Raw genomic sequence first — 114331 nt, 5'->3', positions numbered from 1 at the left:
TTCTTCCGCAGACGCCTGAAGCGCCGAGCGGGCTGACGGTGTACGAACTTGTTTCTTACGGCAGGTTTCCGCATCAGTCCGGAATGGGCCGTTTGAGTGATAAAGACCGTGACATGATCAAATGGGCGCTGGAAGAGACGGGGATGGCCGAATTTTACGACCGGCCGATCGAAGCGCTTTCCGGGGGGCAGCGGCAGCGTGTGTGGATCGCCATGGCGCTCGCTCAAGAAACGGAGCTGCTGCTTCTTGATGAACCGACCACTTATTTAGATCTCGCCCATCAGCTTGAAATTTTGCAGTTGCTCGACAAATTAAACAAGGAGCAGGGCCGTACCATTTTAATGGTCATTCATGATCTGAACCATGCCGCCCGTTTTTCCCATTACATGATCGCCCTGAAAAAAGGGCGCGTCATCAAGGAAGGAACGGCGGAGGAAGTCATGACTCCCGGCATATTGAAAGACGTTTTCCAAATTGACGCACAGATTGTAAAAGATCCGCGCACGAACAAACCGGTCTGCTTAACCTACGATTTAATCCGGCATGAAAACGCAACGGTATGATGAAAAAAAACGCAGAGCCATTCCGGCCTGCGTTTTTTTATTGCGCCCGGGGCTGCTTTTCTCCGGAGACGCATTTATCCAAAACGAAAAAAACCCCCGCCACAATCAGCTCCTCCGTCGTTGACAGCCAAATCTTTTCAATCAGTTTATCGGTCGTATACGCGGTCATCCAGAGGAACAGCAGCTGAACGGTGCTGGCTAAAAGGAGAAAAGGCAGCCTGCCCGTCCCAAAAAAGGTAAAGCTATGTATCATCAGCCGCTCAAGCGGTTCAAAACATAAACCGAGAAAAATAAAAAGCACGGAAAAAAGCAGGACGTACGCCATCGATCCGTAGCTCGTCCCGGCTAATGAAAATACGGCCATCATCACGATAAAATACCCGAATAATACGGCAGCGGCTGCCAGGGCATACCGGAGCACCTGAAGAATAAACATTTTCGTCCCGTTTTGATTGATCATCTGTTCAGCTCCTTTTCACACAGAGGAGACTTGCAGAGACGGAACTCTGCAAGCCGGTGTGTATCTTCTTCAGCATTTCTTTTTGACGACAGGGTGTTTCTCTTTCGAAAGAATATCCGTAAAGTCTTTGCCCAGATCCAGATGCTGCTGGACGAATTTCTCAGGAAGCATGGCAAGCCATTGGTTCAGGGACACATCGGCATAGTGGTCATCCTTGAAGATTTCCAGGAAGACGAGCGGCTCATCTCCCAAATTCTCCACATAGTGGCCCATTGCGAACGGAACGTAACCGACATCCCCGGCCTGATAGTTAAATGTTCTTGCATGGCCGTCTGATGCAAAAACCGTCATCCGCCCTTTACCGGAAATATAATACTGCCATTCATGCGTGTTCGGATGCCAGTGCAGCTCTCTCATTGCGCCCGGTTCGACCACGACAAGCGCTGAAGCGATCGTTTTGGACACTTTGAAGTTTGTGGAATCCGCGATATATACTTTGCCGCCATCCGTCTCAGCAGTCGGGCCTTCATCCAGCAGGCGGTAAGTGAACGGATAAGGCACTTCACCGTTCGGGCCTTCCACAATGTCATCTTTCAGCTTCCCGGGAACCGGCTCTTCAAAGATATATTTTTCTTTCCCGGGCAGGCCGGCGAGGTCTTTTTCTGAAACCCCGAAGTTGCTGGCGATGACATCAAGCGGTGTGTGGGCAAGCCAGTCAGTCACTTGGAATGTGCTGTTTTCTGAGAAAGAACCGTCATCAAAAACCAAGAGGAATTCACAGCCTTCTTTCAGCGCCTGAATGGAGTGCGGCAGGCCTGACGGGAAGTACCACAGATCTCCTTCCTTCACGTCATCGATAAAACTGCGTCCCTGTTCATCAACAATCGTGACCCGCGCTTTGCCCGTCAGCATATATGCCCATTCCGCTTCTTTATGCCAGTGCAGCTCACGGATGGCGCCCGGTTTTAAACGCATGTTGACAGATGCCAGATTTTCAGAAATCGGCAGCTCGCGAACGGTCACCTCACGCGCGTATCCGCCCTTTTCCAGCCGGTTGTGCACATCTGAGAAAGAGAATTTCATATTATCCACTGTGCCGTGATCCGTTTCCGGCGGCGTCAGCATATCCGGATTTTGGCGGTCTCTTTCAAGGTTGCGCGGAATCGTGACGGTCGCCCCTTTGTCTCCTCTGATCGGCTGCGGGATATTGCAGTTGTTTTCTTTTGACATGTAAATCGTCTCCTCTCAAGCTTTGTTTTTTCAGAAAGAGAATGTGAAAGGCCTTTCGTTTTCCCTTCTGCTTTGTTAAGTGATGCGTTCCGGTGAAAAGTCAACTTCGTGTGAAAATTAATTTTTCATTTTTTGATCTTTCAGTTCCGTCATCAGTTCGATCAGGGCGTCAAACTTCTTCTCAAACCGTGTGAGAAGATACATGGCAATCAGAGCCGGAAAGCCGAGATTGCCGATCTGTCTGACCGCTTCTTCTATAAAAACCTGATCCATTATCAGCCACCTCCTGACTTGACCTGCAGTCATGTATATAAGTGAAAGAAAGAGCGGCTCCTGTAAACCTGATATCGCAGTTGAGGGTCTTTTTTTTGTTCCGGCAAAACCGGGACATAAGGAGTGCGGAATCTTAGTCGGAAAGGAGTAGTTTACTTTTTTTTGCTTTCTTTCATTTAATTTAAATAGGGGGCGGTTTTATGGACTATCAAGTTCTTTTACGGTCAAAATGCAAGGAAATTATGAAACATCCGATCGTTAAACATTTTTTAAGTGACCCAAAGCATTACGAGAAATTTAAAAATGTGCTGGAACATTCAGACGAGAAGGATGCAAAATCACTGGACGACCATTTTAAACAGTTTTATAAGGAAATCCGGATCATCAAATATATGAACTCTATGATCCGGATTTTCTCCATCGATTTTGACAAGCGCATCCGTAAAAATCAGAAGCGCTATCCGCTGACGGTGGATCAGCCGGAGGGAGGTGAAGCGCTTCCCTATGAAATGGGAAAAGACGCGTATGAAGAGTTTCTGCGGAAGCAGGGGGATTTGAGCCAGCATGTCCAAAACCGTGATTTATACGAAGCGCTTCAGACGTTAACCGATAAACAAAAAAGCGTGCTGACGAATATTTATCTTCACGGAGCGACGATGAAGGAGATTGCCGAGTCGCTGGGTGAATCACGGCAGAACATTTCCAATATTCATAAAAAAGGGCTCGACAATCTCAGAAAGCAGCTGGACAAGCAAAAAAAGGGGGAAAATAAGCAGTGAACGGGCCATTTGACTTCAACAAAGAGAACACAGATACCGACGAAATGGAACTTTTGATTTCGCGTTTTTCGCCAATGATAAAAAAAAAACTGAGCAATACATCATACCAGGAAAGAGAAGATCTTGAACAAGAATTGAAGATTAAAATAGTTGAAAAAGCGGACATGCTGTTATGCCAGGAAGTGCCGGGTTTTTGGGAATTTATTCTTCATCTTATAAATGAAAGCTCCTGACAAAAGCGGCGGAATGATGGATATTCCGCTCTGACAACATGAGAAAAACGAGAAGAGATGTCCGGTCTCGTTTTTCTTTTCTGTTTCCCCGCAAGACCTCCGCACTAAAAAAGTACCAAATCTTATCCATATAATGATATGATGAAAAAAACAAAGAGAAAGGAACGTCCAAGGTGGAAAATGCGTCAATTTTAATTGTAGACGATGAGAAGGCGATCGTTGATATGGTCAAACGCGTTCTCGTCAAAGAAGGCTATCACAACATTAAGACAGCCGGAAGCGCTGAGGAAGCGATCGAGTTTGTTAAACATGAAACCGCGGATCTGCTCGTGCTGGATGTGATGATGGAAGGCATGTCCGGTTTTGAAGCATGCACCGAAATCCGGAACTATACCGACGCTCCGATCTTTTTTCTGACCGCCCGTTCTTCTGATGCGGATAAGCTGTCAGGATTTGCATTGGGAGCTGACGATTATATAACAAAGCCGTTTAATCCGCTCGAATTGGCGGCGCGGATCAGAGCGACGTTAAAGAGAACCTATAAGCGCGAAGAGAAAACGGCGGTAAAGACGTATTCATACAGCCATTTTTCCTATTCACCGCAAAACGCCGAGCTGATCGTCGGGGGCGAGCCCGTCAGCTGCTCCGCACAGCTTCTGCAATTGCTTCAATATTTCTGTGAACACCCTGATGTGGTGCTCTCAAAAGATCAGATCTATGAAAAAGTATGGGGATATCCGTCTTACGGCGACAACAACACCGTCATGGTGCATATCCGCAAGCTCAGAGAAAAAATTGAAAAAGACCCCAGCAATCCGTCTTATATTGTAACGGTGCGCGGCCTCGGTTATCGGTTTATTCCCGATCAAGGAGAAAAAGGAACCCGCTCATGAGAATGCGCGGAAAATTTCTGCTCCACTTTTTCGGACAGCTGCTGCTTGTCATCCTGCTGATGTCCGTTTTGGCCGTCGCTTCTTTCTTCTATTTGGATTGGCGTTTCAGCGAAGCGGAAGCCAATGCGGGACTGACCAAAGCGACGGCAGACTCGTTTGAAGCGTGGCTTGATAAAAATGAAGACGGCACATGGGACGTCGATGAGTTTTTAAAGATGTCGGTCCGAAAGCAGAAGGGCTGGCTGCAGATCATTAATGATAATGAAAAAACGGACTACGCGTACAGAGTGCCGAAAGACGTCCCGAGCCATTACAGCAGAAAAGATCTCTTATCCATTTACCAGTACCGGAATTTTGACAACTACAAGCTGAATTACTGGACGGTCACGATAAATGATGAGACCTATTTGATTCTGTTCGGCTGGAAATCCGCCAGTGAGCAGCTTCTCACTTACATCGAATCACAGGAGCCATCCCTCGCTTCCCTTTCTCAATATAAAAAGAGCACGGTTGATTATATTAAACGGGAAAAAGGGGCGGTCTACCTTCTCGAAGACAGCGGCAGACTGCTCGGGGATATCAACAGCACGAAAAAAGAACGGAACACCGTCAATGAGCTTGAATTGCTGAAATACAGTTCCAAGCCGTGGAATTACAAACGGGAAATTTCTTTTAAAAGACTCGATAAAACGAAATGGATGGTCGCGTCGGTGCCGAACCCCGTGTACATCCCCGATCACGAGTTTAACAAATCATTTTTGAGAAATGTGATGAAAACCCTCTTCCTCTTGATCGGAATCTTAGTATTTATGATCTGCATCCTGACCATCTGGTACTCTTTCCGTTTCGGCTGGCCGCTGTTTCATACCATCAAATGGCTCGTCAATTTATCAAAGGGCCGGCTTGAAGAGCCGAAGAACCGCAAAGGACAGCCGGTCAGCAAAAACAAAAAAGGCAAAACAAAGCAGCCGTTCCGCTTTTTCGCCGAGATTTTCGAATCGATGGATCAGCTGACCGACACGCTGAAGCGGGATAAGAAAAACAGAGAAAAAATCCAGGCGACAAGGGAAGAATGGATCGCCGGGCTGAGCCATGACTTAAAAACCCCGCTGAGCACGATTTACGGCTACAGCATGATGCTTGAATCGAAGCAATACGACTGGACCCCGGAAGAAGTCAAAGAAATGGGGCAGATCGTCCGGGAAAAATCAGAATATATGTCCAAGCTGATTGAGGACTTAAACTTAACATACCGTCTCAAAAACGCGGCCCTCCCGATCGAACGGCGGCTGATCAACGTCGTGCCGTTTATCAGAAACGTCACGAACGATTTCACGAAAAACACGTTCTCGGAAGGCTATGACATCGCCTTTGAAACCAAAAAGGAAGACATTCTTTTCGCCATTGATGAAGCGTGGTTCCGCCGTATTCTGGAGAATCTGCTGGCAAACGCGGTTAAGCATAATAAGAAAGGGACCGCCATTCGGGTCGTGCTTGAGGAATCAGCCGAACAGCTCATTCTGAAGGTGAAAGATAACGGAAGAGGAATGGACGATGAAACGATTCACCAGCTGTTTAACCGTTATTATCGGGGAACGAATACGAAGGGACCGTCAGAAGGAACGGGACTCGGGCTCGCCATTGCCAAGGAGCTGGTACACCTTCATAACGGAACCATCCATGTCAACAGCAGAATCAGCGCCGGAACGGTGATTACGATTCTTTTTAAAAAAGATTGAGTTTGGACGCCGCTTTGTCGGGAATAACAATAGAAGACTGACAAGCAAAAGAGGTGTTCACACATGGAAGCAGCATTACGAGCAGATACGAGAGCAGTTATCGGAGAAGGCCCTTTATGGGACAAGGACAAGCAATGCCTGTACTGGGTGGATATACTGGGCAGCCAGCTGCATATCTTCACTCCGGCTGACGGAATCAACCGTTCCGTTAAATTCAAATCATTTGTCACGGCTCTGGCCTTGTATTCAAAGGAAGAGCTGGTGATGACGATGAAAGACGGTTTTTACCTGTACAATCTTCGGGAAGATACATTGACGAAGATGAAGCAGCCGAGAGACATGCGGGAAGATATCCGTTTCAATGACGCAAAATGCGACCCGTCCGGCAGATTATGGGCGGGAACGACGAGCATGGAAGGCAAAGAAGAGGAGGCTTCGCTGTACCGTCTGAATACGGACGGCAGCCTTGCCAAAATAAAAGACCAGGTCTCCACCTCGAACGGTTTGGATTGGGATCGGGACCGAAACTTGATGTACTATATCGACACTCCGACGCAGGAAATCGTCTGTTATGCATACGATCCTGAAACCGGAGCCGTATCAGATCCGAAAACGGTCTACCGCTTTCCAAAGTCGCAAGGATCTCCCGACGGAATGACCATTGACCGTGACGGAATGCTGTGGGTGGCTCTGTTCGGAGGCGGCCGTGCCGTCCGGATTGACCCGTTTTTGCATAAGGAAATTGCATCTATCGAAGTTCCGGCGAAATACGTCACCTGCTGCGCGTTCGGAGGCAGAGACTTGAACACGTTATACATTACGACCGCGACGGAAAAATTGACGGAAACCGAAAGACTTGAGCAGCCGCATGCGGGCGGCCTGTTTTCAGCAGAGCTTGAGACGGGCGGCTGGGAGCCGGTTCCGTTTGCAGGCATGATGTAAAAAAAGCCCTGGCATATGGGGAAGTCCCCATTGTGCCGGGCTTTTTTGTGTTAAATGGAGCGGATGATGCCGCCTTCAACCCGCTGTGCGGTGCCATTAATGGCAGAAGCCGCTGATGAAGCGAGAAATACAATCGTATTGGCGACTTCTTCCGGGGTTGCATAGCGCTGAATCAATGATGTCGGTTCATTCACTTTAAAATAATCCCGGACGAAGCTGTTTGTGTCTTCTCCGGCAGCCTTTGCGGCTCCTTCCATGTAAGAAGCGACGCCTTCGGTCCATGTCGGTCCCGGCAGCACGGAGTTGACCGTGACATTTGTGCCTTTCGTCATTTCCGCCATTCCCCGGGACAAGCTGATTAACGCCGTTTTCGTCATTGAATACGGAATCATTTGCGCAAGCGGTTTGACACCGGCTTCACTGGAGATGTTCAGAATCCGTCCGCTGTTTCTCTCGAGCATTTGCGGCAGAAAACGCCGGCACAGGCGCACGGCGCTCATAACATTCACTTCAAAATACCGAGTCCATTCGTCATCAGACACCTCAGCGAAGTCTTTTACTTCAAAAAAACCGAGATTATTGACGAGAATATCGACTTCCCCGATTCCGCCGGCGCGCTTTATCAAGTCATCCGCCTCATCCTGACGCGATAAATCCGCAGTGATGCCGTGAACCGTTCCATAAGCGGAAAGCTCCTCAACCGTCTGTTCCACAGTTTCTTTTTTTCTTCCGTTTATAATCACCTCGGCGCCTTCGGCTAAAAAGCTTTTTGCCGCAGCTTTTCCGATGCCTGAGGTTGATCCTGTAATCAACACGAGCTTTCGTTCAAGCTGTAATTCCATAATAATCCTCCTTTTCACACCATTGTGTAACAGTATACATGATGAATTTTAGTGTGTACGAACAATTTGCTTTCATGCAAAAAGGCCGGATATACAAGCCTTAAAGACTTATAGTATAATTACTGCGAAAAAAGGATACGAATGTCAAAGAGACAATCGTTTACCATAATCAGGGGGAGTTAAAAGAATGAAGAAGATCACTGCCGTCTGGGCGGCGCTCTTGGTCACCGCCCTTGTGATCGCCGGCTGTTCCGGCGCACAGGAAGAAGGAAGCGCGGCCAAACAAAAAGCCGTCTCAACCGAAGCATTCCCGGTAACCATTAAGGATGCCGCGAACGAAAAAGTAACCATAAAGCAGGCACCGGAAAAAATCGTTTCCCTCATGCCGAGCAATACGGAAATTACATACGCGCTCGGACTGGGAGATAAGGTCGCAGGCGTCACGACAAATGATACATATCCGAAAGAAGCGGTAAAAAAACCGAAAGTCGGAGATATGAATGTGAACGCTGAAAAAGTCATCGCGCTGAAGCCGGATCTCGTGCTTGCCCACGCGTCCTCTATGTCCGCTTCCGCCGATGCGATGAAGCAACTGAAAGATGCGGGCATCACCGTCTTAACGGTCAATGATGCGCAATCGTTCCAAGACGTGTACAAATCTATCAGCATGATCGGGAAAGCGGCCGGCAAAGAAAAGCAGGCGGATAAGCTGATCAAATCGATGAAATCCGACCTTTCCGGCATAGAAAAGAAAGCGGCGGCCATTTCTGAAAAAGACGAAAAGAAAGTATTCGTCGAAGTGTCTCCTGACGGCTACACGACGGGGAAAGGCACGTTTATGAACGAAATGCTTGAAGATATACACGCGAAAAACGCCGCCGGCAGCCAGACCGGCTGGGTTCAGCTGACGGATGAAGCGATTGTCAAAATGAATCCGGACGTCATCATTACGACAGACGGCGTAAAGGCCGCTGAAGTGGAAAAACGCGCCGGCTGGGGTGCCGTCAATGCAGTCAAACACCACAATGTCTATTCTGTTGATCCCGACCTTGTCACACGCTCAGGCCCGCGCCTTGTCAAAGGGGTCGAGAAGCTTGCAGAAAGCGTTTATCCTGAAACGTTTAAAAAGTAACCGCCCGCTGGCCTACACGGTCAGCCTGCTGTTTTTAGCCGTTTGTACGGCACTCGGCATTTCAATCGGCAGTCTGCATATTCCTTTATCCGACGTTTTTTGGATCGGGATCGGCCGGACATCCTCGGCTGATCCTATGAATGTAAATATTATGATGAATATCCGCCTGCCGAGAGTCGTTCTGGCTGCCCTTGTCGGAGCCGCGTTATCCATTGCGGGAGCGGCGTTTCAGGGACTTCTGAAAAATCCGCTCGCCGACCCTTATACACTCGGGGTATCTTCGGGAGCCTCGGCGGGAGCCGTTATCACCTTGTTTTTCGGCATTCAGATTCCCGTCATCGGCCGGTTCACACTACCGGTTGTCAGCATTGCCGCAGCGATTGCGGTCATGGCGGCGGTTCTGTTTTTCAGCCGCCTCGTTCATGCGTCGATGTCGGTTTCGACGCTCATTTTGACAGGCATCATCATGAATTCTTTTCTCGGGGCTCTCATATCGCTTGTGATCGCTTTAACGGGCAATGATCTGCTCCCGATTGTCCGCTGGCTGTTAGGAAGCGTGTCAATGAGGGGCTGGGGCTATGTCGCGCTGTTTCTGCCTTTTTTTCTGGCCGGGACGGCGCTTCTGCTTATCAATGGCAGAGAATTAAACATTATGACTTATGGAGAAGAAAAGGCAAGGCTGTTAGGCGTCAGTACGGGAAAAAGAAAATGGCTGATGATCGCCGCCGGATCTCTGCTGACGGGAGGAGCGGTTGCCGTCTCGGGGACGATCGGATTTGTCGGCCTTGTCATTCCCCACGTGACACGGCTTTTATGGGGAACGGATCATCGCCATTTACTGCCGCTGTCAGCATTGACGGGCGCCGGGTTTCTCATTTTGGCGGATTTGTTTTCCCGCACCGTCATTGAGCCTGTCGAATTGCCGATCGGCATTATGACGGCTTTGGCGGGAGCGCCTGTGTTTGCCTTGATTCTGCTTCGCCAGCATCATGGAGGGAAACGCTTATGATCAGGGTGAGCAGCCTGTCCGGCGGGTACGGAGGCCGGATGATTGTGGAAGATGTCAGCTTTACCGCCGGAAAAGGTGAATTTGTCGGCATACTCGGTCCGAACGGCTCGGGAAAAACAACGCTGTTGAAATTGTTGACGGGAATGCTCTCTCCGTCAAAAGGCGAGGCGCTCGTCGCAGGCAGGCCCGTCGGCGGGTACAAGCCGCGGGAACTTGCGAAAATCATGGCCGTTTTGCCGCAGCATACGGAGCAAGCTTTTACATTTACCGTTAAGGAAACAGTGTCTTTCGGCAGATACCCGTATCAAAAAGGACTCTTCAGACAGATGGATCAACATGACGAAGACATTGTCCGGGAAGCGATGGAAATGACGGGCATCGACCGATATGCGCAGCAATCCGTCCGCAATCTGAGCGGCGGGGAGCGGCAGCGCGTCTTTCTGGCGCAGGCGCTGGCTCAGCAGCCTGAGGTGCTGTGTCTGGATGAGCCGACGACCTTTCTTGATCTCAAATATCAAAAAGACCTGCTTGATACGGTGAAGCGGCTGACGAGAGAAAGAGGCCTGACGGTCATCAGTATTTTTCACGACCTAAATGCCGCAGGCCAATATTGTGATCAGCTCCTGATGATGAAAGACGGACGCGCTTTTCCGAAGCAGACGCCGGATCAGGCTTTGAAAAAAGAGACGATTGAAGACATTTACGGCATCACCGTCAGCGCTGTTGCTCAGCTATCGTCGCCGAAACCGCTGATCGCTTTCATGCCGGAAGCGCGGGAGGAAAGAGAGCCTGTCAACGTTCCGTTCACCTCTCTGATAAACAAAAGCGGAAATACCGTAACGCTTCATACAGAACGGCCGTTCAGAATGTTGTCAACCGCATCTGACGGCCCGGGCTTTTCGTGGAGCTGCCGGCTTTCCAGCTCAGCGGCCGCTGGTTTGATCTGCCGTACGTTTGATTCGGTCACAATTGCCGTGACTGCGCAGCTTACCGTTTGGGTGCTGATCAGCGGACGTTTATCGGAACAGGGATTTGTACGGCTGTTAACGGCAGCGGCTGAAGCGAGAATGCAGGCTCTTTCCGGCAGACAGGCAAAAGGCGACATTGTCATTTGTGCCTTGCAGACAGGAGAGGCAATAGACGTCCCTCACGCGGAAAGAGCCGTCAGAAGAGGAACCGCGGCATGTGTAAAAGCGGCGGAAGAAGGAGGAATACAACGATGAAGCTGTATACGAAAACCGGCGATAAAGGACAGACAAGCCTGATCGGCGGCAGAACGGATAAAGACAGTCTGCGGGTTGAAAGCTACGGGACGATTGATGAGCTGAACAGCTTTATCGGGCTTGCGCTTGCGGAGCTTGATGATTGTGAGAATTGCGGTGATGTGAAAGCCGAACTCCGAAACATTCAGCATGAGCTGTTTGACTGCGGCGGCGACTTGGCGACGGTCACTGAACATAGAAGCTATACATTAAGAGAGACATCTATTTCCGCATTGGAAGACTGCATAGACCGTTACACGGCTGAAGCGCCCCCGCTTGAGAAATTTATTCTTCCGGGCGGGCATAAGGCGGCTGCTCAGCTTCACATCGCGCGGACCGTCACGAGACGGGCTGAGCGTCTCGTCGTCAAACTCGGCAAAACAGAAGAGATAAATGATACGGTGATGCGTTACTTGAACCGCCTGTCTGATTATTTTTTCGCGGCGGCAAGAGCGGTCAACGCAAGACAAGGCGTTCAGGATATAGAATATGAAAGAAGCGCCGCGGTATTCCGTGATGATGAATAACGTTTTGTTCAGCCGGCAGCTGCAAGCCGGCTGTTTTTTTATAAGATATCCATCAATTGAACCTTTATTGACAAGAGGAAAATGTATCTTATGCATTATTGACTGAAAAATTAAAAAATGAGATATTATAAGAAACATTGTAAAATAATGGGGGATTTGATAGATGGATACATATAATAAGAGCGAGAGCATCTGGAATAAAAATTTCACCCTTCTGTTTATCTCAAGGCTGGTTAAATTGTCAGGCGACGGTTTTGCCTTTAATTCCATTCTATGGTTTTTGATTTTTGACGGGGAAGGCGCGATCGGCACGTCCCTGCTCATTGCGGTCACGTTCCTTCCGGAGGCGATGCTGGCGCCGATTACCGGGCCTTTTATGAAGCAGCATACGCTGAAATTCTGGATGTATTTCTCCGACCTGACGCGCGCGGCGGTCGTGTTGATCATTCCGGTCTGTTACTTTAACGGTTTTTCTCCTTTATGGTTTGTCATGCTTCTCATGATTGTGCATTCAGCCACGGGAGCCGCTTATAATCCTGCATCTATCTCATTAATCCCCAATATTGTCGGAGAAAGCAGCCTGCAGAAAGCGAATGCGGTCATCCAGTCATCAGGCCAGATCGTCAGGCTTGCCGCCATTACGCTGAGCGGGGTGTTCTTAACATTTATCAGTCCCGCTTATTCTTTGTTTATCGCTCTTATATTCTATCTTCTATCAGGTTTTCTCGTACTTTTTATGTCATACCAAGTCCAGCATGCCAAACAGGATCCAGTCGCCGTCAGACAGCGCGGGACGTATTTCGGAAGGCTCAAACGGGGTTTCGTTCTTGTCAGGAAACACCAGATTTTATACCCGCTCGCCATCTATTGTATCTTCATGAATTTTGCGGCCGCTCCGTGGGAGGCGCTCTCTGCCGTTTATGTCGCCGAAGATTTAAACATGCCGCCGATCATCTACTCGCTTTTGAAAGCGACAGGCACGGGCGGAGCCTTTTTAATGGGTTTTATTTTGGCTAAGGTGAAGGTGAACAAATACGGTCTCCTGTTTGTGTCAGCGGGAATCATAGAAGGAGCTGCATTTTTCATCACCGGCCTCAACACTTTTCTGCCGCTCGTCTTCCTCGCCGCGTTTGCGTTCGGATCTGCCGTCAGCGCTATTAATGTGCCGGAATATACGATTATTCAGACGTCTGTGGACCATGATGACCAGCCGCAAGTCTATGCCGTCATCCATATGATCTCAAACATATCCATTCCGCTCGGCGCGGTTCTTTGCGGATACGCGGCTAACGCCTTCGGTCCCGGAAAAGTCATTGCCGCCGGCGGTCTCGTTGAAGTCCTGTCCGGTCTCGGAATATTGTTCTTTACGAAGCTGGCCAAAGCCGAACGTTCAGATCTCATCAGGGAAAAAGAAGCGAGCATCAGAATATAGATTTTTCGTGAAACGCCCTGCGCCGTCCGGTGCAGCGGCGTTTTTTTATGCGAAGGTCCGGGGGCTTATACGACTCCGGTCTGATATGAAAATCAATCTCTGACTCGTTTTGCCGGCCGCGGGATTTGTTTATAGTAAAGACAAGGAAAACGAAAGGAGGATCTGCATGAATATAAATGGCAAAACGGCAGGCGGCTTTCTGCTGATTGTGTTCGGACTTTCTGTCTTTTTCGGAGGAGGCCATTTCGCATTTATCATCCCGCTGGCGATCGGAGGCCTGATGCTTTACTGGGGAATCAAACGTTTTTCAAAAGGCCGGGCGGTATCGGGTATCATCGCGGGCGTCATCGGAGCTATGATTCTCGTCGGTTCTCTTCCATTTATCGTTGCGATCGGACTGGCCGGCGCCATGGTGTATTTCGGGTGGAAGATGATGAAGCAGGGCGGCTCAGACACCGCTTCCCGCCAGTATGAACCGGAAGCGGCATCACCGGGCTATCAATCCGGATTTGACTCTGAATGGGAAGAATTTCTGAAGAAAAAATAAGGAGGAAGACAAAATGGTCTTAAAAAGAATAAGAAATATGTTCGTCGCATCTGTTAACGAAGGGCTTGATAAATTAGAAAATCCGAAAGTCATGCTGAATCAATATGTGCGTGATATGGAAAGTGACATCGCTAAGGCGAAACAAACAATTGTCAAACAGCACACGATTGTCCATCAGTTTAAGAAAAAACAGGAAGACGCCTCCGAAACGGCGGCAAAACGGAAAAACCAGGCTCAGCTTGCTTTTGACGCCGGGGAAGAGGAGCTGGCGAAAAAGGCGCTGACTGAAATGAAATACCTTGAGGGAAAAGCGGCCGAACATGAAAAAGCGTATGAGCAGGCGAAAACACAGCTGGCAGAGCTGAAAGAGCAGCTGGAAACTTTAGAAACGCGCCTTCGCGACGTAAAGGATAAAAAACAGGCGCTCATCGCCCGCGCGAACGCGGCAAATGCGAAGGAACATATGAACGCTTCTTTCGACAAAATTGACAGCGAAAGCGCCTACAGAGAGTTCCTTCGAATGGAAAGCCGCATTGAAGAAATGGAAGTCCGCGTCAAATACGGCACTTCAGCTGAGGCGAACACAGAATACAGCCGCTCCCAATATTCAGACGAGGTGGAAGCTGAGATTGAAAAAATGCGCTCGCTTTCTCTGGAAAAAACAGAGCGTCAAAAAGCGGCTCATGAATAATGTGCACAAGGGAAGATCGGCGCGTTTACGCCTCTTCCCTATACGCACGTATCAATTCTCCGGCTTTTCCTTTATAATAAAATGAATGAAAAAGGATGGAACGTAATGAAGCGTAAGATTGCCAAAGGACTGATGGCGGCGTCCGTTCTGATCTGCTGTCTGTTTTTGGTGAAAGAAGTGTTTGCCGGGCGTTTTTTTCCGCTGTACGAAACAGAAGCGGAATCGGCAAGCATACCGCCGCGTGCCGTCAACAGCCTGTCGGTTTCATCGGAACAGACGGATGTAAAAATCATCGCGGAAGCGCGGAATGATATCGCGGCAAACATGACGGGACCGGCGGGGAAAATGTTTGTCCAAAGCAGGGGAAAGACCCTCAATCTTAAAGCGAAGGAGAAAGGGTTCCAATTTCTGAATCTCTTTCAGCGTCCTCTGCTGATTGTCCGCATTCCGTATGATTATCATCGGGACATCACCGTCCATACATCAAGCGGCAGCATTGCCGTTGACGGAAACAAGGGGCTGTCTCTTGCGCACCTCGTCGTCCGTTCTGTAAGCGGGAACATGTCGCTGAAGCACGTGAAGACGGATGTGTTTGAAGCGAAGGGGCTGTCGGGCAATCTCACAGCAGCAGGCCTTGCGGCAAAAACGGGGGCTGTCCGCTTATCCTCGGGACATGTCGGGCTTCAACATGTGGCGGGCGCCCTTGACGTGCGGGTCGCTTCCGGCAGTGTCGACGCCTCGCTTGAGACGGCGGATGCTCCCGTATCCGTCAGGCTTGCGAGCGGCAGCGCAGCGATCAGCCTGCCGAAAGACGGAAGTTTTACGGTGAACGCCGAGACGGCAAGCGGAAGGATCCGGCCGTCTTATTCCTTTGAGAAAACGAGTAAGGAAGGCGGGGCATTTACCGGCATGAAAGGCAGCGGCGCCAGGCCGATTGATATAAAAGTGACGAGCGGCAATATTGCACTGCAATAGTCAAGGAAAGGAGGGGCAAGCAGCTGATGGCAAAAAAACAGATTCTCGGACTTATCATCGCCTTATTAGGCGTCAGCATGTTTTTGCGTATTATCGGCATCGGCGACTTCTTGTTTTGGCCGCTCTTTTTTCTGATTACAGGTTATATTTTTAATAAATATTCCCGCGGCTGGCTCGGCTCCGTCCTGTATATCTTTGCCGCTTTTTTATTTTTGAGGAACCTGTTCAGCGCCACCTTTAACCTGTTCGGCTATGCCTTCGCCGCCTTTCTCATATACGCGGGCTACAGGCTCCTGAAAGGAAAGCGCGTGTATGAACATAAAGAGAAGAAAATCAATCTTGAAAAAGAAGAGCAGCCAAAGCCTTCCGCCCAGACGGAAAGCAGACAGCCGGACCTCCGCAGCTTTTTTATCGGCGAGCTCCGGATGATGAAGGACCCGTTTGAGCTGAATGATTTAAATGTTTCCGGATTCATCGGCGATGTGAAAATTGATTTGTCAAAAGCGATGATTCCCGAAGGAGAAAGCACGATGACCATCAGCGGTGTCATCGGCAATGTCGATGTGTACGTCCCGCCGGATGTCGAAGTGTCCGTCAGTTCATCGGCTTTTATCGGCGATATGAACCTGCTCGGCTCTAAGAAAAGCGGCATGAGCCCGAATCTGTATAAAGTATCGTCTGAGTACGGCGACTCGCCGCGGCGGATTAAAATTTCAATTTCGTTATTCATCGGCGATGTGGATGTGAAGTATTTATGAGGAAAAAATTACTCGCCAATATTCAGTGGCGCGCCATGCGGATGACCGCGGGACTCAGTCTGCTCCTTTGCGCGGTGTTTATTACGCTGATGCTGCTGTATTACGGGCTTGACCCGATGCTGCTGTTTTCTTCCGGCTGGTTCGGTATTCCGTTTGTGGTCATCCTGCTTCTGGCGTCTCTTTCGGCGGGGTTGATTTCCGGTTATGTATATGGCGGCCGCCTGAAAACAAGAATGGATACACTGATTGAAGCGGTTTTGAAATTTGAAAACGGCAATTTTGCTTATCGGGTGCCGCCGCTCGGCGATGATGAAATCGGTCTGGCGGCAGACCAGCTCAACGAAATGGCCAAGCGGGTCGAGCTCCAGGTCACATCGCTGCAAAAGCTCTCCAACGAGCGGGCGGAATGGCAAGATCAAATGAAAAAATCAGTCATCACTGAAGAACGCCAGCGGCTGGCGCGCGATCTGCACGATGCCGTCAGCCAGCAGCTCTTTGCCATTTCTATGATGACATCCGCCGTCTTAGAGCAGGTGAAAGATGCGGATGACAAAATCGTCAAACGGATTCGCATGGTTGAACATATGGCGGGGGAAGCGCAAAACGAGATGAGAGCGCTGCTATTGCATTTGCGGCCCGTCACTTTAGAAGGAAAAGGCTTAAAAGAAGGGCTGATTGAGCTGTTAAAAGAGTTCAAAGCGAAGCAGCCGCTGGATATTGAGTGGGACATCAGCGATACGGGTGTGTCAAAAGGCGTTGAAGACCATCTGTTCCGCATCGTGCAGGAGGCGCTTTCCAACGTTTTCAGACATTCAAAGGCGACCAAGGTCACCGTCAGGCTCGGCGCGAAACATCAAAAACTTCAGCTTAAAGTCATTGATAACGGGGCGGGTTTTACGATGGATCAAGTGAAAGCATCCTCATACGGCCTGCATTCCATCAAGGAAAGAGCGAGTGAAATCGGCGGCATAGCGGAAATTATCTCCGTAAAGGGAAAAGGCACGCAGATCGACGTGAAAGTCCCGATTTATCAGAAAACAAAAGGAGAGAACGACAGTGATTCGAGTGTTACTGATTGATGATCATGAAATGGTCAGGATGGGTCTGGCCGCATTTTTAGAAGCACAGCCGGACATTGAAGTCGCCGGTGAAGCATCAGACGGGCAGCAGGGCGTCGATCTGGCCGCAGCGCTTTTGCCGGATGTGATTTTAATGGACCTTGTCATGGACGGCATGGACGGCATCGAAGCGACAAAACAGATCTGCGCGACACTCAATGATCCGAAAATCATCGTGCTGACGAGCTTCATTGATGACGACAAAGTGTATCCGGTGATCGAAGCGGGAGCGCTCAGCTATTTGCTGAAAACGTCCAAGGCGGCAGAAATAGCCGAAGCCATCAGAGCGGCTGCCAAGGGCGAACCGAAGCTTGAATCGAAGGTGGCGGGAAAAGTGCTGTCAAGGCTGCGCCATTCAGAGAATCAGCTTCCGCATGAAACGCTGACAAAAAGAGAACTGGAAATCCTCTGTCTCGTCGCGGAAGGCAAGACGAATAAAGAGATTGGTGAAGAGCTGTTCATTACGATTAAAACGGTGAAAACCCACATTACGAATATATTGTCAAAGCTTGATGTCAGTGACCGCACGCAGGCAGCCGTATATGCCCACCGCAATCATCTCGTGACATAAGAAAAGGAGAGCGGCGCCAGCACACTCTCCCGAGGGACGGGGTCATTGGGACATTCCCTTTGTTCCGAAATCCCTGATGGCGACTTTGACTTTGTATTCAATATCCGATTCACTGAAGTGATGATCCCAGTCAGAGGATATCTTTTTCCATTTATCGGGATAATGAATCCGGACTTGATCGCCTAACCCGGTAATATCCACTTTCAACTCATGCTGCATGTAATCAATGAATGCCATGACATCTGAATGAATGCTGCGTTTTACCGCGTTTTTGATTTCATTTATATAGGACTCCTTGAAAGAATCTTCTTTCGGGTTCCAATCCTCAGACAGACGGCCTTCAACAAACCGGGTTACGATAAACTTGAATTTTCCATTTTTATATTTTGTTTTTACATTATATTTGCTGGAAAATACTTCGAAGGATAAATAATGATTGTCATGCTTTGCAAACGTGACGCCTCCCTTTACCGTGCCTGTGAACAGGTTCATATTCTGGACTTGTAAAGGCGTTAAATTCGCATACCAGAATTTATTTTTAATAATGGTAGCGCCCCAGATTTCCAGTCTGCTGCCCACTTGGCGCACTTGAGGAAGGGCAAAGGTCTCGCCTTTGGCGATTTTCTCTGATATTTCCCCCAATGTCACGGGCGCCATCATCCGGATGGTGACCGAATTATTCTCCGTTAAGTCATAGATCGTATTTGACGCAGGTTCTCCCTGGTCACTGATTTTGAAAATATCTTTCGTTTTATCCGGCACCGTCATCACATTGCAGCTTCTTCTCGTACCGTTGTCCCTGATAAATTGGTTCATCAATGCGTCAAGCGGGATGTGATCCTTTAACAGCGCTTCGGAAAACAGCATGATGCGCAAGTGCTGGGAGAATGCGGGGTGATTTTTTAACGATGCCGTCCTTAAAGCTTGATGGACGGTTTCCCCGGGAGTGGAAGTCACCTTTGTCGTATTGCCTGACGACGACTGCTGGGAACTTGCTTTTTGCGGAACCAGAATCTGCTGTGTCACTTCCACATTTTCTTCCTCGGGTTTATCGAGCCCGACTCCGATAACGAGGCTCAAGTCTTCTAAATTGCGGCTGTCCCAGCAGCCGGCCAAAAGCAATGTGCAAAGGATGATTACGATGTATGTCTTCATTGCGCTTTTTTCACCTTCCTTTTCACAGCGACGACTCCAAACATCAGTAAAGGCAGCAAAAAGAAAACCAAGAAGATATAGCCGAGAATATCACTGAACAGCATCAGCTTGTTAGCGTCTTTTGGCATCAATGATCCGAGGAATGTCGCGATGCCTACGAAGATGACGCCCTTTTTCTGCTTCAGCCCGAAAATTTTATTAAGAGCTGAAGTCGCGAAATATCCGTATGATACATAGGTGGCGAAAAACTGGATGATCCAGACAACAAGCAAAAAGGACTCGAACCTTTCGATAAAAAGCCCTTTGATTTCAAATGATTGAAAGAGCGCGATCGTAGGCCAGATCATTGTTTTGACATCTTGGGTGGTTAAGGCGCCGACGACGAGAACGTAGGTAATGATGTATAAAATAATCGGGATGCCAAAGCCCATGGCCGACACGCGGAATGTGTGCTTTTTATTTTTGAGGTACTCGGGGAGAAACAGCATAATCTCAATTCCCAAGAAGGAAACAGAAACGACGGTCAAGGAAGCCATAACGGGAGAAAACCCCTGCCCGAGCACCGGCCGCAGGTTATCGAGATCAAATATTTTAAAGCTGAAAGAAAACACCACCAGCAAAATAATGATCGTAATCGTTAAATAGAAAGGAAAGAGCCTGCCGATATCGCTCATGCCGCCGATAATTAAATAAACGGAACAGGCGATAAAGATAAACAGCGTGACCGGCACGGGCGTTCTTTCCAATAAAAAGAACTTGACCATTTCCGCCATCGCCCGGGCTTCGAAGCTGGCGACTCCTATAAAATAGAGACAGATCATAAGATTGACGATATTTCCCGCCCATTTGCCGAGTCCTTCATTCATATAATCAAATAATGATCCGTACTGATGCTTTTTCATAATGAGCGTATTGAGATAAATCAAAAAGATAAAGATGACGCCTTCCAGACATAACGCGATCCAGCCGTCCGGCGAATTTGCCCTTGATGACAGCGCCCGCGGCATGGTGAGGAGTCCCGCGCCGAGCATCGTGTTTGAAATCAATGCTGTCCCTTGATAGCTTGTAAGCTTATTGTGAGTTGTTTTCTGGCTCATTTACGTTTTTCGCCTCTTTTGGTTGATTTTTAATAGGGAGACGGAGAATAGAGTCGTTTGCGTTTTTTAAGCTGAAAAATCCATTCGGCGAGAAATACGGAGAACCGAAGCTTCGCTGTCTCGATAAATGAGTGTAGATCGCCAGCATAAATAAAATCATGCCGTACAGCCCGAAAGCTGCCGCGGTAAACATCGAAATGAAACGGAGCACACGGAACGACAGACCCATCCCGTACTGCGGCACCGTAAATGAAGCGAGCGCGACAATGCTGACCACGATGACCATGATGGAGCTGACAATATTCGCTTCAACGGCCGCCTGGCCGATGACGACCCCGCCCACCAATCCGATCGTCTGGCCGAGCGGGCTGGGAAGCCTCAAGCCCGCTTCTCTCAGCAGCTCTATCGTAATTTCCATTACCATCGCTTCAATGATAGGCGGGAAGGGAACGTTTTCTCTGTTCGCCGCGATGGTGACTGCAAGCGATGTCGGCAGCAGCCCTTGGTGAAACGAAACGAGGGCGATATAAATGGACGAAAAAAACAGCGTAATAAAAATAGACGTAAACCGCAGCACCCGGATGAGCGAGGCGGAAATCCACCGTTCATAATAATCATCGGGAGACTGCATTAAAATTCCTAAAGAAGCCGGAACCACCAGCGCAAACGGCGAGTTGTCGACAAGGATGGCGACGCGGCCGTTGAACAAGGCGGAAGAGACTTTATCAGGCCGTTCCGTATTTTGTATTTGCGGAAAGGGCGAATACTTATTATCCTCAATAAGCTCCTCAAGCGTTCCGGAATCCTGGATGTCGTCCATCTTCACTTCGCTGAGGCGCTTTACAACATCGCTGACGACAGACGGGTCCGCCTTATCATCTATGTACATGACCGTGGCGTATTTTAACTTATTTTCTCCGATCGGAACCTTTTTCGTTTTCAGCTTCGGATGGTTCGTGCGCTGCCTGATCATGGCGACGTTTGTATCAGAATCTTCTATGAAGGCGATTTTCGGACCTCTTACGACCTTTTCGGATGTGGGTTCATTCACGCTTCTTTTTTCTCTTTTTCCCGTGGACAAAATGTATACGCTGTCAAGTCCGTTAATAAACACGGCGCATTTTCCCCGCAGAATGGAGATGACGGCTTCCTTCGACGTAAAGACGGGACGGGCGTCGATCTTATCAAGACGTTTCGTCACCGTATCCAGCGTCAGAGTGTCTTCCTCCTGAAGAAGCGTTTCAATCGCCTCTTTTATTTTGTCTTCGTCGTTCATTTCACTCAGATACATATAATAAAAAACAAGCCCGTTCGGAAGCATCTTTTTATTTTGAACCAGGTCATCATTCTGCTCTACGTGGGGAAGCACCAGTGCCAGATTAACGTGTATGTATTCCTTGAATTCCGATTGCGCCATCGACAGTCACCCGCCTTCCAATCCTTAATTGAGGTTATCTTTTCCTGTTAAAAAAATGATATACTATGATAAAGTATTTAATGGTACAAGTTTTTTTATGAAAGCGGAGGAGAGATGTGGCACAAGTCAGACTGGCAGGAAATGCCGAAGAAATTGAACAGCTCATCAAATCATTTGAAGCGCATTACGAAGTGGCTTACACGTCGAAAGAATACCGTAAAACAAATCCGAAGTATAAATACTCTAAGGATTCGCGCGTCTATCTTGAGCTGAAATTAAAAACGGCCAAGGCCGAAAAATAAAAAGGGTTTCATCTGTTACTGGCGAATAATACTCAGGGTGAAGCAACTGTTATGGAGGGATACATAAATGGACTACAGAATTGAAAAAGACACCATGGGAGAAGTTAAAGTTCCGGCAGATAAATTTTGGGGCGCTCAGACACAGCGCAGCAAAGAGAACTTCAAAATCGGTTCAGAAAAAATGCCTCAGCGTGTTGTGAAGGCGTTTGCAATATTGAAAAGAAGCACAGCGATCGCCAACGAACGCCTCGGCAACTTAGAGTCTGAAAAAGCACAGGCGATTGCCGCTGTATGTGACGATGTTTTAAACGGCAAATACGACGATAACTTTCCGCTCGTTGTCTGGCAGACGGGAAGCGGCACGCAAAGCAACATGAACATGAATGAAGTGGTGGCCAACCGCGCGACTGCTTTATTGAAAGAAAAAAATTCCGAGCTGAAGATTCATCCGAATGATGACGTCAACCGCAGCCAAAGCTCAAACGATACATTCCCGACGGCGATGCACGTTGCGGCGGTTCTTGCCGTATATGAGCAGCTCGTTCCGGCGCTTGATCAGCTGCGCGCGACGCTTGATGAAAAAGCGAAAGCTTATCAGGATATTGTGAAAATCGGACGCACGCATTTGCAGGACGCCACTCCGCTGACGCTCGGACAGGAAATCAGCGGCTGGGTATACATGCTTGACCGTTCTAAAGAAATGATTCTTGAGTCAACGGAAAAAATCCGCGCGCTTGCCATCGGAGGCACGGCAGTCGGCACGGGAATCAACGCCCATCCGCAGTTCGGTGAATTCGTCGCGGAAGAAATCACAAAAGTAACGGGGCAGACATTCAAGAGTTCTCCTAACAAATTCCATGCGCTCACAAGCCATGATGAAATCACTCACGTTCACGGCGCGTTAAAAGCATTGGCTGCCGACCTGATGAAGATTGCCAACGATGTCAGATGGCTGGCAAGCGGCCCGCGCTGCGGAATCGGCGAAATCGTCATTCCTGAAAATGAGCCGGGAAGTTCTATCATGCCGGGCAAAGTCAACCCGACGCAAAGTGAGGCGCTGACAATGATCGCCGCGCAAGTGATGGGAAATGACGCGACAATCGGATTTGCGGCCAGCCAAGGAAACTTTGAGCTGAATGTCTTCAAACCGGTTATTATCTATAACTTCCTGCAGACCGTGCAGCTGCTCAGTGACGGAATGAATTCCTTCCATGACAAATGCGCTGTCGGTATTGAGCCGAACCAAGAGACGATTCAGGAAAATCTCTCTAACTCATTAATGCTTGTTACGGCGCTTAACCCGCACATCGGTTATGAAAACGCCGCGAAAATCGCCAAGCTTGCCCACAAAGAAGGCTTGACGCTGAAAGAAGCGGCATTACAGCTGAACCTTCTGACAGAAGAACAATTTAATGAAATGGTGCGTCCGGAAGATATGGTGCACCCGAAAGCATAAAAAGAAAGAACGGCTGCAGTCATTGCGGCCGTTCTTCTAAATAAACTGCTGTTTCAGTAAAAATCTGAGCTGTTCTGCATCTTCAGCCAGCAGGTCGGATTCCTTCAAATTCAAAATCATTCCTTTGATGATTGCCGGTTTCGGCGACTTTTTCTTCATTTCCGCTTCCAGAATATCCAAGCTCTCGGTGAATTCAGATGCTTGCGTCTTGTCCATCGTGCCGATGCGCGTGCGGAGGGTCTGCAAGATCGATTGGCTTAAAGGATCGGGCTGCCCGTTATGAAGGGGGCCAAACAGTGAGCTTGCCTCATCAAGAGAAATAAACGCTTCATCATGTCTGTCCGCCATTCCGTTTACGATGTCATCAATTCTGTGAATCACGGTATTTGCCAAAAGCGAAGGCTGTACGGACCGGCCGGTCAGAATGAGATATTCAAGATACATCTGACTGATTCCTTCTATTAAAAAACAAAGCTCGGCTGTGTATGGTTCAACTTTTTCTCCGTAAATCGCAAGAAGACTGTCGATATGAAACTGCAGGATCGACCGGCGGATTCTCTTTCCGCACTGCGCCGCTTCTTCGGTATAAGGAAGTGAACCGTCTTTCATCTGCACGGTTATAAAATCCTGATGGGCGAGAATCGATTCGTAAAACACCGCAAGCTGTTTTTGGTAAGCGGCTCTCGGACTGTCACCCTCCGTTTGGATCGTCGTGATTCGGGTAAACGTTTTATCATAGTAGTAATTCAGCATGGATAGAAGCAGTGCTTCTTTGGAAGGAAAGTTTAGATAAAAAGCGCCTTTTGAGATTTTGCATTCATCGGCGATTTCCTGAACCGATGTAGATTTGTACCCTTTTCGGGCAAACAGTTTAATTGCTGCTTCAATGATCAGCTTTTCTTTTTCCTTCAATGGTTCCACCCTTTCGGAGCCAGGAGGCTGGCTTGTGCTTCTCATGTATGACTATATGGTCATATTGATATTCCGTAAATTTAACCTGATTGTAACTTGTTTTTTTGTTTTGTTTTATTTATATTATAAAGTGAGCTGACCGAATGGTCAAAGTTCTGGCGAAAGGGTGAATCTGAAAATGAAAGAATTAGATGAAATGATCAGCCGCTTGCGAAACAGAGGAATTAAAGTCGAAAAGGTGAAATATCCGAAAAAGACAATTTGTGAAAAGAAATGGGTTCATCAATGCCAAAAACCGCTGAAAGCAAACTACAGAGATTTTAACGGCTATTCCTTCACATAAAAAAGACTGCAATGAAACACTACAGTCTACTTTGGTATGATAATTCGGTAGATTACACCCGATTGGTCATTTTCAATTGAAATTGATGCTTTATGCAGGGTTAAAATCCGTTTTACGATGCTGAGTCCTATGCCGAACTCGCCTTTCTTCCCTTTATTAAAAGGCTCGTACAAGCTGGATAGCATCTCATCCTCAATCGGAGGCCCGTCATTTTCAACCGTCATGACAATCTGCTGCTGATTTTGGCTGATCCGAATGTGAATCGCCGTTTCTGCATAGCGGATTTGATTTTCGAGAATGTTTTCAAGAAGTTTGCTCCATTGTTCCGGATCACCGGGCATCATTAATGCATCTTCTGTTTCAACGGTCCACGATAATTCCTTCCGGGCCCATTTGAGCCGTTCAATGACTTCTTCCGTGACCTTCACAATGTCAAATGTCTCATGGTGCACCCGCTGCTTCATTAAATAATCAAGCTTCGTTAAATATAATAAATCCTTAATTTTCTTCTCAAGTTTTTCTGCTTCGCCTTCAATGACATCAATTGTGGTTTCCAGATCCCCCTTAGGAAAAATCCCGTCCTTTATTGATTGAGTATAGCCCCTTATCACCATGACAGGCGTTTTTAAATCATGAGAGATATTTTGCAGGAGCGTTCTTTCCGTTTCATCCTTTTGCACCAGCTTGCTCCGCATGTCTTCAATGGTGTGGCCTAATTTTCCGATTTCGTCTTTTCTGTCGACGATGACCGGATCATCCCAATCCTGTTTTGAAATCCGTTTGACATGCTTTTCTAAGGAAACGAGCGGGCGCGAGAGATATTTGGCAAGCCAAATCGCCGGAATCCAGCTTAACAAAATCACGCCGGCAATGATAAAGAGCAGCTGCTTGAACAGGGTGAATGCCAGATCATCACGATAAGAATCAAGGGCGTAAGACAGCATCATCGCATCCTGGCCGTTAATGGTGAGGCCTTTTTTAATGACGAAAAATACTTTTTCACCGCTGATGTCCGCGCTGTATCGTTTCGTGACGCTGTGCTGGCGGCCCGCGAGCTTGTACACCTTATGGATAAAGGAAGAAGAAAAGTAGTTCAAGTCTTTGTCACTGGCCGATTCCTCCCGTTCCGGCAGAAGAACGTGCTGAACGGATCGGAAAGTCGTCGGCGCGGTCGCATCCTCGCTGTAATATCCCCGCTCGATCGATCCGGGCAGCCGGTACTCCGTCAGTACATGCTGTTCATTTTCAATGGTCGTATACGTTTCATCCGTGAAAAAATTACGCAGCGTATTTGAGAACAGCACGAGAAGCAGAATCGAAATGGCTAAGAGGATGCCTGAAATGACCACCCATATTTGAAAAGCAAGCGGCTTATTTTTCATGACGTCATCATCCTGTAGCCGAATCCGTAAATGGTTTCAACCTTTAACCCGGGCATTTTTTTTCTCAGCCTCCGCACAAGATCATCGACCACCCGGTCAGTGCCGAAATAATCATGGCCCCATATTTTCAGCAGGATATCTTCTCTGGAAAAGGGGTGTCCTTTATGGTGAAGAAATAAAAGCAGCAGATCAAATTCCTTAGACGTCAAATTGACCAGGCAGCCGGTTTCATCATAAACCTCTCGGGCATCTTCGATCACATTGTAGGAAGAAACGGTGATGCCGGTTTTCTTTGCGGCGGGCTGTTCTTTATACACGAGCTCGAGCAGCTTCTGGACCCGTATAATAAGTTCTCTCGGCAAAAAAGGCTTGGCGATATAATCATTGCTTCCAAGCTCCAACCCGAGGACTCTGTCAATATCGGCATCCCGCGCGGAAATAAAAATGACCGGCACATCGGGATCTTTTTCTTTTATTTCTTTTATCAATGTATAGCCGTCCGTATCCGGAAGCATGATGTCAAGAATCCACAAGTGGGGAGACGGCTGCATCTGCTTTCTGGCATCTTCGCCTTTTGTGAAAGATGTAATGTTCCAGCCTTCATTCTCTAAATATTTTGTGAGCAGTTCATTCAGGTTATCCTCATCTTCAACTAGATAAATGGTGTATGACAAGGCATTTCACATCCTTTCAACGTCATTATACTAGTTTTAACACACTCAAGCCGCATTTTCATAATTTCACATATTCTTTTCATTTTTATCCCACAATGTTTGTTTATGATGTGTATAAGGGAAGAAAGGAAGAAAAAAAGCGGGGAAGATAACATGTTCAAACACATTTTGTTTTGGAGCTTTGCTTTTCTCCTTATTATTGGGACAATAGAACTTGTACATGCGATGAATATGTAATCGATAGAATGAAAACATGCTGAAGGAGTGTGCGTGAATATGAATGATCATCGAGATGACGGCAGAAGCCGCGATCAGTCAGATCTTTCACATACGGAACAAAACAGAAATGAACAGCAGCAGATCAGCCATCAGGAGCCCGAGCTGCTCGAAGGGCCCGTCTCGAAAGAAGCGGAAAACGAGACGGCGGCCGGTACGGAATTTGAAAAAACGGCTGCCGTGAAAAAAGAAAAAAAACGGAGAGCCGCTTGGCTGAGCCCGATTTTAGGCGGCATTATCGGCGGCGGCCTCGTGCTTGGCATTGTGCCAAACCTGCCGGGTGAGCAGCATAAGACAGAAGCCGTTTCTGATACGAAACAAGTTCAGTCTTCGAATTTTACGTCAACGCCTTTGAAAAATACCTCAAGTGTAGCGGATATGGTAGAAGATTTGGAGCCTGCGATTGTCGGAGTGTCCAACTACCAAGCTTCGCAAAGCAGCCAGTTCGGACTTGACGGCGGTTCAAGCTCTGAAACGGAAAGCGGCACGGGGTCAGGCGTCATCTTCAAAAAAGACGGCGAAAAAGCGTACATCATTACAAACAATCATGTCGTAGAAGGGGCGAACAAACTGTCGGTCACTCTTTACAATGGGAAAACCGAAACGGCAAAGCTTGTCGGAAAGGATGCCATCAGTGACTTGGCTGTATTGGAAATCAGCTCGTCCAATGTCAAAAAAGCGGCCAGCTTCGGGGATTCCTCCAAGCTCCGCATTGCCGATAAAGTGATTGCCATCGGCAACCCGCTCGGCCAGCAGTTTTCCGGCACCGTCACACAAGGTGTCATCAGCGGGCTGAACAGAACGGTAGACGCCGATACATCCCAAGGCACAGTGGAAATGAACGTGATTCAGACGGATGCGGCGATTAACCCCGGAAACAGCGGCGGCCCGTTAATCAACTCAAGCGGCCAAGTTATCGGGATCAACAGCATGAAAGTCAGTGAAAACGGCGTGGAGTCACTCGGCTTTGCCATTCCGAGCAATGATGTAGAACCGATAGTCGACCAGCTGCTTGCAAAAGGAAAAGTCGAGCGCCCATTTTTAGGTGTGCAGATGATTGACATGGCGCAAGTGCCGGAAACCTATCAGGAAAACACGCTCGGACTGTTCGGCGACCAGCTGTCTAAGGGTGTTTACGTAAAAGAAGTGCAGTCCGGCTCACCGGCTGCGAAAGCGGGCATCAAATCAAATGACGTCATTGTACAATTGAACGGCAAAGATGTCGGCAGCAGCGCAGATATCAGACAAATCTTATATAACCAGCTGAAAATCGGCGATAAAACGACTGTTCAAGTTCTCAGAAGCGGAAGCAAAAAGACGCTGAACGTCACATTAACGAAACAAACCGAAAGCGCAAGCTGAACACATAAAAAAAGCTGAACCTGCAACTGAGGTTCAGCTTTTTTCGTCATTCTCCCAAGTAGGCTGACAGCATCCACACATGCTTGTCCGCTTGTTCAACTAATCCGACAAACAGGTCGGCAGTTGACGGGTCATTTTGTTCCTCGGCGATGCCGATAACAAATTTTGATTCGCGGCTGATTTGTTTATAGTCTTGAACCAGTGATTCCACCATTTCAGAAGCCGTTTTTTCTTGGCCTTCATCCGTAATGGAAGCTTGTTCAAGGTAAGTGTGTAAAGTCGCCGCAGGCTGTCCGCCGATGGCCAGAAGTCGCTCTGCGATGGCATCCGCCGTTTCCGCCGCTTCGTTATACAGCTCTTCAAATTTTTCATGAAGCGTAAAGAAATGAGGGCCTTTTACATACCAATGGAAGCGGTGCAGTTTAGAGTAAAGGATAAACCAGTTTGATAATTGTGTGTTCATTGATTTCTCAACAAGAGTTTCAGTTTTTTTCGCGTTTTGTGTATTCATATTCATCGTCCTCCCTGTGATCTGATAATTTAATTATATCACGTATTAAATAAAAATCAATACTAAATTATAATAATTATAATTTAGGTTTAAGTGAACAGCTTTTTCTTTATAATCGATTCCCAGGCAGACCACGGAAAGAGTGAGCGGAAAGCCAATGTCAGCTTAACGCCCCTGCCGATCGGATACCGCAGTTTCTTCAGCCGTTTCCTTTGTGCCAATTGATAAATCAGCTCCGCTACGTCATCAGGATCCCCGCTTTTGGATGCGTTGGCTTTGAAGTAAGCTTCGATTTGCTGATAATAGCGGTAATAGGGCGAATCTTTGCCGGGTGCCGTAAGATGATTGGACAGAGACGTCTCCCATATAGACGTTTTATAGGAGCCCGGTTCTATTAAAGCGGCATCAATTCCTAAAGGCAGCAGTTCGAGGCGCAGGCTCTCTGTAAACCCTTCAACCGCGAATTTGGAAGAGACATACGGAGATAGAGCCGGGAAACCGGTCAGTCCGCTGATACTGCTGATATTGAAGATTTTCGCCCCGCTATGTTTTCGCATATAAGGCAGCACGGTTTTTGTGACGTGAATCAGACCGAATACATTTGATTCATACTGCTGTCTGTAATGTTCCATCAGTACATCGTCAATAAACCCCCCGTACGCAGTGCCGGCGTTATTGACGAGCAGGTCAATCGGTCCGAAACCGCTGATGGTGTTCCCGAAGTCAGACACCGACTGCTCATTTGTCACATCTAAAGAAACGACCGTAACATGTTCGGATGCACCCGCTTGAGCGGCGGCCTCTTTCAGTATTTCAGCTTTCTCCGGCTGTCTGGCTGTTGCGATGACGTGATAAGACCGGGCGAGCTTCAGCGCTGTCAGCAGCCCGAATCCGCTCGTCGCGCCGGTTACAATGGCAATTTTTCTGTTCATAATAATCCTCCCCGTTTGTTCTTATCTCATAGTGTATAACATCTCGCAGAAAGAAGGAGAAATCGTTCGGAAATATGTCAGAATTGTTTTATAATGGAGTCAGCTTCGGATAGAAAGGGGTAAAGAAAAGATGGCATTAGAGGGATTGAAGGAAACATGGGATTTAAACTCCATTTTTGAGGGCGGGAGCCGGTCGGAAGAGTTTCAGCAATACATACAAGAGCTCAAAAAGCATCTAAGCGCTTTTCAACATGCGGTTGAAGCATTTACAGTTCCGACGCATGCGGATGAAAGCCGGGAGCTGATCAATCTGATTGATAGGTTTGAACGGTCAGCGATCATGATCAGGCAGGCGGGAGCGTTCGTCGGCTGTCTTCAGGCTCAGAACACTCATGATCAGAAAGCGAATGAATGGAGGGCGCGGATCAATCAGCTGAGCAGTGATTTTAAATCCGCTCTGGTCACCCTTGACGATACACTTGCCCGGATTGACGAGCGGGTCTGGGAGGAGCTGCTGCAAAAACCGGAACTTCAGGATCTCACATATGTTTTAAATGAGAGAAGAGACCGTGTCAAAGAGAAGCTCAGCGCTTCAGAAGAAAGGCTGATTGAAGGCCTGGCCGTTGACGGCTATCACGCATGGGGCGACCTGTATAATGCGGCTGTCGGCAGAATGAAGATTCCGTTTGAGGATAAAGAGCTGTCGGTCGGCCAAGCGGAAAATATGATGGCGCACCCGGACCGGCGGATCAGACGTCAAGTGTTCAAAGAGCTTAATGAAGCGTGGAAAGGAGAAGAGGAGCTTTTCGGCAGCACGCTGAACCATCTGGCCGGCTTCCGCACGGAAATCTATAAAGCGCGGGGCTGGAAAAGCGCTTTGGAAGAGCCGCTTGCGATCAACCGGATGAAAAAAGAAACGCTGGATGTCATGTGGCAGGTCATTACCGATCATAAAAAGCCTTTTGCCGAATACCTGAATCGAAAGGCGTCTCTTTTAGGGCTTGAGCGGCTGAACTGGTATGATGTGGACGCGCCGATCGGCGAGGCTCCGAAAGAATACACATATGATGAAGCGGCCAATCTGATCGTCAGCCAATTTTCGACGTTTGGCAAAAAGCTGTCCGCATTTACGGAAAAAGCGTTCCGTGATCGGTGGATAGAAGCGGAAGACCGCAGCGGCAAACGGGTCGGCGGTTTCTGCACCAGCTTTCCCGACAGCGGAGAATCCCGGATTTTTATGACGTTTTCCGGAAGCGCTTCGAATGTATCGACGCTGGCGCATGAGCTCGGTCACGCGTTCCATCAGGAGGCCATGCTTCAAGTGCGGCAGCTGAACAGAGCCTACGCTATGAATGTGGCTGAAACAGCCTCGACCTTTGCGGAAATGATCGTCGCCGACGCCGCTTTGAAACAAGCGGAGACAAAGGATGAAAAGCTGTTCTTGCTTGAAGATAAAATTCAAAAAAGCGTAGCCATGTTTATGAATATTCATGCGAGATTTTTATTTGAAACGCGTTTTTATGAAGAGCGCAAGCAGGGCGTCGTTCCGGCTGAGAAACTGAATGAACTGATGGAAGCGGCGCAGAAAGAAGCGTTTTGCGATTCATTAGGGGAGTACCACCCTCATTTCTGGGCGTCGAAACTGCATTTTCATATTACGGGAGTGCCGTTTTACAACTTTCCGTATACGTTCGGTTACTTATTTTCGCTTGGAATATATGCAAGAGCTCTTCGGGAAAACGCGGATTTTGAAGAAAAATATATCGCGCTTTTGTGTGACACGGCTTCGATGACTGTTGAGGATTTGGCGATGAAGCACCTTGGAGCGGATCTGACGGAACGGTCGTTTTGGGAAGACGCGGTCCGCCTTGCCGTACAGGATGTGCAGGAATTTTTAGAGCTGACTGAATGATAATCTTGAGATGAACCGGCCGGAGTGTTATCGCTCCGGTTCTTTTTTGTTTAATGAATGACAGCCGCCTCCCTTGGAAATACCTAAAAACGATCGGAATGGAATGGGAGTGAACCGCATGAAATGGATCAGAACGGCGGGCGTTTTATGTCTTACGCTGATGCTGATTGCCGGCTGCCGATTGAATGAAGAAAAACGGGAAGCGGAACAAGACAGCACACCCGTATCATCCGCGAAGCCGGTTCCTTACAGCAGCTTTTCCCTTCGCGTCAGCTACGGAGCCGGAGAGCATAACCGCTATGAAGGTTTGTATGAAAGAAAAGACGGTCATGAAAAGGCTGACATCCGGGACAAGCTCTCAGGGGTTCACAGAGAGGGCGAGGAAGCGCTTGATGAAATGAAGATGATCCTCGGAGAACTTGCCGTAAACAGCCGGATGCAGGAAAGCGAGGTCGTCCGGCAGGTGCTCTCGGCTTTTAATTTGGACAGCCGCTATGACCATTTTTATCTGAAACTGAAAAAGAATGATGGAGAAATGACGGAAATAAAAAAATAACCGCCGCCCGCTGCTTTTTTGCCCAAAACTAATTGATAATGATATTCAGAGTCATTAATTTCTGTTACAATATAATCATGATCTCACGTTGAATGTTTAGGCAATTTGTTTATATACATAGTGTTGGGAAACTCAAAAAAGGAGCGGTTAGCGGTATGAGTGCAATTTCTACAGAGACGCTGAGCTTAGGGTACGGAGAAACTGTTATCATTGACGAATTGGATGTCGCGATTCCAAAAGGCGAAATCACTGTATTGATCGGAAGCAACGGCTGCGGAAAATCGACGCTTTTACGTTCATTGGCCCGGCTGATGAAACCGAGGGGCGGTTCTGTGCTTTTAGAAGGAAAAGCCATCGCTAAGCTTCCGACGAAGGAAGTGGCAAGAGAGCTCGCTATTTTGCCGCAGAGTCCGTCAGCTCCCGAAGGCCTGACGGTGCATCAGCTTGTGAAGCAGGGAAGATACCCTTATCAAAGCTGGCTGAAGCAATGGTCCAAAGAGGACGAAGACGCAGTGGCAAAAGCGCTTAAAGCGACGAAGCTTGAGGAAATGGCCGACCGTCCGGTGGATTCCTTGTCAGGCGGACAGCGCCAGCGCGCATGGATTGCGATGACACTCGCTCAGGATACGGATATCATTCTGCTTGACGAGCCGACAACCTATCTCGACATGACGCATCAAATTGAAATTCTTGATTTGCTGTTTGAATTAAATGAAAAAGAAAAACGCACAATCGTCATGGTGCTGCACGACCTCAATCTGGCATGCCGTTATGCCCATTATCTGGTCGCCATTAAGGATAAACAGATTTACGCAGAGGGCCGTCCCGAAGAAGTCATCACTTGCGAGCTTGTACAGCAGGTCTTTGCGATGAACTGCCAGGTAACGCAAGATCCGCTGTTCGGCACGCCGCTTTGCATTCCGCACGGACGCGGCAGATGTATCGTGCAGGAAGCGGCCCTCACCGCCCGATTGTCATAATCATGGAAAAGGGAAGGGAACGGTATGGAAGAGAAACTGCAGCAGCAGCTGGACGGCCTGCTTGAAAAATACACGGAACTATTGCTTGGCGAAACAAACCCGGATGTAAAGGAAGAAGTCAGGCAGTGGATTTTGTATACACATATCGCAAAAAGCATGCCTCCGCTCGTCAAACATTGGAATCAATCCTACCCGGACGCCAAAGAGGGCATCAAAGCTGCGATACAGCATATTAAACAGCTCAATGAAGCACACAGAAAAAAACAATAAAAAAGCTTTCGGCATCAAAGAGAGGTGCCGAAAGCTTTTTTTGCTGAAAAGGAATCAATAAAGGCGCCGTTCAATTCATAGCGAAGAACATTAATGTAACTAATGCACCCGTTTGTTTACGTATATTTCTTCCGCTCGCTGAACCAAGAAAAAAGGACCGCCGCAGCAATCCCTTTCTCTCTTTCCTATATATCACATTTCCTTTCGGATACGTAATAACTCTTCAAATGCTTTTATATTTGTATCAAAATTGGGCACTGTTTGAGATTCCTCGGCACATTTGACTTGTGCTACAACCAAATCATGAAAAGGTGTTGAAATGCCAGTACCTTCTGCCATTTTGGGAATAACTCCATTAATATAATCAATTTCAGTTTTGCGTTTTTTCTCAAGATCCTGGAGCATACTTGCTCTTAGCAGCCTAGATGGTTCCATGGCTGACCTAAATGTTTGGATACGTTCAGGAATATCATTTTCACTTCTTAATTCCAAAGATTCTAAATCAAGGCCGCCCATTTTCGCAAATTTGACACCATTGGCGTGTCCAACCTTAATCGTCTCATCTGCGATATGGACTGCACTAACAATGCCGATTTCATGGTCAAGAATGTCTCCGTATTCTCCGTTTAATGCAGCCGATAAACCACTGAATGCATTATTGATAAGTAATTTTGACCACTTCGTTCCAACTAAATTATCGGAAATATGTGTTCCGCCGATAAGGTCTAAAACCGATTTAATACGCTGGATTCTTTCTGTTGTTTCACCATGTAATTCTCCAATTTGAAAAGCGTACTCTTTAAATTGAGTATACTCAGTTGTAAGTCTGGATACGCCTGGTTCAATAAACGTGGCACCAAATTCAACAGAACCTGCAATAACACGTTCATCACCAACGATCGAAGCAACTTTCTGTTCAGGTATACCGTTTTGCAAGGAACATACTACACTGTCATCCTTTAAAAAAGGCAGTAACTCTTTAAGGATGGAATCATTATATAATTGTTTCGTCAGGAGTAATATTAAATCATACTTGCCTGATTTGTTTTCAGGGGTAATGGCTTTCACCTTTGCTTGAAATTCCGTTGTACCAACTACTTTAGCACCAATTTGATTTAGAGTATCTACATGTTCTTTGTACGAATCAATCAATTCGACATCCATTCCGCCAGCAGACAGATATGCTCCAACAATGGTTCCTAAAGAACCTGCTCCTAAAACTGCAATTCTCATTGTAAACGTCTCCTTATTTTTCCTCTAAGTAGTTATAAACCGGCTGTGCTGCATTTAAGGTTAAATCTGTAAGGATATGAGATGCTGAAACAACTTCTAATACAGGCAAATCTGCAAGAGGTGCCAGAGCATGTTCAAATAATTGAAGCCGCGCCGGTCCAGTCCAGGCACCTTTAACTTCTATATTCGTTATTTGCGTCCGCACCAAATCACAAACCCTTAAATCACCATTGTAATCAGTAGCAATCTTAACCATAAAATTAGGTCGGCAAATTTCCCTTTTCGCTTTTTCCTTGTCCATTTCGAAATGTTTATATCCCATAGTGGCAGTTGCCACACGAAGACTGCCATAATCCAATGTGCCAACAAGAGTATCAGAGTCTATATACAGCTTAGGGGCACCCAATTTCTTTGGATATGCAGTAAGTTCCCGTCCGCTTGCAATAGCCGGGAAATTGTCAACATACATAGAATGTACATAATCTCCTTCTTCACCATTAAAGCTGACAGGGATGACTTGTCCTGCCTCTGTATAGGCACCAAGTCCGGAAACATCGGGCATCCACATCACTTCGAATTTCACTAAAGGTTCAGTAATTTCAAGAGGTTCCGGCACTGCTGCACGTAAAGCTTTTTCATCCGTTCGGTAAATAATATTTAAATATTCACGGTTAACAAATTTATAATTTGGGATAGGATAAGCAGGGGCTGTTAGTGGCGTATTTAAATTTTTTGCTATATCTTTCACATCAATTTTCATTGAATGACTCCCTTTCCTTTTCTTTAACTATGCTATTATCTTACATTCGCATTTACATTTAATCCAATACATAATAAGGTATATATATATTTATTGAAATAAATGAGAGGGGTGCAGACAGATGGAATTGCTGCAGCTAAAATACTTTCAGACAGTTGCCTATACTGAACATATCTCTAAAGCAGCAGAACAATTAAAGATTGCCCAGCCTTCTTTAAGTCTCACTATAAAAAGACTTGAGAATGAACTGGGAACAACCTTGTTTGAGAGAAAAGGCAGAAATATTAAGCTGAGTTCAGCAGGGAAAATTCTTTTAAAACGTGTAAACAGGATTTTTACTGAGATTGAAAATGCACAAACGGAAATTCAATTGGAGGAACATCGAATTTCTGACACCATCAGAATATCTATTTCCAATCCAAGATTCCTTGCAGGACTGATGAGTGAATATATCAACCGCTCTCCTCAATCAAAAATTCTCCAAGCAATCGGAGTTAAAAGCGAGATCATAACAAGTTTAAAAAAAGGGGACATTGATTTAGGAATAACAGGTCATCCGATTCAAGATGAAGAGATAGAGAGTTGGGTGCTGGTAAATGAAGATATTGTTCTGGCTTTGCCCTCAAACCACCGATTTACGGGTAAAACAGAAATTTCTTTACGTCTTGTCGCCGATGAACCATTTATTACCCTTGCTAATAACGAAGAGTATAGCGGTTTTACAGCCTCGCTTTGTGAGAAAGCTGGTTTCATCCCAAATATTGCATTTGAGGCAGATTCTCATTTACTGGTCGAGATTATAAAGCTGGATCAAGGTGTGGCGTTGCTTCCTATTTCAGTTTGCAGAACATTGGGGCTGAATTTTATAAAAGTGACTGATCACTCTGCTTCATATCCAGTCGGCTTATCTTGGATGAGACATAAGCTGTTATCTTCTTCGGTAAGAAATTTTCGTGACTTTATTATGTCGTACTATAAAGATAACTATGAAATGTTTAAGGTTTATTAAAGAATTCCATCACTATTTTTTTGAATTTTTACCCCTTACTCAACTGCACCGTTAGCGGCATAAGAAAAAGGACACCCCTTCTCCGGCTTTTGATGTTTTCTTTTTAGGGATGTAATGAGGGGGTCCTTGTTACTTACACTCATTCCCCGTTTCACTTGTTGCGGGGTGGGTACTTGCGATTGTTGGTTTCTTAATTTTAAAATTTTCGAACGGAACCCCTTGTTGTTATACAACGTTGCTTTTGCAATGCCGGCTTCCTTTGACACGCTGTTAAAATTTAATGTTTTTAGTTGGTTTTAAAAGCCTGCTATTAGAGCCGTTTTGCTATACGGATCTCGTGGATTTTTTCAATTGTTCTTTTCGATCATAATTAGATATTTGCTGAACGTAAAACATTGGAACGAATCCTGCCCGGACGCCAAGAGGGCATCAAAGCCGCGGCACAGCACATTAAACAGCTCAATGAAGAGCACATAAAAAACAATAAAAAGCTTTCGGCATCAAAGAGAGGTGCCGGAAGCTTTTTTTGCTGAAAAGGAATCAATAAAGGCCCGTAATGCACAGCTCATATATGAATCCTTCCGCGTGACGAATTCCGTTTTCATCATGCTGAAAGATTCGGGAATGGTCCATATCCGAACCGCGCCTAGTGCGGCGTGCTGAGTAATTACGCTTCGCGGGAGCAGCGTAATGCCGAGCCCCGCTGTCACTCCCCCGATAATCGCTTCAAGGGTGCCGAATTCCATAATGGCCGGATGCGCCGTTCCAATGGAATGAAGCCACCGCTCTAATGTGTCACGATACGTGCAGCCCGTGCTGTACACAAGAAGCGGCTTTTTTACCGCTTCTTCTATAGCGGTGACGGCAGCGGGAGTCACGACAACGGCTTCTTCTTCAAAGGCCGGGATGGAGTGCAAATCCGGATGATGAAAGTGACAGCCGATAAATGCGCCGTCCAATTCATAGCGAAGAACTTTATCGGTTACATATTGTGTATGTCCTGTCGTAAGGGACAGCTCCACATCAGGATACCGCTCATAGTAAGAGGCTAAAAGTTTCGGCAGCCTGACGGCGGCTGTTGTCTGGGTGGAGCCGATCATAAGCGGTCCGCTTGGCTTGTCTGTTGAAGCGAGCGCCATTTTGGCTTCTTCTATCAGACCGACGACCTGATCCGCATAATGGAGGAGCACCGTGCCGCTTGAAGACAGCGTCATCCCGCGGTTATGGCGGAAAAACAGCTCGGTTTTCAAATCTTCTTCCAGCTGGCGGATTCTGGCCGTCACGTTTGACTGCACATAGCCGAGACGCGCAGCCGCCTTTGTAATGGAACCTTCACGGGCCACCATCTGAAAAATTCGCAAATCTCCGCTTTCCATTGTCATCTCTCCCTCTTTGCTATCATTTTTTGTGATATGAAACATCTTTAACAATCATTATACGAAAATGCACATCTCCATTACAATAAACATATCAGCTGATGAACATCGAACGTAAGAGGAGAAGAAGCCATGAATTTACAACATAAAACGGCACTGGTCACAGGCGGCGGTACAGGAATCGGAAGAGCGGCGTGCCTTGCCTTAGCAAAACGGGGAGCGGCTGTTGTCATTAACTATTCACATTCAAAATCGGAAGCGGAACAAACGGCAGAATTCATAATAAAAGCAGGCGGACACGCGATGACCATTCAAGCGGACGTTTCTATAGACAAACAGGCGAGAGACATGGTGAACGAAGCAGCCAGCCGATTCGGAAGCCTTGATTTACTCGTAAATAATGCGAGCATCACCAGACATATTCCGCTTCATGATTTGGAATCTGCAACGAAAGAAGTATGGGATGAATTATTTGCTGTCAATGTAAACGGGATGTTTCATTGCGCAAGAGCGGCAGCGTCTCATATGAAAAAGCAAAAGTCAGGCGCTATTGTGAATGTCGGGAGCATCGCCGGCCTGACGGGAGCGGGTTCTTCCCTTCCGTATGCCGTTTCCAAAGCGGCGGTGCATGGCCTGACAAAATCATTGGCCCATGCGCTGGCGCCGGACATCCGTGTATGCTGTGTCGCGCCCGGAGCCGTTGCAACAAGATGGTGGACGGGTCGGGAAGAGACGATGTACCGGCTTGCCGGAAGCCTTCCGCTGGAACGGATCGCTGCTCCGGAGGATATCGGTGAACTGATTTGCTCTGTGCTGGAGCAGGAATCACTGACGGGACAAATCATAACAGCCGATTGCGGCCAGACGATGTGACGAAAGGAGAGAGAAATGATGCCGTTTGTACAGATTCATTTACAGAAAGGGAAAAGCGGATTTTGGCTTAAAAAAATGAGCGCCGTTATTCATACCGCGATGACGGAGATGATTGATGTTCCGCATGGTGACTATTTTCAAGTGGTGCACCAGCACGAAAAAGGGGAGTTTTTCTATGATCCGTCATATCTTCAAGTTGAGCGGAGCGATGAACTGATGTTTATCCGCTTTACTTTGAAAAACTCCAGAACAACTCATCAGAAACAAGCATTCTATCAGCATTTGGCTGACCGGCTGCACGAAAAGCTGGGCGTCAGAAAAGAAGATGTGTTTATCGTCCTCTCAGGCAATGCGGCGGAAGACTGGTCATTCGGAAACGGAGAGGCCCAGATGATATAAAAAAATCCCGCGGCATCCGCGGGATTTTTCTTTGTTAAACGGCTTTCGCCTTTTCTTCTTGTTTGCCTGTCTTTTTGTTTGTCAGTTTAATTGATTTAACAAACAGCGTGAGGATTAATCCGGCAGCGATAAAGGCCAGGCCTGTGAAAAACACGCTGTGAAGCGAATCCATCAGTGACGTTTTCAAAACCGGCACGATATGGGAAGAAAATGCGGCCGGAATCTGCTTAATCGATTCCTGGCTGAACAAGGATTGAAGCAGCCCTTCAGGATTCTTGTCAATCATACCTTTAAACTGGGCGGCAAAGGCACTTGCCTGTTTCGGGAGTGAGTCTAAGTAAGGCACCAGTCTGTCGGTTAAAAGGCTTCCTGATCTGGCATTCATGACAGCGCCGAGCACCGTAATGCCGAACGTTCCCCCGATCATCCGGAAAAATTGGCTTGAAGAGGTCACAACACCCAGCTCTTCTTTTGAAAACGTTTCTTGCAGAGCGAGTGTGAGAAGCGGCATGACGAGCCCCATTCCCAGACCGATCACGGCCATATAGCATGTAGCCGCGAGCTTGCTTGTATCCAGCTGCAAAGTCGTTAATAAGAAGAAGCCGACGGCCATGATCAGCATGCCGATCATGATTTGCGGTTTAATACCGATCTTATAAACCAGCTGGCCTCCGATAATACTTGTGATAATCATAGATACCATCATCGGCGTCATAATCGTGCCGGAAGCGGTGGCGCTGACTCCGATAATTCCCTGCATAAAGAAAGGAACGAACGTAACGGCGCCGAACATGCCGATACTCATGAAAAAGCCGATCAGATTCAGTACGGTAAACGTTCTGTTTTTAAACAGGTACATCGGCAGAATCGGCTCTTTTGCTTTGATTTCAGCGAAAATGAATCCGACAATCCCGGCAAGTGCAAGCGCAAAGAGACCGAGAATCTGCCAAGAGCCCCATGCGTAATCCTTTCCTCCGAAGCTGAGCGCGAGGAGGAGGCTGACGATTCCGACGATCATTGTGAAAATGCCGGCGATGTCAAAGTTAATCGGCCCGGTCTGTTTTCTGCCTTGAAGTCCTCTTGCGATAAAGATCACGGCTAAAATTCCGACAGGCAGGTTGATATAGAAAACCCATTTCCAATTTAATGAGTCAACAATCCAGCCCCCGATTTGCGGGCCGATCACGGAAGCAAGCCCGTAAATCGCCCCGAAAAGCCCTTGGAACTTGGCACGCTGTTTCCCTGTGAACAAATCCCCGATGACGATCATAGCCATCGGCATCATGACACCGCCGCCGATTCCCTGAAGTCCGCGGAAAATAATCAGTTCCGTCATGTTGCTGGCCATTCCGCACAGTGCGGAAGCTCCCATAAAAATCAATAAACCTGATACATAGACGACGCGGCGCCCCAATAAATCTGCAAGTTTCCCCGCAATCGGAACGATCGTCGTCGAAGTTAAAAGATATGCCGTGGTCAGCCACGTCATCATGCTTAATCCCCCGAGGTCACCCACGATTTTAGGAATCGCCGTTCCTACGATGGTGCCGTCAAGGGCTGAGAAAAACATGGCGATGATTAAGCCGGTTATTAATAATGTGCGTTTTGGATCTTTCTTTTCAATGCTCATGTTTCGGCAGCTCCTCTTTTCTATTCGTTTTCTTTTTGCTCAGCCGCGTATTTCTCGGCGGCTTCCGCTACTTTGCGGATGATGTTCACGGACTGAATCAGTTCATCTTCAGTCAGAACGGATAGGTTTCGCGCCAGTATCGCTTTCCGTCCTTCCACAACATCTTCGAATTTTGTTTCGCCTTTTTTGGTGAGGCTGATGTCGATGACGCGTCTGTCCTGCTGGTTATGTTTGCGGACGATAAGTCCTTTTTGTTCGAGGCGGTCGGCCATCAGCGTCACTGCACTCGGCTTTACCTCCATGCGTTCTGCAATTTCGGAAACTTTGCAGCTCCCGTGTTTTTTCAGGCTGGCTAAAACAAATAATTGGGCAGGCGTCACCTCGTGTTTTGCCATGCTTTCCACCATTTCAGGCTGTATGTTTTGCAGCAGCGTCTGAAGAGATTTCTGGATGTCAGACACATATTGATCCGCGTTTTTCATAACTCCTCCTCATCTTGTTCCTTGAGAAAATAATTAACATTAGTTAAATATAAATAAGGATTAATGACAAGTCAATCTTTTTGTGCAAAAATAAAAAAAGGATTGATGCTTGTCGAAAACATCAAATCCTTCTTCGTTTTACTGCTGGTAGGGAGACTGCTGCTGAATGGTCTGCCGGAACTTCTGATACGATTGCTGAAGCTTTTGGGTATCGGCTGCTTCAATGGAATACCAGCCATTTTGAAACATCACATCGTATAATCTTCTTTGCGCTTTTTGTGACTCATCGAAAATCGCCTGAATATCTTGATAAAGAGACTCGTGGCTGAACTCGTGCAGGGCTGTGCAATATGAAGCCGTGATGTATTTTTCCGTCGTCAGCAGCTCATTCACCAAGTCTCTGTCATTCATTTGCGCCGTATTGGGCACGGGCGTTTGCGGATTCGTGATTTTTTGGTTTTGCTGTTCCATGTATTGTCCTCCTATTGCATATAGCCTGTTGTTGTCTGTCCGCCTTGATCGGGGTTCAAGCGGCCCAATATGTGCTGATAATGCTTCTGATGCATCCGGCCGATTTGATCAAGCTCTTGTTTTAACGTCTGATTCTGGCAGTGATCCGCCATAAAATGCGCTTTTTTCATGGCAAGCAGATTCCAGTTCAGCATGTCCTCAAGATACAAATGGTCTTTCGTTGAGATGACGGCAGGCGGCAAGTTTCCGTGCTGCTCTTGGTTGTTCATATAAACGCCTCCTTCAATTCTGTTCTTTTTAGCTTTCTCTGCGATCGGGATTTCATACACGAATAAAAGAAAAAGGAGGGAGTTCATCCTTGCTGCGGAGCATATGTTTATTTTTGTCGAAAAATAAAATGCTTACAAAATTCGCCCAGGCTTACGGAATCCGCTTCGGCGCGGGAAGGTTCGTTGCGGGGGAAACACTCACGGAAGCTGTGAAAACGGTAAAGCGGCTGAACCAAAAAGGGCTGTCGGCTTCGATTGATTATCTAGGTGAATATGCGGGTTCAGAGAAGGATGCGAAAAGGACGGCGGAAGAATGTAAAAAAGCAATCAGGGCCATTGCCGAGAATCAACTGGATTGTGAGCTGTCGCTGAAATTAACATCCATCGGTCTGGATATTTCCGAGAAGCTCGCGGAACAGCATGTCAGAGACATATTGACGGAGGCAAAAGAACGCGGCGTGCCTGTAACGATTGATATGGAGGACTATTCAAGATGCGGCCGTACGCTTGAGCTGTATAAGCGGTGCAAGCCGGATTTCCCGATGCTCGGCACCGTCATTCAGGCTTATTTGTACCGCGCAGCTGAAGATATCAGCGGTCTGATGCCATACAAGCCGCGGCTCAGGCTTGTAAAAGGCGCTTATAAAGAATCGGCGGCTGTTGCATTCCCTGATAAAAAAGCAACCGATCTTCATTTTCAGCAGCTGATTAAGCTGCAGCTTTTGAGCGGCCATGAAACGGCGGTGGCGACACATGATGATGACATCATTTCTTTTACGAAAACACTCATCAGCGAACATCAGATTCCCCGGGAGCAGTTTGAATTCCAAATGCTGTACGGCATCAGAACGGAGCGCCAGAAGGAGCTTGCCGAAGAAGGATACAGGATGAAGGTGTATGTCCCGTACGGAACCGATTGGTACGGGTACCTGATGAGAAGAATTGCCGAGCGCCCGGCAAATGCGGCATTTGTGCTGAAAGGGATCTTCAAAAAATAACGGCTGCTCCAAAAAGCAGCCGCAGCATGTTATTCCATGTTGTCTTTTTTATATTGCTGATTTTGGCTCGTCCGTTTGCCGCCGCCGTATTTTTGCTTCGGTCCCGCATTTCCTTTCATGCTGGCCGCGCTCACTGCGGCAGAAGACGGATCTTTTCTCCCTCGCACCATTCCCTTCACCTCCGGGTTTAAGTTTCCCGCCCGCGCCATGGAACATGCGGAAGCAGAAAAATTTAAAAAAATTCCATATTTGCTATTGAAGTCATCCTGAAAATCTTTTAAGATGTAAGAAGAAAAGGGTTTCATTTTTTTTGCCGAAAAAATGAATGACTATTCATTCAAAGTTCAAGGGGGATGACTCATGCACAAGTTTATAAAGAAAGCAGCCGTTCTCGGATCAGGCGTCATGGGGTCCGGAATTGCCGCGCACTTGGCTAACATCGGAATTCCCGTCCTGCTGCTTGATATTGTGCCAAACGAGCTGACAAAGGATGAGATGAAAAAAGGGCTGACATTAGAAAGCCCGGAGGTCCGCAGCAGACTGAGCCGATCGGCCATGCAAAAGCTGCTGAAGCAAAAACCGGCGCCGCTGACTTCGGCTGCCAATCTCGACTATATAACGGCGGGGAATTTGGAAGATGACGCAGCTCAATTGAAGGATGCTGATTGGATTATTGAAGTCGTCGTCGAAAATCTTGACGTAAAAAAACAGATTTTCTCACTCGTTGATGAATACCGGAAACCGGGAAGCATCGTGTCGAGCAATACGTCCGGTATCTCCGTCACAAAAATGGCGGAAGGCCGATCTGCCGATTTTAAAGCTCATTTCTTAGGAACCCATTTCTTTAATCCGGCCCGCTACTTAAAGCTTCTGGAAATCATTCCGATTCAGGAAACAGATCCTGACGTGCTGGAGTTTATGACTTCATTTGCAGAAAACACGCTCGGGAAAGGGGTCGTCATCGCAAAAGACACGCCTAACTTTATCGCCAACCGCATCGGTACGTACGGCCTGCTGGTCACGGTAAGAGAAATGCTTTCTTCCGGCTGCCGCATCGGCGAGGTGGACACGGTGACCGGGCCTTTGATCGGCAGACCGAAAAGCGCGACCTTCAGAACCCTTGACGTTGTGGGGCTTGATACTTTCGCCCATGTGGCAAAAAATGTGTATGATAAAGCCGACGGCGCTGAAAAAGACATGTTTAAGCTTCCTGAATTTATGAATGACATGCTGAAAAACAATTGGCTGGGCAGCAAATCAGGCCAAGGTTTTTACAAAAAAGAAGGTAAAACAATATATGAACTCGATCCGCTGACCATGACATACGGTGAGCGCTCGAAAATGAAGACACCCGCTTTAGAAGCCGCCAAACAGGCAAAGGGTGCCAAAGGCAAAATGAAAGCGCTTATATACTCTGATGACCGCGCCGGGCGCCTGCTTTGGAATATTACATCGCAAACACTCTTATACTCAGCCCGGCTTTTAGGTGAGATCGCTGATGATATCAAAGCAATTGATGACGCCATGAAATGGGGCTTCGGATGGGAGCTCGGACCGTTTGAGATGTGGGATGCCATCGGCGTCAGAAAATCAGCGGAGCGGCTCGAAGAAGAAGGCGCAGCACTCCCCGGCTGGGTGAAAGAAATGCTTAATCAGGGCCATGACACATTTTATATGAAGGAAAACGGAACACCATTTTACTATTCAGACGGCCAATACAGGGCTGTGAAAGAAAATCCGAAACGGATCAGCCTGCAAACGTTAAAAGAAACAAAAGGCGTTATCACTAAAAACAGCGGAGCCAGTCTGATTGATCTCGGCGATGATGTCGCGCTGCTGGAATTTCATACGAAAAGCAACGCGATCGGCTTAGACATTATTCAGATGATTGACAATGCGCTTGAGGAAACGGAGCGGAATTATAAAGGTCTTGTCATCGGTAACCAAGGCAGACATTTCTGCGCGGGGGCAAACCTTGCGATGATTTTGATGGAAGCTCAGGATGATAACTTCATGGAAGTCGATTTTGTCATCCGCCGTTTTCAGCAGACGATGCTGAACATCAAATACAGCGCTAAACCCGTTGTCGCGGCGCCATTTGGGATGACACTCGGCGGCGGCACGGAAGTCTGTCTCCCGGCGGCACGCGTTCAGGCGGCGAGCGAATCGTATATGGGTCTTGTTGAAACCGGCGTCGGCCTTATTCCGGGCGGCGGAGGAAACAAAGAGCTGTACATGAATTATTTGGACGGCGGAAGTGAACTGATGGACGCAGCGATTAAAACCTTCGAAACAATCGCGCTTGCCAAAGTGTCCGGTTCGGCACACGAAGCCCGTGATATGAAGATTTTGTCCGCGGCAGACCGTATCAGCATGAATCAGGATCACCTGCTGCACGATGCGAAACAGCTGGCTGCTTCCTTATATGACAGCGGATACCGCCCGCCTGCCCGCAAAAAAGTGAAAGTCACCGGGGAAACCGGGTGTGCGGCATTACTGCTCGGAGCAGACCAAATGAGACGGTCGGGTTATTTATCCGATCACGATATGAAGATTGCGAAGAAGCTGGCCCATGTCATTGCCGGCGGAAGAGTCCCGTTCGGCACGGAGGTTTCAGAAGAATATTTACTTGAGATTGAAAGAGAAGCCTTTTTAAGCCTCGCTGGCGAGGCGAAATCTCAAGCGAGAATGCAGCATATGCTCGTCAAAGGCAAACCTTTACGGAACTAGGAGGGTGTTTATGAGAGAAGCAGTCATTGTGGCCGGTGCGAGAACCCCGGTCGGTAAAGCGAAAAAAGGATCGCTTGCAGCCGTTCGTCCTGATGATTTAGGTGCGCTTTGTGTAAAAGAAACGCTGAAACGGGCAGGCGGCTATGAAGGAAATATCGATGACTTAATTATCGGCTGTGCAACACCTGAAGCCGAACAAGGATTAAATATGGCGCGGAATATCGGTGCGCTGGCGGGGCTTCCTCATACGGTGCCGGCCATTACGGTGAACCGCTACTGCTCTTCCGGGCTCCAATCCATCGCTTACGGTGCTGAAAAAATTATGATCGGCGCGGGTGACACCGTCATTGCGGGCGGTGCGGAATCCATGTCGCAAGTTCCGATGATGGGACATGTGACCCGCCCGAATATCGCTTTGGCGGAGCATGCGCCTGAGTATTACATGAGCATGGGGCACACAGCGGAGCAGGTCGCCGAAACGTACGGCGTATCCAGAGAAGACCAGGATGCATTTGCCGTCCGCAGCCATCAGAATGCCGCAAAAGCCCTTAAAGAAGGGAAATTCAATGACGAAATCGTGCCGGTTGAAGTATCGCTGACAGAAGTCGGTGATGACCATAAGCCGCGGAAAAAACAATTTATCTTTTCTCAAGATGAAGGCGTTCGTCCCGGCACATCGGCTGACGTCTTGGCGAAGCTCCGTCCGGCTTTTTCTAAAACGGGGACCGTGACGGCCGGGAACTCTTCACAAACAAGTGACGGCGCGGCGGCTGTCATGCTGATGGATCGCGAAAAAGCTTCGTCGCTCGGATTGGCGCCGCTTGTCAAATTCCGTTCCTTTGCCGTAGGGGGCGTTCCGCCTGAGGTAATGGGGATCGGTCCGATTGAAGCCATCCCGCGGGCGCTCAAGCTTGCCGGACTCGAATTGCAGGATATCGGGCTTTTTGAATTGAATGAGGCCTTTGCTTCACAGGCCATTCAAGTCATCAGATCGCTTGGGATAGATGAAGAAAAAGTGAACGTCAACGGAGGCGCCATCGCGCTCGGACATCCGCTCGGATGCACGGGAACGAAGCTGACCCTGTCACTCATTCATGAAATGAAACGGAGAAACGAGCAATTCGGCGTGGTGACGATGTGCATCGGAGGCGGCATGGGAGCTGCCGGCGTATTTGAACTCATTTAAAAAAAGGGGGAAACGAACATGAAACAGGAAACGGTCAACGTCAAAAAAGGCGGCAGCTTTCTGATTGAAGAGACGGGATATGATCAAATATTCACTCCGGAGGACTTTACAGACGAACACAAAATGATCGGCAAAACGACAGAAGACTATGTCGTAAACGATGTGCTTCCTTATATCGATGAAATTGAAAATCATCAGTTCGAGCATTCGGTCAGACTGCTGAAAAAAGCCGGAGATCTCGGCCTCCTCGGAGCAGACGTGCCTGAAGAGTACGGCGGAATCGGCCTGGATAAAATCAGTTCAGCTTTCATTACGGAAAAGTTTTCACGTGCCGGCAGCTTTTCGCTGTCTTACGGCGCCCACGTCGGGATCGGCTCATTGCCGATCGTGTTCTTCGGAACGGAAGAACAGAAAAAAACCTATTTGCCGGACTTGGCTTCAGGACAAAGAATCGCGGCATACGCCTTAACTGAGCCCGGTTCAGGTTCAGATGCCCTCGGCGCGAAAACCACGGCTGTTTTGAATGAAGCGGGCACACACTATATTCTTAACGGAGAAAAGCAATGGATTACAAACTCCGCCTTTGCAGATGTCTTTGTCGTCTACGCTAAAGTGGACGGAGATAAATTTTCCGCATTTATCGTAGAAAAGAACTATCCGGGCGTGTCAACGGGCCCGGAAGAGAAAAAAATGGGGATTAAGGGTTCATCGACAAGAACGCTGATTTTAGATCAGGCGGAAGTCCCGAAAGAAAACCTTCTCGGCGAAATCGGAAAAGGACATGTCATCGCCTTTAATATTCTGAATATCGGGCGCTACAAGCTTGCCGTCGGCACAATCGGCGCTTCAAAACGGGTGATTGAGCTGTCTGCCGCTTATGCGAACCAGCGCCGGCAATTTAAAACGCCGATCTCAAGCTTCACGCTCACTCAGGAAAAGCTTGCGACGATGTCAGCTCGGCTTTACGCGATGGAGAGCTCTGTATACAGAACAGTGGGCTTATTCGAAGATAATATGAGCAGACTGACGGAAGAGGAGCAAAAAGACGGACGCGAAGTCGCGAAGTCAATCGCCGAGTACGCGATTGAATGCTCGCTCAACAAAATGTGCGGTTCTGAAACGCTTGATTATATTGCCGACGAAGGCGTTCAAATTCACGGCGGTTACGGATTTATGCAGGAATATGAAGTGGAGCGCGCTTATCGCGACTCAAGAATCAACAGAATTTTTGAAGGCACAAATGAAATCAACCGCCTGATCGTCACGAGCACGTTCCTGAAAAAAGCCGTAAAAGGTCAGCTGCCGCTCTTTGAAAAAGCAAAAGCGCTCCAAGAAGAACTCATGATGCTGATGCCTGAAGAGCCGGGCTCAGAACCTCTTGAACAGGAAAAATACATTGTCAGACAGGCGAAAAAGATCGCCCTCTTGACAGCGGGTCTCGCGGCGCAGAAATACGGCAAAGAGATCGAAGGCGAGCAGGAAATCATGGTGAACATTGCCGATATTGTCAGCGCGCTGTACGCTTTGGAATCAGCCGTCCTCAGAACGGAAAAAGCAATTGCGGCGGACGGTGCCGAAAAAGCCGCGCAGAAGCTGTTATATACGGAAATCTTTGCCCAGGAAGCCCTTCAGAACATTGAAGCGCACGCCAAAGAATCACTGATCGCCATGGAGGAAGGAGATTCCCTCCGGATGATGCTTTCCGTGCTGCGCAAACTGACGCGCCTGACGCCGAAAAACCTCATTCAGAAAAAACGTGAAGCGGCAGCCGCCGTCTTCCGTGAAGAAAAATATACGGTCTGATCACATGCTGAAAGCGCTCCTTCATCAGGGGCGCTTTTTCATGAAGCAACGTTATAGGTTTTTACAAGTGATTGTGTTAAAATAACGACGATCATTTACAAGGGGTGAAGAAGATGTCGTTAAATTTTTACTGGTACCCTAAATGCGGAACGTGCCGTAATGCGAAAAAATGGCTGGAAGACCGCGGTAAGGAAATAAACGAAATACATATCGCGGAGGAAACTCCGTCGAAAGAAGAAATTAAAGACCTCTATGAAAAGAGCGGTCTTGAGCTCAAAAAGTTTTTCAACACGAGCGGAATGAAATACCGCGAGCTGAACTTAAAGGAAAAACTGTACCATATGTCAGAGGATGAACAGCTCGAACTCCTGGCATCAGACGGTATGCTCCTGAAACGCCCGATTACGACAGACGGCGAAAAAGTCACTGTCGGCTTTAAAGAAGACCAATTCGAAAAATATTGGATGTAATGCCAGGTTCAAAGAATTATGGTATCTTCTTATTATAAGAAAAAAATGGAGGGATTTAGATGAGCACACCGAAAGATATGCGTTATTCCAAAGAGCACGAATGGGTCAAAGTTGAGGACGGAAAAGCCCGCATCGGGATTACACATTTCGCGCAAGCCGAACTTGGCGACATCGTCTTTGTCGAGCTTCCGGAAGTCGGCGCCGAAATTAAAGCGGACGAGCCATTCGGCAGCGTGGAATCCGTCAAAACCGTTTCCGAACTGTACGCACCGATTAACGGAACGGTGACGGAAGTGAACGAAGACCTTGATGACAGTCCTGAATTCGTAAACGAGTCTCCGTATGAAAAAGCGTGGATGATCGTCGTGGAACCGGCTGATGCTGAAGAAATCGAAAACCTCATGACTTCCGAGCAATATGACGAAATGACACAGGAAGACTGATCGGATAGCAAAGGGGCCATTTGGACATTCTATCTGTAACGGGAGGTGTCTAAAATGGCTTTTGATAAACAAAAGGTCGATGTGACGGAGAACGTTACGGGCCGCTTTCAAAACGGCCGGTTTTCCTTATTTCATGAAAATGAAGCCATCGGCGAGATGACAGGCATGGACCAGTACGAGCTCAAACAGGGCTTTTCATTTGAAAATCAAAAATTTTATAAAACAGCCGATGTCATAAACGGCAGCGATCCGAAATATGTCGATTGCGATTATGAGAATGGCTGGTGTTAACAGTTGGCGGTGAATTTCACTGCCTTCTTTTTCAATCTGACGCTAAAACAATCGGCAGGTGACGCGCTTATGTACAACGGAGATGAAAAGGTCATTATCGTAGAAGGAAAATCTGATAAAATCAAAGTCAGGGAAGTGCTCATCGAACCCGCGGAAATCATCTGTACAAACGGGACGATCGGCCAAACCGAACTGGAAGATTTGGCGGACCGCCTGTTTGACAGAGACGTCTATATTTTAACGGACGCAGATGACTCCGGAGAAAAATTAAGAAAACAGCTGAAACGGGAGCTTCCCGAAGCGCGCCATATTTATATAGACAGAACATACAGGCAAGTCGAGTCGTGCCCGGGCCATCATCTCGCATCTGTGCTGATCAGAGCCGGCTTTGATGCTGACACTGTATTTTTGAAAAAGAACGACCTGAGGTGGTAAACATGAAAGAACTCCAAGAAAATGAACTCGAATCGATTCAGGATGACGTTTATCTCCTGTATTTGTACACCCCGTTTTGCGGCACATGCCAGCTGGCGTCCAAAATGCTTACTGTCGTCGAAGAAATGCTGCCCGGCGCCGCCTTCTATAAAAACAACGTGAATTATTCCCCCGCATTCGCCAAAGCCTATCAGATTGAAAGCGTTCCGTGCTTTTTGCTGTTTAAAGGCGGAGAGCTTGTTGAGAAAGGATACGCCTTCCGCTCCGTTTCCTATTTATATGAGCTGATTAAACAAAAAACATCGCAAACGTTCCCGATGTGACAATATTTACAGGAAAATGTCGTGCGGTTTATAAAGGGTTCTGTCCGTTAAAAAGAGAAAGTGTATGTATGGCCATTAAAACGGGAGGTTATACGAGTGGAGAAAATAGAAGTTTCAGAGAATGACGGACAGCATCTGTTTTTGAAACCGCTATTAAACGCCTCAACGCTGCTGATTACATTCCAAGGAGAAACAGAAGCCTTAACGGTCTCAATTAACGGACAGGGAGAAATGAGAAAAACGTCGGTTTCAAAGGAAAAATCTAATTTGACCTTTTACGGAAACCAGACGGAAATCATCCATCTCCTGCATGGTGATGTCTCTTTGCAAAAGCTTATCCAAAGCGGAAAACTCAAAGTGAAAGGATCATTCAGAGCTCTGCTGAAGCTGGAGGCCATCCTCTGGCTGACAAACGGATTTTTTCAGGCGATCAGTAAACGGCCGTAACTGCCAATCTACTATGTGACAATAGCTTCCAATATTTATTTTATTGACTTTTTATCATTCGCCGTGCTATTCTACAGTAAGAATTTCCGGACGAAAATACGATATGTTTTCTCTTATCAAGAGAGGTGGAGGGAAGTGCCCTATGAAGCCCGGCAACCATCAACAATGTTGAAATGGTGCCAATTCACTCGAAGCGGTCTGCTTTGAAAGATGAGAGAAAGGCCTTTTTCAATAAGCCTTTCTGCTCATTTTTGCAGAAAGGCTTTTCTTTTGCGGAGAAACCCGGAAGATTTCTTAGAATAGTGTAAGGCGGGTGATTGCTTTGATCCATCTTCAAAATGTTTCAAAAATTTACAAAGCGAAGCATGGGGATGTCAATGCTGTCCAAGATGTCACTCTTGATATCAAAAAGGGCGAAATATTTGGAATTATAGGATATAGCGGAGCTGGTAAAAGTTCCTTAATCCGTCTCCTGAACGGCCTTGAAAAGCCGACGTCGGGAACCGTGGAAGTCGCGGGGACGGAATTAAATAAAGTAAGCAGCCGCGGGCTGAGAAAAGCGCGCCAGGAAATCAGCATGATCTTCCAGCATTTTAACCTTCTGTGGTCGCGCACCGTTCGGGAGAACATTATGTTCCCGCTGGAAATCGCAGGCGTGAAAAAAAGCGAACGGGTCCGCCGCGCTGATGAATTGATTAAACTGGTCGGATTAGAGGGGAAAGAAAAATCTTATCCGTCGCAGCTGAGCGGCGGTCAAAAGCAGCGTGTCGGCATCGCCCGGGCGCTCGCCAATAATCCGAAAGTCCTTCTGTGCGATGAAGCGACATCAGCGCTTGATCCGCAGACGACCGATTCAATTTTGGATCTTTTATCCGATATAAATGACAGACTCGGTCTGACGATCGTGCTCATTACCCATGAAATGCACGTCATCCGTAAAATCTGCAACAGAGTCGCCGTCATGGAAAACGGGAAAGTCGTTGAAGAAGGCGAAGTACTCCAAGTTTTCAGAAACCCGCGCGAACCGATGACCAAGCGTTTCGTTCAGCAGGTGACAGAACCGGAGGAGACGAAAGAAACCATCCAGCATTTTCTGCAGGAAACAGCGACAGGAAAAACGATTCAGCTTTCATTTGTCGGGCAGGCCGCTGAGCAGCCCCTCATTACGGAAATGATCCGAAACTTTGATGTGGACGTCAATATTCTGCAGGGGAAAATTTCACAGACGAAGGACGGAGCCTACGGTTCTTTATTCATTCATATTGACGGTCAGGAAAAAGAAGTAGAAAACGTGATCCGGTTCATCAAAGACAAACAGGTAGAAGCAGAGGTGATCACAAATGTTTGAAAAATGGTTCCCGAACGTTGATATAACCGAGCTGTGGACGGCCACATACGAGACCCTTTATATGACGGTCATCGCATTAGTTTTTTCATTTGTCATCGGAGCGATTCTCGGTCTTCTGCTCTTTTTAACGGGCAAGGGAAGCTTATGGGAAAATAAAATCATTAACACCGTGATTGCGGCGGTCGTTAATATTTTCAGGTCTATTCCGTTTCTTATTTTAATTATTCTGCTTCTCGGCTTTACTAAGATTTTGGTCGGATCGATTTTAGGACCGAACGCCGCATTGCCGGCGCTGATTATCGGCTCCGCGCCGTTTTACGCCCGTCTTGCGGAAATTGCGCTCCGGGAAGTCGATAAAGGAGTCATCGAAGCTGCCAGATCAATGGGAGCAAAGACATCGACGATTATCTTCAAAGTGCTGATTCCTGAATCAATGCCTGCTTTAATTTCAGGCATCACCGTTACAGCCATCGCCCTGATCGGATCTACCGCCATTGCCGGCGCCATCGGTTCAGGCGGACTCGGAAACCTTGCATATGTAGAAGGCTACCAGTCCAATAATACGGATGTAACGTTTGTAGCGACAGTATTTATACTCATCATCGTCTTTATCATTCAGATTATCGGTGATGTGATTACAAATATAATAGACAAAAGATAAGGGAGGATTTACATTGAAAAAGATTGTATTAAGTGCGCTGCTGCTTGTGTTCGCGGGAGTTTTGGCCGCCTGCGGATCAAACGGCTCAAATAAAAAGGAAATCGTCGTCGCCGCGACAAAAACACCGCATGCTGAAATCTTAAAAGAAGCGGAACCGCTCTTGAAGGAAAAAGGCTACACATTAAAAGTAAAAGTGCTGAACGATTACAAAATGTACAACAAAGCGTTAGCTGATAATGAAGTGGATGCGAACTACTTCCAGCACGTTCCTTACCTTGAACAGGAAATGAAAGAAAATAAAGATTACAAACTCGTGAATGCCGGAGCCGTTCACCTTGAGCCATTCGGAATTTACACGAAAAAATACAAATCACTGAAAGACCTGCCTAAAGGCGCGACCATCATCATGACTAACAATGTCGCTGAACAAGGCCGTATGCTGGCGATGCTTGAAAAAGCCGGACTGATCACACTTGATCCGAAGGTAAAAACGATTGAAGCCACTACGAAAAACATTACGAAAAACCCGAAAAACCTGACATTCAAAAAAATCGCCCCTGAATTAACGGCGAAAGCATATAATGAAGAAGAAGGCGATGCAGTCTTCATTAACGTCAACTATGCGATTCAAAACAAACTGAATCCGTTAAAAGATGCGATTCAAGTGGAATCAACGAAAAACAACCCGTACGCAAACATCATCGCCGTACGCAAAGGTGACGAAAAATCAGAGAAAATCAAAGCGCTTATGGAAGTGCTTCACTCTAAGAAAATCAAAGACTTTATTGAGAAAAAATACGACGGAGCCGTGCTTCCCGTATCTGAATAAAGCAAAAACCCCGGATGAATCATCCGGGGTTTTTTTCGGGTATTAATCAGAGAACTGTCCATAATAAAAAGGAAGGTTAACTTATTGGAGGGAATGGCAGTGGCTCAATACCAGGATAATGGAAAAAGCGTGCATGACGCATTGAAACAATATAAAGAAGGTTTAGGCATATTCGAGCAAAAAATGCCGATGATGGGGCGGAAGTTTAATGAATTTACTGAACAGTGTTTCTCAGCGGATTCATTAACTGAAAAAGAGAAACAATTAATCGCTCTGGGCATCAGCATCAGCGCTCAAGATGAATTTTGCATGATTTATCATACGAAGGGCTGCCTTGACCAAGGGGCGACAGAAGAAAACATTCTTGAGGTCATCGGCGTCGCGGCGGCATTCGGGAGCGGTGCGGCTCTCAGTCAGGGAGTGACCCTCGTGCAGCAGTGTATTCAGGAATTCGGACATACGACGCATTAGAAAGAGCAATCGTGTGAATACCGTTTTTCAGATAAAGCGAGCGCCGGATTCCGGCACATTCGAAAGGATTCAGGGGCACACTCTCTTTGGCCGGAGCAGCGGATCATTGTTACAATAGAAACAAATAGATGAAGGGATTGATTCATTATCTGCACCAGCCACGAGAGACTGGACCTTGACTATACGCCTGAAATGGAAAAAGCGATGCAGAAGTCACACGGCATCGGCTACGAGGAATACGGACGGCGTCTTTCAAAAAGGATGGAAGTCGAACGGCAGAGGGAGCTTGAATATCAAAAAAGCAAGTTCCTCGCAGCGCAGCTTAATGAGAAAATCGGTCAGTAAAAAAGGGTGGATTTCCGCCCTTTTTCTGTTTCAAACAGCTTTAATTACGCCTTGATCTTTGATAAACTTTAGGAATGTTCCGGGTAATATAAAAAGTTGTATTTACTTTTCATTTGTTATAAAATTAGAATGAGAATAAATTGAGAATAATGATTATATATTTTGGAGGTATAGATATGGCTGCTTCAACATTAACGATCAAGGATCTTCACGTTGAAATCGAAGGAAAAGAGATCTTAAAAGGTGTAAACCTTGAAATAAAAGGCGGCGAATTCCACGCTGTCATGGGGCCGAACGGTACCGGTAAATCCACGCTTTCAGCAGCGATTATGGGACACCCGAAATACGAAGTTACAAAAGGCAGCATCACGCTTGACGGCAAGGATGTACTGGAAATGGAAGTGGACGAGCGCGCTCAGGCGGGTCTTTTCCTTGCGATGCAGTACCCAAGCGAAATCAGCGGTGTGACAAATGCCGATTTCCTTCGCTCTGCGATTAACGCACGCCGTGAAGAAGGCGATGAAATTTCTCTTATGAAATTCATCCGCAAAATGGACGAAAACATGGAGTTCCTTGAAATGGACCCTGAAATGGCGCAGCGTTACCTGAACGAAGGTTTCTCAGGCGGGGAGAAAAAACGCAACGAAATTCTTCAGCTTATGATGATCGAGCCGAAAATCGCCATTCTTGACGAGATTGATTCAGGTCTTGATATCGATGCACTTAAAGTCGTTTCTAAAGGAATCAACAGAATGCGCAGCGAAAACTTCGGCTGCTTAATGATCACTCACTACCAGCGCCTTCTGAACTACATTACGCCTGATGTCGTTCACGTTATGATGCAGGGACGCGTAGTGAAATCCGGCGGCGCGGAGCTTGCACAGCGCCTTGAAGCGGAAGGTTATGACTGGATTAAACAAGAACTAGGCATTGAAGACGAAACTGTAGGCCAAGAAGCGTAAGCGTTAGGGGGATAATCATGACATTGGAAACGAAACTATCCGTAGATCAGGAATATGTCAAAGGCTTTTCCGAAAAGCATCAAGAACCTGCCTGGCTGAAAAACCTGCGCTTACAGGCTCTTGAAAAAGCTGACGATCTGCCGCTGCCTAAGCCTGATAAAACAAAAATCACAAATTGGAACTTTACAAAGTTCAACAAGCATACAGTAGAAAATGCGCCGCTTGCTTCTTTAGAAGATTTAGCTGATGAAGCAAAAGCGCTGATCGATATCGAAAACGAAGACAAAACGTTATACGTGCAGCGTGACCAAACGCCCGCTTTCCTTTCTCTTTCTAAAGAATTGAAAGACAAAGGCGTCATCTTTACGGACATCTTAACGGCTGCTCGTGAGCACAGCGACCTCGTTGAGAAGTATTTCATGAAAGACGGCGTTAAGGTCGACGAACATAAACTGACTGCGCTTCATGCAGCATTAATGAACGGCGGGGCATTCCTTTATGTTCCTAAAAACGTTCAGGTGGAGACGCCTGTTCAGGCCGTTTACGTTCATGAAAGCAATGACACGGCATTGTTCAACCACGTGCTGATCGTCGCTGAAGACCACAGCTCCGTCACTTACGTTGAGAACTACATCAGCACGGTGAATCCGAAAGAAGCTGTATTCAACATTATCAGTGAAGTGGTCACAGGTGATAATGCCAGCGTGACGTACGGCGCCGTTGACAACCTGTCAGCAGGCGTCACGACATACGTCAACCGCCGCGGAGCCGCGCGCGGACGCGACAGCAGAATCGAGTGGGCGCTCGGACTGATGAACGACGGCGACACGATTTCTGAAAACACGACAAACCTCTACGGAGACGGCACATACGGCGATACGAAAACCGTAGTTGTCGGAAGAGGAGAACAGACGGAAAACTTTACGACGCAGATCATCCACTTCGGTAAGGCTTCTGAAGGCTATATCCTGAAGCACGGAGTCATGAAAGATGCCGCATCTTCCATCTTTAACGGAATCGGCAAAATCGAGCACGGCGCGTCTAAAGCAAACGCTGAACAGGAATCCCGCGTTCTGATGCTGAGTGAAAAAGCACGCGGAGATGCAAACCCGATTCTTTTAATTGATGAAGACGATGTAACTGCAGGACATGCGGCATCTGTCGGCCGTGTGGACCCGATCCAGCTTTACTACTTAATGAGCCGCGGAATTCCGAAAGAAGAAGCGGAGCGCTTAGTCATCTACGGATTCCTTGCTCCGGTGGTAAAAGAGCTTCCGATTGAAGGAGTTAAGAAACAGCTCGTCTCCGTCATCGAAAGGAAAGTAAAATAATGAATATCACCGATATTCGTGAACAGTTCCCGATCCTTCATCAGCAAGTGAACGGACATGACCTCGTGTACCTTGACAGCGCGGCGACTTCCCAGAAGCCGCGTGCTGTCATTGAAGCAGTGGATCAGTATTACAGCAAATACAATTCCAATGTCCACAGAGGCGTTCATACTCTTGGCACGAGAGCGACAGACGGCTATGAAGGTGCGCGTGAAAAAGTCCGTAAGTTTATCAATGCGAAGTCAATGGCTGAGGTCATTTTCACAAAAGGCACGACAACTTCACTGAATATGGTGGCGCTGAGCTATGCCCGCGCCAGCTTAAAACCCGGTGATGAAGTGGTCATCACCCAAATGGAGCATCATGCGAATATCATTCCGTGGCAGCAGGCAGTAAAAGCAACCGGCGCGACTTTAAAATATATCCCAATGCAGGAAGACGGCACGCTTTCGTTAGACGACGTCCGGCAGACTGTCACAAGCCATACGAAGATCGTGGCAGTCGCTCATGTGTCAAACGTGCTCGGCACGATCAACCCGATTAAAGAGATCGCCAAAATCGCTCATGACAATGGCGCGGTCATCGTGGTAGACGGGGCGCAAAGCACACCGCACATGAAAATCGACGTTCAGGACTTGGATTGCGACTTCTTCGCGCTTTCTTCCCATAAAATGTGCGGCCCGACGGGAATCGGCGTGCTGTACGGCAAGAAAGAACTGCTTGAGAATATGGAGCCGGCCGAATTTGGCGGCGAGATGATCGACTTTGTAGGGCTTTATGAATCAACTTGGAAAGAGCTTCCGTGGAAATTTGAAGCAGGCACGCCGATTATCGCAGGCGCGATCGGATTGGGAGCCGCGATTGATTTCCTTGAAGAGATCGGACTCGACGAGATTTCCCGGCATGAGCATAAGCTTGCAGCCTATGCGCTTGACCGTTTCGAGCAGCTAGACGGCGTGACGGTATACGGTCCGAAAGAGCGGGCGGGACTTGTGACATTTAATCTTGATGAGGTTCACCCTCATGATGTCGCGACTGTCCTCGATGCTGAGGGCATTGCGGTCAGAGCCGGACATCATTGCGCCCAGCCGCTCATGAAATGGCTGGATGTATCTGCCACTGCGAGAGCGAGTTTTTATCTGTATAATACAGAGGAAGAGATCGATAAGCTCGCGGAAGCCCTCCAAAAGACAAAGGAGTACTTTACAAATGTCTTTTAATGCAAATTTAGATACATTATACAGACAAGTGATCATGGATCATTACAAAAATCCGCGCAACAAAGGGGTTTTGGATGACAGCATCGTCGTCGATATGAACAACCCGACTTGCGGCGACCGGATCAGACTGACAATGAAGCTTGACGGCGATACCGTTCAGGAAGCGAAGTTTGAAGGGGAAGGCTGTTCTATCTCCATGGCTTCAGCTTCCATGATGACGCAGGCGATTAAAGGAAAAGATATTGATACCGCCCTTTCTATGTCTAAGATTTTCTCAGACATGATGCAAGGGAAAGAGTATGACGACTCGATAGATCTCGGGGATATTGAAGCTCTTCAAGGCGTTTCGAAATTCCCGGCCCGGATTAAATGTGCCACCCTTTCATGGAAAGCACTTGAAAAAGGAGTCGCTGGCGAAAAAGGCGGCAATTAAAAGATTGGAGTGAAAATGGATGGCTAAAAAAATGCCTGAAATTGGTGAATACAAGTACGGTTTTCACGATAAGGACGTTTCCATTTTCCGTTCAGAGCGCGGATTGACAAAAGAAATCGTAGAAGAAATTTCACGCATGAAAGAAGAGCCTCAATGGATGCTTGATTTCCGCCTGAAATCTCTTGAGCATTTCTACAACATGCCGATGCCGCAGTGGGGCGGGGATTTAAACTCTTTAAACTTTGACGAAATTACGTATTACGTAAAGCCGTCTGAGCGTTCAGAGCGTTCTTGGGATGAAGTGCCTGAGGAAATTAAACAGACATTCGACAAACTCGGTATTCCTGAAGCTGAGCAAAAATACCTTGCCGGTGTTTCTGCACAGTACGAATCCGAAGTTGTTTACCACAATATGAAAGAAGATCTTGAAGAGCAAGGCATCGTCTTCAAAGACACAGACAGCGCGCTGAAAGAAAATGAAGACATTTTCCGCGAGCACTGGGCGAAAGTCATTCCGCCGACTGATAACAAGTTTGCGGCGCTGAACTCAGCTGTTTGGTCCGGCGGATCTTTCATCTACGTGCCTAAAGGCGTGAAGGTTGAAACACCGCTTCAAGCTTACTTCCGCATCAACTCTGAAAACATGGGTCAGTTCGAACGTACGCTGATCATCGTTGACGAAGAAGCAAGCGTTCATTACGTAGAGGGCTGTACGGCTCCTGTGTACACAACAAACTCGCTTCACAGTGCGGTTGTTGAAATCATCGTCAAAAAAGGCGGCTACTGCCGTTATACAACAATTCAAAACTGGGCGAACAACGTTTACAACCTAGTAACGAAACGTACGGTTTGTGAAGAAAACGCGACGATGGAATGGGTTGACGGAAACATCGGTTCTAAATTGACGATGAAATATCCGGCTGTCATTCTGAAAGGTGAAGGCGCGCGCGGAATGACGCTTTCTATCGCTCTTGCGGGTAAAGGACAGCATCAGGACGCAGGCGCGAAAATGATTCACCTTGCACCGAATACGTCATCCACAATCGTATCAAAATCGATTTCGAAACAGGGCGGAAAAGTAACATACCGCGGTATCGTCCACTTCGGACGGAAAGCGGACGGCGCCCGTTCAAACATCGAGTGTGATACGCTCATTATGGATAACAAATCAACTTCTGATACAATCCCTTACAATGAAATCCTGAACGACAACATTTCATTGGAGCACGAAGCGAAAGTATCAAAAGTTTCTGAAGAACAGCTTTTCTACTTGATGAGCCGCGGTATTTCTGAAGAAGAAGCAACAGAAATGATCGTTATGGGCTTCATCGAGCCGTTCACAAAAGAACTCCCGATGGAATACGCAGTTGAAATGAACCGTTTGATTAAATTCGAAATGGAAGGCTCCATCGGTTAATAGTAAAACCCCGCCATATGGCGGGGTTTTTTTGTTTATTGAATAGTGAAATTACCGTATTCGCTTGACCGGACATGAATCGGCCCGTTTAAATTGTAGTTCTTCTCTTTGACAATATCGCGGAAAACGTCGACACGGGCAACCGATTCTCTCCATTCGTCCTGAGTGTCCTCATCTGACGGATTCATCAGATCGTCATAGCGCACATCCAAGAATTTATTGAGCCATTTCTTCTCGTCAGTTCCGTCTTTCGGTGACCCGCCCATTTTTTTGTTCGTGCGTTTAATCAGGGCATAAAAGGAGTCCGGATCATCGCCGTCGCCATGCTGAATCACCGTATCGTACATCACTGCTTTTGCCAAGGCCGTTTTCAGTCCGGCATTTTCTGAACGTTTCATCGCCGGCTGATAATACAAGCTGTCATTTACCTTATCCTGGGCAGCGCGGAAGGCTTTATCATTGCCAAGTGAGCGCCAGGCAGAAGCGAATCCTTTCAGATTGCTGATGTCATCGCTTTCGTCCTTCGCAAGACGCCGCAATTCAGGCAAATACTTTTTCAATTTGTTATTCGGCACCGCTTTCGTGTATACTTCGACTACTTCCAGCGCATCTCCGGTAGCCGTCGTAAAGCCGGCCCGCCCGCAAGTGTAACCTCTTCCGTCATCCAACGCTTCAACATATCCGTATTGGATTTCCGTCTTTCCGTTTTCAAAGATGCTGGTCAGCTGTTCCGCCCGGCGCTTCTGATCCTTATTCAGCCCGGCCGCTAAAACCGTACCGCTCATCATCAGGGTAAAAAACATGGTGAAAATAAGTGACGAAACCGCCGTCTTCTTCCAAAAATCTGCTTTTTTCTTCAAGCTGATTTTCATTGCCATACCCCTTTCATATGTAAGTTACGCACTCAGTATACATGAGGGGGTTGTTTTTTTGTTGAAAACACACGAATTTGTCAATATTTTGAATCCTAAGCCCTATCAGGCGCTTCATAAAAAGAACGCACCTTCATCAGACAGACAATCCCGTTCTCGCATCATTCTCATCTGTAACATAGTCAACGCGGAGAAATCCGCATTGTACAGCCTGCTGATAAAGGGCTTCGAGCATATCCGGATCTTTGCAATATAACGTTACATACGAGCAATCTGCAATGAGAAGCACAAGCTCACAGGAACTCTCCAAATACTCCTCGTACGTATTGATTTCCGTTACCATCCCGCCCGGGAAAGCTTTCAATTCAGCAAAAATCATATAATAAGGGTTTCCTTCCAGACGCTGACGGAGTTCTTGACCCTGAATGATGCGCTGATTTTGCGGAAACAGGTCTGTATCGGTGTCTTCTTTGAATTCAGTATACGCCTCTCCATCACCGATAAACCACGTATAGGAAGAGATGGGGAACTGTTGTCATATATCTGCCGCAAACCGTCCGAATTGATTTGGGATGTTAAATGTAATGCCGCGTTTCATATGGTCGTATCTCCTTTCGGCTTTTGCTAGAATAATATGGTATACCATTTGGATAAATATTGAAAGGGGTGGGTGTTATGACAACACGATACGGAATTGATGCGCCTTATGGAGCGTTTGGATTTATCTTTATTGCGCTCCTTTATGCCGCAGCCACGTTATGCGGCATGATTCCTCCTTACTGGGGCTGGCTGACGGGCACCTTGTTTTTATTGCTCGGTCTTTGGATGCTCTTGTATTCAACGGCCATTAAACTTTTACACCGCCATCGCATTCTTTCGCTTTCCGGTTTAAAGCCGGACATGAAGGTGCTTGATGTCGGTACGGGGCGGGGGCTATTAGCCATCGCCGCGGCTCAAAAAGGCGCTGACGTCTCAGCGATTGACAAATGGTCGAGCTGGGATCTGGTCGGAAACGGAAGAGACGCATTTGAAAAGAACAGACAGGCTGAAAGAGCGCCGGAAATTGATCTGTATGATGGACTGGCGCAAGACATGCCGTTTCCTGATGAGACGTTTGACCTTGTCATTTCGCATTTTACCGTACACAACATTTCAGGCAGAAAAAAGAGGGAACGGGCGATTGCGGAAATGGTGAGGGTGCTGAAGCCTGGCGGCACATTGGCCGTGTCAGATATAAAAAATACATCACAATACAGAGCAATTCTTGAGGAAAACGGCTTTCAGACAAGAACGTATTCCTTTTATTATACGTTTCCGTTTTCGAAACTCATCATTGCCGTCAGGACTCCGGTAGGAACCGGGCGCTCCATTTGTTAAAATAAATAAGACAAAACAGATAGAAAAGGTGTTATACATGAAGTCTTATTTGATTATCGGGGCCGGCATTCTCGGTGCGTCCGCGGCTTATCATCTCGCAAAGGCCGGGGCGGATGTAACGGTCATTGACCGGAAGCACCTGGGGCAGGCGACTGACGCCGCGGCGGGGATCGTCTGCCCGTGGCTGTCACAGCGCCGCAATCAGGCATGGTATGCGATCGCAAAAGGCGGAGCCCGTTATTATGAACGATTGATACAGCAGCTTGAAGCTGACGGAGAAACAGAAACCGGTTATCAAAAGGTCGGTGCCGTCAGCCTCCATACGGATGAAAAAAAGCTCAGCCAAATGGAGGAAAGAGCTTATAAAAGAAGAGAGGACGCCTCTGAAATCGGTGACATTACAAGACTGACTCCGGCAGAAACGAAGGCGCTGTTCCCCGCGCTGTCGGAGGAATACGGAGCGGTTTATGTCAGCGGCGCGGCCCGGGTGAACGGGAGGGCGCTTCGTAAGGCGCTGTTAAACGCGGCCGTTAAGCACGGCGCGGCGGTTTACAATGAAGAAGCGTCAATATTGACAGAGGACGGTGCCGTCATTGGTGTGAAAACCGCAGAACGCACGCTTACTGCCGACCAGGTTCTCGTAACGGCCGGCGCTTGGGCGAGAGAGCTGCTTGAGCCGCTCGGCATCCGTTTTTCAGTATCATACCAAAAGGCGCAGATCGTTCATTTAGAGCTTCAGGGAGAGGAGACGGGCGGCTGGCCCGTCGTCATGCCCCCAAACGATCAATATATTCTCGCCTTTGACAGCGGCAGAATCATAGCGGGCGCGACTCATGAAAACGATACCGGCATGGATTTGCGGGTGACGGCCGGCGGTCTCCGCGAGATTTTTGACAAAGCATTAACCGTGGCGCCGGGGCTTTCAGACAGTACTGTAATAGAGACAAGAGTCGGTTTCAGGCCGTTTACTCCCGGTTTTCTTCCCGTCATCGGCAAAGTGCCGAATATCAGCGGACTCCTCGTTGCCAACGGGCTGGGCGCCTCAGGACTGACGAGCGGGCCGTATCTGGGGGCTGAACTGGCGAAACTCGCGCTCGGGCAGCAGACGGAAATTGATTTAAGCCTTTATGATCCGGCCGGGGCGCTTGAATAAAAAATAGCTTTTGGCGCATTCTTATGATAGGATGGAGCTTTAATGAATAAGAGGACGTGACCCATTTGATAAAAATAAACCTTCCTGCTCCTGATGTAACCATTACGGAACGGCAGCAGTCACCGTCGGAGAATGAACCGGCGATTAAAGCGATTTACGGTTTCATTGATTTTCACCAAATTCCGAGAGACAAAGGCGGCATCTTTATGTTTTATAACATTCATGATGAGCTGCTGTTTGTCGGGAAAGCCCGTAAATTAAGACAAAGAATCAAAAAGCATTTTGAAGACAATGTGTCGCCTGTTAAACATCACAGAGACGAAGTGTATAAAATTGAAGTATGTGTCGTAAATGATCCGATGGAAAGGGAGATTTACGAAACGTACGCGATCAATACCCTTCAGTCGAAATACAACATTGAGAAAGTATTTTATAAATAAGAAAAACCGGAGCTTAAGGGCTCCGGTTTTCTTTATGTTTACAGTGCCAGCCACATCACTGCAATATGCACGATCAGCAGACAGTAAACGATGAGGAATAGCTGGACGACCTTTTTTCTGAATAACATGCAGATCATCATGAGCACGGGAAAAATCAGGACGCCGGCCGTTTTATTGATTGATGTATTCGGACGGTTCGACACGTCATAGTGAATGGCCATATCAGCAGGAAGAAACGGATAAAACACAATCGATAGAATAAAGGCGAGAACCACAGCTCCCCACAGCACTTTATCATTCATCAAAAACATATGAACACTCCCTTTTTTACATATAATAGTATATTAGTCTGAAAAATCTAATTTATCAATATTTTACTTGTTGAATGGTGTATAATCATGTCAATGAAATTTCCATACGCTAGGAGGGTTTCAATTGACTGACAAGAAGCAAACCAGCATGTTTTCATTCTTTCTTTTTATCATGGCCGCCTGGATCATCGTTTTGTTTTTTACCATCATCGCGGCATTGCCAAGCTCCGCCATCCAATTAACCAAGCATCAATCCAAAACCGTTTCCATGATTTATCCGCAAAGCTGGGGATTTTTCAGTAAAGATCCGAGAGAAGACAGCTTGAACATCTATCTTCTTGATGCCGATGAGGAGCTCAGATGGCCGAATAATTCTCTGAAAAATGTCATCGGCTTAAACCGCTACGGCCGGACGCAAGGGATAGAGCTCGGCCTTATGCTGGAAAAGCTGCCTTCCAAAGAGAAGTGGAACGACTTCACGACTGGCCAAGACATTAAGGATACCACATTTTTGAAAATGAAAAATGAGTCTCCCTCCCCAAGGCTGAAAGGGAAAATGATCATTACATATGAACGCATTACCCCATGGGCATGGAGCCAACATACCGAAACGAAAAGAACCATCAAAAAATACATCGGAGTGGATGTCAATTGATTCAGGATGCAAAAAAGCAGCTCACCTTATGGATGATGAAGAATCCGCCTTGGACAAATGTGTACGGGCTTGCCAGAAGCTTAATCGCGCTCGGCACGCTGCTGACATTGCTGTTCAATCCGGCGTCTGTCTTCTTCAAAACGCAAAATCAAATGCTCAGTTTTTCCGACACGTTCAGCCTGTTTCTGCTGTTTCCCGATTTCCGTTACATTGAGATCGTCAAAGCCGTTTGTATCTGTATGTTAATCCTTGTCGTCATTGGCTGGCGGCCGCGAATCACCGGTTTTTTTCACTGGTGGATTTCGTACAGCTTCCAAAACTCCGCCGTTACCCTTGACGGAGGAGATCAGGTGGCTGCCGTTTTTACACTGCTGCTGCTCCCGCTGACATTAACCGATCCGCGGAAATGGCACTGGTCTCCGTACGAGGCGTCTTTTGAGAAAAGGCCGCTTGAGCCTTATTACCGCTCCTTGTGCTGGGCGACGCTGACAATCATCAGAATACAGGTCGCAATGCTGTATTTTAACTCCGTCATTGCTAAACTGATGGAAGAAGAGTGGCAGAACGGAACTGCCGTTTATTACTATTTGAACGATCCGATGCTGGGTCTGCCGGATGCGCTTCACGGTCTGTTTGACTTTATCCTGCAGTCCAAGCTTGTCATCATCCCGACGTGGGGCACGCTCATTGTGCAAACCATTATGTTCTGCGCTTTGTTTGCTCCGAAAACATATTGGCGTCTGATATTGTTTATCTCCATTTTTATGCACGAAATCTTTGCCGTTATGCTGGGGCTTACCTCGTTTTCCATTACGGTGGCTGGTATTTTGGTCCTGTTTTTGGTGCCGGCAGAGAAAACAGTAGCTTTGAACCATTACAATCCCCTTTTTATCAGATACAATTTTTTCAATAAAAGGAAAAGGAGGAAATTATATGGTTAAGAGCAAGAAGTCCGCAGCTGCCATGATGCTGGTGTTTGTTTTAATGGTCGCATTAGTCGGCCCGCATGCCGCGGCGAAAACTGAGCCATCCGTCTCTTATTCGGGTGAAGACATTTTTTCCGGCATCTTTTTCGGACAAGGTGAGGTCGCAAAGCTCCTTCCTGAAGTATGGGATACCAAGGCTGTCAAAAAGATTGATCAGGATGAATTGAAGCAAGTTTCCGATCAGGTGATCGCTGATATTAAAAAGTCATCGCCGAATTATTTTAAAGAGTTGAAAGCGGCGGTCTACAGCGGCGATTATGAGAAAGTGAACAGCGTCATTGATCAAGGTTCGCAGATTATGGCGAAAGTGCTGAAAGAAGAGTTTGACAAAAAGAGCATGGACAAAGGAAAATCAACGGCCATCGGCCAATGCGCAACGGCTGTATGGGTATTTTTAAACGCGGCGGCCGCCATTGAGACGATCGCTCTTGCGGTAGCGGCCATCATTTTGACAGTAGCAAGCGTTGACGAAGATTCCGACTTAGGAAAAGAGCAGCTCATCGCTAATGTCGTTGACCGCATTAACGCGCAGCACTGAGGCTGAAGAAAGAAAACGCTAAGGAGACGAACCTTAGCGTTTTTTTGATTGAAGCATCTGTTTTAAATATGCTTCTGAATCAAAGCCGAGTTCCTCGTCGGCTTCTTTTTTCAGTTCAAGCTGAAGTCGCACGTACGTGTCATATTTCGGGCTGAGCTTTTGAAGAAGATTGCTGAAAGGCGATCCCTCCTTCAGCGCGGGCAGATCAGAAGCTGATTCTCCGACCTTGATCAGGCTTTCCCTGTATTCTTCATCTGTCTGCACTCTTTTCACAAGCTGAATGATGATGTTTTTATGAGTGTCCCAAGTGGCGGGGTCTCTCTCTAAAATCCGCTCGATAAATTGATCATGCTGGACTTTGTGCTGCTGGAGCTGAGCCGGATCCTCCTTGCCGACCAGCTGCATCATCGGGTGTGCAGCCGGAACTTCTTCCATATCATCCAATACTTTAATAAGCTCCGCCCATATCGTTTTTTTCTCATCTGTATCAATAGAAAAGTCGAGGAACGGTTCAAACAGCGCGGCGATAAATTCTCCGAAATCTCCCGGGAACAGTTTTTTCAGCTGAAGTCCCATATACTTCGGTTCATCTATTTTGACCTCGCCGATATCATGCAGAATTGAATCGACATTTTCCGCATCTTCCACGCGCTTGATCAGCATTTCAGTCAGTTTCCGTTCCTGCTCAAGCTCTTCAATCTGCCGGCTGAGCTTTTGATGCTGCCGGCGCAGTATATCATGCAGACTGCTGCCCTCTAAGAGGAACGCTTTAATATCGCTTACAGACAGTGCCAGCATTCGGAGGGCGGCAATCATTTTCAGCGTATTCACGTTCTGAGCGGAATACTCACGGTATCCGTTATCAGGGTTTTTGCTGACGGTGATTAAACCTTCCTGCTCATAATATTTGATGGCTTTTTTCGTGAGACCCGTCTGCCTGGCGGCTTCTTTTATATTCATTCTGAATCACTCCCTGTTTTTCATTCTAAACGTGTCTCTAAGGGTCAGGTCAAGAGAGGGCGGGAAATAAGCCGGGTTTATTTTATATTTTAGAAATTTCAGAAAATATGATTGACAACGCACCTTTGTTGCGATTAATATAACGTTATATAATGTTATATAACGTTATATAATAAAACACTGAGGAGTGAAGGATTTGAGTCAAACTGCCGCACAAGTGAATCACAAGGTTCAGGCTTTCTTGGATGATCTGAAAGGAAAAACGATTGACCACGTCTTTTTCGTCGCTTGCGGGGGTTCTTCAGCCATTATGTATCCGAGCAAGTACGTGTTTGACAGAGAGGCGAAAGCCATCAGCTCTGATCTCTACAGTTCAAATGAATTTATTCAGCGCAATCCCGTTCAGCTCGGAGAGAACTCTCTCGTGATTTTATGTTCTCAGTCAGGCAATACGCCGGAAACGGTGAAAGCCGCCGGTTTCGCCAGAAAAAAAGGCGCGCTTACGATTGCGATGACCTTTGAGCCTGATTCGCCGCTAGCGAAAGAAGCCGAATATGTCGCGGTGTATGACTGGGGTGAGAACGCACAGGCGATAAATACGAATTACGGGGTTCTGTATCAAATCGTGTTCGGCGCTTTACACGTGCTGGAAAACCATCCCGCGTTTGAGCCGGCGATCGACGGACTCAATAAGCTCCAGACCGTATATGACAAAGCGCTTAAACAAGAAGCGGATCACGCAAAGGCATTCGCGAAAGCCCACGAAAAAGAAGATATCATTTACACGATGGCAAGCGGTGCGAACTACGGCGTCGCTTACTCCTACAGCATCTGCATTCTCATGGAAATGCAATGGATTCATTCCCACGCCATTCATGCCGGAGAATATTTTCACGGACCGTTCGAAATCATTGATGAATCCGTTCCATTTATTATCCTGCTCGGCTTAGACGAAACAAGACCCCTTGAAGAGCGGGCGCTTTCCTTCTCAAAAAGATACGGCAAAAAACTGACTGTGCTTGATGCGGCAGCATATGATTTTTCCGGAATTGACGATTCTGTAAAAGGCTATCTGGCTCCTCTCGTATTAAACCGGGTGCTCAGAAGCTATGCGGATGCGCTGGCGGAAGCAAGGAACCATCCGTTAAGCCAGCGGCGTTACATGTGGAAAGTCGAATATTAAGAACGCGCATTATATTTCACTGGACTATAATGATATATAACGTTATAGTCCGGTGACAAAGGAGGAAAAGCATCTGAAAAAGCTCATCTGCCTGTTCGTTCTGTTAGCCGTATGTCTGTCAGCCGCCGCCTGTTCAAGCCAAAGCAGTTCCTCTGACGGAAAAGTGACCTTGAAGTTTTTTCACAGGTGGCCGAAGGAGCCTGAAAAAAGCTATTTTGAAGAAGCGGTCAAAGAATTTGAAGCCGCTCATCCGGATATTCATATCCAAACGGAAGCGGTCTTAAACGATTCTTATAAAGACAAGGTGAAAGTCATGCTCGGAACAACGAGCCCCCCTGATATTTTCTTTTCATGGAGCGACCGGTTTGCTTATAAATTCATCAAAGGAGATAAAGCCCTCGATCTGTCGTCTTACTATCAGCAGGATAAAGATTGGTCCTCTCAGCTTGTGCAGTCACAAATCAAACCCTTTACGCATGACGGAAAACAGTACGGTGTTCCGTGGCAAATGGACGCTAAATCATTCTTTTATAATAAGGACATTTTTAATACATTACATTTGAAGCCCCCGGCGACATGGGATGAACTGATCACAGTCTCTGAGAAATTGAAAGAGAACGGATATATTCCGATCAGTTTCGGCACAAAAGCGCCTTGGACCATTTCTCATTATATCGGGACGCTGAACCAGCGTATGGTGGATGAAAAAACGCGGGCGAAGGATTACAGCCCGGAAACCGGGGAGTTTACGGACGAAGGCTATGTCAAAGCGCTTGAAAAGCTTCAGGAACTTCTGCCGTACTTTACAAAGCACGTGAACTCCGTCGATCACGAATACGTGCGCCAGCAGTTTACGAGCGGCAAAGCGGCGATGATTTATGCGGAAACGGCAGAAATTAAGCTCGTCGAACCGGTCAATCTGGGCTTGTTTCCTTTCCCGAAAATCAGCGGCGAAAAGGGATCTCCCCGTGCACTGACCGGATCTCCGGAAGGATTTATGATTTCCTCAAAAACGAAGCACCCGAAAGAAGCCATGGAATTTCTTCAGTTTTTAACCTCGAAAAAAATGGGAGAGAAGCTGATAAAAGACGTCGGTAAATACAGCGCGGTTCAAGGAACGGCGACAGAAAACAATTCCGCCCCGATCCAGCGTGAAGCCGTGCAGGATATCGTCCGCGCCGAAACAATGGTGCCGTGGTTTGATATGGATGTTGACGTTGAAATCGCCGATGTGTATGCGGCAGGCGTTCAGCAGATGCTCGGCGGCACAATGACACCGCGCGAGGTGATGAATTCCGTGCAGAAAGCGGCGCGTCAAGTCAAAGCGTCATCTGAATAGAACAGATTTCTTTGGAGAAAGGTGATGAGGATTTCCTTGGTCAGCCGAAAACGTTTCATTCCGTATCTGTTTCTCGCGCCCGCGCTGATTTTTCTGCTGTTCGTTTACATTCCGATTATTGAGAATGTGTTTTTCAGTCTGTTTGAATGGAGCTCATTTCAACCCGAAAAGACGTTTATCGGTTTGAAAAATTATATTGACCTGTTTCACGATCCCGTGTTTTTTACAGCGCTCCGCAACAATGTGCTGTATGCGGTCATATCGCTGATTTGCCAGGTTGGCGGCGGCTTAATTCTGGCGGCCGTGCTGGAAGACAGACTGGTAAGAAAATGGTCGCCGTTTTTCCGCACGGTCTTTTTTCTTCCGGTCGTCATTTCCATGACCGTCATTGCGCTGTTGTTTGATTTTATTTATAACCCGGAAATCGGGCTTTTGAATCAGCTGCTGGAAGCCGTCGGACTTGATGAACTGACCCGCGCGTGGCTGGGCGATGAAAACACCGCTATGCTGTCTGTCATTTTTGTGTCTCAATGGCAGTCTGTCGGTTACATCGCCATGCTGTACATTGTCTCGATTCAGAGCATTCCCGCTGAATTATATGAATCGGCGCAGCTGGACGGAGCCGGAAAAATCCAGCAGTTTTTTCACATTACGGTGCCGCAGACGAAAGAAATGTCGTTTGTTGCCGTGGTGATGACGCTGACCGGCGCATTTACCGTATTTAATGAACCGTATATTCTGACCGGCGGAGGGCCGGGCAATGCTTCAGAAGTGCTGAGCACATTTTTGTATAAGAGCGCTTTTACAAAAGATATGATGGGCTACGCTTCTGCGATCGCGACGGTGGTGCTTTTGCTGACGCTTGCTCTGTCGCTTATTCAGATGAAATTCTTTAAGACCGGAAAGGAGGAGTAGCCGATGCTTTCTGAAAAGACGGACTTGCGTCATGCCCGTCAGGCCGTCAGAACAGGCGGAAAACCGAGAAAATGGTATGTCGGGGAAACGTCTGTGTGGCTGTTTCTCTTTATCTACCTCATTGCCGTTGCATATCCGCTGTTATGGATGGCGGTCAGCGCCTTTAAAAGCTCGGATGAGATTTTTGAGCACAGCTGGTCGCTGCCCTCTGTCTGGCATCCCGAAAACTTCGTATCCGCATGGAACCAAGGGATTTCCGCTTATTTTATGAACAGCGTCATTGTGACCGTGCTGACTTGTCTCATCACCGTATTTGTGAGCGCCTGGGCGGCATACGGGCTGGCCCGTTTTCAATTTAAAGGAAAAGGGTTTGTGCTGATCATTTGTCTTGGCGGCTTGATGCTGACGCCGCAGGTCAGTCTTGTGCCGCTGTACTCCATTATCCAGTCATTGGGACTGTACAATACGTATTGGGCATTGATTCTTCCGTACGCCGCCTACCGTATTCCGTTTACCGTGATTCTGATCCGTTCCTATTTTTTGTCGATTTCCAAAGAGCTTGAGGAAGCTGCCTATCTGGATGGATGTACAAGTTTCGGAATATTTTTCAGAATATTCTTACCCATGAGCGTGCCGATTCTGGTGACATCAGGCATTTTGACGGCTTACCATACATGGAATGAGTTTATGTTTGCGATTATTTTTATCGATGATGAAAATTTACGGACGATTCCGGCCGGGCTGATGCAGTTCAGAGATGCGCTGCAGACGGATTGGGGCGTGCTGCTGGCCGGGCTGACGATTTCTGCTGCTCCGATCATCGCGCTGTTTTTATTGATGCAGAGATATTTTATCCGCGGCATTGCTGCGGGAAGCGTGAAAGGATAAGGAGGATGAAAAGATGAAACTGATAGCGGCCGGAGATAATGTAGTAGATTATTATCAGGATCAGGAGACGTTTTACCCGGGCGGAAATGCGTTAAACGTAGCCGTGCTTGCCCGGCGCTTAGGCCACGAAACTTCTTATATCGGGATTCTCGGCAGTGATGAAGCGGCGGATCACGTATTGAATGTGCTGAAACTGGAAAAGGTGAATGCCGATCTGATCCGCCGGGCATACGGCGAAAACGGGATGGCGGTCGTCACGCTTGATGAAAGAGGGGACAGGATATTTGCCGGATCAAATAAAGGCGGCGTGCAATCGCGTCTGACGCTCGCTTTTCAGGAGAATGACATCTCATTTATCGCCGGACATGATCTGCTGCATACGAGCGTATACAGCAGGATAGAACGTGACCTCCCGATGCTGAGCGGCCATGTGCCGATTTCCTTTGACTTCTCTGTAAAACGTGACGAAGCCTATTTAGAAGCGGTCTGTCCGTACGTGACGTATGCGTTTTTTTCCGGGAGTGATTTGAGTGAAAGTGAATGTATGCGGCTTGCCGAAAAAGCCCGCGGTTTCGGAGCGAAAATCGTCTGTCTGACAAGGGGGGAATATGGCGCGGTGTTATCGGATGGGGAACGCGTCTATCATCAGCCGGTGGTAAGAGCTGATATAATAGATACATTGGGCGCGGGTGATTCTTTTATCGCCGGGTTTCTTACCGATTTCTTCGAAAATCAGGATATTCGGCGAGCGCTTACTGCGGCCGCCGGGACGGCTGCCAAAACATGCGGAGGGTTCGGAGCGTTCGGTTACGGGCATCCCTACAGGCCGGGCGGCGGGAAAAGCAGTGAAAAAACGAGAATACGATAAGCATTGTCTCGTTTTTTATACTTGTTACACATAGGGACTGTTAATGGTAAACGTGACGCGGTCGGTATGCATTACAAACAGCGAGCTGTATATCGGCTGGTCTTTTGACATAAAAGCGGTTTTGTCAATTTCAAAAAGCGCATCCCCGATATCACAAGCCAGATAGCGGCTTTCTTCCTGCTTGGCGTATACGACATTTAACAGCTTCGTATTATGGGTGGGCACCACCTGATAGTGCTGTTTCAAAATGTCATGCATCGACACGCCGCCTTTAATATGCTTGCCGATGTCGGGAAATAAACTGAGCGGATAGTGGGCGATTTCGAATGAGAGCGGCTGGTCGTCGTGAAATAAAATGCGTTTCAATTCAAGAACGGGACTTTCGGAAGCGACGCGAAGTTTTTGGGCGATGGATTTAGGCGCTTCAATGATTTCATAGGAAAGGATCTGGTGTTTCGGTTTTTTCCCCGTTGATTCCATAAATTCAGAGTAGCCGTTGACCGCGATGAGCTCCCGCTTCAGTTTAGGGCTTTTAACGAACGTTCCTTTTCCCTGCTGCCGGACGAGCCAGCCTTCTTCCACAAGATCAAGGATGGCCTTCCTGACCGTTATGCGGCTGACGTTGTACGTTTCGCACAGCTCATTTTCGGTCGGCAGTTTTACGGACGGCGAATAAACGCCCTTCTTGATATCGTCCGCGATAATTTGTTTCAGCTGAATATATAAAGGTTTCGAGCTCCCGTTATCTAACAATGGGACAGACCTCCTTTGTCAAGTAGTAGTACTATTATATGTATTATGACGTTATAATACAAATTTGCTTTTCATTTATGAATCTGTCAGAAACCCCGAACATTTTTAACATAACAGAAAGATGTGGCGGTTTCCAGTATTGGAGGAGGTTTCGAATGGCATCATTAACATTTGACCATATCAAAAAAACATACGGCGCCCAATCGGCGGCAGTGAAGGATTTTCACTTAGATGTAAAAGATGAGGAGCTGCTGGTGCTTGTCGGGCCCTCCGGCTGCGGCAAATCTACGACACTCAGAATGATTGCCGGACTGGAGAGCATTTCTGAGGGGAAGCTTTATATCGATGGAGACGCGGTGAACGATCTGCCCCCGAAGGATCGCGATATCGCGATGGTTTTTCAGAATTACGCGCTGTATCCCCACATGACGGTGTTTGATAATATGGCGTTCGGTTTGAAGCTCAGAAAGCTGCCGAAAAAAGAAATCGCAGAGCGAGTCCGGACGGCCGCCGATATTTTGGAAATCGGGCATCTGCTCAAGCGGAAACCGAAGGCTCTTTCAGGCGGACAGCGGCAGCGGGTTGCGCTCGGCCGGTCGATCGTGCGGGAGCCGAAAGTGTTTCTGATGGACGAGCCGCTTTCCAACTTAGACGCGAAATTGCGAGTGACGATGCGCGCCGAAATCAGCAAGCTCCATCAGCGTTTGAAAGCGACCATCGTTTATGTGACGCATGATCAGACGGAAGCGATGACAATGGGCGACCGGATTGTCGTGATGAATGAAGGAGATATTCAGCAGGCCGCAAGCCCCCATGAGATTTATCATTATCCGGCGAATCTGTTTGTGGCGGGTTTTATCGGTTCTCCGAGTATGAATTTTATAAAAGGCGCCATTGAAGAAAGTCACGGGCAATGGTATTTTGCCGGTTCGTCCGTTCGTCTGCCCATTCCGAAAGAAAAAGCGGCCGTTCTTGTGCAGAAAGGATACAGAGGTAAGGAGATGATTGCGGGGCTGCGTCCGGAGCATTTGACGCTTGCCGGACAATCAGAGCACCCGCCTGAAGCGGTGTGCCGCGCTGTGGCGGAAGTATGTGAAAACTTAGGCGCGGAGATGTACGTTCATGCGGTGAGCGGAGATGACCGCATGACGATCCGTCTTGACGGCGCTTCACAGGTGAAACCCGGCGATGCCATTCTGCTTGCGGTCAATATGAACCGGGCCGTCTTTTTTGATGCCGACACTGAAAACGCCGTATATTGAAAAAGGGAGCCTGATGATCGGGGCTCCCTTATCACTTCTTATGATACGATTACCAGATTTCGTCCGCCCATTCCGGATGGTCGATAAACGGATTGCGGTTATGCTGATAGTCTTCGTAAATGATTTCGTTCCGCCGTTTTTCCTTACTGTCGACGGGGTCTTGTTGATTCCATTTGAGCAAAACGGACAGTTTCCCCATGTAAGGAGCTGAGCCGTTTCCGGTTTTATCATTCAGCTCAAGGTCAGGATACCCGTCGTCTCCTTCATAACGCACCGCCATGTAAAACAGCATGCGGGCGACGTCTCCTTTAACCTCATCGCGCGGCTCCCAGGAATCACCGTCGTAATAATTGCCCGGCGCTTTCGGGTATTCTGAGCCGCCGTTATCAAAATCCATATTTCCTCTGGCACTGTTCACCTGGACGTCTGCAGGGCGCAGATGATGAATGTCCGTCCCGGGGCCGGCAGCTGTTCCGAAGTTTCCGTGTGACTTTGCCCACACGTGTTCACGGTTCCAGTCCCCGACGCTGCCGCCGTTTTTACTTTTGGCCCGTGATTCCTGGGTGTAGAGCAAGATGACATTGTTCGGGTTTGCCGGATCTTCGTCAGTTTCCTTCAATGCATTCCATACTTGGCTGTAAGACAGCTTTGTATGTCCGCTGATGATGCGGTGCAGGGCGCTCTTTAAGGCCGTTCCGCTTTTTCCGGAAGCTTCTTTGTAATATGTGTCCGTATCCGCAGACGGAGTGATGACAGCTGAGGCAGTTTGCGGAAAAAGAGTTGTGCCGCCGGCAGTTGAAACCGCCATCCGGCTGTACAGATTCGTGTCAGCCGGCGCGCCCGCAGAGGCTGACGGCGCGGCCCATCCAAAAATGAAAAACAGGCAGACAATCGGCAGAAACCAAAGTTTTTTTGTCATGACTTGCCCTCCTTTACCTCTATTATCCAAAAAATAAATCTAATATTCTATCTTTTTTGAAAAATAGTTCCTTCGGCTTATTGGTCAAAGTATCCGGAAAATCATTGATTTTTTGGAAGATATGATAATGAACTCGTTATGCGCTCCTTCTATAATGAAGATCATCTTGTCAGTTTTTCAGTTTAAAAGGAGGGCGTGTATGGAACATCAGCAGCTTTCGTCGGCGAATATCGGGATTTCCGATGACATACAATGGCTGTCTCAATTCGGCGCTTCCGCTTCCGGCGGAGTGACGAGGCTTTTATATACGAAAGAATGGATGGACGCCCAGCTTGCCGTCAAAAAGAAAATGGAGGCGTTCGGGCTGGAAACGGCATTTGACGATGTCGGTAACGTGTTCGGCCGGCTGAGCGGCACAGAATCACCTGATGAGGTGATTCTGACCGGGTCGCATATTGACACCGTTATTGACGGCGGCAAATATGACGGTGCGTTCGGCGTGCTGGCGGGCATGCTGGCGATCCGGCATTTGCATGAGACGTGCGGGCGTCCGAAAAAAACGCTGGAGGCTGTGTCGCTCTGTGAAGAGGAAGGGAGCCGTTTTCCCATCACCTATTGGGGCTCAGGCAATATCACCGGTGCTTTCTCGCTTTCAGATGCGGAAACGCCGAAAGACGCGTCCGGCATTTCTCTGAAAGAAGCCATGCGGCAGAACGGCTTCGGTGCAGGCCGTTATCCAGCACCGCTGCGCACTGATATTAGTGCCTTTCTGGAAATTCATATTGAACAGGGGCAAACGCTTGAACGATCGGGAAGGGATATCGGGATTGTCACCGGGATTGCCGGACAGAGACGCTATACCGTTACGCTTGACGGTGAATGCAACCATGCCGGCACCACTTCAATGAAATGGCGGAAAGACCCGCTCGCGGCGGGAAGCAGCATTATCCACGAACTGATGCTCTCAGCGGAAAGACAGCCGGAAGAGCTCCGCCTGACGTGCGGGAAAATGACGGTTGAACCGAATATGGCGAATGTCATTCCGGGCCGTATCCAGTTTTCCGTTGATATTCGCCACCCGGAGGAAGACGTGCTGGCAGCCTTCCATCAGAAACTGGTATCGATTGTTGAAAACATCAGCCGCAGCAAAGGAGTCAGGCCCGTTATTGATGAATATATGAGGATAGAGCCGGTTCAAATGAATCAGACACTGACGCGAACCGCAGCGGAGGCTGCAAAAGAACAGGGGGCGGACCCGGAGAAAATCGTAAGCGGAGCGGGACATGACGCCCAGATGCTCGGCAGAACCTTTCCGGCCTGCATGCTGTTTGTGCCGAGCCGTGACGGAATCAGCCACTCGCCGCTTGAATTCACACCCGCACATCAGCTTGAAACCGGCGTCCTTACGCTGGCGAATGTATTACATAAACTTGCCTATTAACGTAAAGGGGGAATCGGCGTGCCGACCAGAAAAGAATTGTGCATTCCGCAAAGAACCATTATGACACCGGGACCGACAGAAGCTGAACCGAGAGTGCTGAGGGCGATGGGCGCTCCGATCATCGGCCAGTTTGACCCGGCATTTACCGGCATCATGAACGAAACGATGCAAATGCTCCGTGAATTGTTTCAAACGGAAAACCGCTGGGCCTATCCGATTGACGGCACATCAAGAGCGGGGATTGAGGCTGTTCTCGCAAGTGTGATAGAACCGGGCGACAGCGTGCTCGTTCCGATATACGGACGCTTCGGATACCTGCTGACTGAAATCGCCGAGCGGTACGGAGCGGACGTTCATACGATCGAGTGTGAATGGGGAACGGTCTTCCGGCCTGAAGAGATTATCAGCGAGATGAAAAAGATTTCCCCGAAAATCGTCGCTATGGTGCACGGAGAAACATCAACGGGGCGGATTCACCCGCTGAAAGAAATCGGGGAAGCGTGCCGCGCCCAAGACGCACTCTTTATCGTGGATGCCGTGGCCACGATCGGAGGCTGCGCCGTAAAAACGGATGAATGGAAGATTGACGCAGTCATCGGGGGAACGCAAAAATGCCTATCGGTCCCCTCCGGAATGGCTCCGATTACTTATAATGACCGGACGGCAGCTGTCATTGCCGCGCGTAAAAAGGTAGAACGGGGCATTGCGACGGCAGCTGACGGCAACATGCTGTCCGGTCATCGGCCGATTACGAGCAACTATTTTGATCTGAGCCAGCTCGAGGATTATTGGAGTGAAAGAAGGCTGAATCACCATACAGAAGCGACAGCAATGCTTTATGCGCTGCGGGAGGGTGTGCGTCTTGTCCTGGAAGAAGGACTTGAAGAACGGTTCCGCAGGCATCGGCGTCATGAAAAAGCGCTTACGGCGGGACTTGCAGCGATGGGACTTGATTTATTCGGCGATCCGGAGGCGAAGCTGCCTGTCGTCACATGCGTGAAGATTCCGCTGGAAGCAGACGGCGAATCGATCAGAAGGATGCTTTTGTCTCAATTCGGAATTGAAATCGCCAGCTCATTCGGTCCGCTGCAGGGGAAAATTTGGAGAATCGGAACGATGGGCTACAGCTGCAGAAAGGAAAATGTGCTGTTTGTGCTGGCCGGACTTGAAGCGGTTCTGATCAGACACGGTGTTGCCGTTAAAGCCGGGGAAGCGCTGCAGGCGGCCCTTAACATATATGATCTGCCGGCTGAAACCGGTGTGCTGTCATGAGACATGAAAACGAGATTGAAATCATCTGGACTTTTTCCCCTTTTCCCCGTTATACTGAATGGTATAAAAAATGACAAATATGGAATGATCATCCGTTTGTCTGGGGAGAAGGTAAGAAATCATGGCGTACATAGGCCGATTGTCAATTTTAATGCTGAATATGTTTATTGCGATGCTTGGAATCGGATTGATTATTCCGATTATGCCCACCTATATTACCGAATTCGGAGCGACGGGCAGCACGATGGGTCTGCTTGTTGCGGCGGCGGGGCTTACACAGCTTTTATTCGCGCCTATTGCCGGGGAAATAACCGACAAATACGGACGGCGGAAACTGATTATTTTCGGCATCGCCGCCTTTGCCGTGTCACAATTGATCTTCGCTTTTGCCGGAAGCCTGTGGCAATTGTTCGCATCCCGCCTTTTGGGCGGAATGGGCGCGGCGTTTTTAATGCCGTCAATGTTCGCTTACATAGCGGATATTACGACCGAAGAAGAACGCGGGAAAGGAATGGGGCTGTTCAGCGCGGCGATGACGCTCGGTGTCGTCATCGGGCCCGGTGTCGGAGGCTATTTGGTTCATTACGGCATGTCTGTGCCGTTCATCGTGTCTGCAAGTCTCGCCTGCTTTTCAACGGTGCTTTCATTTTTCTTTCTGCCTGAAACGCTGGGACGTGAAAAGCAGCTGGAAGCCCGGGCAAAAACGGAAAAACGTGAGCATCTGTTTAAGCAAATGTCACGCGCGCTCAAATCGCCGTTCGCGTTTATGCTGATTCTGGTTTTTGTGCTGAACTTCGGAATTATGAACTTTGAATCCGTTTTCGGCCTTTACGTTGACCATAAACACGGATTTAAAGCCTCTGATATTGCCTTTATTATTACGGCTGCGGGTCTCATCGGCGTGTTTGTGCAGGCGGTCGGCGTCAGTTATCTCGTCCGCAGGTTCGGGGAAAAGCGCGTCATTAACGTGACGTTGATCGGGGCTGCTGCAGGACTTGTGTGGTGCCGGTTTGCGGGTTCATATTGGGCCGTTTTTGCCGCGGCAATCTTTTTCCTGACGCTGACATCGCTGCTCCGGCCGGCCGTTAATACGATGCTGTCGAAGCTCGCCGGTGACCAGCAGGGGTTTGCCGGCGGGATGAACACCTCATTCATCAGCTTAGCGAATATCGCCGGACCGTCAGCCGCCGGTTTTCTCTTTGACGTAAATATGGAATTTCCGTATATGCTGGGAGCGGCCATTCTCGCCATCAGTTTTCTGGCCGCGCTTGGCTGGGGCAAAAAGACACAGACCCGGCCGTTCACGCAGCAAGGATAAGAATCAAAGCCTCCGTGTATCCGGAGGCTTTTTGCTATCTCATAGGGAGGAAAAAAATGAGTAGACTTAAAACCCTGTTTATTTTCATTTGCATACTGATCGTCACAACCTCTTGCGGTCTCATCCCAACTGGGAATGAAAAAGAGGAAAGAAGCAGCAATCAAAAGACTGTATTAAAGGATATTGACAATGCAAAATTTATTGTTGGTTTTTCTAACACTTTAGATAGGGGAAGTGAGATTGGGGTTTACGGTGAAGATGGTATTAAAATGGATAGCGTGGAATTGAAAGATGGTATAAATTTCACGATGTCTTCACATAACAAAAATAATACGTTCTTTCTATCAAATAGAAGCAATAATCACTTGATGATAGACAATAAAACCGGAAAAATAAACAAAATAAATGAAAAGAGTTTGTCAAAAACAACTGAGGATGAAGGTGCTTTCTTTATAAATAGTTCTGACGGTTATATCATCCATGACATTAACGTTGGATATACAGACAAAGGGCTGGAAAGTGAACTGGTATATTGGAAGGGGAACAGCCGAAAAAACAAGAAACAAATAAAGCTTGACGGAGAACTTGGATCAGCAATCGTCGCTAAAAATAAAATTTATGTTATTTCAAGTGATGAAGAAAGTATGTCCATCCTTTCAATTAACCCAGAGACAAATAAGCAAGAGAACAAGGCATCCATACCGAATAAAGGGATATACTTCATGGATGAAAAGGATGCATTCCAAGCTCTAGATGAAAATACATTTGTACTGGCAGTTAATGATAACGTGAATGAGAAAGAGAATTCTAAGCTCATATTAATAGACAGAGAGACTCTTAAGGAAAAAAAAGAAGTCGAGATGGAGAAAGGGTTTCATCCTGCAAAATTGAAAATATTAAAAGATAGCATCTTAGCTGTTTCTTTTGATGGGAAGCTGCAGATATTTGATAAAAAAATGGTTAAGAAAAACTCTTTCAATTTTTATGCGGGGGATGATAACAAATTAATGAATGATGTTCAATTCACTGACAGAGAGATGTATGTTTTACTCAAAAACTTTGATATCCAGCGCGATCAGAAGCTTGGAGACATCACGTCTTATGATTTGAAATCAGGCAAAAAGCTAAAAACAATCCCGCTAAAAGCAAACAAAGAGTGGGAAATTGCACGTTTTGAAATTTTAAAATAAGTTGAGATGATTAGATCAGCTCCAGTTACATTCTGCATATATTATACTCATCATTACCGGGAGATTCCAGCATGGTTCAGGTGTAAAGGGCAATAAGATAAGCGAAGGGATGGATTGACATAAATAGTATCAGGTACATATTGTATTTTGTGATTTCTTTCGTTTTACAACTTCTCTGGTTCTTCTTAGTAAAAGAAAATTCTAATGTAACTATACTAGACATGTTGATTATGTCTCTGTTATTCACATTATTTATGTTCATCTTAGATAAATTTCTCAAAAAAAAGCAGGCTGCATAGGGACTGCTTTTTTTGTTGTAGACTTAAAACTCAAACCAAGATTTATGATCAAGACGAATGAAATTTTGCGGTTTTATTGCGGATATACATAATTTTGGAAATGTTAGAATATTATATAAAAGGAGGAGTGGCCTTGTGAGTTCTGTTTTACCATCATCGGAGGTTGGCGTTAAGATTAATGAATGGTACAAAATGATACGTCAGTTCAGTGTTCCGGATGCGGAGATTTTGAAAGCGGAAGTGGAACAAGAAATAAATGAGATGGAAGAAGACGAATATCTACTGATTTACTACACCCTCATGAAATTCCGCCATCAGCTCATGCTGGATTATTTAGAACCGGTGACTACCCGTGTGAGACCGACAATTGACGAGCTGTTGGAAAAAATCGAAGCATCAAATAAAGGAATTTCCGGCCTGCTGTGCTATTATTCTTTATTTTTCCGCGGCATGTATGAATTTGATCAAAAGCAGTATGTAAAGGCGATCGGCTTTTATAGAGAGGCTGAAAAACAACTCGTTCATGTGCATGATGAAATTGAGAGAGCGGAGTTTCATTTTAAACTGGCTGAAGCATATTACGGTATGAAACAAAGCCACGTCTCTATGCATCACGTAAAGCAAGCGCTCGATATTTACGATCAGTATGAGTTGTATAAGGTCCGGAAAATTCAATGTCTATTTGTCGTATCAGGGAACTATGTAGACTTTAAACGTTATGAAAAAAGCTTGCCGCATTTAGAAAAAGCTTTAGAGTTGTCGAAACAAGTAAACAATAATGAAAGGCTGCTCAGTTCTGCTTATTACAACATAGGAAAGAATTACGGAGACTTAGAAGAATACAGTAAAGCTGAAATCTACTTAAAAAAAGCAGCGGAGATATCTGAAAAGTATAAATTGGGTAACCTTCCACATTCCTTGTTTACATACGCAAAGCTTCTATTTAAACAAGGGAAAACAAGCGAGGCGATTCAAATCAGCAAAAAGGGACTTTCATCAGCGATATTTCAAGGAGATAAGCTGTTTGAATCTCTGCAAAAATATTTGGAGGCTTTATATATTAATGCAATAGACCAAATAGGAATCAAAAAAACAATTGATTACCTTGAGAAACATAAAAACTATTCGTATGTAGAAGATATTGCTCTTGATACGGCTGCTGTTTATGCAGAGTCAAAGCAATATGACAAATCTTATTTTTATCATCAAAAAATGATTCAAACGCAAAAACAAATTCAGAGGGGAGAATGCCTGTATGAATTTTAGAAAAGGCGTATTTATCATTGTGTCGGCTGTCGTTTTAATGTCAGGGGTCGGTCTAGCAACATCGGCTGTTTCATTTGATGGATCATATCAAGTTTCGTCTGATCGTAATCAAACCTAAGAAGGAGAATGCCTGTATGAATTTTAAAAAAAGCATCTTCATTATTTTGGGTCTGTCGTTATCTTTAGTATGCGGATTGGGTGTGAACACAGTGGAAAAAACACATGATACCTTTCAAACTGCTTCGGATCGTTTTCAGACTTGAACAGCAAAAGCCTTTTCTTCGGGAAAGGCTTTTTTAGTTTAGATTAGAGTCTGCTGAAAATCATAACTAACGGCTGATGATGTCAATGGAAGCAGATGTTGATGGCAGCATTTTTTGAGAATTAAGCTGAATCAATCCCCCTTAAATAGGATGCGGGAGAACACCCGCATCCCTGTCTCTAACGATTCCTTAACCGATCAGCCGCTGCATTCTCAGCGCGAGCCGCAGGCGCATCGTCGTCTCCGGATCTTTTAAGCTTTTGCCGAGCAGTTCCTCGCATTTTTCTAAACGATAGATCACCGTATTTCGATGGACGTACAGGCGCTTAGCCGTTTCTGAAATCTGGCAGTGGGTCTCCAGGTAAACAGACAGCGTATGAAGCAGGCTCTGGTCCTCCTTTTGCCGGTCTGCCAGGCTTTGGAGGGTGGCTTCGTAAAACTTCTTCACATCTTCCGCCGGAAGCAGGCGGAGCAGCTCCGGCACGTCTTTGGCATGATAGATTTGAATAAACTCCGCGCTTCTGGACAAATGCCCGGATGAAATGGCGTCTGAAGCTTCAGTAAAAGCGTCAGGGACGTCGATCAGCTTTTGGCATATGTTTGAGATGCCGAAGGAGACAGTCCGTTTAAATTGCGTCCGGACCTGCTTTTGAAACTGCTCCAAAAAGCTGATGACAGACGCGTGCATTTCATTCCAGCTGTCTGTCGCTTCAATTAAAAGAATACCGACATTTCCTTTAATAAAGAGATGAGGGGGAAACGGAAAGGATGACAGCTCCCCTTCAAGCAGATCAAATACATGATCGGAAACGAGCTGATTTTCGGTAAAGCTGATCGTTTTCTCATTTCGGTCAAGCTTTCCGCAAATGCACATGTATTTCTGATCCCAGCGGAGCCGGAATTCTTTGGCGCGGCTTTTGATTTCTTCATGGCCGGTAAACGAGCGGTCGATGAAATTGCTGAAAAATTCATTGCGCGCCCGTCTGCTGAATTGTTTGACGGCATTTTCTTTCAGCAGTTCAAAGGAAATGACGTTAGCCGCCTGTTCAATAGTCAAAATCATGCCTTTATCAGCGGTCTGCACCAGATCAGGTATCACCAGATAACCGCAGTTTTTTTCAACATTCAGAATCGGCAGGACAGAATACGCCTTTCTGTCGGACAGCATGGAAAAGCAGGTGAAATAAGGCCCGGAAAGGGAATAACAGATGTTTTTCAATAAAGACGTGTCAATGGGTATGCGGTGGGACGATGATAAGAGTTTTGTATGCTGATCCAAAAGCAGCACGGGAAGCCGGAGAATGTCTGAGAGCTTCTTAAGCAGGGATTGCAGCCCTTTGCCGCTCATGATGTGGTTTGTGAATTTTTTATGGGCGTAAATGGCCTGCTGGAGCTCATTTGAACGCATATCAAGAATATGGCTCAGTGTGGCGTTGACGATATCTCCGAGCCTGATGTCTTCCGGCAGCTCAATAATCGGAAATTCATACCGGTCGGCAAGCTCCGCGGCATCTTTCGGAATGACATTAAGATAACGCTTCGTTTTGATCCCCAGTCCCGCGCAGCCCCGTTTTGCCATGAGGCGGATCAAATCTTTCAACAGCTCCGGGCGGTCCTTCAAGTGGTAAGCCGTCGTGACGAGCAATTCGTTTTTATGTAAAAAATCAGCGATGTCCGGCGCATCCATCATGTTGACGTGCTGCACCTCCCTCCAGCCGCCGGATCTGCCTGCGATTAATGCGGCCCGCTCATAAGCGGGAATCTTCATCACGTCATAAATGTTCATCAGTCAGTCTCCTTTCAGGTTCTAAAGACAACCATTGGTTAATATGAATAAAAATCATCAAAAATTATAGCGGTTTTACTGATGTATTACGATCATAGTAGCAGTAAACTGGCAATCATAGACGCATGTTGTGATAAAAACTGACAGAAAAATCGTCATCCTTACAGGGAGGAAGATAAAATGGCCTATGACGTAATTGTAAAGGGTGCGAAAGCTGTGCGAAAAGGCGGAACAGAGCGGGCTGATATCGCCGTCAAGGACGGGAAAATTGCCTTGATCGGACCCGGCATTGACGAAAACGCGGAACAAGTGGTGCAGGAGGACGGCATGTATGTGTTTCCGGGCGCGGTCGATTGTCACGTCCATTTCAATGAACCCGGCCGAGAAGAATGGGAAGGCATTGAAACCGGCTCAAACATGCTGGCTGCCGGCGGCTGTACGGCTTATTTTGATATGCCGCTTAACTGCATCCCTTCGACGGTAACTGCTGAAAACCTGCTGGCAAAGGCGGAAATCGCCGAACGGAAGTCAGCGGTTGATTTTGCGCTTTGGGGCGGTTTGATGCCCGGATATACCGAACATATCCGGCCGATGGCAGAAGCGGGGGCAATCGGGTTTAAAGCGTTTCTGTCTAAATCGGGAACGGATGAATTTCAATCAGCCGATGAACGGACTCTTTTAAAGGGAATGAAGGAAATCGCGGCGTGCGGCAAGATTTTGGCCCTGCACGCAGAAAGCGACGCCCTCACCCGATTCCTTGAAGCCGAGTACGCGCTCCAAGGGAAAATTGATGCCCGCGCTTACGCTTCCTCCCGTCCGGAAGAAGCCGAATGCGAGGCTGTGCAGCGGGCGATTGAATATGCAAGAGCGACGGGATGCGCGCTTCATTTTGTACATATCAGCACGAAACGGGCCGTGCTCTCCATTCAGCAGGCGAAAAAAGACGGATTGGATGTCACCGTTGAAACGTGTCCGCACTACTTATTATTCAGCTTTGAAGACTTCCTCAAAAAAGGGGCGGCCGCCAAATGCGCTCCGCCGCTCCGCTCAGAGGCTGATAAAGAGGAATTGATCGGGGTTTTGGCAGAGGGCCTGATTGATATGGTGTCTTCGGATCATTCTCCCTGTCATCCGTCTTTGAAACGCGAGGATAATATGTTTCTGTCGTGGGGCGGGATCAGCGGAGGCCAATTTACGCTTCTCGGCATGATTCAATTAGCGATCGATCATGGGATTCCGTTTGAACATGTGGCCCGATGGACGGCCGAAGCACCGGCCAAGCGCTTCGGTTTAACGAATAAAGGCCTGCTTGAAGAAGGATTTGACGCTGATTTTGCCATCGTCCGGCCGGAACCTTTTACCGTCACAAAAGAAACGATGTTTTCCAAACATAAGCAAAGCCTGTATGAAGGCCGCACCTTTCCATACCGAATTGCTGCGACCTACAGCAAGGGACGCTGTGTGTATCAGGATGGCGGCCGTAAGCAGAGCGGGGCTTTCGGAACATTCCTGAAGCCTTCTGAAATAAAAGAGCCGATTCTCTGATGAGAATCGGTTTTTTTTGTCGTTTGGAAAGCGGGTCTCGTGGTATCTTTTTATAAAAAGGAGTAAAACACATTGTATGACCAAATCTTGAACATATTAACGGCATCCTGGTCGCCCAAGACTAGTACAAAATGGACGGAAGATTGCCCGGCCAAAGGCCAGTGCGGCGTGACGGCTTTAGTCATCCAAGATGTTTACGGCGGTGACATTCTCAAAACAAAAACCGGCACAAGCTGGCATTTTTATAACCGGATAGACGGGGAGATATATGATTTCACGAGCGGTCAGTTTTCAGAGCCGATCGTCTATCAGCACATTCTTTCATCCAGGGATGAGGCATTTTCGGACACCAATGAACATCAATACCGGTTCCTGAAAAGTGCATTCAGAAAAAACATGGAAACGGAAAGAGAAAAACACCTGTGATAAACTAGAGTGAGAGGTGAAGGATTGTGATTTATATCGGACTGACGGGGTGGGGGGATCATGACAGCATCTATCCGCCTAAAACAGCGGGCCCGCAAAAACTGCAGGCGTATTCCTCTCATTTTCCCATCGTTGAGCTGGACGCGAGCTTTTACGCGATACAGCCCGCCCGCAATAATGAAAGATGGGTCAAAGAGACGCCGGAATCTTTTCAATTTGTCATTAAGGCATATCAAGGAATGACGGGCCATCAGCGCGGCGATATTCCCTATGAATCGAAGGAAGAAATGTTTGAGGCGTTTAAGCTGTCATTATCGCCGTATATAGAGCATGGAAAGCTTGCCATGGTGCTGTTCCAATTCCCGCCGTGGTTTGACTGCAAGAAAGAAAACGTCGCATATTTAAGATGGTGCAGGCAGCAGATGGGCGATATCCCGTGCGCGCTTGAATTCCGCAACCGGTCTTGGTTTTCCCCGCCATTTTATGAACAGACGCTTTCCTTTATGAAGGAGGAAGGCTGGATTCACAGCATATGTGACGAGCCGCAAATCGGCGAGGGCAGCATTCCGACCGTCCTGAAAGCAACGGATGAAGAAAAAACGCTTGTCCGTTTTCACGGGCGGAACAAGCAGGGCTGGATCAAACCAGACGGCGGACAAAACTGGCGTGAGGTCAGATATTTATACCGCTATAACAAACAGGAGCTCAAAGATTGGAAAAACAATCTTCAGGTGCTGAAAAAACAGTCGCGCAATCTGTATGTGCTCTTCAATAATAACTCAGGCGGAGACGCCGCCGATAACGGGCTTGAGATGCTTGAAATGTTAAATATCTCATATACCGGGCTTGCTCCGAAGCAGCTCGACCTATTCAGCTAGAAAAGAGGTTTCAAGACACATGTCTTATCTTATTTTGATCATATTAGGATTTATCGCGGGAACGGTCGGCAGCCTGATCGGGCTTGGGGGAGGAATTATCATCGTGCCGGCAATGCTCTATTTAAGCACGATGACTCCGTTTTTCCATGACGTAACACCGCAGACTGCCATCGGCACGTCCCTTTTGGTGATTATTTTTACGGGCCTGTCATCAACTCTGGCCTATATGAAATATAAAACCGTTGATTACAAAAGCGGACTGATCTTTTTTATCGGTTCCGGCCCGGGAAGCATCATCGGCGCGTATTTGTCTAAACTTTTTAATGCGCATACGTTTTCCGTCTGGTTCGGACTTTTTATGATTTTGATTTCCATTACATTAATGCTGAAGGCGAAAGCAAAACCGGTCAATAAAGCGCATAAAGGCATGATCCGGACATATGAGGATGAATCGGGTGAGCTTTATACATATTCGTACCGTATTTTCACCGGTATCGTGATTGCCTTTTTCGTCGGTTTATTGGGCGGTCTTTTCGGCATTGGCGGCGGCTCTCTTATGGTTCCGGCCATGATGCTGTTATTTTTGTTCCCGCCGAAAGTGGCTGTGGCGACGTCAATGCTCATTATTTTCTTATCCTCCGTGACGGGTTCCGTGTCACATATCGCAGAGGGCCATGTCAATTGGCTGTATGCGCTGTGCCTCGTTCCGGGCGCGTGGTTCGGCGGCAAAATGGGCGCGTGGGTCAATAAGCGGGTGCAGACGAAAACGATCGTGCTTTTCATGCGGGTCGTCTTGATTTTGATCGGCTGTGAATTGATTTATCAAGGGATATTCAGCTAAAAGGTAGGAGAGATGGTATGTTAGAGAAGCTCCGTTTATATCATACGAATGATTTGCACAGCCATTTCGAAAATTGGCCGAAAATCGTACATTATATTGAGCAGAAGAGAAATGAACATGAAAAAGACGGGGAGGAAACACTCGTATTCGACATCGGCGATCATATGGACCGATTCCAAATGATAACGGAAGCGACCTTCGGCAAAGCGAATGTCGACTTGTTAAACCGGCTTGAGATCGATGCGGCTGCCGTCGGGAATAATGAAGGAATTACGCTGCCTCACGATGAGCTGGCGGATTTATATACCCATGCCGCGTTTCCCGTCATTGTGTCCAACCTGTTTGACGCGGATGGACAGCGCCCGGAATGGGCCGAGCCCTACGTGATCAAAACGCTGAAAAATGGGATGACCGCCGGCATACTCGGCGTCACGGTGCCGTATTATCCCGTCTATCAAAAACTAGGCTGGACGGTGACGGATGCGGAAAAAAGCATTCAAGAATCACTTGACGATATCAAGGGCAAAGCGGACATCATTATTCTGCTTTCTCATTTAGGCCTGATCGATGACCGGGCCGCAGCGGAAAAATTTCCCGATATCGATGTCATTCTTGAATCACATACGCACCACCTTCTTGAGGACGGACAAGACATAAACGGCGTATTGCTGGCATGTGCGGAGAAATACGGGAACTATGTCGGCTGTGTCGAGCTGACGATAGAAAGTGAATCACGAACCATTGTCAGCAAACAGGCATCTGTACAGAAAATGGCTGATTGGCAAGGGGAATGTGAAGATACGGCGGCTTTTCTGAAAGAGAAAGAACGGGAAGCGGAAAACCTGCTCTCCGAACAAGTCGCCAACCTGAATGAAGAAGCCGGCGTGAAGTGGTTTGAGGAATCGCCCCTCCCGCTTCTATTAGCCGAAGCGCTGAAAAGCTGGTGCGGCTGTGAAGTCAGCATGGTGAATTCAGGCGTCATTTTGGGGCCTTTACAGAAGGGGCCTGTCACAAAGCTTGATCTGCACCGTATCTGCCCTCATCCGATCAATCCGGTGGCCGTTCGTCTTTCAGGCAGAGAACTTCAGGAAACAATCAGCCAGGCCGCCTCGGAACAAATGGAGCAGCTGCGGATAAAAGGCCTCGGCTTCCGCGGGGAAGTGATGGGCAGGATGGTATATGCCGGAGCGGAGGCAGAGGCCGGCATTCTTGAAGACGGTGTGACGCATCTCCTCAATGTGAAAGTGAACGGAGAAGAGATTGATCCGGAGCGGATATACTCGGTTGCCGTTCTCGATATGTTTACACTCGGAAAGCTGTTCCCTTACATCCGCGATTCAAAAGAAAAGCAATACTTTATGCCGGAGTTTTTAAGGGATCTGCTCGCCTGGAAGCTCGCGCAGCAGCCGTAATGTCATGTAGCTGCCCGCCGTTCCATTTCACCCGAATGAGTGAAAGCGGGACTTTTTAAGAGCAAAAATAAAATACTATGTCCCCTCTTACAAGCATACATTGTGATATGTAAGGGGGGATTTTTCTTGCCTAGATACCGGAGCGCTCTTCGCAAGAGAGGGCCTTTGCCTTTTCGATATGTGCTTCTTCTGTCGTTTGCTTTTTTTATCATATCGACGGTCATCAGCCTTTGGATGATCAACTCCTCAATCAAACCGGTGCTGATGAACATAGGAGAAATGGAAACCAAACGGGTGGCGACAGAGGTCATTACGGAATCCATTGAAGAATACATGTCTCACAGCGACAATGTGAAAGATATGGTCGATATGAAAACGGATGAAAACGGAAAAGTCACAACGATGGATTTTAATACACAAATGGTCAACAGTATGAAGGCGAAAGTGACAAAGCAGCTTCAGGCTCATCTGAAGGAAGCGGAGTCGAACAATAAGCAGCGTGAAACGGAAAAAGGCGCGAAAACGGCCGATGAAATTATGATCGATATTCCCTTAGGGCAGGTCACAGGAAACAGCATTCTCGGAAATCTGGGGCCGAAAATCCCCGTGCGCTTTAACCTGATCGGTGATGCGTTAACTGATGTGAAAACAAAAATAAAGCCGTACGGCATTAACAATGCCCTGATCGATATCAGTATTTTTGTGGAAATAAAAGTGAAGGTCATTATTCCGTTTGCCAGTAAGACATCAGTCGTGACAAATAATATTCCGGTCTCCATTAAAGCGATTCAAGGAGAGGTGCCGCAGTTTTATAACGGAAGCGGCGGGTCAGGTGTGACGCCTTCCGTCCAGCTGCCGAGTGAAAAACAGAAGAAAGATAAATAAAAACACACAGCCGCAATCTTTCCCGGCGGCTGTGTGTTTACTTTTTCCTGCGGATTTCTTTACGTTCCCATGCCCTTAAATGAGGATACGGATCAAAAGACCATTCCGATCTGCCGTTATCTTTATACATCCCGTAGTGAAGATGCGGCGGAAATTTTCCCGCGGTGCCCGGCGGTCCGTATCCGGAACTGCCGACAGAGCCGATCACCTCTCCGGGTTTGACGATCTGGCCTTTATGCACACCTTTTGCAAAGCCGTTCAGGTGAGCGAAGTAGTGATACGTGTTATTGATATCCCTGATACCGATTCTCCAGCCGCCGAAACGGTTCCAGCCCTTCATTTCAACAATACCGTAGCAGGTTGATCTGACGGGGAGCCCGTAATGAGCGAACAGATCCGTTCCTTCGTGAATCCGGCGCCCGCCGAAACCCCGTGCGGCGCCCCATGTGCTGCGGTAGCTGTAATCCGTCTTCACGGGAAGCGGAAAAGCGTGCTCTCCGAGATCAAGGCGGCCGAACGTTTTAAACAGTGTCATGAATTCGGTGATAATGCCGACCGTCTGATCGCGGCGGTAATAATTCCAGAGACCGATGCGGATATGGTCAAGATCGGTTCCGAATCCCGCTAAATACTGAGCAAATGTATAAAGGATATCCTCATCATTGCTTACCTCGGCTTTTCCGTCGCCGTCGCCGTCCAGGCCGATCCCGTCAAATACTTTAATGCTGAGAGGCGCATCGTCCTTAGGATTTGGATTTTCAGGGCCGCTCCACAAATGATCCGGAATATAAATGCTGATGATTCCCGCTTTTTCCGGCAGATCCTTTCGGTTTGAGCGGACATTTTCTTCATATTGATCAACTGCCGCAAGCACATACCAAGGAATCTGCGTGACTGCTTCGGCTTTGCGGTACAACTGCATCCGTTCGCCGTAAACAGGAGCCGATTGTTCTTTCCCGCTTGCAGCCGGACAGAAAACTGATAAAAGGAGAAGAGCAGATAACAGAACTTTCACAACATGATCTCCTTTCAGGATTGAATACAAATAGTTTGCGGCAACAATCCGAGAAAATGTAAGTAATTCTCTTCCCTTGTCGAGAAATTTTTCCTATGTTAAAGTGACTATTGAATAGAAATCCGCAAGTTTTATATCCATCGTGAAATAGAAATTTTTCGCACACGAACATGAATAAAGGGATAATGGAGATGATGGGGAAATGGCAAAGAAAGACGAGCATCTGAGAAAGCCGGAATGGCTCAAAATAAAGCTGAACACGAATGAAAACTATACGGGTCTGAAAAAATTAATGCGTGAAAATAATCTGCATACCGTATGTGAAGAAGCAAAATGCCCGAACATCCATGAATGCTGGGCTGTCAGACGTACGGCGACGTTCATGATTCTCGGTTCCGTCTGTACGAGAGCATGCCGCTTCTGCGCTGTAAAAACGGGTCTGCCGACCGAGCTGGATCTGCAGGAACCGGAACGCGTAGCTGATTCCGTCGCGCTGATGAATTTAAAACACGCCGTCATCACGGCCGTAGCGCGTGATGATCAGAAAGACGGCGGAGCAGGCGTCTTTGCGGAAACGGTCCGGGCGATCCGCAGAAAAAGTCCGTTCACGACAATTGAAGTGCTGCCATCCGATATGGGCGGAAATTACGACAACCTGAAAACATTAATGGATACCCGTCCTGATATTCTGAACCACAACATTGAAACCGTCCGCCGCCTGACACCGAGAGTCCGGGCCCGCGCAACATATGACCGTTCTTTGGAATTCTTGCGCCGTGCGAAAGAAATGCAGCCTGACATCCCGACGAAATCAAGCATTATGATCGGTCTCGGCGAAACGAAGGAAGAAATTATTGAAGTGATGGACGACCTGCTTGCGAACAATGTCGACATCATGGCGATCGGCCAATACCTGCAGCCGTCGAAAAAACATTTAAAAGTCCAAAAATATTATCATCCGGACGAATTTGCCGAACTGAAAGAAATCGCGATGCAAAAAGGCTTCAGTCACTGTGAAGCAGGCCCGCTTGTCCGTTCTTCCTACCATGCGGATGAACAAGTGAACGAAGCGTCTAAAAAACGCCAGGCCCAAGCATAAGATAAGCCGAAAAAACCCAAAACGCCGCAGGTTTTGGGTTTTTTGTGATGGAGCCGTTTTTGCAGGGAAAAAGTCATTCTTGAATAAGGATCGTCTGAACCGCTACACTGGATATAAAGAGGAAAAATTCTCCGTCCGTCCGAACCGTCTCATTTTGCAATTGATGGACAGAAGTCAATGAATTATGATAGTAAAGAGTGATAAAAGAGGTGAAGACATGATTCTTATTCAAAATGCCGAGTTTGAACTCGTACACGATTTTAAAAACGGCTTTAATGAAGAAGCGTTCAAAGCCCGCTATTCGGACATATTAAATAAATATGATTACATTGTGGGAGACTGGGGATACAGTCAGCTGCGGCTCAAAGGCTTCTTTGATGACCAGAATCAAAAAGCAACCTTTGAAACGAAAATCAGCACATTGGACGAATACATTTACGAATACTGCAATTTCGGCTGCGCGTATTTTGTTTTAAAACGAATCAGAAAATAATTGATGCAGAAGGGGATGCTGTCACGTGTATTTTGTTGACAGAAATAATATCGAACAAACACTCCGTTTTTTTGAGACCCAGCTGGCGCTGTTTGACAGCACGCCTGCATGGGAGAGCGAGATCGAAAAAAGGGCGCTTGAGCGGATCAGCCATCTTATGATCGAATGCATTCTCGATGTCGGAAATGATATGATTGACGGCTTTATCATGCGCGATCCGGGCAGTTATGACGACATCATGGATATTCTGACGGATGAAAAGGTGGTAGCTGAGGATGAAGGAAATAAGCTGAAGCAACTGATCTCTTCCAGAAAGCAGCTTGTCCAGGAATATCAGCACGCCGATTATCAAGAGCTGTTTACGCTGATCACGTCAAACAGAGATGTGCTGAAAGCCTTTCCGGCCCGTGTAAGAACCTATCTGGAAACAGAATTAGGGCCTGTTTCCGCATTTAAATAACAACGAGTGAGAAAATCCACAGGAGTGTTGAGTATGAAGGATTATAAAGGATATTTGATAGATTTGGACGGCACAATGTACAACGGGACGGAAAAAATCGAAGAAGCGTGTGAATTCGTGAGAACGCTTAAAGCGCGCGGCATTCCGTATTTATTCGTGACGAACAATTCTTCCCGGACGCCGAAGCAGGTGGCGGACAAGCTGATGAGCTTTGACATTCCGGCATCTGAAGAGCAGGTCTTCACGACGAGCATGGCGACTGCGCAGCATATCGCCCAGGAGAAAAAAGACGCGTCGGTGTATGTGATCGGCGAAGAAGGCATCCGTCAGGCCATTGAAGAAAACGGGCTGAGCTTCGGAGAAGAAAACGCGGACTTTGTCGTTGTGGGAATCGACCGCGGCATTACATATGAAAAGTTGGCAACGGGATGCCTTGCGATCAGAAACGGCGCCCGGTTCATTTCAACAAACGGCGACGTCGCCATTCCGACTGAAAGAGGACTTTTACCAGGGAACGGTTCGCTCACATCCGTTTTGACGGTGTCAACGGGCGTTGAGCCTGTCTTTATCGGCAAGCCTGAATCCATTATTATGGAACAGGCGATGCGTGTGCTCGGAACGGATATTTCCGAAACACTCATGGTCGGCGATAACTATGCAACGGATATTATGGCCGGCATCAATGCGGGCATGGATACGCTGCTGGTTCATACCGGAGTGACAAAGCGTGAGCATATGGCAGATTACGGCCAGAAGCCGACATATGCGATTGACTCTTTAACCGAATGGATTGAACATCTATAAAAAAAGGGACGGCCATGACGGCCGTCCTTATTCTGTATTTCTTGCGCTGTGAGCAAGCCGGCTTGAAGCCGCTGCTGCGATTGCGCCGACGATATCATCAAGAAACGTATGGCATTCGCCCGTAGATTTATCATTTAACCGCCCGAGAATACCGGGTTTTTCTTTGTCAATGTAGCCGTAATTCGTAAAGCCGATTGAGCCGTATATATTCACGATAGAGAAGGCGAGCACCTCGTCAACCCCATACAGGCTTTCATCAATCGCCAGAATGGTCTGAAGCGGTTCAGACAGCTTTTTTTGTTCGGCGAGCACATCTAATTCTATTCCCGTTAAAATGGCGTTTTGCACTTCGCGTTTTGCGATGACACGATCCACATTGAGCCTGCATACTTCCATCGTCAAATCAGGATGATATTTTTTTTGAAGGAAATACACCAGCTCGGCAATATCGTCCGTCTCAACCCCCCGTTCTTTTAAACGCGCCCTGGCGACAGCTTCCACCTGATTCAGTTGTTCCTTTTCTGACATTTGCTTCACCCAATCTTTTTTTACTAGTTTATACAACACTCTTCCGATGTGTACGATGTTTCTCCACTTGATTCAAAGGATTACAATATGTATTCATAATTCCGCCGGCGTATGACTACGATGTGAATAGCTCTAATTTTTCAGGCAGGTGATTATGATGAAAAGCATCATTAAAGAAAAGTACGGCATCCACGTCAGACAGCTTTCCGTTTATCAGAAATACCAATGCTTCCAGACGCCTAATTCCTTCTTTCTTATAATTCCCGTTTCCGGGTTTTCGCAATCAGAGCTGACGGAGCTTTACTACATGAGTCAGTATTTACAAGAACAAAGTGACCCATACGTTTCAGTGTTTATCTTTACGAAGGAAGGAGAACTGACCTTTGAGGACGAAGGCAAAACGTATGCGCTCTTAAAAGCGCCGATTCCCGTCTCAAACCGGTCGTTTTCTGTCGGAGGGGAGCTTGCCGAATTTCACAGAAAAGGGCGGGGTTATCCGTACGAAGTGAAAGAAGCGGGCAGGATCGGCCAATGGAAGGACTTATGGGGAAAACGGGTGGATCAGCTGGAATCATTCTGGATGCAGAAAATTCATATGTCTCCGCTTGAACCGTTCGAAAAGAAAATGATCGAAGCATTTCCTTATTATTCAGGCTTAGCGGAAAACGCCATTCAATATTTAGTGGATACGGAGCTGGATGACAATCCCGGCGCAGAAGACTCGGGGACAATCTGCCATCAGCGGATGGAACGGGATACCTGGTCGGAGGAATCATTGATCCGCATTCCGGGCGATTGGGTATTCGACCATGCTGCCCGTGATATTGCGGAATATATGCGCAGCACATATTTGTATCATCGTGACGACCTGCTCAAAGATGGGTTTTTGTTTCTGCAGGAATATGAGCAAGTTACGCCGTTATCCTCCTTTTCCAAACGCCTGTTTTACAGCCGCCTGCTGTTTCCGCTCCATTTCTTCGAGACGGTGGAGAGCTATTACATTTCTCATGATTCTGAAAAACAGTATTACGAAGAGCAGCTTGACTACATTCTTGCCGACTGCACCCGCTATGAACAGTTTTTACAGACATGTCACAACATGATGAATGTCAGGTCGGCGCAGGTTTTTGTCCCGCCTGTGGCGTGGCTCGGGAAAGGAATCAGTTCGTAAGAAAATATGACGTAAAAATATTTAGAAAATAGGGAATCTTGTCATATCAGTGTGTTAAGCGTTTTCATAGCCGTAGAAACAATATTCAGCCGCTTGTCAAAACAAATGCGGGCTTATATAATATTTGTAACTTAAATGTCTGTGAAGGGTTAACAATTGTCCTTTTCTAGTGGACAAAAGGAAGAAAGGTGGAGTTTCTCTTTGGAAGCGATTCGTATTGGACTGTTAGGACTGGGAACCGTGGGAAGCGGAGTCGTCAAAATTATACAAGATCATCAGGATAAGCTTATGCACCAGGTCGGCTGTCCGGTGACGATCAAAAAAGTGCTAGTTAAAGATATTGATAAAAAACGAGACGCAGATCTGCCGAAAGAAGTGCTGACGACAGAGGTCTATGATGTGATCGATGACCCTGAAGTCGACGTGATTATTGAAGTCATCGGCGGTGTCGAACAGACGAAGCAATATCTTCTTGATGCCTTGAAAGCGAAAAAACATGTTGTGACCGCAAATAAAGATCTGATCGCCGTATACGGGTCAGAGCTTTTAGCCGCCGCAAAGGAAAATGGCTGTGACTTGTATTATGAAGCGAGTGTCGCCGGCGGAATCCCGATTTTACGCACGCTCGAAGAAGGCCTTTCCTCTGACCGGATCACAAAAATGATGGGAATCGTCAACGGAACGACAAACTTCATCTTAACGAAAATGATTAAAGAAAAAAGCCCGTATGAAGAAGTGCTGAAGGAAGCGCAGGATCTCGGATTCGCGGAAGCGGACCCGACCGCCGATGTAGAAGGGCTCGATGCCGCGCGCAAGATGGCGATTTTAGCCCGTCTCGGCTTCTCTATGAATGTCGATCTGGACGATGTCAAAGTAAAAGGAATTTCCCGGATAACGGATGAAGACATCAGCTTCAGCAAACGGCTCGGCTATACGATGAAGCTGATCGGCATCGCCCAGCGTGATGACAATAAAATCGAAGTCAGCGTTCAGCCGACACTGCTCCCGGATCATCATCCGCTCTCTGCGGTGCATAACGAGTTTAATGCCGTTTACGTGTACGGAGAAGCCGTCGGCGAAACGATGTTTTACGGCCCCGGAGCCGGAAGCATGCCGACTGCGACATCGGTCGTTTCCGATCTGGTCGCGGTCATGAAAAACATGCGTCTCGGCGTAAACGGAAACAGCTTTGTCGCCCCGCAGTTTGAAAGAAATCTGAAGCAGCCGTCTGATATCTATGCCCAGCAGTTTTTAAGAATTCACGTCAAAGACCAGGTCGGCTCTTTTTCAAAAATCACATCGGCCTTCTCAGAGCGCGGCGTCAGCTTTGAAAAAATTCTGCAGCTGCCGATCAAAGGCCATGACGACCTCGCGGAAATCGTCATCGTCACGCATCATACATCGGAAGAAGATTTCAGTGACATTCTGCAAAACTTAAATGACCTCGAAGTCGTACAAGAAGTAAAAAGCACATATCGCGTAGAAGGGAACGGTTGGAGCTAATGTGGAAAGGACTCATCCATCAATATAAAGAATTTCTGCCGGTGACGGATCAGACGCCGGCCCTGACATTGCATGAAGGCAACACGCCGCTGATTCACCTGCCGAAACTTTCCGAAAAGCTCGGAATTGAACTGCATGTGAAAACAGAGGGCGTTAATCCGACGGGATCCTTTAAAGACCGCGGCATGGTCATGGCGGTCGCCAAAGCGAAAGAAGAAGGCAATGATACCATCATGTGCGCCTCTACAGGGAACACATCCGCGGCAGCTGCGGCATACGCGGCGAGAGCCGGCATGAAATGCATCGTCATCATCCCGGACGGAAAAATCGCCTTCGGAAAACTTGCGCAGGCCGTCATGTACGGTGCGGAAATCATCGCGATTGACGGAAACTTTGACGACGCGCTGGCCATCGTCCGGTCGATTTGCGAAAAATCACCGATTGCATTAGTGAATTCAGTAAACCCTTACCGGATTGAAGGGCAAAAAACAGCGGCCTTTGAAGTATGCGAACAGCTCGGCGAAGCGCCGGACATTCTGGCGATCCCGGTAGGAAACGCCGGGAATATCACGGCCTACTGGAAAGGGTTCAAAGAATACCATGAGAAAAACGGCACCGGACTTCCGAAGATGCGCGGTTTTGAGGCGGAAGGTTCTGCGGCTATCGTCCGCGGCGAAGTCATTAAAAATCCAGAGACCGTTGCGACGGCAATCCGAATCGGGAATCCTGCCAGCTGGGACAAAGCGGTGCTCGCTGCGGAAGAATCAGCCGGAAAAATTGATGAAGTCACAGATGAAGACATTCTTCACGCTTATCAGCTGATTGCCCGTGAAGAAGGCGTGTTTGCCGAACCGGGCTCCTGTGCATCCATCGCCGGCGTTTTGAAACAGGTAAAATCCGGTGAAATTCCAAAAGGCAGCAAGGTTGTCGCAGTTTTGACCGGAAACGGCCTGAAAGATCCGAACACGGCTGTAGACGTATCTGACATAAAACCGATCACGCTGCCGACAGATGAGGACAGTATTCTGGAATACTTAAATGGAGCGGCGCGTGTATGAATGAGGCGGAGATGCTGTTTTCCATTACGGTTCCGGGAAGCACCGCCAACTTAGGGCCTGGGTTTGATTCCGTCGGGATGGCGCTCAGCAGATATTTGAAGCTTTCGGTTTTCCGAAACGATGAATGGCAGTTCTCGGCGGAAACCGAAACTGTCGCGGGCATCCCTCAAGGAACGGACAACCTCATCTACCAAGTCGCCAAACGGACGGCTGACCGCTATCAGAAAGAGCTGCCGCCCGCCCATGTCAAAGTGTGGAGTGACATCCCCCTTGCGCGGGGTCTCGGAAGCAGCGCGGCCGCTATCGTCGCCGCCATTGAGCTTGCGGATGAGTTATGCGGCCTGCAGCTTTCGGAAAGCGACAAGCTGCACTTAGCCAGTCTTGAAGAGGGGCATCCTGATAATGCCGCTGCTTCTCTTGCAGGAGGGCTTGTGATCGGCCTTCACGAAGAAGGTGAAACACATATCGTGCGTGTGGCCGAAGCGGATATCGACGTTGTGGCAGTGATTCCGTTTTACGAAGTTCTGACCAGGGACGCAAGAGACGTGCTCCCGAAAGAGCTGCCGTACCGGCACGCCGTTAAAGCAAGCGCCGTCAGCAACCTTCTCGTTGCTGCGATCATGTCAAATGACTGGGCGCTCGCCGGGAAAATGATGAGAAAAGACATCCTCCATCAGCCGTACCGCGCCATGCTTGTTCCTGAGCTTTCAAAGGTGGAACATGCGGCCGAAATGAAAGGCGCTTACGGAACGGCGCTGAGCGGAGCGGGACCGACGATTCTTGTCCTGATTGAAAAAGGAAAGGGAGAAGAGCTGAGAAAACAGCTTTCTGAGCATTTCCCCCACTGTGAGATTGCGGCGCTTACCGTCCCGTCAGAAGGAAGCGTAATTGAACGGAATCCTTTAGAACAGGTGAAAAGTGTATAATGATAAAAAAGCGTTCTTCCCATCAGAGAAGGACGCTTTCTTTTTCTGGAGAAGGATTTTTATTTAGGGAAGCGAAATAAAAAAGAAAAGGAGGAGAAACGATTGAAAAAACTCATAACCGAGGAGGACATTGCGACTCTCATATCCGTGACAGACCCGCAATATGCCCCTGACGGCAGAAGAGCCGCTTACGTCCGGACAACAGTCAATCATAAGCGTGATTCCTATTCCTCAGCCATTATGGTATATGACACAGAATCCGGCATCTCAAACCCGTGGACTTTCGGGGACAACAGAAATACAAGTCCGCGGTGGTCACCTGACGGACGGCGCCTCGCCTTTGTTTCTGACAGGGAGAACGGCATCCCACAGCTGTACATCATCGACGCTGCCGGAGGAGAGGCGGAGCAGGCGGCCGAGATTCCTTGGGGCGTATCAGATCCGATATGGGCGCCCGACGGCAGATCCGTGCTTGTGACCGTCAGTCTGACATCAGCGGAGCGCGCCGATGAGAAAGAAAAAAAGAAGCATGACGAGTATGAGCCGGTTGACATTCAGTCATTAACATATAAACGTGACGGGAAAGGCCTGCTGAACGGAAGCTGGGCCCAGCTTGTGCTGATTCATCTTGAAACGGGGGAGATTCGGCAGCTGACGGATCATGAAGCGGATCATTATGGCGCGGCCTTTTCACCGGATGGCAGGCAGCTTGCGTTTACCGCCAATTTATGCGAGCCGGGTGACGCCGGAAAGCCGAGCGATGTCTATCTGATGAATCTGGCGGATGGAAGCCTGAAGCAGATTACGCCGCACCGCGGTTCTTTCGGTTCCTGCGTGTTTTCACCGGACGGTTCTTATATCGCGATGCTTGGCCATGAAAATGAATTTCGCAATGCGACTTTAGAAAAAGCGTGGCTGTACGACGTGAAAACTGAGCGGCTGTCCTGCCTGACCGACATGCTGGATGTTCATTTGAGCGATGCGCTGATTGCGGATTCAATCATAGGAGGAGTGACGCCCCGGCCGGTATGGACAAACGACGGGCAGGGTTTTTACGTTCTCGGGAGCGAGCAGGGAAGCACCGGTATTTATTATATCTCGATTGACGGCCTCGTATATCCGATCCGATTAGAAGAAGAGTATGTGAACGGTTTTGCTTTTCATCCTGATCAGAAAAGCTGTATCGCTGTCATTGCCAAACCCGCACAGCCTTCCGAGCTTTACAGCATTTCGCTCGAAGATGGGGAAGAGAAGCAATTGACATCCGACAATGATCGGTTTATTGAGGAGCGCATCATATCCGTGCCGGAAAAGCTGCAATATGAAACAAAGGACGGGCTGACGGTAAACGGCTGGTTTTTAAAGCCCGCCGTTTTTGAAGAGGATCAAACTTATCCGCTCATTCTATACATACACGGCGGGCCTCACATGATGTACGGCCATACGTATTTTCACGAATTCCAAGTGCTGGCCGCACAAGGATATGCTGTCGTGTATGTCAACCCGAGAGGAAGCCACGGCTACGGGCAGGATTTTGTCAATCGTGTCAGGGGTGATTACGGAGGCGGAGATTACCGTGATGTCATGCAGGCGGTGGATGAAGCCGTTCAGGCGTATCCGTTTATTGACAGCGGCCGTCTCGGTGTGACGGGCGGAAGCTACGGAGGGTTTATGACAAATTGGATTGTCGGGCAGACCGGCCGTTTTAAAGCAGCCGTCACGCAGCGCTCCATTTCAAATTGGTTCAGCTTCCACGGTGTCAGCGATATCGGCTTCTTTTTTACCGACTGGCAGCTCGGGCATGATTTGTTTGAGGAAGCGGATAAGCTTTGGGATCGTTCTCCTGTAAAATATGCGTCCCGCGTTTCGACGCCGCTTTTGATTCTGCACGGTGAACGAGATGACCGCTGTCCGATAGAGCAGGCGGAGCAGCTTTTTACCGCATTGAAGAAACTGAACAAAACGACGTCGTTCATCCGGTTTCCGAAAGCCACGCATGAGCTGTCGAGAAGCGGCCATCCGGAACAGCGGATGAAACGCATCCGTTATATTTGTTCATGGTTTGATGACTATTTGTAAAAAATAAAAAACCAGGCTGTCATGCAGCCTGGTTTTATGATTAAAATACTTGTTCTACTTCAACGACACCCGGTACTTCTTCAAGAAGGGCGCGTTCGATTCCGGCTTTCAGCGTAATCGTTGAACTTGGGCAGCTGCCGCATGCGCCAAGGAGGCGAAGCTTTACAATGCCTTCGTCTACGTCAACAAGCTCACAGTCACCGCCGTCACGAAGCAGAAACGGACGTAATTTATCCAATACTTCCTGTACTTGCTCTTTCATTTCAACCTCAGTCATGAGATTCGCTCCTTTCATATACATAAAACCATTATATTCACAGTAACGGTAAAAATCTAATGTTTGGTTTGCAAAGCTGCTTTCCCCATTATAGCATATTTAAACTTGAACATAAAAACCGTTTTTTATACAAAAGCTGCCCCGTCCTTTGTATACTGGTGTAAAGGGGATGATATACATGATTAAGCCGGTTACGCTCAGTGTTTACGGCGCTGAAAAGCTTTGCGCAAGCTGCGTGAATATGCCGAGCGCCAAAGATACGTTTGAATGGCTGGAGGCGGCGCTGCAACGGAAATATCCGGAACAGCCTTTTCATATGCGGTATATTGATATTGACGCACCGCCTCAGCAAAAGGAGACAGAAGAACTTGCGGAGCGCATCAGAAACGATGAATTTTTCTATCCGCTCGTGCTGGTGGAGGATGTCATTGTGGGGGAAGGGAATCCGCATTTAAAAGATATATATGAAGAAATGGAAAAGCGCGGCTATGTTGCGGGCTCTTAAAAATGGCCGCTGATCGCAATCAGCGGCTTTTTTCTTATCAGCCGTTATGATGCTTGTACATCCATAAAAGGCCTGATTTTAATAAACGGGGCACACGCCCGATGAGCGGACGGTCGTTGACAAGACCGAAGCCCGCTTTTTTTCCGAGTGAACCGAGAACGCCTTTCAGCTTAAATTGCGGCATTGTTTCCGGCAGCTCTTCATTGTTCCAGCGTTTCAGGAGGATCTGCACAATTTGTTCCGCCTGTGCTTCAGCCAGCTGGGCGCTCGGCGCATGCGGCAGGCTCGCGCAATCACCGACGACGTAAACATGCTCATCGCCCGGAAGGTTGTGATGCGGTGTTAAAACGATGCGGCCCTGCGGATCTTTTTCAGCGTCCAGTTCTCTGACGGCTTTATTCGGCTGAATTCCCGCCGTCCACACGATGGCATCGGCCGCTATTCCTTCATCATGATTATAAACGATCCCGTCTTCCACTTTTGTAATATTCGCATTATTGATAATGGTGACGCCGTGTTCTTCAAACCATTTCTGAACATACTTGCTGAGTCTTTTCGGAAAGCTTGATAAAATCAGGTCGCCCCGGTCAAATAACATAATCTTCAGATCGTCACGGCTCTCTCTTAATTCACTGGCAAGCTCCACGCCGCTTAATCCCGCTCCGACGATAGCGACAGATGCATTGGCGCCGAGGTTGTTCAGCTTTTGATAGGCTTCGCGTGACTGATCAATGGTCTGAATGCTGTAAGTATGTTCCGGCGCGCCGGGCACGTTATGATACTTATCCTCGCAGCCCAGTCCGATCACCGCGTCATCGTAAGAAATCGGTTCGCGGTCATGAAACAGAACCTGTTTGTTTTTCGTGTCGACGGAAGCCACCTCACCGTATTGAACATCCAGATTCGGATGCTCAGGAAAAGACACCCTGATATGATGATCAGAAATCGTGCCGGCGGCGAGCGCATAATATTCTGTTTTTAAGCAGTGATACGGGTTTCTGTCAATCAGCGTGATGGATATATCTGACGGAAGCTGGTTCGGCAGTAAGCGGTGCAGCACCCGCATGTTTCCGTAACCCCCGCCGATCAAGACCAATTTTTTCATAATGATTCCCCTTTTGCCCGAAAAATATGGTAGTCAATGTTGTTACAAAATAACGAACTATGTAAAATAACATCTAGAATTATATCGAATTTGATCTAAAACCACAATAATAGTTTTAAAATAACCTACAAATTGACCAGAAAACACGTAATAGTAAAACCTTTAACCTGAATTAATATGTTACGATAACATTGAGCGTGAAACCGGATCTTTGACGAATAGAGGAAATTCCGTTAGGATAAGGTACATATGTGAGGTGAAACCGCATGAATCCGATGATTGAATTCTGTGTCAGCAATTTAGCGCGCGGTTCCCAGGAAGCACTTGAGATCTTAGAGAAGGATCCGAACTTGGACGTGCTTGAATACGGCTGTTTAAGCTATTGCGGGAAATGCATGGAGTCCCTGTTCGCCCTGGTCAACGGCGAAGTGGTCACGGGAGGCACGCCTGCTGAACTGGTTGACAACATATATACATTCATAGAAGAAAATCCGATGTTTTAATCAGAGGCTCCGAACGGGGTCTCTTTTTTATTGCGCCCCGGGTTTTGGCAAAATAAAAAATTTGTAGACAGCAAAAATAAATATTGTTATCTTAATAAAGACTTTTTTTAAATAAAATTTTAGAGGTGGATTCATTGAATATCGTTTGGGGGCTGCTCGGGGCAGTTGCTATATTAGCCATTGCTTTTTTGTTATCAGAGAAGAAAAGCAAAATTAACCTGCGAACCGTCATTGTCGGTTTATGTTTACAAATGGCCTTCGGATTCATCGTATTAAAGTGGGACGCCGGACGGGCCGTATTTTTATGGTTCTCAAGCCGTGTGCAGCTTCTCATTGATTATGCGAACGAAGGCATCAGCTTTATTTTTGGCCCGCTGTTAAAAGTGGGCAGCAGCCCGGCTTTTGCGCTGAGCGTTCTGCCGGTCATTATCTTTTTCTCAGCGCTGATTGCCGTTTTGTATCACTTGAAAATCATGCAGCTCATCTTTCGCGTCATCGGAGGCGGACTGTCAAAACTTCTTGGGACAAGCAGAACGGAATCGCTTGCGGCGGCTGCGAACATTTTTGTCGGACAGTCTGAATCACCGCTTGCCATTAAACCGCTGATTGCGGGATTGACCCGTTCCGAGCTGTTTACGATTATGACGAGCGGCCTTTCGGCTGTAGCGGGTTCGACGCTTTTCGGTTACGCCCTGTTAGGCATTCCGATCGAATACTTGCTGGCGGCCAGCTTTATGGCGGCTCCCGCCGGTCTCGTGTTCGGAAAAATTTTAATACCTGAAACGGAAAAAACGCAGACGATAAAAGGCGATTTTAATATGGACGAAGAAGGCGAAGGCGCCGCTAATGTGATTGATGCAGCGGCAAAAGGCGCGTCCACTGGCCTTCAGATTGCTCTAAATGTCGGCGCCATGCTGCTTGCGTTTGTCGCGCTCATCGCCGTAGTGAACGGAATTCTCGGCGGAATCGGCGGCTGGTTCGGTTTCAAACATATTACATTAGAATCCATTCTCGGTTACGTGTTTTCACCGATCGCATTTGTAATCGGCGTTCCTTGGCATGAAGCGCTCGGAGCGGGAAGCTATATCGGACAGAAACTTGTGCTGAATGAGTTTGTCGCTTATTCAAACTTCGGTCCGCATATTGCGGACTTTTCTAAAAAAACGTCTACGATTATCAGCTTTGCGCTGTGCGGATTTGCCAACTTCTCTTCGATTGCGATTATGCTCGGCACACTGGGCGGTTTGGCCCCAAGCCGCCGTTCGGACATTGCGCGCCTCGGATTAAGAGCGGTTATTGCGGGAACACTCGCAAACCTTCTCAGCGCGGCAATTGCCGGCATGTTTATTTAGTAAACGATAAAAGCTCCCTGCATATGCAGGGAGCTTTTATGTATGAAAAACGGGGGATATTTGTATTGTGTCCTAGCAGAAGAGCTTTTATACTAAGTAAAAGAAAAAAAGTTGGAGGCCGATATGAATTCATTCCGTTTTACCAAGATGCACGGTCTTGGAAACAGTTATATATATGTAAATCAATTTGAAGAACAGCTGCCGGAAGAACGGCTGGCTGAGATTGCCGTTAAAGTGTCCAGCATTCACACGGGCATCGGCTCTGACGGAATGATCCTCATCTGTCCGTCAGAAAAAGCGCCCGTCAAAATGCGGATTTTTAATAATGACGGCTCAGAAGGGAAAAATTGCGGCAACGGCCTTCGCTGTGTGGCAAAGTACGCATACGAACATAAGCTGACAGAAGAAACGTCCTTTTTCATTGAGACGCTTTCAGGTCTAGTGAAAGCAGACATTACAGAGGACAACGGGATTGTGTGTGAAGTCGCCGTCGATATGGGCGAACCGCGCCTCACCAAAAAAGAGCTGCCGATGCTCGGCAATGAAGATGAACGGACGATCGATGAAACCTTTGTTTTTGGAGAAACGGAGCTTTCCGGAACAGCCGTATCAATGGGAAACCCCCATATTGTTTTTCCGGTTGCGGATATTAATCAAGCGCCTCTTACAACGCTCGGTCCCGTCATTGAAAAAGACCCGAGATTTCCGGAAGGCGTCAATGTCGAATTTGTGGAAACCGTCAGCGCCGATGAACTTCATTTCCGCGTATGGGAACGCGGCTCCGGCATTACACAGGCTTGCGGAACAGGCGCCTGTGCGGCGGCTGTCGCATCCGTATTGAACGGTGTTTCCGAACGAAACCGGGATATCACCGTTCATTTAGCGGGAGGCGACCTTGTGATTAATTGGCAGGACAACGGGCACGTACTGATGACGGGACCCGCCGAAACCGTATGCAGCGGCGTCTATTATTTGTAAACAGCTCGTTTGAGAAATACTCTCCTCAAGGTTTATAATAGATATCAGCATCCGTTTTTAAAAAAAGGAGGTCTACCTATGAGTGTTCCAGTAACCATCACTGAAGCAGCGGCTTTGCATATAAAAGATATGATGAAAGAGCATGAAGAAGAAAACGCGTTTCTCCGTGTGGGCGTAAAAGGCGGCGGCTGCAGCGGCCTGTCTTACGGAATGGGATTTGAGCACGAAAAAGGCGAAAAAGACAGCATGTTTGAACAGCACGGAATCACCGTTTTGGTCGACAGCGAAAGCCTTGATATTATGACCGGCACGATCATTGACTTCAAACAGTCCATGATGGGCGGCGGTTTCACCATTGACAACCCGAATGCCATCGCTTCCTGCGGCTGCGGTTCATCTTTCCGCACGGCCAAAAACGCCGGTACGCCGGAAGAGTGCTAAGGGTCAACCCGCCATTCTTAGGATGAAAAAATATGACGTCTTTCTTTCGGTGGCGTTTGCACCATTGTTAAGAAAGGCGTTTATCTGTTTAATAAAAGGAAAACCCGCTCAACAGAAGCGGGTTTTCCTTTTTCAAAGAGGTTATTCAATTGTATGTTTCATCGCATTGTACATATTAGCGGTATGTTCATCGGCTTTATCCCGTGACATGCGCAGCCGTTCTTCTGAAGAACCATATCCGATTTCTTGTTTGCCCTCTTTCAGTCCTTTAAAAATCCCATCAGCGAATTCATCCAGCGGTTCTCCTTGAGTATGCAGCCCTGCTCCGCCTAAATCTGTATTCACCGCCGGAGGCGCAACTTCAATCACTTCTACAGATGAATCAGAAAGCTGATGTCTCAGACTCATTGTAAATGAATGAAGCGCCGCTTTCGTTGCTGAATAGATCGGTGCAATGGCAAGCGGTGTAAAAGCCAATCCCGAAGAGACGTTAATGAAAGCCGCATCTTCTTTTCCGGCAAAAAACGGAGCGAACAGCATAGACAGGTGGAAGGGAGCTTCAATGTTCGTTGTGATTTCTTTATTGAAATAGTCCCAATTGTCCTTCGCATCCGCTTTCAGCACATGAAAACGTTGTTGAATCCCCGCGTTGTTTACTAACACATTCACTTCCGGATAATTTTTTTTCACCCAATCAAACAGTGATATACGTTCAGATGGAATGCTCAAATCACTGACATATGTAATAAGATCCGGGAATGTTTCCTTTGCTTTTTGAAGAGCGTGCTCACGCCGTCCGGTCACGATGACTTTATTTCCCGCTTTTAAAAACCGTTCTGCGAAAGCCAATCCTATTCCGGCATTTCCGCCTGTAATCAGTATTGTATTTCCCGTCAGTTTCATATTAACTCCTCTTTTCCGATTGTTTTTACATTTCTTTGTCAACATTTCAGCTTTAATCCAATCAATATATTCATCCCGCAAATAGGCATGAAATAAGACAGCAGTGATTCTGTAAAATTGATTTTTAGATCATCGGGAAACCCGCCAAAACTATTCTTTCCTTGTCACAATATGATGATACGGCTTAAAGCACGGTTTAAGTCAACAAAAGAACCTTGTGCTTCCGTTTCGGTTACTCACATCAGACATAGGTCACGAAAGGAAAGGTGAACGTAAGGTCTTGGAATTTTCTTGATGCGATAAAGCGTACCGTATCATATGGGTGAGAGGCAATTAAAAAAACGTTTCTGATCAAAACAAAAGGACGGCGATGCATATGCAGGAAGGAAACAGCGTTGATATCAGGCCGCTCCGCTTGAATGATGCAGAGCAGGAACTGGTTTTGCAGACGGAAAACCGCATGTTTTTTGAACGGTTTGCCATGTCGAGACAAGAGGATTTTTATACGCTGGAAGGCCGGAAAAAACGAATTGAATAATCACTGAAGAATGCGGAAAATGATACTGAATACAGCTTCGGCATTTTTCTTCAGGATCAGACCCTGATTGGCACGATCAGCCTTTTTCAGGTGGTTCAGGGTTCCCTCCAAAGCGCTTTTATCGGTTATTTTTTAGATGGCAAATATAACGGGAAAGGCTATGCGACGAAGGCTGTCAAGCTGGCAGTCGATTATGCATTCAACGAGCTGAAACTGCATCGGATAGAAGCCGGAGTCATGCCGCACAATAAGGCGTCAATCCGGGTGCTCGAAAAAGCTGGCTTTCATAAAGAAGGCATTGCGAGAAAAAATGTAAAAATAATTGGAAAATGGGAAGATCATCAGGTGCTGGCGATCATACATCCGGAGGATACATGACGATATGCTCCTTTTTTATATCCTGCGTCTCTTTCGACAGATTCTTCCTAAAACTTCAAATCAATTGTCTAAATCATACTATTTGCAAATTCAAAAAAAAATAAAGGGTAGATAGCACCAAAAACTCTGAAAGATGTGCTCTTTGTTAACACGTTCTAAAGTCATATTTTTCGAAAGGATATTGATTTTTTGATAGGATTAAACTAAATTGTAAAAGTATAGAATAGTTAATTTATTTTGTAAGAAAAGGATGATAATATGATGGGTCAATTGAGCAATAAAAAAATATTTTTAAGTTCTTTTTTCATCATTTTGATCTGTTCATTACTCTTCCAATTCAGTATTTCAGATAAAGTTCTGCAGTCGTATTATTCTTCCGTCGGAGAAAATACCTACGATATCGGGGAGAAAAGTGTTCGTACGATTGTCATGTTTCTGCAAGGGTTTATGATCTTCACAACTTTTGTGGAAATTCTGATAGGCGGATTTCTGTTATTCGTTGCCGCTTTTATTCTCGGTACAAAAAAACCGAAAAAAATATATTTGCTTCTATATACGCTGACTTCTTTAATCTCGGCATTTAAAATGTTGATTCTTTCAGTTGTTAACTACTTAACGGCTGATTCCTCGCTTATATATTCTGCCGGCGGCACCAGCTTGAGTCTGCAGCTGCTGGATCCATTTCTGCTCATATCAATCGCGGCTCTTTATGCTGCTGCGGGAAAACTGACCGATCTCAGTAAAGGCAAGAGAATCATTTTGACTGGATGTTTTGTTTTACTAAAACTCTTTACTATTTTCTTAAACTATTTTATGGCGGATAAAATTTAGCTCGGGAGAGAGTCAATTAAGCTGAATTTTATTATAAATTAAAAAAACAGAGTAGGGAGATGTTATGATGAACTTAGTAAAATCTAATAAAAAGTCTTTCATTTTGTTTGGCGCGGCTCTTGCTGCAGCAACATTGGTTTATGCACTATTATTAACGGGAACTGAATTAAACGTGGCGGCGGCTCATGCATTCTCAGCCAATGCTGAATTAGCTTCTACTCTCGGCATCTCTACAGCAGCAGCTAAAAAAGCAATTGATATTATTGATGCGGCATCAACAATTGCTTCTATCATTTCTCTTATCGGTATCGTTACAGGCGCAGGCGCGATTTCTTATGCAATCGTTGCAACAGCAAAAACAATGATTAAGAAATACGGCAAAAAATACGCAGCTGCTTGGTAAAATCGATCAATAAATAATTGCTCTTTTTGTACAAGCTGCAAAAAGAGCCTCTCTCCCAAATACATATGTAAGGATTGAAAGTATGATAGTCAAACAAATTGCGGCTCTTATCAAATATAATACCCTGTCATCGTTTCGAAAAAGAAAGGAAGATTGGGGCATTCCTCAACTCAACAGCAAACTGCTGTCTGCCATTATTATTTCTCTGTTATGTTTATATCTCGTTTTCCTGGGATGCGGTGTTGTATTCGGGACAAAACTGATTCAGCTGCCCCTCAGCGCATGGGGGCAATTTGTTTTAATCGCCGTTTCACTTGAGCAGCTGTTTTGGGCTGCCGGCTTCTTTAAAGAACACCACAATGCCTTTCTGCTGGATACGCGCAAGGTCATTCATCAATTAAAAAAGGTTCGTTTTTTACAGCTGTTTTCTGTTTTTGCCGGCCAGGCGATCAAAAAAACCATTTTCGTATGGTATCTTTTTGTTTTTCCGGTCTTTTTGTTTTTATCAAGCGCAGGCATGACCGGGTCTGCGGCGGTCATCGTATTTTTCTTGGGCTTCGTTTATTTTCTTCTCAATTTATTTTTATCTATGCTGTTTTCTTATGTTGTTTATCTTCTTACAAATATGTGGAGCAAATTGTTTTACTTGAAAATCATGAAAGGCATTTTATTCAGCGTCAGCCTGCTGGTTCCGCTTGCAGTCGGGTATGCCGTTTATCTTCTCGTGTTTGGGGAGTATACCGCAAAGGATATTTCAAGCTTTACGGAGTCACCGGCTTTCCGGAACATCCTCATGAATACGCCGTATGTATGGTTAGCATTCCGCTCACATTCCGTGCTCGTTTTCGCTGCGGCGTTTGCGGCCGCCGTCCTTTTAACGGCGGGGATGTTTAAACTGTGGTCGGCCACGCTGAAGAAAATGGACCTTATTCCTTATATGTTTTTGACAAACGCAGAATTTGCGCCAAAGCTGAAATTATATAGAAATAACAAAATATTTCATGCCGTTTTTCAAAAGGATCTGCTGTTTTTATCGAGAATTGACGGGTTTTTTATCAGGAACTTCGGCAGTATGCTGTATTTGTTCATGCTGTTTTTAGGTTTTTGTATTCCGCTTCTATCGCATCATTTTATCGGGTATTCGGCAGCCGCCATCGTGTCTGCGGCGGTTATCATTGCGAACTTTTCGTATCAGCTCGTCGGAGATGCGCTCAAAACAGTATTATCAGTTGACGGAGAAATAAAAAATCAGCATCTGTTTCACCGAAATATCAAACATGCGTGGCAGCTGGTGTTTCCGAAAGTATGTATTTATAATCTCGCCGCTCTTATCTATTCGTTCATCATCACCATTTTGATTACGGTGTTTTTTCCGTCTTCCGCTGCGCTGACGATTTACTTGTTTATTGTGTTTTTATGTTCGGGTTTTTTATACAGTCTTGTCCAGATTTCAAGCACCGCCCTGTATCCTAAGAAAAACTGGGAGCATATGTACGAAATTGGAGAAGCGGGGAAAGCAAAGACGTATAACAACTTATACGGATCTTTCATTTTCATTGTGTCGCTTCAAATCGCTGCGATCACGTCGTATTTTATCTATAAAAAGCCGGAACTTGAAACGATGCTTATTCATTCTGCATCAGGTATTTTTGTCCTGTTCACACTATTAAACTATGGAGTCATGTTTCTGTTTCTTCGCAGAATCAATATGGCGGAAAGGTTTGCGAACAATGATTAAATTAGTGAATATACAAAAAAACTATAGTGAAAAACAGGTATTGAAAGATATTTCGTTTGAGGTAAAAAAAGGCTCAATTTATGCTTTGCTGGGGACTAATGGAGTCGGGAAAACAACGACTTTGAAAATCATTTCGGGCCTGCTTAAACCGACTTCAGGCAGCGTCATGATTGACGGTAAGGAACTGGATTCAGAAGAGGGGGGGCAAATATCGGCTGATATCGGTTTTGTGCCCGACCATGCCTTTTTATATGATTACTTAACGGGAGTCGAATACCTGCGTTTTACAGCGGAGATGTTTGAAGTACCGTCTCAGCGGACAAATGAGTATATAAAGAATATGTTAGAGACGCTGAAGCTTGCTCAAGACGGAAATCAGCTGATTAAAACATATTCACATGGAATGAAACAAAAATTATCAATTGCGGCCGCGCTCATTCATCAGCCAAAGATATTAATTCTTGACGAACCGCTGACGGGCATTGATTTAATCAGCGGTAAAACGATACGGACGTTATTAAAGGAGTACGTCAAGCAGGGACATACGGTCCTGTTATCGACCCACCTGTTGGAGCTGGCGCATTCGCTGTGTGATACGATCGGTATTATACATGAAGGCGTTTTTGCGGCGGAGTATCAGTCATCCGAGCATTCATTAGAAGAGATTGAAGAATTGGCTGAGAGTATCTATACATGATGAACCGCATGTTGCCGGCAATCAGGACGTCCGTCATTCCGTTAACCGCGTCATTGCTGTTTTTTTCAGGCGGTGTGATCGCTGCGTTTTTTTCCGATCACTTTGTTTCAACCGCGTCTTACAACGGCTCGTCAGGCGCGGTTGAACTGCTGAAAAACAATGCAATCGCTTGTCTGTTTTTAGCCGCGGGTTTTTTTACCTTTGGGTTGACCTCAATCTTTTATTTATTCACCAACGGGTTTATTTTAAGCGGCTCTATTATAGAAAATCTGCATAGCGGGGTTCCTTTTTATCAGATTTTTTTACTGCTAATTCCTCATGGTATATTTGAAGTTCCCGCGTTATTATTAAGTGGCGCCATTGGTTTTAAGGGCGTTGAATTGGTCATCAGGCTGTGTTTTTCTAAGGAAAAAAAGATAATGGCTTCAATGTTCAGGCATATTGGAATATTGGTGCTCATAATTATTTGTCTGCTGATCGCCGCTGCCATTATTGAAGCTTACATCACACCAATTTTTAAGTAAAAGGGGCAGAAATCATATGAGAAGTAAATTATCATTAATCGGTGTGCCGATTGTTATGATTATCGGTTATATCATTTCTTTATCCTTTGAGTGGCTGTTTCCTGTTCTTACTTTTGGGGTGGCAGGACTATATCTCTTTATATTTGCTCCGGTGCAAAATAAATTCATTCGTTACATCTTTTTGTTTATTTTTGTGATTAATCTGTTGGCCAGTGCGGCTCTTTATTTCGGTATTTAATGAAAAAAATGACATTCATATTGAATGTCATTTTTTTATTTTTTGCGGCTCTGCTGTGTGTTAAAATCTGTCGCCGTTGAAAATAGAGTTTTTTACGATCACGTAGTCGACATTGCGGATGGCTTCGAGTGTATTGCCGCCGGCGTAAGAGATGGAAGATTGCAGATCCTGCTCCATTTCAACCAGCGTGTCCTGTAAAGACCCTTTATGTTCGACATGCATTTTTTTGCCTTCGACGTTTTTCTTTTCGCCTTTTTGAAATTCAGAAGCGGAGCCGAAATATTCTTTGTACAGCTTTCCATCGATTTCGATCGTTTGTCCCGGTGATTCTTCGTGGCCGGCGAATAATGATCCGATCATGACCATGGATGCGCCGAATCGGATGGATTTCGCAATATCGCCGTGCGTGCGGATGCCGCCGTCAGCAATGATCGGTTTGCTCGCCGCTTTCGCGCACCAGCGAAGCGCGGCTAATTGCCATCCGCCGGTTCCGAAGCCGGTTTTAATTTTGGTGATGCAGACTTTCCCGGGGCCGATTCCCACTTTTGTCGCGTCAGCGCCCGCGCGTTCCAGCTCCCTTACGGCTTCAGGCGTCCCGACATTCCCTGCGATGACAAAGCTTTCCGGGACATGTTCTTTAATAAATTGAATCATGCTGATCACGGCATTGGAATGGCCGTGCGCGATATCAATGGTAATATAATCCGGCACAAGCTCCTGTGCTTTCAGCTCCCGGATGAATTCATAATCATTTTCCTTCACGCCGACACTGATGGAAGAAATCAGTCCGCGCACTTTCATATCCCGGACAAAAGCCAGGCGTTTTTCCGGCTCGAAGCGGTGCATGATATAAAAATACCCGTTTTCCGCGAGCCAGGCCGCGATGTTTTCATCTATAATCGTCTGCATGTTGGCCGGCACGACCGGAAGTTTAAACGTGTGTCCGCCCAATGTAACTGATGTATCACATTCAGATCGGCTGTCCACAATGCATTTTGCAGGAATCAGCTGAATATCTTCGTAATCAAATACATTTTCCATATATAACACCCCTAAAAGCGAATAATAGAATTAAATAAAATTAAAATGTTCGTCTTTTTATAATGTACTTTGTTTTGTCAGGAATGTCAAATGATTTCATGCTGCCTCATATGCGGTCAGCTTGTCATCCATTTGCAGTTTGGTTATCATAGTAGTATTGGGTGTGGTAAGACATTTGTTACGATAGATAGATTTGCAAAGAAGGGAGGGGCCGGTGTGGAACAAAAACAGCCCGGGCACAGCCCGAATGCCCAGAAAATTCAGGACCGGATTATTTTAGGCACGATTTGGGTCGTGTCGGCGCTTGTCATTGCGCTCGTTGTCGGAACCGTCATGAATTATATT

123 protein-coding genes, 5 pseudogenes and 1 riboswitch (2 of these 129 only partly in view) are annotated in these 114331 nt (G+C 47.1%); of the genes and pseudogenes, 94 read left to right on the top strand and 34 right to left on the bottom strand.

The annotated features are described in order from the left end of the window. Positions 1-563: the 3' portion of an ABC transporter ATP-binding protein gene (locus V7728_RS01190; RefSeq protein ID WP_012118422.1), read on the top strand. It extends 241 nt beyond the left edge of the window; 563 of the gene's 804 nt are visible here — the last part of the coding sequence; its start codon lies off the left edge, out of view; its stop codon occupies positions 561-563. Positions 564-600: 37 nt separating this feature from the next. On the opposite strand, the gene V7728_RS01185 is transcribed toward V7728_RS01190, so the two are convergent. From V7728_RS01185 to V7728_RS01175, 3 genes are all read right to left on the bottom strand, one after another. Then, complete coding sequence (locus tag V7728_RS01185; RefSeq protein WP_012118421.1) at positions 601-1023, bottom strand: regulatory YrvL family protein; 423 nt, start codon at positions 1021-1023, stop codon at positions 601-603. Between the two features lie 69 nt (positions 1024-1092). Next, positions 1093-2253: an oxalate decarboxylase family bicupin gene (locus tag V7728_RS01180; protein ID WP_012118420.1), complete on the bottom strand. Its 1161-nt coding sequence runs from the start codon at positions 2251-2253 to the stop codon at positions 1093-1095. 117 nt (positions 2254-2370) lie between these two features. Further along, complete coding sequence (locus V7728_RS01175) at positions 2371-2526, bottom strand: YvrJ family protein (RefSeq protein WP_012118419.1); 156 nt, start codon at positions 2524-2526, stop codon at positions 2371-2373. Between the two features lie 242 nt (positions 2527-2768). On the opposite strand from V7728_RS01175, the gene V7728_RS01170 reads away from it, so the two are divergent. From V7728_RS01170 to V7728_RS01150, 5 genes are all read left to right on the top strand, one after another. Then, positions 2769-3305 carry a sigma-70 family RNA polymerase sigma factor gene (locus V7728_RS01170; protein WP_087920805.1) on the top strand — a complete coding sequence of 179 codons (537 nt, stop codon included), beginning with the start codon at positions 2769-2771 and terminating at the stop codon, positions 3303-3305. Next, positions 3302-3538, top strand: coding sequence for a sigma-O factor regulator RsoA (rsoA, locus tag V7728_RS01165; protein WP_003151778.1), 237 nt, complete (start codon positions 3302-3304; stop codon positions 3536-3538). The genes V7728_RS01170 and rsoA overlap by 4 nt, the downstream gene beginning before the upstream one ends. A 173-nt stretch (positions 3539-3711) precedes the next feature. Next, on the top strand, positions 3712-4431 hold the full coding sequence (locus V7728_RS01160; protein ID WP_003151779.1) for a response regulator transcription factor: 720 nt from the start codon (positions 3712-3714) through the stop codon (positions 4429-4431). Continuing rightward, positions 4428-6170 (top strand): HAMP domain-containing sensor histidine kinase, encoded by a 1743-nt coding sequence (locus tag V7728_RS01155; protein ID WP_015240563.1) that lies wholly within the window; start codon positions 4428-4430, stop codon positions 6168-6170. Before V7728_RS01160 ends, V7728_RS01155 begins: the two co-directional genes overlap by 4 nt. Positions 6171-6233: 63 nt before the next feature. Continuing rightward, on the top strand, positions 6234-7112 hold the full coding sequence (locus V7728_RS01150) for an SMP-30/gluconolactonase/LRE family protein (protein ID WP_082998482.1): 879 nt from the start codon (positions 6234-6236) through the stop codon (positions 7110-7112). Between the two features lie 50 nt (positions 7113-7162). Here V7728_RS01150 and V7728_RS01145 read toward each other — a convergent pair whose 3' ends face one another. Beyond that, complete coding sequence (locus V7728_RS01145; RefSeq protein ID WP_082998483.1) at positions 7163-7954, bottom strand: SDR family NAD(P)-dependent oxidoreductase; 792 nt, start codon at positions 7952-7954, stop codon at positions 7163-7165. 187 nt (positions 7955-8141) lie between these two features. Here V7728_RS01145 and V7728_RS01140 point away from each other — a divergent pair, with 187 nt between their 5' ends. From V7728_RS01140 to V7728_RS01090, 11 genes are all read left to right on the top strand, one after another. Then, a complete protein-coding gene (locus V7728_RS01140; protein ID WP_082998484.1) occupies positions 8142-9086 on the top strand; it encodes an ABC transporter substrate-binding protein in 945 nt (314 codons plus the stop codon). Continuing rightward, positions 9049-10095 carry a FecCD family ABC transporter permease gene (locus V7728_RS01135; protein ID WP_025285248.1) on the top strand — a complete coding sequence of 349 codons (1047 nt, stop codon included), beginning with the start codon at positions 9049-9051 and terminating at the stop codon, positions 10093-10095. Before V7728_RS01140 ends, V7728_RS01135 begins: the two co-directional genes overlap by 38 nt. Further along, positions 10092-11318, top strand: coding sequence for an ABC transporter ATP-binding protein (locus tag V7728_RS01130; RefSeq protein WP_082998485.1), 1227 nt, complete (start codon positions 10092-10094; stop codon positions 11316-11318). Before V7728_RS01135 ends, V7728_RS01130 begins: the two co-directional genes overlap by 4 nt. Next, positions 11315-11884 carry a cob(I)yrinic acid a,c-diamide adenosyltransferase gene (locus V7728_RS01125; protein ID WP_007613687.1) on the top strand — a complete coding sequence of 190 codons (570 nt, stop codon included), beginning with the start codon at positions 11315-11317 and terminating at the stop codon, positions 11882-11884. The genes V7728_RS01130 and V7728_RS01125 overlap by 4 nt, the downstream gene beginning before the upstream one ends. Positions 11885-12047: 163 nt before the next feature. After that, entirely contained in the window at positions 12048-13316 is a 1269-nt protein-coding gene (locus V7728_RS01120; RefSeq protein ID WP_012118411.1) for an MFS transporter, read from the top strand. 166 nt (positions 13317-13482) lie between these two features. Further along, a complete protein-coding gene (locus tag V7728_RS01115; protein ID WP_007410056.1) occupies positions 13483-13863 on the top strand; it encodes a protein liaI in 381 nt (126 codons plus the stop codon). A 13-nt stretch (positions 13864-13876) separates the two neighbouring features. Beyond that, complete coding sequence (liaH, locus tag V7728_RS01110) at positions 13877-14554, top strand: stress responsive protein LiaH (protein ID WP_007410057.1); 678 nt, start codon at positions 13877-13879, stop codon at positions 14552-14554. Between the two features lie 105 nt (positions 14555-14659). Next, positions 14660-15529: a LiaG family protein gene (liaG, locus tag V7728_RS01105; protein ID WP_025285245.1), complete on the top strand. Its 870-nt coding sequence runs from the start codon at positions 14660-14662 to the stop codon at positions 15527-15529. A gap of 26 nt (positions 15530-15555) precedes the next feature. After that, positions 15556-16287 (top strand): cell wall-active antibiotics response protein LiaF, encoded by a 732-nt coding sequence (gene liaF / locus V7728_RS01100; RefSeq protein WP_015240555.1) that lies wholly within the window; start codon positions 15556-15558, stop codon positions 16285-16287. Next, on the top strand, positions 16284-17366 hold the full coding sequence (gene liaS / locus V7728_RS01095; protein WP_003151796.1) for a two-component system sensor histidine kinase LiaS: 1083 nt from the start codon (positions 16284-16286) through the stop codon (positions 17364-17366). Before liaF ends, liaS begins: the two co-directional genes overlap by 4 nt. Continuing rightward, positions 17344-17976, top strand: coding sequence for a response regulator transcription factor (locus V7728_RS01090; protein ID WP_059367854.1), 633 nt, complete (start codon positions 17344-17346; stop codon positions 17974-17976). Before liaS ends, V7728_RS01090 begins: the two co-directional genes overlap by 23 nt. A gap of 42 nt (positions 17977-18018) precedes the next feature. On the opposite strand, the gene V7728_RS01085 is transcribed toward V7728_RS01090, so the two are convergent. Genes V7728_RS01085 through V7728_RS01075 form a run of 3 tightly spaced genes read right to left on the bottom strand, consistent with a single transcriptional unit; the run spans position 18019 to position 21645 of the window. Beyond that, positions 18019-19131 carry a Ger(x)C family spore germination protein gene (locus tag V7728_RS01085; protein WP_012118406.1) on the bottom strand — a complete coding sequence of 371 codons (1113 nt, stop codon included), beginning with the start codon at positions 19129-19131 and terminating at the stop codon, positions 18019-18021. Beyond that, positions 19128-20228, bottom strand: a complete 1101-nt coding sequence (locus tag V7728_RS01080; protein WP_025285244.1) for a spore germination protein — start codon at positions 20226-20228, stop codon at positions 19128-19130. Before V7728_RS01080 ends, V7728_RS01085 begins: the two co-directional genes overlap by 4 nt. Next, positions 20203-21645, bottom strand: a complete 1443-nt coding sequence (locus V7728_RS01075; RefSeq protein ID WP_012118404.1) for a spore germination protein — start codon at positions 21643-21645, stop codon at positions 20203-20205. The genes V7728_RS01080 and V7728_RS01075 overlap by 26 nt, the downstream gene beginning before the upstream one ends. 116 nt (positions 21646-21761) lie before the next feature. On the opposite strand from V7728_RS01075, the gene V7728_RS01070 reads away from it, so the two are divergent. Together V7728_RS01070 and fumC are read left to right on the top strand one after the other, a co-directional pair. Next, positions 21762-21947 (top strand): YvzF family protein, encoded by a 186-nt coding sequence (locus tag V7728_RS01070; RefSeq protein WP_003151806.1) that lies wholly within the window; start codon positions 21762-21764, stop codon positions 21945-21947. Between the two features lie 67 nt (positions 21948-22014). Continuing rightward, positions 22015-23403 (top strand): class II fumarate hydratase, encoded by a 1389-nt coding sequence (gene fumC, locus V7728_RS01065; RefSeq protein ID WP_007410064.1) that lies wholly within the window; start codon positions 22015-22017, stop codon positions 23401-23403. 36 nt (positions 23404-23439) lie between these two features. On the opposite strand, the gene V7728_RS01060 is transcribed toward fumC, so the two are convergent. Then, positions 23440-24315 carry a TetR/AcrR family transcriptional regulator gene (locus V7728_RS01060; protein WP_025285243.1) on the bottom strand — a complete coding sequence of 292 codons (876 nt, stop codon included), beginning with the start codon at positions 24313-24315 and terminating at the stop codon, positions 23440-23442. Between the two features lie 178 nt (positions 24316-24493). Here V7728_RS01060 and spxO point away from each other — a divergent pair, with 178 nt between their 5' ends. After that, positions 24494-24658: an anti-adapter protein SpxO gene (spxO, locus tag V7728_RS01055; RefSeq protein ID WP_003151811.1), complete on the top strand. Its 165-nt coding sequence runs from the start codon at positions 24494-24496 to the stop codon at positions 24656-24658. A gap of 26 nt (positions 24659-24684) precedes the next feature. Here spxO and V7728_RS01050 read toward each other — a convergent pair whose 3' ends face one another. Both V7728_RS01050 and V7728_RS01045 read right to left on the bottom strand, forming a co-directional pair. Further along, positions 24685-26040, bottom strand: a complete 1356-nt coding sequence (locus V7728_RS01050) for a sensor histidine kinase (protein ID WP_032876591.1) — start codon at positions 26038-26040, stop codon at positions 24685-24687. Next, the gene (locus V7728_RS01045) at positions 26037-26714 is read right to left on the bottom strand and encodes a response regulator transcription factor (RefSeq protein ID WP_015240551.1); all 678 of its coding nucleotides are present in this window, start codon (positions 26712-26714) and stop codon (positions 26037-26039) included. The genes V7728_RS01050 and V7728_RS01045 overlap by 4 nt, the downstream gene beginning before the upstream one ends. A 276-nt stretch (positions 26715-26990) precedes the next feature. Between V7728_RS01045 and V7728_RS01040 the strand changes: the two genes are divergently transcribed. Further along, positions 26991-28352, top strand: coding sequence for a S1C family serine protease (locus V7728_RS01040; RefSeq protein WP_025285242.1), 1362 nt, complete (start codon positions 26991-26993; stop codon positions 28350-28352). Positions 28353-28398: 46 nt separating this feature from the next. Here V7728_RS01040 and V7728_RS01035 read toward each other — a convergent pair whose 3' ends face one another. Further along, positions 28399-28863, bottom strand: coding sequence for a Dps family protein (locus tag V7728_RS01035; RefSeq protein WP_063094408.1), 465 nt, complete (start codon positions 28861-28863; stop codon positions 28399-28401). A gap of 89 nt (positions 28864-28952) precedes the next feature. Continuing rightward, entirely contained in the window at positions 28953-29795 is an 843-nt protein-coding gene (locus V7728_RS01030) for an oxidoreductase (RefSeq protein ID WP_012118400.1), read from the bottom strand. A gap of 130 nt (positions 29796-29925) precedes the next feature. On the opposite strand from V7728_RS01030, the gene V7728_RS01025 reads away from it, so the two are divergent. From V7728_RS01025 to V7728_RS01010, 4 genes and pseudogenes are all read left to right on the top strand, one after another. Beyond that, entirely contained in the window at positions 29926-31707 is a 1782-nt protein-coding gene (locus V7728_RS01025) for a M3 family oligoendopeptidase (protein ID WP_025285241.1), read from the top strand. 118 nt (positions 31708-31825) lie between these two features. Continuing rightward, positions 31826-32263 (top strand): YusW family protein, encoded by a 438-nt coding sequence (locus V7728_RS01020; RefSeq protein WP_012118398.1) that lies wholly within the window; start codon positions 31826-31828, stop codon positions 32261-32263. A 155-nt stretch (positions 32264-32418) separates the two neighbouring features. Further along, the gene (locus V7728_RS01015) at positions 32419-33243 is read left to right on the top strand and encodes an ABC transporter ATP-binding protein (RefSeq protein ID WP_012118397.1); all 825 of its coding nucleotides are present in this window, start codon (positions 32419-32421) and stop codon (positions 33241-33243) included. A 2-nt stretch (positions 33244-33245) separates the two neighbouring features. Beyond that, a pseudogene (locus V7728_RS01010) lies at positions 33246-33513 on the top strand (YusU family protein). A 192-nt stretch (positions 33514-33705) separates the two neighbouring features. Here V7728_RS01010 and V7728_RS01005 read toward each other — a convergent pair. Then, a complete protein-coding gene (locus V7728_RS01005; protein WP_025285238.1) occupies positions 33706-34746 on the bottom strand; it encodes a ketopantoate reductase family protein in 1041 nt (346 codons plus the stop codon). Positions 34747-34759: 13 nt separating this feature from the next. Further along, complete coding sequence (locus tag V7728_RS01000; protein WP_012118395.1) at positions 34760-35506, bottom strand: acetoacetate decarboxylase; 747 nt, start codon at positions 35504-35506, stop codon at positions 34760-34762. A gap of 121 nt (positions 35507-35627) precedes the next feature. Here V7728_RS01000 and V7728_RS00995 point away from each other — a divergent pair, with 121 nt between their 5' ends. Further along, positions 35628-36515, top strand: a complete 888-nt coding sequence (locus V7728_RS00995) for a LysR family transcriptional regulator (protein WP_076424502.1) — start codon at positions 35628-35630, stop codon at positions 36513-36515. Between the two features lie 35 nt (positions 36516-36550). Here V7728_RS00995 and V7728_RS20445 read toward each other — a convergent pair. Next, positions 36551-36796, bottom strand: a pseudogene (locus V7728_RS20445) (hypothetical protein); the annotation flags it as partial. 219 nt (positions 36797-37015) lie between these two features. Continuing rightward, positions 37016-37891, bottom strand: a complete 876-nt coding sequence (locus V7728_RS00990) for a LysR family transcriptional regulator (RefSeq protein WP_012118393.1) — start codon at positions 37889-37891, stop codon at positions 37016-37018. 132 nt (positions 37892-38023) lie between these two features. Here V7728_RS00990 and V7728_RS00985 point away from each other — a divergent pair, with 132 nt between their 5' ends. Further along, positions 38024-38764, top strand: a complete 741-nt coding sequence (locus tag V7728_RS00985; RefSeq protein WP_052827823.1) for an SDR family NAD(P)-dependent oxidoreductase — start codon at positions 38024-38026, stop codon at positions 38762-38764. 18 nt (positions 38765-38782) lie between these two features. Continuing rightward, a complete protein-coding gene (locus tag V7728_RS00980) occupies positions 38783-39163 on the top strand; it encodes a tautomerase family protein (RefSeq protein WP_041482216.1) in 381 nt (126 codons plus the stop codon). A gap of 34 nt (positions 39164-39197) precedes the next feature. Here V7728_RS00980 and V7728_RS00975 read toward each other — a convergent pair whose 3' ends face one another. From V7728_RS00975 to V7728_RS00960, 4 genes are all read right to left on the bottom strand, one after another. Beyond that, positions 39198-40793, bottom strand: coding sequence for an MDR family MFS transporter (locus V7728_RS00975; RefSeq protein ID WP_007410079.1), 1596 nt, complete (start codon positions 40791-40793; stop codon positions 39198-39200). A 20-nt stretch (positions 40794-40813) separates the two neighbouring features. Next, positions 40814-41275: a MarR family winged helix-turn-helix transcriptional regulator gene (locus V7728_RS00970; RefSeq protein WP_032868005.1), complete on the bottom strand. Its 462-nt coding sequence runs from the start codon at positions 41273-41275 to the stop codon at positions 40814-40816. 138 nt (positions 41276-41413) lie between these two features. After that, positions 41414-41746, bottom strand: coding sequence for a spore coat protein (locus tag V7728_RS00965; RefSeq protein ID WP_003151830.1), 333 nt, complete (start codon positions 41744-41746; stop codon positions 41414-41416). An 11-nt stretch (positions 41747-41757) separates the two neighbouring features. Beyond that, positions 41758-42015 carry a hypothetical protein gene (locus tag V7728_RS00960; protein ID WP_015240543.1) on the bottom strand — a complete coding sequence of 86 codons (258 nt, stop codon included), beginning with the start codon at positions 42013-42015 and terminating at the stop codon, positions 41758-41760. Between the two features lie 89 nt (positions 42016-42104). Between V7728_RS00960 and V7728_RS00955 the strand changes: the two genes are divergently transcribed. Beyond that, a complete protein-coding gene (locus V7728_RS00955; RefSeq protein ID WP_099567073.1) occupies positions 42105-43013 on the top strand; it encodes a proline dehydrogenase family protein in 909 nt (302 codons plus the stop codon). Between the two features lie 29 nt (positions 43014-43042). On the opposite strand, the gene V7728_RS00950 is transcribed toward V7728_RS00955, so the two are convergent. Then, positions 43043-43183, bottom strand: coding sequence for a YuzL family protein (locus tag V7728_RS00950; RefSeq protein ID WP_003151836.1), 141 nt, complete (start codon positions 43181-43183; stop codon positions 43043-43045). Between the two features lie 190 nt (positions 43184-43373). Between V7728_RS00950 and V7728_RS00945 the strand changes: the two genes are divergently transcribed. The 19 genes from V7728_RS00945 to sufB all read left to right on the top strand — a co-directional run bounded on the left by V7728_RS00945 (position 43374) and on the right by sufB (position 60158). Further along, positions 43374-45743 (top strand): 3-hydroxyacyl-CoA dehydrogenase/enoyl-CoA hydratase family protein, encoded by a 2370-nt coding sequence (locus V7728_RS00945; RefSeq protein WP_099567072.1) that lies wholly within the window; start codon positions 43374-43376, stop codon positions 45741-45743. 10 nt (positions 45744-45753) lie between these two features. After that, a complete protein-coding gene (locus tag V7728_RS00940; RefSeq protein ID WP_015418168.1) occupies positions 45754-46929 on the top strand; it encodes an acetyl-CoA C-acetyltransferase in 1176 nt (391 codons plus the stop codon). Between the two features lie 18 nt (positions 46930-46947). Next, the gene (locus tag V7728_RS00935) at positions 46948-48732 is read left to right on the top strand and encodes an acyl-CoA dehydrogenase family protein (RefSeq protein ID WP_007613612.1); all 1785 of its coding nucleotides are present in this window, start codon (positions 46948-46950) and stop codon (positions 48730-48732) included. A 113-nt stretch (positions 48733-48845) separates the two neighbouring features. Continuing rightward, a complete protein-coding gene (locus V7728_RS00930; RefSeq protein WP_003151843.1) occupies positions 48846-49202 on the top strand; it encodes an arsenate reductase family protein in 357 nt (118 codons plus the stop codon). A gap of 59 nt (positions 49203-49261) precedes the next feature. Then, a complete protein-coding gene (gene gcvH, locus V7728_RS00925) occupies positions 49262-49645 on the top strand; it encodes a glycine cleavage system protein GcvH (protein WP_003151844.1) in 384 nt (127 codons plus the stop codon). Between the two features lie 54 nt (positions 49646-49699). Beyond that, entirely contained in the window at positions 49700-49936 is a 237-nt protein-coding gene (locus tag V7728_RS00920; RefSeq protein ID WP_003151845.1) for a YusG family protein, read from the top strand. A gap of 69 nt (positions 49937-50005) precedes the next feature. Continuing rightward, positions 50006-50371, top strand: a complete 366-nt coding sequence (locus tag V7728_RS00915; protein ID WP_032869737.1) for a toprim domain-containing protein — start codon at positions 50006-50008, stop codon at positions 50369-50371. Positions 50372-50373: 2 nt separating this feature from the next. Then, positions 50374-50694, top strand: a complete 321-nt coding sequence (locus tag V7728_RS00910; RefSeq protein WP_003151847.1) for a thioredoxin family protein — start codon at positions 50374-50376, stop codon at positions 50692-50694. A 96-nt stretch (positions 50695-50790) separates the two neighbouring features. Then, positions 50791-51141, top strand: a complete 351-nt coding sequence (locus tag V7728_RS00905) for an SCP2 sterol-binding domain-containing protein (protein ID WP_007410085.1) — start codon at positions 50791-50793, stop codon at positions 51139-51141. Between the two features lie 110 nt (positions 51142-51251). Next, positions 51252-51358: riboswitch (SAM riboswitch) on the top strand. Between the two features lie 105 nt (positions 51359-51463). Then, on the top strand, positions 51464-52489 hold the full coding sequence (gene metN / locus V7728_RS00900) for a methionine ABC transporter ATP-binding protein MetN (protein WP_003151850.1): 1026 nt from the start codon (positions 51464-51466) through the stop codon (positions 52487-52489). Continuing rightward, positions 52482-53150, top strand: coding sequence for a methionine ABC transporter permease (locus tag V7728_RS00895; RefSeq protein ID WP_012118383.1), 669 nt, complete (start codon positions 52482-52484; stop codon positions 53148-53150). Before metN ends, V7728_RS00895 begins: the two co-directional genes overlap by 8 nt. A 13-nt stretch (positions 53151-53163) precedes the next feature. Then, entirely contained in the window at positions 53164-53979 is an 816-nt protein-coding gene (metQ, locus tag V7728_RS00890; RefSeq protein WP_012118382.1) for a methionine ABC transporter substrate-binding lipoprotein MetQ, read from the top strand. A gap of 93 nt (positions 53980-54072) precedes the next feature. Continuing rightward, positions 54073-54450, top strand: a complete 378-nt coding sequence (locus V7728_RS00885; RefSeq protein WP_442893525.1) for a carboxymuconolactone decarboxylase family protein — start codon at positions 54073-54075, stop codon at positions 54448-54450. Between the two features lie 192 nt (positions 54451-54642). Continuing rightward, positions 54643-54795, top strand: coding sequence for a hypothetical protein (locus V7728_RS00880; protein WP_003151857.1), 153 nt, complete (start codon positions 54643-54645; stop codon positions 54793-54795). Between the two features lie 176 nt (positions 54796-54971). Continuing rightward, complete coding sequence (sufC, locus tag V7728_RS00875) at positions 54972-55757, top strand: Fe-S cluster assembly ATPase SufC (RefSeq protein WP_003327022.1); 786 nt, start codon at positions 54972-54974, stop codon at positions 55755-55757. Between the two features lie 17 nt (positions 55758-55774). Then, entirely contained in the window at positions 55775-57088 is a 1314-nt protein-coding gene (gene sufD / locus V7728_RS00870; protein WP_015240539.1) for a Fe-S cluster assembly protein SufD, read from the top strand. Next, positions 57088-58308: a cysteine desulfurase SufS gene (gene sufS / locus V7728_RS00865; protein ID WP_007410089.1), complete on the top strand. Its 1221-nt coding sequence runs from the start codon at positions 57088-57090 to the stop codon at positions 58306-58308. The genes sufD and sufS overlap by 1 nt, the downstream gene beginning before the upstream one ends. After that, positions 58298-58741 carry a Fe-S cluster assembly sulfur transfer protein SufU gene (gene sufU / locus V7728_RS00860; protein WP_003151877.1) on the top strand — a complete coding sequence of 148 codons (444 nt, stop codon included), beginning with the start codon at positions 58298-58300 and terminating at the stop codon, positions 58739-58741. Before sufS ends, sufU begins: the two co-directional genes overlap by 11 nt. A 19-nt stretch (positions 58742-58760) precedes the next feature. Beyond that, the gene (gene sufB, locus V7728_RS00855) at positions 58761-60158 is read left to right on the top strand and encodes a Fe-S cluster assembly protein SufB (protein ID WP_007410090.1); all 1398 of its coding nucleotides are present in this window, start codon (positions 58761-58763) and stop codon (positions 60156-60158) included. 35 nt (positions 60159-60193) lie between these two features. On the opposite strand, the gene csn is transcribed toward sufB, so the two are convergent. Both csn and V7728_RS00845 read right to left on the bottom strand, forming a co-directional pair. Next, on the bottom strand, positions 60194-61030 hold the full coding sequence (gene csn, locus V7728_RS00850; RefSeq protein ID WP_082998495.1) for a chitosanase: 837 nt from the start codon (positions 61028-61030) through the stop codon (positions 60194-60196). 136 nt (positions 61031-61166) lie between these two features. Continuing rightward, a pseudogene (locus V7728_RS00845) lies at positions 61167-61628 on the bottom strand (DUF2691 family protein). Positions 61629-61705: 77 nt separating this feature from the next. Between V7728_RS00845 and V7728_RS00840 the strand changes: the two are divergent. The 3 genes from V7728_RS00840 (at position 61706) to V7728_RS00830 (ending at position 64000) form a co-directional block, all read left to right on the top strand. Further along, positions 61706-62407 carry a class I SAM-dependent methyltransferase gene (locus V7728_RS00840; RefSeq protein WP_025285233.1) on the top strand — a complete coding sequence of 234 codons (702 nt, stop codon included), beginning with the start codon at positions 61706-61708 and terminating at the stop codon, positions 62405-62407. Between the two features lie 37 nt (positions 62408-62444). Further along, positions 62445-63560, top strand: coding sequence for an NAD(P)/FAD-dependent oxidoreductase (locus V7728_RS00835; RefSeq protein ID WP_076424488.1), 1116 nt, complete (start codon positions 62445-62447; stop codon positions 63558-63560). A 65-nt stretch (positions 63561-63625) separates the two neighbouring features. Continuing rightward, a complete protein-coding gene (locus V7728_RS00830) occupies positions 63626-64000 on the top strand; it encodes a nucleotide excision repair endonuclease (RefSeq protein ID WP_007410094.1) in 375 nt (124 codons plus the stop codon). 38 nt (positions 64001-64038) lie between these two features. On the opposite strand, the gene V7728_RS00825 is transcribed toward V7728_RS00830, so the two are convergent. Continuing rightward, the gene (locus V7728_RS00825) at positions 64039-64311 is read right to left on the bottom strand and encodes a DUF1648 domain-containing protein (protein WP_015240532.1); all 273 of its coding nucleotides are present in this window, start codon (positions 64309-64311) and stop codon (positions 64039-64041) included. A gap of 124 nt (positions 64312-64435) precedes the next feature. Here V7728_RS00825 and V7728_RS00820 point away from each other — a divergent pair, with 124 nt between their 5' ends. From V7728_RS00820 to V7728_RS00810, 3 genes and pseudogenes are all read left to right on the top strand, one after another. Beyond that, positions 64436-64966, top strand: coding sequence for an SdpA family antimicrobial peptide system protein (locus V7728_RS00820; RefSeq protein WP_025285231.1), 531 nt, complete (start codon positions 64436-64438; stop codon positions 64964-64966). Positions 64967-64998: 32 nt separating this feature from the next. Continuing rightward, a pseudogene (locus V7728_RS00815) lies at positions 64999-65815 on the top strand (sporulation-delaying protein SdpB family protein); the annotation flags it as partial. A gap of 84 nt (positions 65816-65899) precedes the next feature. Then, on the top strand, positions 65900-66490 hold the full coding sequence (locus tag V7728_RS00810; protein WP_025285229.1) for a sporulation delaying protein family toxin: 591 nt from the start codon (positions 65900-65902) through the stop codon (positions 66488-66490). A gap of 33 nt (positions 66491-66523) precedes the next feature. Here the strand turns inward: V7728_RS00810 and V7728_RS00805 are convergent, their stop codons facing one another. Next, entirely contained in the window at positions 66524-67450 is a 927-nt protein-coding gene (locus V7728_RS00805) for a MerR family transcriptional regulator (protein WP_040238906.1), read from the bottom strand. A gap of 196 nt (positions 67451-67646) precedes the next feature. On the opposite strand from V7728_RS00805, the gene V7728_RS00800 reads away from it, so the two are divergent. The 5 genes from V7728_RS00800 (at position 67647) to V7728_RS00780 (ending at position 72643) form a co-directional block, all read left to right on the top strand. Then, positions 67647-68633, top strand: a complete 987-nt coding sequence (locus V7728_RS00800) for an SIS domain-containing protein (RefSeq protein WP_032867108.1) — start codon at positions 67647-67649, stop codon at positions 68631-68633. Positions 68634-68706: 73 nt separating this feature from the next. Then, complete coding sequence (locus V7728_RS00795) at positions 68707-69972, top strand: ABC transporter substrate-binding protein (protein ID WP_099567288.1); 1266 nt, start codon at positions 68707-68709, stop codon at positions 69970-69972. A 24-nt stretch (positions 69973-69996) separates the two neighbouring features. Further along, entirely contained in the window at positions 69997-70887 is an 891-nt protein-coding gene (locus V7728_RS00790) for a carbohydrate ABC transporter permease (protein WP_012118373.1), read from the top strand. Between the two features lie 3 nt (positions 70888-70890). After that, the gene (locus tag V7728_RS00785) at positions 70891-71775 is read left to right on the top strand and encodes a carbohydrate ABC transporter permease (RefSeq protein ID WP_099567071.1); all 885 of its coding nucleotides are present in this window, start codon (positions 70891-70893) and stop codon (positions 71773-71775) included. 13 nt (positions 71776-71788) lie between these two features. Then, a complete protein-coding gene (locus V7728_RS00780; protein ID WP_059367880.1) occupies positions 71789-72643 on the top strand; it encodes a PfkB family carbohydrate kinase in 855 nt (284 codons plus the stop codon). 24 nt (positions 72644-72667) lie between these two features. Here the strand turns inward: V7728_RS00780 and V7728_RS00775 are convergent, their stop codons facing one another. Continuing rightward, positions 72668-73396, bottom strand: coding sequence for a GntR family transcriptional regulator (locus tag V7728_RS00775; protein ID WP_099567070.1), 729 nt, complete (start codon positions 73394-73396; stop codon positions 72668-72670). Between the two features lie 155 nt (positions 73397-73551). On the opposite strand from V7728_RS00775, the gene V7728_RS00770 reads away from it, so the two are divergent. Beyond that, positions 73552-74658 (top strand): ABC transporter ATP-binding protein, encoded by a 1107-nt coding sequence (locus tag V7728_RS00770; RefSeq protein ID WP_099567069.1) that lies wholly within the window; start codon positions 73552-73554, stop codon positions 74656-74658. Positions 74659-74707: 49 nt separating this feature from the next. Here the strand turns inward: V7728_RS00770 and V7728_RS00765 are convergent, their stop codons facing one another. Next, positions 74708-75577: an endonuclease I family protein gene (locus tag V7728_RS00765; RefSeq protein WP_007410107.1), complete on the bottom strand. Its 870-nt coding sequence runs from the start codon at positions 75575-75577 to the stop codon at positions 74708-74710. A gap of 199 nt (positions 75578-75776) precedes the next feature. Here V7728_RS00765 and allC point away from each other — a divergent pair, with 199 nt between their 5' ends. The 6 genes from allC to V7728_RS00735 all read left to right on the top strand — a co-directional run bounded on the left by allC (position 75777) and on the right by V7728_RS00735 (position 82363). After that, positions 75777-77018 (top strand): allantoate deiminase, encoded by a 1242-nt coding sequence (allC, locus tag V7728_RS00760; protein ID WP_099567068.1) that lies wholly within the window; start codon positions 75777-75779, stop codon positions 77016-77018. Between the two features lie 60 nt (positions 77019-77078). Further along, the gene (locus V7728_RS00755) at positions 77079-78290 is read left to right on the top strand and encodes a pyridoxal-phosphate-dependent aminotransferase family protein (RefSeq protein WP_373467134.1); all 1212 of its coding nucleotides are present in this window, start codon (positions 77079-77081) and stop codon (positions 78288-78290) included. A gap of 121 nt (positions 78291-78411) precedes the next feature. Further along, positions 78412-79608, top strand: a complete 1197-nt coding sequence (locus V7728_RS00750; protein WP_071181963.1) for an MFS transporter — start codon at positions 78412-78414, stop codon at positions 79606-79608. A gap of 56 nt (positions 79609-79664) precedes the next feature. Beyond that, complete coding sequence (locus tag V7728_RS00745) at positions 79665-80798, top strand: hypothetical protein (protein WP_099567066.1); 1134 nt, start codon at positions 79665-79667, stop codon at positions 80796-80798. 119 nt (positions 80799-80917) lie between these two features. Further along, complete coding sequence (locus tag V7728_RS00740; RefSeq protein ID WP_007410112.1) at positions 80918-81097, top strand: hypothetical protein; 180 nt, start codon at positions 80918-80920, stop codon at positions 81095-81097. Between the two features lie 135 nt (positions 81098-81232). Then, on the top strand, positions 81233-82363 hold the full coding sequence (locus tag V7728_RS00735) for a Rap family tetratricopeptide repeat protein (RefSeq protein ID WP_099567065.1): 1131 nt from the start codon (positions 81233-81235) through the stop codon (positions 82361-82363). Between the two features lie 452 nt (positions 82364-82815). Here V7728_RS00735 and V7728_RS00730 read toward each other — a convergent pair whose 3' ends face one another. Then, a complete protein-coding gene (locus V7728_RS00730; protein WP_099567064.1) occupies positions 82816-84411 on the bottom strand; it encodes a PucR family transcriptional regulator in 1596 nt (531 codons plus the stop codon). Between the two features lie 180 nt (positions 84412-84591). On the opposite strand from V7728_RS00730, the gene V7728_RS00725 reads away from it, so the two are divergent. The 6 genes from V7728_RS00725 (at position 84592) to yunB (ending at position 90398) form a co-directional block, all read left to right on the top strand. Further along, entirely contained in the window at positions 84592-85956 is a 1365-nt protein-coding gene (locus tag V7728_RS00725) for an allantoinase (protein ID WP_099567063.1), read from the top strand. A 72-nt stretch (positions 85957-86028) separates the two neighbouring features. After that, complete coding sequence (locus tag V7728_RS00720; RefSeq protein ID WP_043020737.1) at positions 86029-86382, top strand: YunG family protein; 354 nt, start codon at positions 86029-86031, stop codon at positions 86380-86382. Positions 86383-86408: 26 nt separating this feature from the next. Next, positions 86409-87260: a DUF72 domain-containing protein gene (locus V7728_RS00715; protein ID WP_015240515.1), complete on the top strand. Its 852-nt coding sequence runs from the start codon at positions 86409-86411 to the stop codon at positions 87258-87260. A 19-nt stretch (positions 87261-87279) separates the two neighbouring features. Continuing rightward, complete coding sequence (locus tag V7728_RS00710; protein ID WP_007613562.1) at positions 87280-88101, top strand: sulfite exporter TauE/SafE family protein; 822 nt, start codon at positions 87280-87282, stop codon at positions 88099-88101. A 17-nt stretch (positions 88102-88118) separates the two neighbouring features. Then, positions 88119-89513 (top strand): bifunctional metallophosphatase/5'-nucleotidase, encoded by a 1395-nt coding sequence (locus tag V7728_RS00705; RefSeq protein WP_059367896.1) that lies wholly within the window; start codon positions 88119-88121, stop codon positions 89511-89513. A gap of 126 nt (positions 89514-89639) precedes the next feature. Beyond that, the gene (gene yunB, locus V7728_RS00700) at positions 89640-90398 is read left to right on the top strand and encodes a sporulation protein YunB (protein WP_032869768.1); all 759 of its coding nucleotides are present in this window, start codon (positions 89640-89642) and stop codon (positions 90396-90398) included. A 37-nt stretch (positions 90399-90435) separates the two neighbouring features. Here yunB and lytH read toward each other — a convergent pair whose 3' ends face one another. After that, a complete protein-coding gene (gene lytH, locus V7728_RS00695; RefSeq protein WP_032876720.1) occupies positions 90436-91413 on the bottom strand; it encodes an L-Ala--D-Glu endopeptidase in 978 nt (325 codons plus the stop codon). Between the two features lie 202 nt (positions 91414-91615). Between lytH and lipA the strand changes: the two genes are divergently transcribed. The 4 genes from lipA (at position 91616) to V7728_RS00675 (ending at position 94269) form a co-directional block, all read left to right on the top strand. Continuing rightward, positions 91616-92512: a lipoyl synthase gene (gene lipA / locus V7728_RS00690; RefSeq protein WP_003151923.1), complete on the top strand. Its 897-nt coding sequence runs from the start codon at positions 91616-91618 to the stop codon at positions 92510-92512. Positions 92513-92729: 217 nt separating this feature from the next. Further along, positions 92730-93005: a YutD family protein gene (locus tag V7728_RS00685; RefSeq protein WP_003151928.1), complete on the top strand. Its 276-nt coding sequence runs from the start codon at positions 92730-92732 to the stop codon at positions 93003-93005. 25 nt (positions 93006-93030) lie between these two features. Then, entirely contained in the window at positions 93031-93465 is a 435-nt protein-coding gene (locus tag V7728_RS00680) for a DUF86 domain-containing protein (protein WP_007408729.1), read from the top strand. Positions 93466-93498: 33 nt separating this feature from the next. Next, the gene (locus tag V7728_RS00675) at positions 93499-94269 is read left to right on the top strand and encodes a TIGR01457 family HAD-type hydrolase (RefSeq protein WP_007408728.1); all 771 of its coding nucleotides are present in this window, start codon (positions 93499-93501) and stop codon (positions 94267-94269) included. A gap of 27 nt (positions 94270-94296) precedes the next feature. On the opposite strand, the gene V7728_RS00670 is transcribed toward V7728_RS00675, so the two are convergent. After that, positions 94297-94797, bottom strand: a complete 501-nt coding sequence (locus V7728_RS00670; protein WP_003151934.1) for a phosphatidylglycerophosphatase A family protein — start codon at positions 94795-94797, stop codon at positions 94297-94299. Between the two features lie 154 nt (positions 94798-94951). Here V7728_RS00670 and yutH point away from each other — a divergent pair, with 154 nt between their 5' ends. The 5 genes from yutH to V7728_RS00645 all read left to right on the top strand — a co-directional run bounded on the left by yutH (position 94952) and on the right by V7728_RS00645 (position 101534). Continuing rightward, a complete protein-coding gene (yutH, locus tag V7728_RS00665; protein WP_094031251.1) occupies positions 94952-95968 on the top strand; it encodes a spore coat putative kinase YutH in 1017 nt (338 codons plus the stop codon). Between the two features lie 201 nt (positions 95969-96169). Beyond that, positions 96170-97471, top strand: a complete 1302-nt coding sequence (locus V7728_RS00660; protein WP_003151938.1) for a homoserine dehydrogenase — start codon at positions 96170-96172, stop codon at positions 97469-97471. After that, positions 97471-98529 (top strand): threonine synthase, encoded by a 1059-nt coding sequence (gene thrC, locus V7728_RS00655; RefSeq protein ID WP_007408726.1) that lies wholly within the window; start codon positions 97471-97473, stop codon positions 98527-98529. Before V7728_RS00660 ends, thrC begins: the two co-directional genes overlap by 1 nt. Then, entirely contained in the window at positions 98526-99455 is a 930-nt protein-coding gene (gene thrB / locus V7728_RS00650) for a homoserine kinase (RefSeq protein WP_012118350.1), read from the top strand. The genes thrC and thrB overlap by 4 nt, the downstream gene beginning before the upstream one ends. A gap of 102 nt (positions 99456-99557) precedes the next feature. After that, positions 99558-101534 carry a S9 family peptidase gene (locus V7728_RS00645; protein WP_099567062.1) on the top strand — a complete coding sequence of 659 codons (1977 nt, stop codon included), beginning with the start codon at positions 99558-99560 and terminating at the stop codon, positions 101532-101534. A 40-nt stretch (positions 101535-101574) separates the two neighbouring features. Here the strand turns inward: V7728_RS00645 and V7728_RS00640 are convergent, their stop codons facing one another. Continuing rightward, a complete protein-coding gene (locus tag V7728_RS00640; RefSeq protein WP_169510385.1) occupies positions 101575-101910 on the bottom strand; it encodes a NifU family protein in 336 nt (111 codons plus the stop codon). A gap of 79 nt (positions 101911-101989) precedes the next feature. Between V7728_RS00640 and V7728_RS00635 the strand changes: the two genes are divergently transcribed. Then, entirely contained in the window at positions 101990-102316 is a 327-nt protein-coding gene (locus V7728_RS00635; protein ID WP_099567061.1) for a YuzD family protein, read from the top strand. Between the two features lie 37 nt (positions 102317-102353). Here the strand turns inward: V7728_RS00635 and V7728_RS00630 are convergent, their stop codons facing one another. Continuing rightward, positions 102354-103421 (bottom strand): NAD(P)/FAD-dependent oxidoreductase, encoded by a 1068-nt coding sequence (locus V7728_RS00630; protein WP_032867139.1) that lies wholly within the window; start codon positions 103419-103421, stop codon positions 102354-102356. 266 nt (positions 103422-103687) lie between these two features. On the opposite strand from V7728_RS00630, the gene V7728_RS00625 reads away from it, so the two are divergent. The 4 genes from V7728_RS00625 (at position 103688) to V7728_RS00610 (ending at position 106695) form a co-directional block, all read left to right on the top strand. Next, complete coding sequence (locus V7728_RS00625) at positions 103688-103924, top strand: YuzB family protein (RefSeq protein ID WP_007408721.1); 237 nt, start codon at positions 103688-103690, stop codon at positions 103922-103924. Between the two features lie 134 nt (positions 103925-104058). Then, entirely contained in the window at positions 104059-105276 is a 1218-nt protein-coding gene (locus V7728_RS00620; protein WP_012118346.1) for a NupC/NupG family nucleoside CNT transporter, read from the top strand. A gap of 123 nt (positions 105277-105399) precedes the next feature. Beyond that, positions 105400-106254, top strand: coding sequence for a diaminopimelate epimerase (dapF, locus tag V7728_RS00615; protein ID WP_099567060.1), 855 nt, complete (start codon positions 105400-105402; stop codon positions 106252-106254). 78 nt (positions 106255-106332) lie between these two features. After that, positions 106333-106695, top strand: a complete 363-nt coding sequence (locus tag V7728_RS00610) for a HesB/IscA family protein (RefSeq protein WP_003151967.1) — start codon at positions 106333-106335, stop codon at positions 106693-106695. A gap of 141 nt (positions 106696-106836) precedes the next feature. Here the strand turns inward: V7728_RS00610 and V7728_RS00605 are convergent, their stop codons facing one another. Next, the gene (locus V7728_RS00605; RefSeq protein ID WP_099567059.1) at positions 106837-107598 is read right to left on the bottom strand and encodes an SDR family oxidoreductase; all 762 of its coding nucleotides are present in this window, start codon (positions 107596-107598) and stop codon (positions 106837-106839) included. A 376-nt stretch (positions 107599-107974) separates the two neighbouring features. On the opposite strand from V7728_RS00605, the pseudogene V7728_RS00600 reads away from it, so the two are divergent. The 7 genes and pseudogenes from V7728_RS00600 to V7728_RS00570 all read left to right on the top strand — a co-directional run bounded on the left by V7728_RS00600 (position 107975) and on the right by V7728_RS00570 (position 112945). Continuing rightward, a pseudogene (locus V7728_RS00600) lies at positions 107975-108514 on the top strand (GNAT family N-acetyltransferase). A gap of 258 nt (positions 108515-108772) precedes the next feature. Beyond that, complete coding sequence (locus V7728_RS00595; RefSeq protein WP_099567058.1) at positions 108773-109345, top strand: hypothetical protein; 573 nt, start codon at positions 108773-108775, stop codon at positions 109343-109345. 67 nt (positions 109346-109412) lie between these two features. Beyond that, positions 109413-109748, top strand: coding sequence for an uberolysin/carnocyclin family circular bacteriocin (locus V7728_RS00590; RefSeq protein WP_003151973.1), 336 nt, complete (start codon positions 109413-109415; stop codon positions 109746-109748). Between the two features lie 82 nt (positions 109749-109830). Next, positions 109831-111486 (top strand): hypothetical protein, encoded by a 1656-nt coding sequence (locus V7728_RS00585; RefSeq protein ID WP_060561895.1) that lies wholly within the window; start codon positions 109831-109833, stop codon positions 111484-111486. Next, a complete protein-coding gene (locus tag V7728_RS00580) occupies positions 111479-112183 on the top strand; it encodes an ABC transporter ATP-binding protein (protein WP_015240505.1) in 705 nt (234 codons plus the stop codon). The genes V7728_RS00585 and V7728_RS00580 overlap by 8 nt, the downstream gene beginning before the upstream one ends. Continuing rightward, entirely contained in the window at positions 112180-112707 is a 528-nt protein-coding gene (locus V7728_RS00575; RefSeq protein ID WP_025285208.1) for a stage II sporulation protein M, read from the top strand. Before V7728_RS00580 ends, V7728_RS00575 begins: the two co-directional genes overlap by 4 nt. 16 nt (positions 112708-112723) lie before the next feature. Continuing rightward, complete coding sequence (locus tag V7728_RS00570; RefSeq protein ID WP_003151978.1) at positions 112724-112945, top strand: DUF5970 family protein; 222 nt, start codon at positions 112724-112726, stop codon at positions 112943-112945. Between the two features lie 60 nt (positions 112946-113005). Here V7728_RS00570 and guaC read toward each other — a convergent pair whose 3' ends face one another. Further along, positions 113006-113986, bottom strand: coding sequence for a GMP reductase (gene guaC / locus V7728_RS00565; protein WP_015240502.1), 981 nt, complete (start codon positions 113984-113986; stop codon positions 113006-113008). 216 nt (positions 113987-114202) lie between these two features. Between guaC and V7728_RS00560 the strand changes: the two genes are divergently transcribed. Next, a protein-coding gene (locus V7728_RS00560; RefSeq protein ID WP_189318602.1) for a hypothetical protein crosses the window boundary here: on the top strand, positions 114203-114331 show its 5' portion. It continues 15 nt past the right edge of the window; 129 of the gene's 144 nt are visible here — the first part of the coding sequence; it begins with the start codon at positions 114203-114205; the stop codon falls past the right edge of the window.

The sequence above is a fragment of the Bacillus sp. JHAA genome (genome assembly GCF_036961585.1).
In the GTDB taxonomy this organism is placed as follows: domain Bacteria; phylum Bacillota; class Bacilli; order Bacillales; family Bacillaceae; genus Bacillus; species Bacillus velezensis.
Note: the sequence above shows the minus strand (reverse complement) of the source record. Positions and strands in the feature narration are given on the sequence as shown.

Excerpts from the sequence above, each read along its gene's own strand:
- V7728_RS01030 (WP_012118400.1), bottom strand. The coding sequence starts at position 29,795 with ATGAACAGAAAAATTGCCATTGTAACCGGCGCGACGAGCGGATTCGGG.
- V7728_RS01000 (WP_012118395.1), bottom strand. The coding sequence starts at position 35,506 with ATGAAAATTGATGTGAAAGATATAGCAAAAAATTTAAATACGCCACTA.
- V7728_RS00705 (WP_059367896.1), top strand. The coding sequence starts at position 88,119 with ATGTTAGAGAAGCTCCGTTTATATCATACGAATGATTTGCACAGCCAT.
- V7728_RS00730 (WP_099567064.1), bottom strand. The coding sequence starts at position 84,411 with ATGAACATTTATGACGTGATGAAGATTCCCGCTTATGAGCGGGCCGCA.
- V7728_RS00685 (WP_003151928.1), top strand. The coding sequence starts at position 92,730 with ATGATTCTTATTCAAAATGCCGAGTTTGAACTCGTACACGATTTTAAA.
- V7728_RS01125 (WP_007613687.1), top strand. The coding sequence starts at position 11,315 with ATGAAGCTGTATACGAAAACCGGCGATAAAGGACAGACAAGCCTGATC.
- gcvH (WP_003151844.1), top strand. The coding sequence starts at position 49,262 with ATGAGCACACCGAAAGATATGCGTTATTCCAAAGAGCACGAATGGGTC.
- V7728_RS01130 (WP_082998485.1), top strand. The coding sequence starts at position 10,092 with ATGATCAGGGTGAGCAGCCTGTCCGGCGGGTACGGAGGCCGGATGATT.
- dapF (WP_099567060.1), top strand. The coding sequence starts at position 105,400 with ATGAATTCATTCCGTTTTACCAAGATGCACGGTCTTGGAAACAGTTAT.
- V7728_RS00675 (WP_007408728.1), top strand. The coding sequence starts at position 93,499 with ATGAAGGATTATAAAGGATATTTGATAGATTTGGACGGCACAATGTAC.
- sufC (WP_003327022.1), top strand. The coding sequence starts at position 54,972 with ATGGCTGCTTCAACATTAACGATCAAGGATCTTCACGTTGAAATCGAA.
- V7728_RS00755 (WP_373467134.1), top strand. The coding sequence starts at position 77,079 with ATGACACCGGGACCGACAGAAGCTGAACCGAGAGTGCTGAGGGCGATG.
- V7728_RS00625 (WP_007408721.1), top strand. The coding sequence starts at position 103,688 with ATGAATCCGATGATTGAATTCTGTGTCAGCAATTTAGCGCGCGGTTCC.
- V7728_RS00885 (WP_442893525.1), top strand. The coding sequence starts at position 54,073 with ATGGCAGTGGCTCAATACCAGGATAATGGAAAAAGCGTGCATGACGCA.
- V7728_RS00935 (WP_007613612.1), top strand. The coding sequence starts at position 46,948 with ATGAAACAGGAAACGGTCAACGTCAAAAAAGGCGGCAGCTTTCTGATT.
- V7728_RS00670 (WP_003151934.1), bottom strand. The coding sequence starts at position 94,797 with ATGTCAGAAAAGGAACAACTGAATCAGGTGGAAGCTGTCGCCAGGGCG.
- V7728_RS00780 (WP_059367880.1), top strand. The coding sequence starts at position 71,789 with ATGAAACTGATAGCGGCCGGAGATAATGTAGTAGATTATTATCAGGAT.
- liaS (WP_003151796.1), top strand. The coding sequence starts at position 16,284 with ATGAGGAAAAAATTACTCGCCAATATTCAGTGGCGCGCCATGCGGATG.
- V7728_RS00770 (WP_099567069.1), top strand. The coding sequence starts at position 73,552 with ATGGCATCATTAACATTTGACCATATCAAAAAAACATACGGCGCCCAA.
- V7728_RS01025 (WP_025285241.1), top strand. The coding sequence starts at position 29,926 with ATGGCATTAGAGGGATTGAAGGAAACATGGGATTTAAACTCCATTTTT.
- V7728_RS01050 (WP_032876591.1), bottom strand. The coding sequence starts at position 26,040 with ATGAAAAATAAGCCGCTTGCTTTTCAAATATGGGTGGTCATTTCAGGC.
- sufD (WP_015240539.1), top strand. The coding sequence starts at position 55,775 with ATGACATTGGAAACGAAACTATCCGTAGATCAGGAATATGTCAAAGGC.
- V7728_RS01120 (WP_012118411.1), top strand. The coding sequence starts at position 12,048 with ATGGATACATATAATAAGAGCGAGAGCATCTGGAATAAAAATTTCACC.
- V7728_RS00835 (WP_076424488.1), top strand. The coding sequence starts at position 62,445 with ATGAAGTCTTATTTGATTATCGGGGCCGGCATTCTCGGTGCGTCCGCG.
- V7728_RS00895 (WP_012118383.1), top strand. The coding sequence starts at position 52,482 with ATGTTTGAAAAATGGTTCCCGAACGTTGATATAACCGAGCTGTGGACG.
- V7728_RS00880 (WP_003151857.1), top strand. The coding sequence starts at position 54,643 with ATGGAAAAAGCGATGCAGAAGTCACACGGCATCGGCTACGAGGAATAC.
- V7728_RS01150 (WP_082998482.1), top strand. The coding sequence starts at position 6,234 with ATGGAAGCAGCATTACGAGCAGATACGAGAGCAGTTATCGGAGAAGGC.
- V7728_RS00945 (WP_099567072.1), top strand. The coding sequence starts at position 43,374 with ATGCACAAGTTTATAAAGAAAGCAGCCGTTCTCGGATCAGGCGTCATG.
- V7728_RS01115 (WP_007410056.1), top strand. The coding sequence starts at position 13,483 with ATGAATATAAATGGCAAAACGGCAGGCGGCTTTCTGCTGATTGTGTTC.
- V7728_RS01015 (WP_012118397.1), top strand. The coding sequence starts at position 32,419 with ATGAGTGCAATTTCTACAGAGACGCTGAGCTTAGGGTACGGAGAAACT.
- V7728_RS00915 (WP_032869737.1), top strand. The coding sequence starts at position 50,006 with ATGTACAACGGAGATGAAAAGGTCATTATCGTAGAAGGAAAATCTGAT.
- liaF (WP_015240555.1), top strand. The coding sequence starts at position 15,556 with ATGGCAAAAAAACAGATTCTCGGACTTATCATCGCCTTATTAGGCGTC.
- V7728_RS00920 (WP_003151845.1), top strand. The coding sequence starts at position 49,700 with ATGGCTTTTGATAAACAAAAGGTCGATGTGACGGAGAACGTTACGGGC.
- V7728_RS00585 (WP_060561895.1), top strand. The coding sequence starts at position 109,831 with ATGATAGTCAAACAAATTGCGGCTCTTATCAAATATAATACCCTGTCA.
- V7728_RS00805 (WP_040238906.1), bottom strand. The coding sequence starts at position 67,450 with ATGAATATAAAAGAAGCCGCCAGGCAGACGGGTCTCACGAAAAAAGCC.
- V7728_RS01080 (WP_025285244.1), bottom strand. The coding sequence starts at position 20,228 with ATGAGCCAGAAAACAACTCACAATAAGCTTACAAGCTATCAAGGGACA.
- liaH (WP_007410057.1), top strand. The coding sequence starts at position 13,877 with ATGGTCTTAAAAAGAATAAGAAATATGTTCGTCGCATCTGTTAACGAA.
- V7728_RS00790 (WP_012118373.1), top strand. The coding sequence starts at position 69,997 with ATGAGGATTTCCTTGGTCAGCCGAAAACGTTTCATTCCGTATCTGTTT.
- fumC (WP_007410064.1), top strand. The coding sequence starts at position 22,015 with ATGGACTACAGAATTGAAAAAGACACCATGGGAGAAGTTAAAGTTCCG.
- V7728_RS00610 (WP_003151967.1), top strand. The coding sequence starts at position 106,333 with ATGAGTGTTCCAGTAACCATCACTGAAGCAGCGGCTTTGCATATAAAA.
- V7728_RS00605 (WP_099567059.1), bottom strand. The coding sequence starts at position 107,598 with ATGAAACTGACGGGAAATACAATACTGATTACAGGCGGAAATGCCGGA.
- V7728_RS00630 (WP_032867139.1), bottom strand. The coding sequence starts at position 103,421 with ATGAAAAAATTGGTCTTGATCGGCGGGGGTTACGGAAACATGCGGGTG.
- V7728_RS00985 (WP_052827823.1), top strand. The coding sequence starts at position 38,024 with ATGAATTTACAACATAAAACGGCACTGGTCACAGGCGGCGGTACAGGA.
- liaG (WP_025285245.1), top strand. The coding sequence starts at position 14,660 with ATGAAGCGTAAGATTGCCAAAGGACTGATGGCGGCGTCCGTTCTGATC.
- V7728_RS01035 (WP_063094408.1), bottom strand. The coding sequence starts at position 28,863 with ATGAATACACAAAACGCGAAAAAAACTGAAACTCTTGTTGAGAAATCA.
- V7728_RS00940 (WP_015418168.1), top strand. The coding sequence starts at position 45,754 with ATGAGAGAAGCAGTCATTGTGGCCGGTGCGAGAACCCCGGTCGGTAAA.
- sufU (WP_003151877.1), top strand. The coding sequence starts at position 58,298 with ATGTCTTTTAATGCAAATTTAGATACATTATACAGACAAGTGATCATG.
- V7728_RS01145 (WP_082998483.1), bottom strand. The coding sequence starts at position 7,954 with ATGGAATTACAGCTTGAACGAAAGCTCGTGTTGATTACAGGATCAACC.
- V7728_RS00710 (WP_007613562.1), top strand. The coding sequence starts at position 87,280 with ATGTCTTATCTTATTTTGATCATATTAGGATTTATCGCGGGAACGGTC.
- guaC (WP_015240502.1), bottom strand. The coding sequence starts at position 113,986 with ATGGAAAATGTATTTGATTACGAAGATATTCAGCTGATTCCTGCAAAA.
- allC (WP_099567068.1), top strand. The coding sequence starts at position 75,777 with ATGGAACATCAGCAGCTTTCGTCGGCGAATATCGGGATTTCCGATGAC.
- V7728_RS00575 (WP_025285208.1), top strand. The coding sequence starts at position 112,180 with ATGATGAACCGCATGTTGCCGGCAATCAGGACGTCCGTCATTCCGTTA.
- lipA (WP_003151923.1), top strand. The coding sequence starts at position 91,616 with ATGGCAAAGAAAGACGAGCATCTGAGAAAGCCGGAATGGCTCAAAATA.
- V7728_RS01040 (WP_025285242.1), top strand. The coding sequence starts at position 26,991 with ATGAATGATCATCGAGATGACGGCAGAAGCCGCGATCAGTCAGATCTT.
- V7728_RS00595 (WP_099567058.1), top strand. The coding sequence starts at position 108,773 with ATGATGGGTCAATTGAGCAATAAAAAAATATTTTTAAGTTCTTTTTTC.
- V7728_RS01020 (WP_012118398.1), top strand. The coding sequence starts at position 31,826 with ATGAAATGGATCAGAACGGCGGGCGTTTTATGTCTTACGCTGATGCTG.
- V7728_RS00750 (WP_071181963.1), top strand. The coding sequence starts at position 78,412 with ATGGCGTACATAGGCCGATTGTCAATTTTAATGCTGAATATGTTTATT.
- V7728_RS00765 (WP_007410107.1), bottom strand. The coding sequence starts at position 75,577 with ATGACAAAAAAACTTTGGTTTCTGCCGATTGTCTGCCTGTTTTTCATT.
- sufS (WP_007410089.1), top strand. The coding sequence starts at position 57,088 with ATGAATATCACCGATATTCGTGAACAGTTCCCGATCCTTCATCAGCAA.
- V7728_RS01170 (WP_087920805.1), top strand. The coding sequence starts at position 2,769 with ATGAAACATCCGATCGTTAAACATTTTTTAAGTGACCCAAAGCATTAC.
- V7728_RS01180 (WP_012118420.1), bottom strand. The coding sequence starts at position 2,253 with ATGTCAAAAGAAAACAACTGCAATATCCCGCAGCCGATCAGAGGAGAC.
- V7728_RS00970 (WP_032868005.1), bottom strand. The coding sequence starts at position 41,275 with ATGAAAAACGCGGATCAATATGTGTCTGACATCCAGAAATCTCTTCAG.
- V7728_RS00965 (WP_003151830.1), bottom strand. The coding sequence starts at position 41,746 with ATGGAACAGCAAAACCAAAAAATCACGAATCCGCAAACGCCCGTGCCC.
- V7728_RS00745 (WP_099567066.1), top strand. The coding sequence starts at position 79,665 with ATGAGTAGACTTAAAACCCTGTTTATTTTCATTTGCATACTGATCGTC.
- V7728_RS00810 (WP_025285229.1), top strand. The coding sequence starts at position 65,900 with ATGGTTAAGAGCAAGAAGTCCGCAGCTGCCATGATGCTGGTGTTTGTT.
- V7728_RS00840 (WP_025285233.1), top strand. The coding sequence starts at position 61,706 with ATGACAACACGATACGGAATTGATGCGCCTTATGGAGCGTTTGGATTT.
- V7728_RS00785 (WP_099567071.1), top strand. The coding sequence starts at position 70,891 with ATGCTTTCTGAAAAGACGGACTTGCGTCATGCCCGTCAGGCCGTCAGA.
- V7728_RS00725 (WP_099567063.1), top strand. The coding sequence starts at position 84,592 with ATGGCCTATGACGTAATTGTAAAGGGTGCGAAAGCTGTGCGAAAAGGC.
- thrC (WP_007408726.1), top strand. The coding sequence starts at position 97,471 with ATGTGGAAAGGACTCATCCATCAATATAAAGAATTTCTGCCGGTGACG.
- V7728_RS01140 (WP_082998484.1), top strand. The coding sequence starts at position 8,142 with ATGAAGAAGATCACTGCCGTCTGGGCGGCGCTCTTGGTCACCGCCCTT.
- V7728_RS00995 (WP_076424502.1), top strand. The coding sequence starts at position 35,628 with ATGGAATTGCTGCAGCTAAAATACTTTCAGACAGTTGCCTATACTGAA.
- V7728_RS01085 (WP_012118406.1), bottom strand. The coding sequence starts at position 19,131 with ATGAAGACATACATCGTAATCATCCTTTGCACATTGCTTTTGGCCGGC.
- V7728_RS00635 (WP_099567061.1), top strand. The coding sequence starts at position 101,990 with ATGATTAAGCCGGTTACGCTCAGTGTTTACGGCGCTGAAAAGCTTTGC.
- V7728_RS00975 (WP_007410079.1), bottom strand. The coding sequence starts at position 40,793 with ATGAGCATTGAAAAGAAAGATCCAAAACGCACATTATTAATAACCGGC.
- V7728_RS01155 (WP_015240563.1), top strand. The coding sequence starts at position 4,428 with ATGAGAATGCGCGGAAAATTTCTGCTCCACTTTTTCGGACAGCTGCTG.
- V7728_RS00580 (WP_015240505.1), top strand. The coding sequence starts at position 111,479 with ATGATTAAATTAGTGAATATACAAAAAAACTATAGTGAAAAACAGGTA.
- V7728_RS01185 (WP_012118421.1), bottom strand. The coding sequence starts at position 1,023 with ATGATCAATCAAAACGGGACGAAAATGTTTATTCTTCAGGTGCTCCGG.
- spxO (WP_003151811.1), top strand. The coding sequence starts at position 24,494 with ATGAAAGAATTAGATGAAATGATCAGCCGCTTGCGAAACAGAGGAATT.
- V7728_RS00930 (WP_003151843.1), top strand. The coding sequence starts at position 48,846 with ATGTCGTTAAATTTTTACTGGTACCCTAAATGCGGAACGTGCCGTAAT.
- V7728_RS01075 (WP_012118404.1), bottom strand. The coding sequence starts at position 21,645 with ATGGCGCAATCGGAATTCAAGGAATACATACACGTTAATCTGGCACTG.
- V7728_RS00825 (WP_015240532.1), bottom strand. The coding sequence starts at position 64,311 with ATGTTTTTGATGAATGATAAAGTGCTGTGGGGAGCTGTGGTTCTCGCC.
- V7728_RS01175 (WP_012118419.1), bottom strand. The coding sequence starts at position 2,526 with ATGGATCAGGTTTTTATAGAAGAAGCGGTCAGACAGATCGGCAATCTC.
- thrB (WP_012118350.1), top strand. The coding sequence starts at position 98,526 with ATGAATGAGGCGGAGATGCTGTTTTCCATTACGGTTCCGGGAAGCACC.
- sufB (WP_007410090.1), top strand. The coding sequence starts at position 58,761 with ATGGCTAAAAAAATGCCTGAAATTGGTGAATACAAGTACGGTTTTCAC.
- V7728_RS00570 (WP_003151978.1), top strand. The coding sequence starts at position 112,724 with ATGAGAAGTAAATTATCATTAATCGGTGTGCCGATTGTTATGATTATC.
- V7728_RS00910 (WP_003151847.1), top strand. The coding sequence starts at position 50,374 with ATGAAAGAACTCCAAGAAAATGAACTCGAATCGATTCAGGATGACGTT.
- V7728_RS00590 (WP_003151973.1), top strand. The coding sequence starts at position 109,413 with ATGAACTTAGTAAAATCTAATAAAAAGTCTTTCATTTTGTTTGGCGCG.
- V7728_RS00960 (WP_015240543.1), bottom strand. The coding sequence starts at position 42,015 with ATGAACAACCAAGAGCAGCACGGAAACTTGCCGCCTGCCGTCATCTCA.
- yutH (WP_094031251.1), top strand. The coding sequence starts at position 94,952 with ATGATGAAAAGCATCATTAAAGAAAAGTACGGCATCCACGTCAGACAG.
- V7728_RS00980 (WP_041482216.1), top strand. The coding sequence starts at position 38,783 with ATGCCGTTTGTACAGATTCATTTACAGAAAGGGAAAAGCGGATTTTGG.
- V7728_RS00950 (WP_003151836.1), bottom strand. The coding sequence starts at position 43,183 with ATGGTGCGAGGGAGAAAAGATCCGTCTTCTGCCGCAGTGAGCGCGGCC.
- csn (WP_082998495.1), bottom strand. The coding sequence starts at position 61,030 with ATGAAAATCAGCTTGAAGAAAAAAGCAGATTTTTGGAAGAAGACGGCG.
- V7728_RS01005 (WP_025285238.1), bottom strand. The coding sequence starts at position 34,746 with ATGAGAATTGCAGTTTTAGGAGCAGGTTCTTTAGGAACCATTGTTGGA.
- V7728_RS00990 (WP_012118393.1), bottom strand. The coding sequence starts at position 37,891 with ATGGAAAGCGGAGATTTGCGAATTTTTCAGATGGTGGCCCGTGAAGGT.